Here is a 112,731-nt window from a genome sequence, read left to right on the forward strand (position 1 = left end):
TTAGATCTTTTAAAAATTCATTATCTAAATTAAACATTAAAGCCCGATAATCAGCCGATTTTTCACGCAAAATTCCAAAATTTTCATCATTTTTAAAAATATTTAGCAAAGAAACATCGATTAAAGCTGCGTCTATCTTGCCATTTTTAAGCTCAGCACTAGCTATAGAAGGATCAAAAATGTGTTTTATAATAAGTCTTGGAGTTTTTACCTTATCAAGATAAAAATGTTCATTGGCTTTAAATTCAACATATTCACCTTTTTTCCATTTTACAAATTTATAAGGACCTGTACCTATAGGATTTTGATTAAAAGAGCTTGTGTTTAAATTCTCATTTTCAAGCAAATGTTTAGGAAGCATTCCTATGCTTAAAGCATCTAAAAATGCAGGATAAGGTTTAAAGAGTGTGATTTTTACATGAGAAGGATTTAAAATTTCCACACTTTTAATGTCTTCAAAATTGACATAAATAGAAGAATTGTTTTTAGGATTTTTAAAGGCTTCTATACTAAATTTCACATCATCAGCACTAAATTTGACTCCATCATGCCATAAAACATCATCTCTTAAAAAAATATCATAAACAAGCCCGTCTTTACTAATATCCCAAGACTTAGCCAAATCAGGTTTTAAACTCATATTTTCATCAAAACGCGTAAGCCCTGAAAATACAAGATTAATCACTGCATCATGATCCTCGCTATAAGCAGGATTTATCCTTGCGATTTCATTTTCAACTGCTATAATAAGTGTATCTTTTGGAATTTTAGCCTCAAGATTCAAAAACAATAAAAATAGTAAAACAAACCATCTAAGCACTTGTAACTCCTCAAATTTAAAATTTTAAAGAATTATAAAATAAAAAATAAGAAGCCACAAGCTCTATGGGGGGATAATTTGCTTTAAATTATGGAGTTTTATTTATCAATTAAATTGCTTCACTGCATTCATCCAATAAATACGCTATATGCTGCCAAGATATACCCGTAGCATCGCTTAATCCTATCTCGCAAGTGCTTGATGTACTAAACCCGCGCTTAATATTTGTTTTGGCATAAAATTTTTTAAAGCCTTTTGTAGCACTAATATTTAATTGAGGCTTGAAAAAGCCCTTGTATCCAGCAAACCCACAACAATAGGTATCATTATCTATTAATACTTTTCCATTCGTACATAGCTTTGTAAGCTTAATTATATTTTCATTTAAACCAAGCTTTCTAGCAGCACACATGATATATAATCCTACATTCTCATTGATTTTATCAATGCGTAACTTGGGAGCAATAAATTTTAATAAATACTCGCTTAAATCATAAATTTCGTACTTTGAATGATCACTAATTAACTTAGCACTACAAGCACTATGATCTAACACTATGGGTGAGTCTATATTGCTTAAAAAGTCATTGATTTTTTGTATATTTTTATCTTGAATATCTTGAAAATTCTCATAAGCCTTACCACAACATAAATCATTGGGTGCATAAATAATGCCTATATTTGCTTTTTTACACAAGCTTTCAAATACTTCTTGCAAACTTCTTTTATCATGCATTTTTTCATTTGGTTTAAAGCTTTTATTAAGACAGCTTGTAAAATAAACCACATTGCAAACTCTTTTATGACTTTTTAGCTCATAATCATTCACCTTAGGCAAATACGCCCTAGTTCTTGGTATAATGCTAAGAAAATTGCTTGCTTTTTCAAGCTTATTATCAAGACTTAAATTATCAAATTTATTTGCGATACTTAATGAAAATTTAGCAATTTTTAGAGTTTTTTCATGATTTTTATATGCTAGATTTCCTAAAATTTTAGATATAAATCCTATATTATTTTTTCTATATTTTAATGAAAAATCAGCAAAATTAATCCCCAAAGGACATGAAAAAGAGCACACCCCACAAGCAGCACAAGAGCTGTCTACTAAATGATTGTAATATTTTTTAATATCCTTTAATTTTGCTTTTGACTCATCATCATTTAAGCTTTCAAGGCGTTTAATCTCTCGTAAGATCGCAATTCTTTGTCTTGGAGTAATTGTATATTCATTTGATGGACAAAATCTTTCGCAAAATCCACATTCCATACAGGTATTTAATTTCTCATCAATCCAACTGACTTGTTTGATATTTTTCTTATAAATATCTTTATCATCGCTAATGATTACATCGGGATTAAATAAACTATCCTTATCAAAGATACTTTTGATTTTTTTATTGATCAAATAAGCTTGCTTACCCCACTCTACCTCCACAAAAGGTGCCACCATACGCCCTGTGCCGTGTTCAGCTTTTATACTTCCACCATAAGAAGCTACTATATTAGACATTTCTTTAACTAGATTTGAAAAATTATCAAATTCAAGCTTATTGTTTAAATCCGGTGTGATAATAAAATGGATATTGCCTGCTAATGCATGGCCAAAAATGATTCCATTATCACCAAAGCCATATTTATAAAACAATTCTTGAATGCTTTTAATTCCATCGGCTAAATCCTCGATATTAAAACACACATCTTCAGTAATTACCGTTGAACCTGCCTTTCTAAGACTAGCTGCTATAGGCAAGAGTGCTTTTCTAATCTTCCACCATAAATCATATTCGGCCTTATTCTTGCTAAAATATGACTTATAAGCCAGTTTGGAAATTTCTTTTATTTTATTTATATTTTCATCAAGCTTAAGCTCATTACTATGCTCACTTTGGATCAATACACAAGTATTGCCCTCTTTAATATCAGCTAAAATATCTCTTAACTCATCATAAGTTGATGCAGCTTTTAAACTTGCATAGTCCATTATTTCAGCAGAACTTACAAAATCAACTTTAGCAAATTCTTTTATAGTGTTTGCAGCATTATTGATATTATCAAAAAACAATAAAGCACAGGCCTTAAATTCCAAATCATCCAAAACAGCAAGCTTAACTTCGCTTACAAATCCCAAAGTCCCTTCAGAGCCAATAAGCAAGTGTGCTAAAATATCTATTTCATCATCATAATCAACAAAGGCATTAAGGCTATAACCTGTGGTGTTTTTGATTTTAAATTTTTTGATTATTAAATCTTTTAATTCTTTATTGGCATTAATCTCTTCTTTGATCTCTCTAAGTTCATTAATTAATTTTTTATTTTCATCTTTAAATCGAGCCACACTTAAAGCATCGCTGGTATCAAGCATACTACCATTTGCCAAAATCACCCTAATACTTCTTAAGGTTTTATAGCTATTATCCTTAGTTCCACAGCACATTCCGCTTGAATTGTTATTTATAATCCCTCCAATTAAAGCTGAATTTATAGTAGCTGGATCAGGTCCTATTTTTTTCTTCAAAAAAGCAAGACTTTCATTAGCATGAATGCCTACTACACCGCATCCTAAAGTAATTTCGTTAGCGTCTTTGTTAATTTTTATTTTTTTAAAGGCAAATTTAATCACTACAAGTACTCCATCACAAGAGCTTTGTCCACTTAAACTTGTACCTGCTGCTCTAAATGTTATAGGAGTTTTATAAGTATTTGCTAATTGAATAATTTGCTTAATTTCATCTTCATTTTTAGCAATAATCACTATTTTTGGAATATAAAAATAACACGACGCATCAATGCCATAAGCATAGCATCTAGCATAATCATTAAAAATTCTATCCTTAAAAATATACTTAGCCTCATTATAAAAAGCTTTAAAATTTGCCATAGTCCCTCTTTTTAATTTATTATCAATTATATAATTTAATAATTTAAAGATAATTTTAAATTTATATTTTTGAGCATAATTTTAACACAAGTCAATTTTTTTCTCCTTTTTAAGATATAAAATATCTCTTTTACAACAAAAAGGAGAAACTATGACAAAAGAACAAATTCAAATCATCAAAGATTGTGTGCCTATTTTGCAAAAAAATGGAGAGGATTTAACCAATGAGTTTTATAAAATAATGTTTAATGATTATCCTGAGGTAAAACCTATGTTTAATATGGAAAAACAAATTTCAGGAGAACAACCAAAAGCTTTAGCAATGGCGATTTTAATGGCGGCTAAAAATATAGAAAATTTGGAAAATATGAGAAGCTTTGTTGATAAAGTTGCCATAACTCATGTTAATTTAGGAGTTAAAGAAGAGCATTATCCTATAGTTGGAGCTTGCCTTTTAAAGGCTATTAAAAATCTTTTAAATCCTGATGAAGCCACTCTTAAAGCTTGGGAAGTTGCTTATGGAAAAATTGCTAAATTTTATATCGATATAGAAAAAAAGCTCTATGATAAATAATATAAGCCCATTTTGGGCTTTAATCAAATTTTTCTACTAAATTTTTAGCTAATTCCTTTATATTCTCACCCTTTAATTCGCTGATTTCACCATTTTGAGCCAAGAAAATTCTATCAGCACTATCAAAATATGCATCATCATGTGTGATAGCAAAGATTGTTTTACCTTGCTCTTTTAGCAAAGGTAAAAGTTTTTTATAAAAAAATCTTCTAAAAACAGGATCTTGATCAGCCGCCCATTCATCAAGCACTAAAATATCCCTTTCTTCAAGCAAGGCTATAAGCATAGCTAAACGCTTTTTTTGCCCTGTAGAAAGTTTGGTTAAGGTCAGTTCATTATCTTTGACACTTGTTTTATTTTTAAGTTCTAAAAACTCCAACCAAAAAGCAATTTTTTCTTCGCTTGCAAAATTTTCTTTATTTAAGGTTTTAGTAAAAAGATGAAAATCGCTAAAAACAGCAGAAATAAGAGATCTATACTCATCTAAATTTTTATCATCTATAAGCGTATCATCAACATAAATTCCGCCTTTGCTTGGCTTAAAAAGTCCTGTCAAAAGCATACAAAAAGTGGATTTACCACTTCCATTTTTACCTATTAAAAATACCAATTCACCTTTTTTAAGTTCTATATTTACAGGATTTAAATGAAAATTTTCTTCATAAGCAAATTGAGTATTTCTAAAAGAAATTTTTTTCCATTCACTGATATAATGTGTTTTTTTAAAACCTTCTATATAATCATCTAATTCCAATTTTGCGATCTTATCCAAAGCGATTTTTGCCAAAAGCAAAGTAGGAAAAGATCCTATCATAGATACTAAAGGGGTTCGTAAAAACAAAATAGAAAGAGCTATAGTTGTAGCATCTGCAACACTTGCCCATTCAAATTTTAAAGCTAAGTAAAACTCTACACCCACTAAAGCCAAAAGAGTTACATTTGTCCAGTTGTTTGAGAGATTGTTAAAAAGATTACCTAAAGTACTATTTTTCTTTTTCAATCTTGCATTATTTTCAAATTCATCTTCATAATAAAGCTTGGCTCTATCACGATTGATCAAAAGTTCTTTATGTCCATCTAGTATATTTTGGTAATTATTTTGCAAAGCATCATCATTTTCCCTTGCCTTTCTAAAATACTGATATACTTTCATCATCAAAAAATTATTAGTAATAAAAATAACCATAATCCATACCACACACAAAGCAAAAATTTGTGGTGAAAGATAACATAAATAAACACTAGTGCATAAAATCAATATACTTGATTGTAAAAAATCAGGCAATCTTAAAAGCCCAAAAGATATATTTCTCACATCACTTCCCAAAGAAGCTAAAATTCTAGCCTTACCTACTTTAGCGACTCTTAACAAAGGGGTGTCTAAGATCTGCTTTACTACGCGCCTTTGCATTTTAAAAATAAAATTTTGTCCAAAAATACTAAGTCTAAGTTCAACTATGGTAGAACTTATAAAAAAAATCAAAAGCAAAACAATAAAATAAAAAATAGGAATGTTTTGTGCATTTTTAAGCAAATAATCATTGATAAAAACAAGAGTTAAAACTCCAACAGCGCTTGTAATAAAAGAAAAAAGCAAAAAAGAAATCAACTTTAATTTATTTTGCTTAAGTAATTCCATAATAAAAGGCATTTATAAACTCCAAAATATAATTTTAATTATAACATTTTAAGAGTGATTATCAAAATTTTATTTTATCTTTTACTATAAAAACAGCACAAATAGCCAATAACGCTAAAAAAATCATATATATACTCATACCATATAAAAATGGATTTTCATTTTTACTCGCAAGTGTATTAAGCCAAAAAACGAGTTGCGGAGTAATACCGCCTGAAATTGCATAAGAAATATTATAAGAAAAAGAAATTCCTGAAAATCTTATTTTAGCTCTAAAAACTTCACTCATTAAAATAGGTGCGAACACATTAATCCCACCTAAAAAACAAATAATCGAATACAAAATACACACCAAAACCAAATTTTTAAGCTCATATAAAGCATAAAAATATAAAAAAGAAAAAAATACAAAAGTTAAAGAAAAGAAAATGCAAATTTTAAATAAACCAAATTTATCTACAAGATAACCCATAAAAGCCCCGCCTAAAGCTATTCCCAAAATTCCTAATATCTGTAAATAACTTCCTTCAACCCCACTTAAATTTAAAATACTAGGCATAAATTTAGGCATCAATAAAACAAGCACAATAACACAACCTGTTAAAACCCAAGTCATCATCATTGATGAAAATAAATTTTTTACAATATCCTTTTCTTTAAATAAATCTTTAAGCGGAAAAGAACTAAGCGATGATTCTTTTTTCATTTGTTTAAAAACAGGAGTTTCTTGCAAAAATCTACGCAAATAAATAGAAATAATCCCAAAAATTCCACCTACAAAAAAAGCAATACGCCAAGCATAAGCAGCAATTTCTTCTATGCTAAAAAAAGCATTAATGATTAAAAATACTATACTTCCTAACAAAATTCCTAAAGCCATAGCTGAATTTAAACAGCTTAAAAAGAAAGCTTTTTGTTTTTCTTGACAATACTCTCTTACAAAAACCCAAGCTCCAGGCAATTCTCCACCTATAGCTATGCCTTGAAAAATTCTTATAAGTATCAATAAAACAGGAGCTAAAAACCCAAGAGTTTCATAACCTGGAATAAAAGCTAAGACAAAGGTAGGAAGAACCATTAGTAAAATACTTAGCATAAACATATTTTTACGCCCAAATTTATCTCCAAAATGTGCCATAACTATACCACCCAAAGGACGTGCTAAATATCCAGCTGCAAATGCTCCATAAGTATTTAATAAAGCCCAAAATTCACTCATATCTTTAGGAAAAAATACATTGGCTATATATTCAGCAAAAAAGACAAAAATAATAAAATCATAAAATTCTAAAGTTCCTCCTAGTGAAGAAAGTCCTAAGATCTTAATTTCCTTTGTTCCAAATTTTGATTTTCTCATTGATTAATTACCTTAAATTTTAAAAACATTGTTTTTATTATACTATAATCATTTCCAAAATATTATCTAAAAATTTAAGGATAAATATGTTTAATTTTATAACCACTCTTTTAAAAACCAATCTTTATTTTTTAGAAGAAAAAACCACAAGCAAAAATTCAAATCAAACCCATATAATCTCACTTAAACAGTCTGATGATGAATTTTTAAATTTATTATTTTCTTTTTTAGTGTCACAAAGCGATGAAGATAAGAATTTTATAGAAAAAACTCGCACAAAAATCAAAAGAAATGAGCATAATATTGTTCTGATAAAAAATCCAAATTTTAATGCTTTAATAGACACAGGGTTTTTAGATACTATTGACACATTAAAAGAAAAATTACATATCCATAAAACCGATTTTAAAGATATCACTCATATTATCTTAACACACGCACATCCTGATCATATAGGTGCTTTAATGAGCGAAGAAAATCTTTTTCCAAAAGCTCAAATTTTAATTGATAAAAAAGAATATGATTTTTGGATCAAAAGCGATAGACAAGAAATTAAAAACACCTTGCTTAAACTTAAAAATATAGAATTTATCGATCATTCCAAAGATTTGATCTTTCAAAATTCAGGCATTAAAGCCATACCTGCTTACGGGCATACCCCAGGTCAAAATGCTATCATAATTGATGATAAAATAGTCTTTTGGGGAGATTTACTTCATCTTTATGATATACAAATCCCAAAACCTAAAATCGCTATAAAATTTGATATAGATCAAAATGAGGCTATACAAACAAGGGAAAAACTACTTAAAGAATTTAAAGAAAGAAAACTCAAAGTTATAGGGACTCATGTGCCTTTTATCAAACCTAAATTTTTAGATTAATTACTTAAAAATTACTAAAAATTAAGTAAAAATTTTAATAATTTTTGCTAAAATTATAGCCTTTTTATTTCATGAAAGGAGAAAATTTTGGCAAAAGATGATGTAATTGAAATTGATGGCACCGTACTTGAAGCATTGCCTAATGCAAATTTCAAGGTTGAACTTGACAACAAACATGTAATTTTATGTCATATTGCAGGAAAAATGCGTATGCATTATATAAGAATAATGCCAGGTGATAAAGTAAAAGTAGAACTTACACCTTATAGCCTTGATAAAGGGCGTATAACTTTTAGATATAAATAATCTAAGTTATTTAAAAGCTAATTTTAGATAAAATTAGAGTTTTTGCGACAAATTACATCGAACTATATGAAGAAGTATTTTTAAAATCCACCACTTATTTTGAAAATAGTTGGTTATTCATAAAACCTGATGTAGTCGTAAATCAAGTGGAATTCATTCAAGGAGACGCTCATGAAAGTGAGACCATCGGTTAAAAAGATGTGCGACAAATGCAAAGTAGTTCGCCGTAAAGGCGTGGTTCGCATTATTTGCGAAAATCCAAAACATAAACAAAGACAAGGATAAACATGGCTCGTATTGCAGGTGTGGATTTACCAAAGAAAAAAAGAATTGAGTATGGACTAACCTATATTTATGGTATAGGACTTTTCACTTCAAGAAAAATTCTAGATAAAGTAGGAATTTCTTATGATAAAAGAGTTCATGAGTTAAGTGAAGATGAAGCAGCAGCTATCCGTAAAGAAATTCAAGAAAACTATATGGTTGAAGGGGATTTGAGAAAACAAGTTGCTATGGATATTAAAGCACTTATGGATTTAGGAAGCTTTAGAGGTTTAAGACACAGAAAAGGCTTACCAGTTCGCGGACAAAAAACAAAAACAAACGCAAGAACTAGAAAAGGTAAGAGAAAAACTGTTGGTGCAAAATCATAAGGATAAATCATGGCAAAAAGAAAAATCGTAAAGAAAAAAGTAGTTAAAAAAAATATAGCAAAAGGTATTGTTTATATCAGTGCGACTTTTAACAATACTATGGTTACAGTAACTGATGAAATGGGAAATGCTATCGCTTGGAGTAGTGCAGGTGGTTTAGGATTTAAAGGTTCTAAAAAATCAACTCCTTATGCAGCACAACAAGCAGTAGAAGACGCTTTAAATAAAGCAAAAGAACACGGAATTAAAGAAGTAGGCATTAAAGTACAAGGACCAGGAAGCGGTAGAGAAACTGCTGTTAAGAGTGTAGGTGCTATGGAAGGAATCAAAGTAACTTTCTTAAAAGATATCACTCCATTAGCTCACAATGGTTGCAGACCGCCTAAGCGTCGTCGTGTCTAAGATATAAGAAAAATTTAGGAGAATATTATGGCAAGATATAGAGGACCAGTAGAAAAATTAGAAAGACGCTTTGGTGTTAGCTTAGCATTAAAAGGAGAAAGAAGACTAGCTGGCAAAAGTGCACTAGATAAACGCCCTTATGCACCAGGACAACACGGAGCAAGAAAAGGTAAAATTAGTGAGTATGGACTTCAATTAAGAGAAAAACAAAAAGCTAAATTTATGTATGGAGTAAGCGAAAAGCAATTCCGTCGTTTATTTGCTGAAGCAGCAAGAAGAGAAGGAAATACAGGGGTATTACTTATCCAACTTTTAGAACAAAGATTAGACAATGTAGTATATAGAATGGGTTTTGCTACAACACGTCGTTTTGCAAGACAACTTGTAACACATGGACATGTTTTAGTAAATGGTAAAAGAGTGGATATTCCTAGCTTTAGAGTAGAAGCAGGTGCTAAAATCGAAATTATCGAAAAAAGCAAAAACAATCCTCAAATTACAAGAGCTATCGAACTTACAGCACAAACTGGAATCGTTGCTTGGGTTGATGTTGAAAAAGATAAGAGATTTGGAATTTTCACAAGAAAACCTGAAAGAGAAGAAGTTGTCATTCCGGTTGAGGAAAGATTTATCGTTGAGCTTTACTCTAAATAATAGGGGCTAAATATGAGAAATATTACAACATCTGCTTATACGCCAACAGAATTTACAATAGAAAACATTAGTGATACTGTGGCTAAAATCAGTGCTTGGCCTTTTGAGATCGGCTATGGAATCACCCTAGCCCATCCTTTACGCCGTTTACTTTACACTAGCACCATAGGATATGCTCCAACTGCGATTCATATTGATGGCGTAGCTCATGAATTTGATAGCATGCGTGGTATGCTTGAAGATGTAGCACTTTTTATCATTAATCTAAAAAAACTACGCTTTAAAATTAAAGGCGACTCAAATAAAGAAATAGTAGAATTTAGCTTTAAAGGCTCAAAAGAAATTTACGGCAAAGATCTAAATAATGATCAAGTAGAAGTAGTAAATAAAGACGCCTATCTAGCAACAATCAACGAAGATGCTGAACTCAAATTCACATTGATCGTTGAAAAAGGTATTGGCTATGTACCAAGCGAAGAAATTAAAGAGCTTATAAATGATCCTAAATTTATAGCTTTAGATGCTTTCTTTACACCTGTAAGAGAAGCAACCTATGATATTGAAAAAGTTTTATTTGAAGATAATCCTGATTATGAAAAAGTGGTTTTAACCGTAACAACTGATGGACAAATCACTCCAAATGAAGCTTTTCAAAATGCTCTAGAAGCTATGTATAAACAATTATCAGTATTTGATAAAATTACCAATGTTAGAAGTGTAATTAAAAATCAAGCAACAAGCAATGAACTAGAAAATACTAAATTATTGCAAAACATTACAGATTTAAATTTAAGTGCTAGAAGTTATAATTGTCTTGAAAAAGCAGGAGTGGTTTACATAGGCGAGCTTGCTTTGATGAGTGTAAGTGAACTTGCAGGGCTTAAAAATTTAGGTAAAAAATCTCTTGATGAAATTAAAAACATCATGGAAAGCATAGGTTTTCCTGTGGGAACTTCTAAGCTTAGCGATAATAAAGAAATACTTAAAAATAAAATCGCAGAATTAAAAGCACAAAACGAAGGATAAAGAATGAGACATAAACATGGATATAGAAAACTTGGCAGAACTTCATCTCATCGTGCTGCCTTATTAAAAAATTTAACTATAGCTTTAGTAAATAGCGGAAAAATCGAAACCACTCTACCAAAAGCTAAAGAATTAAGAGGTTATGTAGAAAGATTGATTACTAGAGCAAGACTTGGAGATTTTAACGCTCATAGAGCAGTTTTTGCTTCATTACAAGATAAAAACGCTACCAATAAACTAGTAACTGAAATTGCTCCAAAATTCAAAGATCGCAATGGCGGATATACAAGAATCATCAAAACAAGAATTCGCCGTGGTGATGCCGCTGAAATGGCTTTCATCGAATTTGTAGCTTAATCAAATCCTAGCTTTTGCTAGGATTAATACTTCAATTAAATATCCTAAAAATAAAAAGTTTTAAATAATTATTTTAAATAAAATTAAATTTATTTATTTTCTAAAACCCTTGCTAAAAATTCAACTACTTATGCTAATATAAGTTTTTAATTTTTAATTTCAAGGATATGTTATGCAAGAAAACACTCGTTTACGCATTGCGATACAAAAATCAGGTAGACTTTCAAAAGAATCCATAGAGCTTCTTTCAGAATGTGGTGTTAAAATGCATATCCATGAACAAAGCTTGATCGCTTTTTCTACAAATTTACCCATAGATATTTTACGCGTTAGAGATGATGATATCCCTGGGCTTATTTTTGATGGGGTTGTAGATTTAGGCATTATAGGGGAAAATGTTTTAGAAGAAAATGAACTTGAACGCCAGTCTTTAGGAGAAAATCCAAGCTATAAGCTTTTAAAAAAGCTAGATTTTGGATATTGCCGTCTTTCTCTTGCCTTACCTCAAGAAAATAAATTTCAAAATTTGAAAGATTTTGAAGGCTTAAGGATAGCTACTTCTTATCCACAACTTTTAAAGCGTTTTATGAAAGAAAATGGGATTAATTATAAAAATTGTACGCTTACAGGTTCTGTTGAAGTAGCCCCTAGGGCAAATTTAGCCGATGCGATTTGCGATCTTGTTTCAAGCGGGGCAACTTTACAAGCAAACAATCTTAAAGAAGTTAAAGTCATTTATGAATCTCGTGCTTGTTTGATTCAAAAAGAAAATGCTTTAAGTAAAGAAAAACAAGCCTTAGTGGATAAAATTATGTTGCGTGTAGCAGGAGTAATGCAAGCAAGAGAATCTAAATACATTATGCTTCATGCTCCAAAAGAAAAGCTTGATAAAATTCAAGCCCTACTTCCAGGAGTTGAAAGACCGACTATCTTACCTTTAGCACACGATGAAAAAAATGTAGCTTTACATATGGTAAGTAAAGAAAATCTTTTTTGGGAAACCATGGAGGCTTTAAAAGAAGAAGGTGCGAGTTCGATTTTAGTTCTGCCTATAGAAAAAATGTTAAAGTGAGTAAAAAATGCAAATTTTAGTATATGATAATTTGGATGAAAAACAAAAAGAAGAAGCGTTAAAACGCCCTGCTATAAGTGCGAAAGATGAAATTTCAAAAATAGTAAGTTCTATCATTAAAGAAGTGCAAGAAAAAGGCGATAAAGCTTTGATAGAACAAGCTTTGAAATTTGATAAGGCTGAAATTTCAAAGATTAAAATCACTCAAGAAGAAATCACTCAAGCAAGCAATCGTTTAGATAAAGATTTACAAGAAGCTATTTTAGTGGCTTATGAAAATATCAAAAAATTTCACGAAGCCCAAATCCCACATGAAATCGCTCTTGAAACTACAAAAGGCGTTAAATGTGAAGTTTTAACACGCCCTATAGAAAAAGTAGGACTTTACATACCAGGGGGTTTGGCACCTTTGTTTTCAACGGTTTTAATGCTAGCTATTCCTGCAAAAATTGCAGGTTGTGAAAAAATCGTTTTAGCAAGTCCTGCAAAAATCAATGATGCTGTGCTTTTTTGTGCTAAGCTTTGTGGCGTGGATGAAATTTATCAAATGGGCGGTGCAGGAGCTATAGCAGCTTTGACTTACGGTACCCAAAGTGTTTTAAAGGTGGATAAAATTTTTGGCCCAGGAAATGCCTTTGTAACCGAAGCAAAACGCCAAGTAAGTAGTGATATAAACGGAGCAGCTATTGATATGCAAGCAGGACCTAGTGAAGTTTTAGTCATAGCTGATGATTTAGCTAATGAAAAATTTGTAGCTAGTGATTTGCTTTCACAAGCTGAACATGGTGCAGATTCTCAAGTGATTTTAGTGTGTTTAAGTCAAGATTTTGCTAAAAAAGCAAGTGATGAAGTCCAAAGTCAATTAGAACTTTTGCCTCGCAAAGAACTTGCAAGCAAAAGCATTGCTAATTCACGCATTATCATAGCTAAAGATTTAAATCAAGCCTTAGAAATTTCAAATCTTTACGCCCCTGAACATTTGATCATACAAACTCAAAATCCACGAGAACTTTTAAAAGGTGTAAAACACGCAGGATCAGTATTTTTAGGAGCTTATTCCCCAGAGTCTATGGGTGATTATGCAAGTGGGACAAATCATGTTTTACCTACTTATGGACTTACTAAAACGCATTCTAGTTTAGGTTTGGCAGATTTTAGTAAAAGAATGACCGTTCAAGAGTTAAGTAAAGAAGGTTTTTTAGCTTTAGGTAAAAGTGTTGAAATTTTAGCACAAAATGAGCATTTAGACGCGCACAAAAATGCAGTAACTTTTCGTTTAGAAAGCTTAAAATGAGTCAAAAAATCCTTTTTATAGATAGAGATGGCACTTTAATAGAGGAGCCAAAAAGCGATTTTCAAATCGATACTCTTGAAAAATTGCGTTTTGAAAAAGATGCTATTCCCACTCTTTTAAAACTAAAAAAATTTGGATTTAAATTTGTTATGGTAAGCAATCAAGACGGTCTTGGAACACCAAGTTTTCCAAAGGAAAATTTTGAAATCGCTCATGAAAAAATGCTTGATATTTTAAAAAGTTGCGGTATAGAATTTCAAGATATTTTTATTTGTCCGCATTTTGAAAATGAAAATTGTGCTTGCAGAAAACCTAAAACCGCTATGTTAGAAGAGTATATCAAACACGAACTTTATGATAAGGAACAAAGTTTTGTTATAGGAGATCGTGAGAGTGATATGATCTTGGCTTCAAATTTAGGCGTGCGTGGTTTAAAATACGGCGAACTTTCTTGGAAAGAAATAGAAAATGAAATTTTAAGTTCTTTTAGAAGCGCGAGTTATCAAAGAACTACTAAAGAAACAGATATAAAAGTAAAGGTATGCTTAAATGGGGGTAAGGTTAGCATTAAAACAGGTATTGATTTTTTTGATCACATGTTAGAGCAAATCGCTGTACATGGAGGTATAGGGCTTGAAATTTCTTGTAAAGGAGATTTGGAAATCGATGAGCATCATAGCGTTGAAGATGTAGCCTTAGCACTTGGAGCTTGTATCAAAAAAGCTTTAGGGGATAAAATCGGCATTGCAAGATATGGTTTTGCTTTACCTATGGATGAGTGTTTGGCAAGTTGTGCAATGGATTTTTGCAATCGTCCCCATTTAGTCTATAAAGCCAAATTTAAAAAATCTCATTTAGGGGCTTTAAGCACAGAAATGATCGAGCACTTTTTTTATTCTTTAAGCTATGCTATGGGCGTGAGTTTGCATTTAAAAGTTAAAGGCAAAAACGATCATCATAAAGCCGAAGGGCTTTTTAAAGCCTTTGCAAAAGCTTTGAAAATGGCAGTAAAAATAGAAAGTGAAAATTTAGCCAGCTCTAAAGGAGTGATATGAAAATCATCATCATCGATACAGCCTGTGCGAATTTAGCATCTTTGAAATTTTGTCTAGATAGATTAGGTTTTAATGCAACTATCAGTAGGGATTTAAAAGAGCTTGAAAGTGCGGATAAGCTTTTTTTACCTGGAGTGGGTACCGCAAAAGAAGCAATGAAAAATTTAGAACAATTTAATCTTATTGATTTTATTCAAAATACCAAAAAACCTTTGCTTGGTATTTGTTTAGGTATGCAAATTTTAGGAAATTTTTCTGAAGAATTAAATCAAGAAACCTTAAAACTCATAGATTTTACAACTCAAAAATTTAAAGCTAAAGAAGGCTTTACTTTTCCACATATGGGATGGAATGAAGTTTATAGCTCTCATGCTTTGTTTAAAGGCTTAGAAGGGGCTTATTTTTATTTTGTGCATAGTTATTGTGTAGGACTTGGGAAATACACTATAGCAGATTGTGAGTATTCGCAAAAATTTAGCGCAAGCGTAATGAAAGATAATTTTTACGGAGTGCAATTTCACCCTGAAAGAAGTAGCGAGGCTGGGGAAATTTTAATTTCAAATTTTATTAAGGATATAGGATGACTCAAATCATACCCGCACTCGATCTTATAGATGGCGAAGTGGTGCGTCTTGTAAAAGGGGATTACGAACAAAAAAAAGTATATAAATACAATCCCTTAAAGAAATTTAAAGAATACGAAAAAGCAGGAGCGAAAGAACTTCATCTTGTAGATCTTACAGGTGCAAAAGATCCTAGCAAAAGACAATTTGCTTTGATAGAAAAATTAGCCAAAGAAGTCAGTGTCAATTTGCAAGTAGGTGGAGGTATACGCTCTAAAGAAGAAGTTAAAGCTTTGCTTGATTGTGGAGTAAAAAGAGTAGTTATAGGATCTATGGCAATTAAAGATGCGACTTTATGTCTTGAAATTTTAAAAGAATTTGGTAGTGAAGCTATAGTTTTAGCCTTAGATACGATTTTAAAAGAAGATTATGTTGTGGCTGTAAATGCTTGGCAAGAAGCAAGCGATAAAAAGCTTATGGAAGTTTTAGATTTTTATAGCAATAAAGGCTTAAAACACATACTTTGCACAGATATTTCAAAAGATGGTACCATGCAAGGAGTAAATGTAAGACTTTACAAACTTATCCATGAAATTTTTCCTAATATTTGCATTCAGGCAAGTGGTGGAGTAGCGAGCTTAAAAGACCTTGAAAACTTAAAAGGAATTTGTAGTGGGGTTATCGTAGGAAAAGCTTTATTAGACGGAGTTTTTAGCGTAGAAGAAGGGATAAGATGTCTAGCAAATTAAGCTACAAAGAACTTACTTTAGAAATTTTAAAACAAAGTGACAGACCTTTAAGTGTTAATGAAATTTGGCAAAAAGCTCTTGAACAAGGCTTAGATAAAAAGCTTTCTAGCATAGGACAAACTCCAATTGCTACTTTAGGGGCTAGGATATATGTTGATATAAAAGAATTGCAACACAATTCTTTGTTTATCAAAGCTTCCCAAAAACCTACAACTTTTTGGCTAAAAGAAAGAGAAAATGAACTTTTAAAGCTTGATAATAAAAATGAAATTACTAACGAAAAACAAGAAAAAAATAAATTTCATGAAAGAGATTTACACCCCTTGCTTGTAAAATTTTTATATGAAAATTTAGATTTTAATTTAAATTGCAAAACAATTTACCATGAACAAAGCAAAAAGGGTAAAGGTGGGGAAGATAAGTGGAATTATCCTGATATTGTAGGGGTTTATTTTCCTTATGATGATTATGAAAAAGAGACCATAACACTTTTAGAAAATATCAAACAAAATAGTTATAAGCTTTTTTCTTTTGAACTTAAAATTGCTTTAAATTTTTCAAATTTAAAAGAATGCTATTTTCAAGCTGTAAGCAATTCTAGCTGGGCAAATGAAGGCTATTTGGTTGTTTTACAAGAAATTGATAGCGAAGTTTTAAGTGAGTTAAGACGCTTAAATCAAAGTTTTGGCATAGGAGTGATAAAACTTGAAAAAGATATTTCAAATTCTCAAATTTTAATTAGTGCAAAAGAAAAAGAACTTGATATTCAAACACTAAATATGCTGATCAATAAAAATCCAAATTTTAAAGAATTTATTGATGATATAAACAAACAAATTAAAGTGGGCAAAGAAGCAAAAATTCAAGCTAATTTTGATGAAATTAAAAGCGATGAAGAAATGGAAAAATATCTTAAAGAAAAATGTATTTTGGAGAAATAAATGCTTACAAAACGCATAATTGCATGTTTAGATGTCAAAGATGGCAGAGTAGTAAAAGGAACACAATTTAAAAACCATAAAGATATGGGAGATATCATAGAGCTTGCTAGGTATTATTCTCAAAATGGTATTGATGAGCTTGTTTTTTATGATATTGCTGCAAGTGCTAGAAAAGAACGCATATCAAGAGAATGGGTAAGTGAAGTAGCAAAAAATATCAATATTTCTTTTTGTGTTGCAGGGGGTATTAAAAGCGAAGAAGATGCAGCTGAACTTTTGGCTAATGGGGCAGATAAAATTTCTATCAATTCTCCTGCTTTAAATGATCCAAGCCTAATCACACGCCTTGCTAAAAGCTTTGGCGTGCAATGCGTAGTAGTAGGGATTGATAGTTTTAAAGATGAAAATGGAAATTTAAAAGTATTTCAATACACAGGGGATGAAAAAACAAGTAAACATAGTGGAAAAAGCACTTTAGAATGGGTTAAAAAAGTGCAAGATCTAGGTGCAGGCGAAATTGTTTTAAATATGATGAATCAAGATGGTGTTAAAAATGGCTATGATTTAGAACAATTAGAAGCTGTATATAAAATTTGTAAAGTACCTTTAATCGCAAGTGGGGGAGCGGGAAAAATGGAACATTTTTTAGAAGCTTTTAAACTAGGTATAGATGGGGCTTTAGCTGCTTCTGTTTTTCATCAAAAACTTATAGACATTAAAGAATTAAAAATTTATCTTAAAAATCAAGGCTTAAGTATAAGGATATAATATGCAAAATTTCAAAGAACTTAATGAAAAAATCGCTTGGCAAAAAGTGGATAATCTTTTACCTGTCATCATCCAAGATGCAAAAACTTGCGAAGTTTTAATGCTAGGCTTTATGAATAATGAAGCCTTAGAAAAAAGCTTAGAAAGTGGCAAAGTAGTCTTTTTTTCACGCACAAAACAGCGTCTTTGGATGAAGGGTGAAGAAAGTGGAAATTTCTTAAATATCATAGATTTAAGCTTAGATTGTGATAATGACACGCTTTTAATTTTAGCAAATCCTGTAGGGCCTACTTGTCATACGGGCGATATTTCTTGTTTTGAAAAAATTTCTAAAAATGCAGATTTTGTTTTTCTAGCCAGACTTGAAAAACTTATTAATGCACGCAAAAATGCCGATGAAAATACTTCTTATACAGCAAAACTTTTCAAAAGTGGTACAAAACGCATCGCACAAAAAGTTGGTGAAGAAGGCGTAGAAACAGCTTTAGCAGCGACAGTAAAAGATAAAGAAGAGCTTATTTGTGAAGCAGCGGATTTAATGTATCATTTAAGTGTTTTACTTGCAGATGCAAATCTTAGTTTCTCAGATGTGATTTCAAAATTAAAAGAAAGACATAAAGCTTAAAGCTTTATGTAAAATAAATTTATATCAATGCAAGGCTTCATTAAGTTTGACTGCTTTTTTATTTAAAGCTACTATCATAGCACCACTTATAGAATCTTGACGGAAATGTAGCCCATTTAAACCTTTAAGCTCTAAGCCTTTGTAAATTTCTTTATCAAAATTAAAATAAGGATTAAGTTTAGCAAGTTCTTCGGCATCTTTGAGTAAAAATTTCGTTCCTTCTAGCACTGCAATACCTGCATCAACTATACAATTATCCCCTAAAGGAATTCCTGTCACTGAATTAGCCCCTAAAAGACAAGCCTTGCCTACGCTTATAGCATTGCCACTTGTTCCACTTAAAACACCTAAAATCGAAGCTCCGCCACCTACATCAGAACCTTCTCCTACTATAGCACTTGAACTAATACGCCCTTCAACCATACAAGCTCCTGTTGTACCTGCATTAAAATTCACATAACTTGCCCCTGGCATGATGGTTGTTCCTGCTGCTAAAGACGCACCCATTCTTACTTTAGAACTTTCTAAAATTCTTGTATTATCCTCAGGGATAATATGTGCTAAAAATCTTGGGAATTTATCAACAAAATCGATTTTTGGATATTGATTGCTCATTTTTAAACGCATTTCATTTGCTCTTAAATACTCAAGCTCGATAGGCTTATCATCACTCCAAGCTACATTGCTTAAAAGTCCAAAAGCTCCATTTAAATTGATACTTCTTAAAGGTACTTTTTTAGTAGAAAGCAAATAAAGTTTTAGATAAATACTTTCTACACTTAAAGGTTCTTTATCTTCAAAAAGACAAACAAAAGAAAATTCATCGTCTTTAAATTTATCTTTGATAATCTTTAATAAATCAATATTTTGATGCCCATCTTCTTCTAAAAAAGGTTTAAAACAAGAAAGTGCAAAATCAATATCTTCTAATTTCAAAGTTTGCACAAACTCACTCGCATTAAAATCAATCTCCACGCCCCTTTGCATAAAAGCTTCAAGCATGATTGCCGCTGAGCCAAAATTTTGCTCATAGTTAATCAAAGCAAAACTTGCTTGTAAGATTTTATTTTTATTTAACTGTCCTCTATCAAGCCTTGCTATACCAAAAGCTTTAGGTTTTTTATAGCCACTTTTTTGCTCGATTTGTTTGATTAAAAGTAAAAAATCTTCTTTAGTATTAATCATTTTCTTTTCCTTATCCACTTAATTTTTAATGCGAACACGCACTTTTTCCATTCATCACAGGTTGTATAGCAGAATTATCCGCACCACCTTCATTGTTAATTTTTTCTATAAAGCTCCAAATTTTTTCAGCCGCCATTAAATAACGCTTTGAACTCACACTTTCAGGGTGATAAAAACTCACAGGCTTGCCTTCATCTCCACCTTCTCTTACTATCATTTCTATAGGAATTTGTGCTAAGACTTCACTTTTATAGGCTTTTGCCATATCCTCAGCCGTTCCTTTGCCAAAAATATCATACTCTTTACCGTTATCAGGACATAAAAATCCACTCATATTTTCAATCACACCCGCTATAGGAATGTGAAGTTTATTAAACATATCTAAAGCTCTTTTACTATCGTCTAAAGATACGGTTTGAGGCGTACTTACACAAACTCCTGCAGTAATAGGAATGCTTTGTGCAGAAGTAATTTGCGCATCGCCTGTTCCTGGAGGCATATCCAAAAACAATACATCAAGCTCAGGCCAAATTACATCAGCTAAAAGTTGCTCAATTGCTTTCATGATCATAGCTCCACGCCACATAAGGCCTTGACCCTCTTCGATCAAAACCCCCATACTCATCATATAAACACCATGAGTTAAAATAGGCTTTAATCTCTGCCCTACTACTTCAGGCTGAGTTTTGGTTTCACCTAGCATTCTTGGAATATTTGGCCCATAAATATCCGCGTCTAAAATACCTACTCTTTTTCCCATTTTAGCCATGGAAATTGCTAAATTTACTGTAGTTGTAGATTTACCCACACCACCTTTTCCACTTGAAACCATGATGAAATTTTTTACTTGTGGAGCGATATTTTTTCCACTTCTTGAATTACTTTTTTCTTCAGGAATTTTTGGAGTAATGATATTAAGTTCAATATTTTTTAAAGCCAAACTCGATAAAGCTTCAATAGTATTTTTACGAATTTCATTAGCTACTTCAGGATTTGCTGAAACGATTTCTATATCAATGAATACACCATCATCTTGAATTTTAATATCTTTTACAAAGTTAAAACTCACTATATCCTTTTCAAAACCAGGATATTTTACAGTTTTTAATTTCTCTAAAATTTGTTCTTTCATATTTTTTCCTTGTCTTTTAAAAAAATCAATTTTACTAATAAAATGATAAAATTTAGCTTTTTATAAGTGTATAATATGGTAACATTATAAAAACCAACAATATTAAAAAGAGGAATGAAAAAATGAGTGAAATGAGCCTCATTATGTTAGCAGCTGGAAATTCTACTCGTTTTAATACAAAGGTAAAAAAACAATTTTTACGACTTGGAAATGACCCTCTTTGGCTTTATGCAACAAAAAATTTAAGCTCTTTTTATCCTTTTAAAAAAATAGTTGTTACCTCTAGTAATATCACTTATATGAAAAAATTTACCAAAAACTATGAATTCATAGAAGGTGGTGATACCAGAGCAGAATCCTTAAAAAAAGCCTTAGAGCTCATAGATAGCGAATTTGTTATGGTAAGTGATGTAGCAAGGGTATTGGTGAGTAAAAATTTGTTTGATCGTTTGATTGAAAATTTAGATAAAGCAGATTGTATTACCCCTGCTTTAAAAGTTGCAGATACAACACTTTTTGACAATGAAGCCTTGCAAAGAGAAAAAATCAAACTCATTCAAACCCCGCAAATTTCTAAAACCAAATTGCTTAAAAAAGCCTTGGATCAAAACCTAGAATTTACAGATGATAGCACAGCTATAGCTGCAATGGGTGGAAAAATTTGGTTTGTTGAAGGTGAAGAAAATGCAAGAAAACTAACCTTTAAAGAAGATCTTAAAAAACTTGATTTGCCTACACCTAGCTTTGAAATTTTTACTGGCAATGGTTTTGATGTGCATGAATTTGGAGAGAATCGCCCTTTGCTTTTAGCAGGAGTGCAAATTCATCCTACTATGGGGCTTAAAGCACACAGCGATGGAGATGTTTTAGCTCACTCTTTAACCGATGCGATTTTAGGTGCTGCAGGACTTGGAGATATAGGAGAGCTTTATCCTGATACTGATATGAAATTTAAAAATGCCAACTCCATGGAGCTTTTAAAACAAGCTTATGATAAAGTCAGAGAAATAGGTTTTGAACTCATTAATATAGACATTTGCGTCATGGCACAAAGCCCTAAACTTAAAGACTTTAAACAAGCTATGCAAAGCAATATAGCTCATACTTTAGATTTAGATGAATTTAGAATCAATGTTAAAGCCACAACAACGGAAAAATTGGGTTTTATTGGAAGAAAAGAAGGTATGGCGGTGCTTAGTAGTGTAAATTTAAAATATTTTGATTGGACAAGATTATGAAAGTTTTAATTATTGAAAATGAAATTTATCTAGCGCAAAGCATTAGCATTAAACTAAGTGATGCTGGATATAGCTGTGAAATTATTAACTCGTTTGATGAATACAATGGTGAAAAATACTATGACATTATACTGCTTTCTACAAATACTAATAATTTTCTAAAAGCCGTAGGTCAGTTTAAACATAGTATTATTATTTTGCTTATTTCTTATATAAGTACAGATACAGTTTCAAATCCTTTGAAATTAGGTGCTAGTGATTATATTCAAAAACCCTTTATGATAGAAGAGCTGATTAGAAAAATAAAGCATTATCAGGATTTTAGAAAACTTTCAATCCTTAATAAAGCTTATCAAAGCTATATCAAATCAAGATTAGAAACAATCAAAATTCCAGAGTATAATTATAAAAAATTAAAACTTCCATTGATATTAAAATCCAACAAGCAAAGCAGTGCTGATGCTTTTGTTTTTAATTATGCAAATGAATGTGACATTACTCTTTCTTTTATTGATTTAACATCTACAAATTCAGTTGAAAAAGTTATGAAACTTCCCACAGAAAACAATCTTTTATTTTTGAGTAATTTTCAAGCATTAAAAGCAGCAGAAAAGGAAAAACTCCTAGATTTTATACAAAACAAAAATGTTATTTTGCATACCAATTCAAATACAGATGATTTAAAAATAAACTGCATTAATTTAAATGATAATGAAAAAAATATCAATAGCAATGAAATTTTAACTATAGATGAGTATGTAAAATATGTTATTATAAATTACCAAAATATATTTCCTGATACTGATCTTTCAAAAAAATTAGGCATTTCACGTAAATCTTTATGGGAAAAAAGGAAGAAATATGAAATCAGCAAGAAAAAATAAAAACATTATCATAGATCAAAATGAATTTGGCATCTTATCACTTATTAAAGAAGGTTTGCTAGGCACTTGCACTCATTTAATGAATGAAAAAGAAGTCAATGAAATCATTAAATCAGGAAAATTTAAAGGAGAAAGCTTTCCCTATCCCTTAAGCTTTGCACCAAAAAATGCCGAAGAAGCACTAAATGATATAAAATCTGGCGATAGAATCGATCTTATGCTAGATGAAAAAGTAGTAGGACATATAGATTTTAAAAGCCAATTTAAAAATAATAAAAATTTTTCTGATATTTTCAGTCCTAACACTTGCTCTTTAGAAGACATGGGAACAACTTGCATAAGTGGAAAAATAGAAATTTATAATTCTCAAATTGAAAAAATAAAAGAAAATTTTCAACAAATCAAAAACAATCTTAATGCACAAAAAATTACTGCTATAGTTTCAAGTTTTGATCCTTTGCATCGTGCCCATGAAAGAATGTTTCGTTGGACTATTGATAAAGCAGATTTAGTTGTAATTTTTCTTGTAGAATCTTTTGATGTAAATGGGTTTGAATTCGAACTTAAAGAAGCATATTTGAAAAAATTTATTCAAAACTATCTTCCACCGGATAGAATTTTCATTTTTCCATTAAAAAATATTAATATTTTTCACGCTCATTTAAATCCTGGCTTAGAAAGTATTATCGCAAAAAGTCTAGGTTGTACCAAACTAGTAGTAGGACAAAATCATACAGGACTTGGAATGTTTTATGATGATAACCAACCAAAAACCATACTTGATGATTTTTCCAAGGACTATGGCATAGAAGTGATCGTTTTGCCTGAATTTGTATTTTGCGATCAATGTCGCATGATTGTTAGCACAAGATCTTGCCCTCATGGTTGTCATCACCATTTGCACTATAATTCTCAGTCTTTAAAAGATTTACTAAGAGCGGGTATCATTCCTCCAGCAATTTTCATGCGCAAGGAAGTATCTAGTGTTATTTTAACTTCTCTTTTTCCAAATAGATTAAAAAATATGCAAAAAATTTATAATGAGCTTTTTCCAACTGATGGAATTTTAGAATACAAAAATGATGAAGAATTTTATCAAAAACTTTTAGAAATTCATCAAATGTCTTATATGGTGTAATAAAATGCAAAAATTATTTTTAACTTTTTTTTATTCAGGTTCTGCAAAAAAGGCAAGTGGGACTTTTGGTACTATCGCTGCTTTAATACCTGCTTTTTTTATACTTAAATATCTCGGGATTAATACTTTGTTTTTACTAAGCATTTTAATTTTTGTTGCAAGTATTCGTGTTATAGATGATTATGAAAAAAAAACAGGAATTCACGATGACAAACACATAGTTATCGATGAGGTTGCTGGGGTTTTTCTTGCTTGTGCTATTGCAGCAAGTGTTGAAAACTCAATAGTCAATTTTATTTTGGCTTTTGTTTTATTTAGACTCTTTGACATTACAAAACCTTCTATTATTGGCAAGATAGATAAAAAAGTCAAAGGCGGACTAGGCGTAATGCTTGATGATATGCTAGCAGGATTGTTTGCTGGACTTTTAAGTGCGGTAATTTATGGATTTTTACTTAAATTTAATTTAGTTTTTTGGGATATAAATTTAAAAGACTTATTTTGAAATTTTGCTTAAATTAATTAAATTTTAAATTTTATTCTTATATAATTTAGTCTTTAATTTCAAAAAAGGAAAATATAAATGGCAAACCATAAATCTGCTGAAAAAAGAGCAAGACAAACTATTAAAAAAACAGAAAGAAATAGATTCTATAGAACAAGACTTAAAAATATAACTAAAGCCGTAAGAGAAGCTGCAGCAAATGGAGATAAAAATGCTGCTAATGAAGCTTTAAAAGTAGCTAATAAAAGCATTCATGCTATGGTAAGTCGCGGTTTCATTAAAAAACAAACTGCTTCTCGCCGTGTAAGCCGCTTAGCCCTTTTAGTAAATAAAATCGCATAATTTTCTATATAGTTTTTAATGTTAGCTAGCAAACTAGATCCTTTTTTAAAACGCCTTGAAGAGTTAAATTCTCTTCTTAGCAGTTCTGATATAATCAACGATATCAGTAAAATGACTACACTCTCTAAAGAACAAAAAAATTTAGAACCTATCGTTTTAAAAGCTAAAGAGTATTTAAAAACTTTAGACAATATAGAAGAAAATAAAGCTTTGCTAAACGATCCAGAACTTGGGGAACTTGCGAAAGAAGAACTAAAAACTTTAGAAGAATTAAAACCAAAGCTTGAAGAAGAAATTAAAATTTTACTTCTTCCTAAGGATCCTAATGATGAAAGAAATATTTTTCTTGAAATTCGTGCAGGCACAGGTGGCGATGAGGCATCTTTATTTGTAGGAGATCTTGTAAAAGCTTATGCAAGATATGCTGAAAATCGTGGCTATAAACTTGAGATTGTAAGTTCTAGTGAAGGAAGTGTAGGTGGATTTAAAGAAATCATCATGCTTGTTAAAGGAACAGGAGCTTATTCAAGACTTAAATATGAAGGTGGAACGCACCGTGTTCAAAGAGTTCCTCAAACAGAATCCCAAGGACGCGTGCATACTTCTGCTATCACCGTGGCAGTAATGCCAGAAGTTGATGATATAGAAATCGAAATCAATCCAAACGATCTTAAAGTTGATGTTATGCGATCTTCAGGACATGGTGGACAAAGTGTAAATACTACTGATTCAGCTGTTCGTATCACTCATATCCCTACAGGTATAGTTGTAGTCAATCAAGATGGAAAAAGCCAACACAAAAATAAAGAAAGTGCGATGAAAGTCCTAAAAGCAAGGCTTTATGAAATGCAAGAGAGTGAAAGACTGGCAAAAGAAAGTGAAGCAAGAAAATCACAAGTAGGAAGCGGAGATAGAAGTGAACGCATTCGCACTTACAATTTTCCACAAAATCGTATCAGCGATCATAGAATAAATCTTACTTTATATCGCTTAGATGCCATTATGCAAGATGGGCTTTTTGATGAAATCATAGAACCTTTAATCACTCATCATCAAGCCCAAGCTTTACAAGAACAAAATTTATAAGATTTTATATAAATTAATGCTTATGTAGGAATTTATGTGGATTTCCACTAGCACCTACATGTGTAACATTTCCATTTTCTATATCATAAGCTTGACCAAAACCTTTTACAAAGCGTCCTTTTTTAAATTCAAGCTTTACTAGATGAAAATCAAGCATCTTGCGTATAGTTTTAATGCCTCCTTCTCCTCCGGTTTGTTTTTCAAACTCATCATAAATTTGATCAAATCTTTCACCTCTCTCTAAAAAGCTTGCATTTACTCTATAGCGCAATCTTTTGCGAAGTATCACAGAAGCGGCTTTACTCTCATCCTCTAAAAACATTATTTCTATATTGTTTGGATTTACTTTGATATTGTTAAAATGTTCGCTTACTTCACTTATATAAATATAATTTCCCCATTGTGTGCTTACAAAAGGTGCATACGAGCAAACAACTTCTCCATTTGCATTTAAAGTTGCCAAAGCTACAGAATTAAAACTTAGCATAAATTCATTTAATTCTTTTTCTACGCCACTAAAATTTTGCTCGCTCTTTGCACTCATGCAAAGGGATATTATAGCATCTTTAATCGTGTTTTCATCGGCTTTTTTAGGAAATTCCACTCGTAAATTTTCTTTATCATTGTAAACAAGATCTAAGCCATTAAAATCAACACTTTTTAGAAAAACATCTTGTACTTGCTCAATACCACCAAATTTTTTACAAAGATCGACTAAATTTGATTTATGATGATCATTCATATGAGAAATAATGCTTTCAAAATTCATTTTTATCCTTTCTTGATTTTAAAATAAAATATTAAAAAAAATGGTATCAATTATCAAATTAAAAAGCACTTAAAATATATAAATTATCTATTTTAACAAAAATTTATACTAGATTAAGTTAATAAAGGATAAATTTATTTCTAAATTATTATGATATAAATTATCATTATTTATTTTATTTAAGGAGTAAAATTTGCACCCAAATAAAAAAGCTTTTAAATTATCTTTATTTGCATTATTGCTAATAACTAATTTAAATGCACAAGAATCAAATAAAGCTATCAATCTACAAAAAGTTGTTGTTAGTACAACAGGTTTTGAACAAGATGCGGATTCAAATTTACGCAATGTAATCAGCATAGAAGGCAAAGATCTACAAAATAAAGGTTATGTTTCTTTAGAACAAGCCTTAGAAAGAATTTCAGGCATTAGTTTTGTAAATTTTGGACTTGGACGCAATATAGATATGCGTGGACAAGGAAATAAATCCAATATAGCTGTAAAAGTTATGATCGATGGGCGTGCTATTAATGTTCTTGATAATTCCCATGGTGTAACCCCACTAGATAGTATCAATTTAGATAATGTAGAACGCATAGAAATCATACCTGGGGGTGGATCTGTGCTTTATGGAAGTGGTACTAGAGGTGGCGTGATTAATATCATTACAAAAAAACAAAAATCAGATGCTTTTGCTATAAATTTAAAAAGCAGTGCTTATGATCATGGTGGACTAGGTGGAAATTTAGGTATCAATGGTGCCAAACAAATAAATGAAAATTTAGCTTTTAGCTTTGATATACAAAGTTTTAACCTTGATGGATATCAAGAAGGTTATAATGAAAAAGGTTATTTTATCAACACAAAAACCTATATTGATATCAATGATAATAGCGATTTAACTTTGGGTTATAATTATTTTAAAAGCAAAAATACCAGCAGTGGCTATCTAACAAAAGCACAAGCTCAAAGCGATCCAACCCAAAAAGGTAAGAGTGATAATATCACACAAATCAATCGCCCTGAAATTTCTTTGGATTATCATTACTATTTTGATGATATATGGGAATTTAACCTAGAAGCTTTTTGGCAAAATCAAAAGATCAATTATCTAAAAGATGTTTCTACAATGAGCTACATGAATATGAGTCTTCCTGTATATCAAAATGGAGGTGGTTTTGAAGACACGCTTACAGGGATAAGTTTAAAAAACAAACTAAATTATGCAAATAATTCTTATTTTATTTTTGGTTATGAATTTGCAAACCATGATGCAAAAAGAACAAGTATTATTCATTATGATGTAAACACTAACGGATTTCAAATGAGTCATACTATGACAACGCTTATGGATATGGATAAACAAAGCCATTCTATTTTCGCTCTTGATTCTCATAATTTTAATGAATTTTTTACTTTATCCGGTGGAGCTAGATATGAATATAGTCTTTATGACACAAATAGAAATTACACTAGCAATATGATAATGTTTGGAAAACCTAATATTAAAACTGAACTTTTTTCGACCGATGATACAAGTCATAACTTCGCCTTTGAAATCACTCCAAATTTTAAATACTCAGACACAGGAAAGCTTTATATCAAATACGAAAGAGGTTTTGTCTCTCCAAGTCCAGCACAATTTGTCAATAAGGATCAAAAAACTCAAAAGTATTATTCTGCAAATTTAAATCCTGAGATCTTTGATACCTTTGAACTAGGAATTGATGATTTTTGGTGGGATTTTTACGGCTTTAATCTAAACTTATTTTACACCCTAAGCAAAGATGAAATTTCTTATCTTGGAAACCCTCATGCAACAGGTGGAGGATTTTGGCAATATTATAATATAGATCAAACTCGCCGTTTAGGAGTAGAATTAAGCCTGAGTCAAAATTTTTTAGATGATGATTTAATCTTTAGAGAAAGTCTAACTTATCTTGATGCTAAAATTTCTAAAGGTGTTAATGACGGCATGAGAATTCCTTATGTTTCAAAAATCAAAGCCACAGCTGGGCTTGAATACGCTTGGAATAAAAATTTCTCAAATTTTATTGATTTAACCTATTTTTCTAGAGCAAAAGATGGTGGAACTATAGATGAAAATACAGGAAAAATGTCTAAAAATTCTTGGATAAGGGATTATTTTTTAACAGATATTGGCATGAAATATAATTATAAAAAACTACAAATTTTAGCAGGAATTCGCAATCTTTTCGATAAAAGATACTACACCTATCAAGACAGTATAAATGATCAATACCTAGTTGGAAATGGCAGAAACTACTATGTTGAATTTAAATACGCATTCTAAAATTTTAGTGATTATAGGGCTTTTGGTAGCTTATATAATCGCTTCTTTTACAGCACTTTGCTTAGGAGATGAGAATTTAAATCCAAAAGAGCTTTTTTCATATATCTTTAGCCAAGATGAAATTTTAAGACAAATAATCATAGATGGACGCTTACCACGCATTATAATGGCGATTTTAATAGGTATGCTTTTAGCTAGTAGTGGGGCTATCACTCAAAATGTATTTTCAAATCCTATAGCTGATCCTTATATCATAGGTATAGCTTCTGCGGCAACCTTTGGAGCGGTTTTGGCGTATTTGTTAAAATTGAATGATTATTATTATGGAATTTTAGGTTTTGTTTGCTCTGCCTTTTTTGCCCTAGGAGTTTTTAAAATTTCTTCTAAAGCTTCTATAGCAACTTTACTCATTATCGGCATAGCAGCTTCATCTTTTTTAGGAGCTTTTACTTCTTTTTTCACTTATCTTATAGGCGAAGATTCTTTTAAAATAGTCGCTTGGCTTATGGGAAATATAGGCAATGCTTCTTGGTTTCGTGTGGGAATTTTAATCTTGCCTTTAATTTTTTGTTTGTTTTATTTTTACGCTCATAAAAACGAATTAAACATACTTTTAAGCGGAGATGATGAAGCTAGAAATCTAGGGGTAAATGCTCAAAAATTAAAGATAAATTTACTCATCGTCTCATCCTTGGCTGTATCTTTTGCGGTTGCTTTTAGCGGACTTATAGGCTTTGTTGGACTCATCATTCCTCATACTATAAGACTTTTGCTTAAAAATTATGACAACGCCTTGGTTATCCCTTTATGTACAGCATTTGGAGGATTATTTTTACTTATTTGTGATACTTTAGCAAGAACTCTTTTAGCCCCTGTACAAATTCCGATTGGAATTTTAACTGCATTTTTTGGAGCTCCTATTTTTTTATATTTGGCTTTAAGTGCTAGGAGATTTTTATAATGCTAAAAATACATGATTTAAGCTTTGCTTATCACCAAAAAGATTTACTAAAAAACATTCATTTAGAACTTAAAAATCAGGCTTTTATAGGAATTTTAGGGCCAAATGGCTCAGGTAAAAGCACTCTTTTAAAACTTATACTTAAAAATTTAAGTCCAAATAAAGGAGAGATAAGTCTTTTTAACACAAATATCAAGGATTTTTCTCTTAAAGAATTTGCCAAAATTTGCGGCTTTGTGCCTCAAAAATCAGAATTAAACACCCCTTTAAAAGTCATCGATGTGCTTTTAATGAGTAAATATGCGAATTTAAAACACGCTTTTAGTTCTTATTCTAAAGAAGATATTTTAGAAATTAAAAAATTTGCTAAAGATTTAAGACTTGAAAATTTTCTAGAAAGAAGCATACTTTCTTTAAGCGGGGGTGAATTTCAAAGAATGCTTTTAGCAAGAGCTTTGCTTAAAAAGCCAAAAATTCTTTTTTTAGACGAACCCACTTCAGCCCTTGATTTAAACTATGCTATAGAACTTTTAAGCCTTTGTGAAAAACGAGTTAAAGAAAAAAATATTGCCATTGTTGCTATCTTGCATGATTTAAATTTAGCTTCTATGTTTTGCGATAAAATCCTTTTTTTAAAAGAAGGGGAGATAAAGTATTTTGGAACAAGCAAAGAACTTTTTACTCAAGAAATTTTAAAAGAAATTTATGATTTAAACTGCGAGATTGTTTATAAAAATTCTAAACCTTATATTTTAGCTTTAAAGGAGAAAAAATGAAAAAAATTTTAATTATTATGAGTTTGTTTTTAATCACACTAAATGCAAAAGAACGCCTTGTAGTGCTTGATCCTGCAAGCATAGAAACCCTTTTTATGCTTAAGGCTAAGGATCAAATCGTAGGCATTGCTACTTTACAACACTCAAATATTTATCCTAAAGATCAAACCTCAAAACTTACAAGCGTAGGCACTTTTTCAAATCCTTCGCTTGAAAAAATAGTAGCATTAAAACCAAGTTTGGTGATTTTAAGCTCTTATTCTTTAAATTTAGAAGAAGGACTTAAAAATTTTGGTATCAAAAGTATCAATTTAAAAGCCGAGCGTTTAGAAGATATAACAAAAAATATCACAACCTTAGGCCAAATCACCAAAAAAGAAAAAGAAGCAGAGCTTTTAAAACAAGAATTTAACCAAAAATTTAAAAAATTAAGCGATAAACCCCTAAATAAAAGTGCGATTTATCTTTATTCTAGCAACCCTTTAATGGCCTTTAATGATAATTCTTTAATAGCTGATATTTTAAGACTTATAGGGATTAAAAATTTAAGCCCGCAAAGTCAAATTTCAAGACCTGTTATATCAGCAGAATACATACTGAAACAAAATCCAGACATACTCATTCTTGGAATGGATGTCAAAAATAATCTTTTAGATACAAATGCTTTATTGAAAAATACCAAAGCAGTTAAAACAGGAAGTATTTATTTTAACAAAAATACACCTATATTATTACGTCTTAGTCCTAAGATAATAGATAGAATTCAAGAATTTAAAACAAAGCTAGAAAATAACAATTTTTAATCACTCAATCTTGCTTTAAAAAATTCGCAAGTTTGACAAAGTTTTTCTATGCGTTTATCTTCTTCAAAAGCTTTTTTCATCATCTTTATACGCGGTGATTTAAAAAGCTTATCAAAGTTATTTTCAAAAACATTTCCCAAGTTAATATCTGCTTTAGTATCCAAACAGCAAGGCACTAAACTTCCATCACTTAAAATCCCAATTTGCTCTTTTAAAGCATGGCATTTTCCTTTTTTATAAAGGGGTTTATCTTTTAAATTTGGCCATTTAAAAAGTTTATTTTGATGAAGCAAAATATGTCTTTGTAAGCGATTTTTACTTAAGTTTGCATCGATCTTAGCTTCAAATTCTTTGGCTAAAAACTCATAAATTTTTAAATTTGACTTAGGTGCTTTAAAATTAGCATCTAAATTCCAAAGTCTTAGATTGATAAAAGAAAGGCTTTTTTGCTCTAAATGCTTTTTGCAAAGTTCTAAAATAGGCTTAAAATACTGTTCTAAAGAAATTTTGCTTTGACTTAAAAAAGACATTAAAGAAATATTGATTTGATGGATATTCTCATACCCTAACAATAAAGCTTGATTTTTAGAATTTAGATAAAAGCCACTTGTAGTGATTTCAAGTTTCATAGCTTCATCTTTTGCGATTTTTAGATAATTTCCCAAATTAGGTAAAAGCAAAGGATCGCCCAAAAGATGAAAGGTAAAAAGCTCAGCTTTATTAGAAATTTCATAAGCTAAGTTTTGAAATTTTTCTTCACTCATTACCCCGCGAATTCCTTTTCGAGAAGGACAAAAATCGCATTTTAAACCACAAATATCACTTAATTCTATATATATTTTTTTAAATTTCATTATATTTCCTAGAGTAAACATTTTACCAAAATTTATGAAATTTATTAAAATATGTAACATTTTTATCGATATTTTTATCTTTTTTATTTCTCTTCTTTATTTTTAAATATATTAAACAAAAATCACACTATACTTAAATAAAAATCTAAAATTAAGGAAGGGTTTATGCAAGAGCTTACTCGCACGAAAAAAATTCGCTCTATTATTGCTGCAAGTAGCGGAAATTTAGTAGAGTGGTTTGACTTTTATATCTATGCTTTTACAGCAACTTATTTTGCTCATACTTTTTCAACTTCAGATAATCCTGTTATCCAGCAAATCAATGCCTTTGGAGTTTTTGCAGCAGGATTTTTTATGCGTCCTATAGGTTCTTGGCTTTTTGGTTCTTTGGCTGATAAAGTAGGTCGTAAGAAATCTATGGTTATATCAGTGGTTTTAATGGCTTTGGGCTCTTTTATGATAGCAGCCTTACCAAGCAAAGATACAGTGGGCGATCTTGCTATTATCTTGCTTTTAATAGCAAGACTTATTCAAGGTCTTAGTGTAGGCGGGGAGTATGGCATAGCAGCTACTTATCTTTCAGAACTTGCTACGGAAGGAAAACGCGGTTTTTACTCATCTTTTCAGTATGTAACCCTAATAGGTGGTCAACTTTTGGCCGTTGCAAGCATTAGTATAATGTTTTTATTTTTTAGCATTGATGATATGAAAGATTATGCTTGGAGAATACTTTTTGCAATAGGCGGAATTTTAGCACTAGGCTCGCTTTTTGTAAGAAAAATGATGAATGAAAGTGCTACAAAACTTCACCAGCATGAAGATCGTGGTACTTTAAAGGCATTATGCAAATCTTGGAAACCTTTTTTAATGGTACTTGGGGTTACCTCTGGAGGTTCTTTAGCTTTTTATACTATTACAACTTATACTAAAACTTTTATGGAAAATACGGGTATGGATAAAATGCTTGTTAATAATCTTTTCTTAGGTGCTTTATTTATACTAATGATCATTCAACCTCTTTTTGGATATATAGGAGATAAAATAGGTCACAAACGATCTTTAATTGTATTTTGTATTTTGGCATTGGTAGGAATTTATCCTATTTTTTCACTTATAACCAATAACGCACAAAATAATCCTTCTTTGACATTTATGTTGGTGGTATTATTGTTTGTTATTTTAAGTTTTTATACTTCAGTTGCTGGGATTTTTAAAGCAAAACTTTTTCCTGAACATGTAAGAGCTTTAGGGACAGGTTTAGGTTATGCTATTTCAAATGCTGTTTTTGGAGGATCTGCTCCTTGGGTTGCTTTACAATTTAAAAATGCAGGTATAGAAAATGGCTTTTTTATATATATAGCTATTTTTACAATCATCATGCTTATAGCTACTTTATGTTTGCCTAAAAAATCAGAGCTTAATTAATTTTAACGCTTTTAAAGAAAGTGCCGAAAGTGCGGTACTTTCTAACTCTTTTAAGGTTTTAAATTCATAATTTTTATTTTCATTGTTTAAAATTTGATGATAAACCTTGATATTAAGTTTATACTTAGTATAGTTGTGCTTAAACTCCCCTACAAAACCCATATCTTTAGAAAGTTTATACTCTCCTTCTTTAAAAAAAGGAAAATTATACATACCCTTATAAAGCTTATCTTGGCTTTTCTGTATCGCAAATTTTTTATTAAATTCAAACAAAAAAAGATTTAAATTTAAACTCTCATAAAGTATTTTTTTAGCTCTTGGATAAAGCTCTGTATGAAATTTGCCTTGACAAAAATCATACAAAGGACAAATCCCACACTTTGCATTTTTACCCACACAAACCAAAGCCCCTATATCAAGCAAAGCTTGGTTGTGATCAAAGGCATGATTTAAATTTAAAAGCTCTTTAGCTCTTTTTTCAAGTTCTTTCATGCTAGGATTTTCTAAAGCAAAAAGACGAGAAAGCACACGGCGTATATTGCCATCAACAAAAGAAACCTTTTGATCGTAGCCAAAACAAGCTATAGCGCCTGCTGTATAAGCTCCTATACCGCTTAATTTTTTTAGATCCTCAACTTCTTTAGGTAATTTAGCCCCAAACTTATCCACGCATTCTAAAGCTGCCTTTTTTAAATTTCTAGCACGAGTGTAATAACCAAGTCCTTGCCAAGCCTTTAAAAGCTCGTCTTCATTAGCATTAGCCAAACTTTCTAAAGTAGGAAATTTTTGCAAAAAGGGGAAATAAAACTTTTCTAAAACTGATTTAACTTGAGTTTGCTGAAGCATAATTTCGCTGATATAAACCCCATAAGCTCTATCAATATGCTTTAAACTTTCATCACAATTTTGACTTTGTAAATTACGCCAAGGCAAAGTTTTGCGTCCATTTTTTTCATACCAAAGAAGTAAATTTTCTTGTAGTTTTTCAAGCTCTTTTTTTTGCATAAATGAGAGTATAACAAAAAATTTTAAAATTTTTTGCTAAAATTAGCTCAAATTAAATTATTAAGGATATCCATGTTAGCTTTTTTTAAAGGTTTAGGTGTAGGTTTTTTATGTTTATTACTTTTTGTTGCAGGAGTAGTTTTTAATGTAGAATTTTTAGGCAAAAAAGACTCTAATCATGATTTATATTTTTCAAGAAATATAGAAGTAAGCAATACGCTAAAACCCGATATTTTATATGCAAATATTAATTTTTGGGCAAATGAAAATTTAAGTTCAAAAATTACATTAGACAATAGTGAAAAAGCTGAAATCACAAATACTTTCAATCAAATTTTAGAACGCTCAAAAAAAGAAAATTTTTGTAGCGGAGGAAGTTTTTCTTTAGAGCCTAATTTTTCCTATAAAGATGGTATACAAACTCCAAAAGGTCAAAGATTTGATGCGAATTTAGAATGTGAATTTAAAGAAAACCAACTTGCAGATTTTAACAAGCTTTTAAATGACATCAATTCTATCATAGCTAAAAATAATTTCATCAGCGTTTCAACACCAGCCATACAAACAAAATTTTCAAAAGATACACTAAACAACAACAAAGAAAATCTCTACAAAGAGCTTTTAAAAACATCATACGAATATGAAAAAACTTACTCTTTAGATCTTAATAAAACTTGTGTATTGAAAAATTTACAAGTAAATGCCAATACCAATATCGCACCTAGAATGTTAAATGCAAAATCTGACAATATAGAACTTTCATCTCCAATTATCAGCGAAAAAGAACAAATTTTAAGCGCGAAAGCTTTATTTATTTGCAAATAACTTAAGGCAAAATAAACTCCTTTTAAGTTTATTTTGTTATACTTTTATCTTCAATTCTTTCAGAAATTTATGCGGGAATAGCTCAGGGGTAGAGCACAACCTTGCCAAGGTTGGGGTCGCGAGTTCGAATCTCGTTTCCCGCTCCATAATCACCCGCCCGGGTGGTGGAATTGGTAGACACAAGGGACTTAAAATCCCTCGGAATTTTTCTTCCGTGCCGGTTCAAGTCCGGCCTCGGGCACCACTTTTTCAACATTATCAGGGCGACATAGCCAAGCGGTAAGGCATGGGCCTGCAAAGCCTTGATCTCCGGTTCGAATCCGGATGTCGCCTCCAAAAGGCAAAACTTTACTTTATCGGGAGATGGCTGAGTGGTCGAAAGCGGCGGTCTTGAAAACCGTTGAGGGTCACACCTCCAGGGGTTCGAATCCCTTTCTCCCGGCCACCAAGACTTTCTAGTTTATCAAGCTTATATCATTCCTAATTTAAAGGATACTACAAATGAAAAATAATACTTCAATCTTACTATTTTCGTTATATCCTAAAAAAACTTAGAAAAACTATGGCTAATATAATTAAAAATAAGAAATACAAATGGAAAATTTAGAATTTGTTATCTTAAAACAAAAATATAAAATTTTAAAAATATGTCAAATTTTAAAATACAAGGTAGGCAAATGAAAGAATTTTATATGAATTTAGCTTTAAATGAGGCTTGGAAATATCAGTTTTTAACCTATCCAAATCCGGCTGTAGGCTGTGTAATCTTAGATAAAAATGAAAAAATTTTAGCCATAAAAGCTCATGAAAAAGCTGGATTAGCTCATGCAGAACTTAATGCCATAGCTCATGCTTTTAAAAGCTTAAGACCTGAAATTTCATTGCCTAAAGAAGCAAACGCCTTGCATGAGTTTATTTGCAAAAACCATCAAGGTGTATTTAAAGATAGCATAGCTTTTGTCACACTTGAGCCTTGCTCTCATCAAGGAAAAACGCCTCCTTGTGCAAAACTCTTTAGCGAGCTAGGTTTTAAAAAAATTTTCATCAGCGTTAAAGATGTAAATAAAATCGCAAGTGGTGGGGCTGAATTTTTAAAAAAACAAGGCATAGAGGTTGAATTTGACATACTTAAAGAAGAAGGAAAAAAACTTTTAAAACCTTTTTTAAAATGGCAAAAAGGGCAATTTAAACTTTTTAAATTAGCCCTTTCTATGAATGGCTCGCCTTTTGGCAAAATCGTAAGCAATGAGCTAAGTCGCACTTATGCACATGAAATTAGAGCGGTGATTGATTTGCTTGTAGTCGGTGGAGAAACCATAAGAAAAGATCACCCTATACTAGATGCTAGGCTTTGCAAAGCAAAAGCGCCTAATCTTTGTATCTTAAGCCGTCAAAATATAGATAATTTTGATAAAAATATCCCTTTATTTAAAGTTCCAAACCGCCAAATTTACACCCAAATTCCAAGTGAAGCTAAATTTTTAATGTATGAGGGTGGAGAAAATTTTCTCAAAACCTTTAAAGATGAAATAGATATGTTTTTGATTTTCCAAAGTTCAAGTTTAAATGATGAAAAAAATGTTACAATACCTTTAAATTTCAAGCCACTTTATAGGAATTTTTTAGGGAGTGATACTTATGGCATTTATGAACTTTAGTGGATTTTTTTATGCGAGAAATGATTTAAGATTATTTAAAATAGAAAAGAAAAATGAATTAAAATCCTTTTTTTACAAAGACTACACCTTATCAAGCTACAAAGATGCTTTAAATTTAAATAATGAAATCTTTTTTTATCAAAGTTTAAAAGAAGGCTTATTTAAAGAAAATGATGAAATTTTAGTTTCAAATTTGGGTAAAAAGATCATACTTTTTAGAAATTTCACTCAAAATTGCGATAATTTTAATGAGGCAAAATTAAAACAAATATTGCTTTTATTTTTTTTGTTATTAGCGAGCGTATTTTTTGCAAGTTTGGCTATGATTAATGAATTTGGAGCCATAGATCTTGTTTTTTTAATGATTTGCTTATTGCTTTTAGTGATGGGAGCAATCAATCTTGGCTTGCTTTTTAAGCAAATTCGTATTCTTAAAAGTTTTTCCAAAGAAGAAATGAAAGAATTTTTAAGTCTAAGAATGAAAAAATACACCAAAGTGTAAAAACACTTTAGCATACTGTTTTTAAATTTGTAGCAAGACCACCTAAAGAAGTTTCTTTGTATTTATAATTCATATCTTTTCCTGTTTCATACATGGTTTCTATAACCTCATCAAGGCTTACCATAGGAGTGGATTTGCGTGTCATTGCCATTCTAGCAGCACTTATGGCCTTAATGGCTCCAAAGGCATTTCTTTCTATGCAAGGAATTTGCACAAGTCCTGCAACTGGATCGCAAGTTAGACCTAGATGATGTTCCATTGCCATTTCAGCAGCATTACATGCTTTAAAAGCATTAGCTCCTAAAACTGTTGCCATAGCCGCAGCTGCCATAGAACTAGCACTACCAATTTCTGCTTGACAACCTGCTTCTGCTCCGCTAATACTTGCATTTTTCTTATAAAAAGAACCTATAAGCATTGCTGTTAATAAAAACTCTATAGCCTTTTCATCACTAAAACCTATAGTATGATTTTTAAGATAAAGCATAACAGCAGGGATAACAGCACATGCTCCATTTGTTGGTGCGGTTACGACTTTTGCTCCGCTAGCATTTTCTTCAGCAATCGCAATAGCATATAAAGAAATAAAATCGATAATACCCATAGGATCAGCTGTCATCGTCACTCTTTCTTTAAGTCCTTTAGCTCTACGCTTTAAATGAAGTTTTCCAGGCAAATAATCTTCATTCGGGTGCGTACCATTATAATACACTTCTTGCATCACTTCCCAAATTTCAAGACAATAAGCACGAATTTCCTCTTTAGTGTGAAATTGCAATTCATAACGATAAGAAAGCTCTGCCAAATCCCAATCTCTTTTTTCACAAAGTTCTAAAGCTTCTTTAGCGTTATTAAGCTCTATATCTAGTTTTTTCTTTTTATTTTGGTTAGAATTTTTACCTTTTTTTTCTAATTCCGCAGTTGTTAAAACAAAGCCTCCACCTACAGAATAATAAGTTTCCTCATCAACTAACCCACCTTTACAATCATAAGCTTTAATTTTCATACCATTCTCATGTAAAGGTAAAAAATCTTTAGAAAATATCAAATCTTTTTCATAATTAAAACTAAGTTTTTTCTCGCCACAAAAATCAATTTGAGCATTTTCAATAGCATTTTTATTTACTTCATCTTGTATTGCCGCACTTAAATTTTTAGCCTCTAAAGCATTCAAGCCCCAAATAACCGCTTTATCACTTAAATGCCCTCTGCCTGTTAAAGACAAAGAGCCATAAAGAATGATTTGAATTCTTTCAATTTTTTCTAATTTTTTAGCAATTTTTTTACAAAATAAATTTCCTGCAAGCATAGGTCCTAAAGTATGTGATGATGAAGGACCTACACCTATTTTAAAAATATTTAAATTACTCATTCACCACACCTTAAAAAGTATAAATTACAGTGATGATTGTTAAAACACCTGTAATAAAAACAAAAGCATCTAAAGCTTTATTTTGGAATTTTTTCATTTTTGAAACCGTATAAATTGCAATAATTGGCATTAAAAATAAGATTGCTGCGATAATTGGACCGCCCAAACTTTCAATAAAACCTAAAATACTAGGATTGATATAAGCAGTAATTAGCATAATAATATACATAACTAAAGTTGAATAAATAGCAATTTTTTTCAAATCAGGATTTTCACTACCTGCTAATTTGCAACATTTTCTTACTATACCATAAGCACCCTCTCTAGCACCAAAATAATGTCCAAAAAATGAACTAGAAATCGCTAAAAATGCAATCAATGGACCACCATAAGAAATAAAAGGATTGTCAAGCTTATTTGCAAAATAAGAAAGCACAGGTATATTTTGTGCTCTAGCTTCATTAAGCTCTTCAGGACTTAAAGAAAGTACGCAAGATATCACGAAAAACATAACGAAAAAGAGTAGCATTGTAGAAGTTCTAAATAAAATTTGATCAGCTTTTTCTACGGCATGTTCTTTGTATTGTCTTTTTACACTTAAAGAAAAAGTAGAAATAGCGGGCGAGTGATTAAAAGAAAACACCAAAACCGGCAAAGTCAGCCACACTATAGTAATAAATTCTTTTACCCCAGGAATAGCGCTAAAGCTTTCAAATGACCATTGCGGAATAAGATACAAAGAAAATATAAATAAAATAGCACACAAAGGATATACAAGCCATTCACACACTTTAGTAATCAATTCTTCACTAAAAAGCATGATAAGCATAAAAACACTTACCAAAATAAAAGCTAAAAGCAAACGATAAAAAGGAAATAAACTCGCTACAACTTTTTCTTTATCATCTGTGCTTACCTCATACATGGCACGAATAATATCTGCAAATACACCCTCTGAATTTAAAAGGGGTAAAAATTGATGGTAGATAAAACTTTCAAAAATATTGGTTATACCCACACAATACGCTAAACAAATTGGAAAAATTGCAAAGAAGTAAAGCACAGAAATAAAAATACTCACCCCTCTACCAAAATACTCCTCGGCAGCATGAGTAATGTCTTTATCATTACCATTTGCTTGCCTTACAAAACGGCTTAAAGCTCTATGACTTAGATAAACCATTGGAAAAATAATCACAGCCATTGCAATAACCGGCCAAAAACCACCCACACCTGCCTTAATGGGTAAAAATAATATCCCCGCACCCACAGCGGTTCCAAAAAGAGATAAAACCCATCTCGTGTCATAACGAGTCCACTTAGGAGTATTCATTATTCTTCCTTAAATTTAAGATTACATCTCTTTTATTTTAGCAAAATATTTATAAATAATTATTTTTTAAAAAAAATATTTTAAATCTTATGTAACATTTTGTAAATTTAATTTTATAAAAAAACAATCACTTGTATCAATAAAGTATTATTTTAAAACTAAATATATTTTGGGTTTTGCAATCAAAAAATAAAAATTTGGAAGACCATGCTTCCAAATTTTTGCATCAAATTTTCTAAGGGAGTTAAATTTTCAAAAATTAATCTAATTTTTGACCTAGGATATTTCCTTGCATATCTGTATAAACTTCCATATTGTTATTAAACTTAAATTTATAACCATTAATTTCTTTGTCTACTTCAAGAATTTGAGCATTTGATTGAGTTGCACTCACTTTTTTCATAACATTAGGTAAGATAGTATGTGGCAAAGCCTTATATTTTCCATCAACTTCTTTCCACTCTCCATTGATCATAAAATCAATTTCAGTTCCATCATTTAAAATCACATCATAAGAATCTATATCTTTTTTCACCAAACCAATTTGAGCGGTTTTAAAATTTTTAGAAATAAATTCTTTGGCATTATTTGGAAGTTCGCTAGCAGGAACAACCATATCTTTAGCTAAAAGCACCGTAGTACCCAACAAAGCAAGTAAAGTTAGTTTTGCTTTCATAATTTCTCCTTTTTTTCTTGGTTGGCGAAAGTTTAACTCAAAACTGTGAAGTGAATGTGAAACTTAAAAAATAATTTTCAAGCTTTCATTCTCAACACTTATACCTTGACTTTTTATAAATTTTATTTCTTTTCCATCTTCAAATTTTAAAATATCTTTATCTTTTAGATTAATATCATAAGTTAAAATATGCAAAACAATATCATAAATACAAAAGAAAAGTTCTTTTTCTTCTATGTTTAAATCACAAACTTCAAGTTCTAATTTATCAAAATTTCTAAGCCCATAAGTATAAGCATTAACTCCATTTTCACTAGGATAAACACTAACATATATCCAATTATATACCGGCAAGCGATTATCATCTAACATTTTTGCATTTTCTATATAAAAACTGGGCTCTAAAACAACTGCACCTGTATAAAAACCTAAAGCATGTTTATTTTCCAAACATAAAGCTGCAATTTTCGTAAACATTTTAGCTTGTTCTAATTTGCTTTGATCTTGACTTAGCACCGCTATAAGAAGATGAGCTTTATGTTTTTTAGTTTGCTCTAAGGCATCTTTCCACATAAAATTAAAATTTGCATAGTATTCTGCTTCGTGATTAGGTATAGGATTTTTAATCAAATTTAGAGTAACTAACATATTTTCATATGAAAAAATCACGCCCTCTTTGGTAAAATTTTCATCAGCTATTTTTATATTAAATTTATCTTCTAAAATGCTTTTTAACTCCGAAAAATTAAAATCAACTTCATCAAGAAGAACAAAAGAGGTAAAATTGTGATTTAATTCTATAGTCATGTTAAACCCTATTAAATTTTTATAAATTATAACCTAATAAAAATAAATACTATAAACAAGAATTTCTTAAAAATTATGATAATTGATATTAATTATAAATTTATTTTTTATACAGTATAATCTTTTAAAATTTATAAGTATATTTTTGGAGAAAAATATGGAATTTTTAAAAGATTACATCGATTTAATTATCTTTTTAATTCTAGGAATTATGGCATTTATAGCTTTTTGGTGTGTTGTAGAAAGAATGCTATTTTTTAGAAAAATTAACTTTAAAAATTATGAGAATCAAGAGCAATTTGATGATGCGATTAGTGAAAATTTAACCACTATATATATCATCTATTCCAATGCCCCTTATATAGGACTTTTAGGCACTGTAATAGGCATCATGGTTACATTTTACGAAATGGGCTTGGCGGGCAATATAGATGTCAAATCTATAATCGTGGGGCTTTCTTTAGCTCTTAAAGCTACAGCCTTAGGACTTTTGGTTGCTATTCCTGCTTTAATGGCTTATAATGCCTTACTTAGAAAAGTTTCCCTCTTAAGCAATGCTTATAAGGCAAATAAAAATGCTTAAACTACCAAAAAATGAAGGTTTAAATATAGTCCCATTTATAGACATTATGCTTGTTTTGCTTGCTATAGTGCTTAGTATTTCAACCTTTATTGCGCATGGAAAAATTCAAATCTCACTTCCTTCAAGTGAAAATGCTACCAATATAAGCAATAATGAAAAAAAACTTCTTATAACCATAGACGAAAAAAATACTTTTTATTTAAATGATAAATTAGCTGATTTAAATGAAGTTCAAAATGCTATTTTTTCACTTGATAAAAAAACCATAGTAGAACTAAAAAGCGATAAAAATGCTAAATTTGAAAGCTTTGTAAAAATTATAGATTTTTTAAAAGCCAAAGAACATGAAAATTTTCAGATTCTTACTGAGAAAAACAAATGAAAACTTTATTTTTAAATTATAAATACCAAGCTTCTTATATAACTTTTATAGTCTTTATACCTTTGCTTTTTGTCATTTTTTACTCAAATGACTTTTTTAAAATGGAAATTAAAAATGAAGATTCTTTTTCTTTAGCAATAAAACAATTTACCCAAACTAATCCAACAAATGAGACCAAACCAACAGAATCCATTATAGAACCTATCAAACCAAAACCTCAGCCAAAAGTTATTAAAAAAACTCCTGAAAAAATGCAAAAAAAAGATAAAAAAAACACCTCCACACCCAATACCAAATAAAACCCCAATAGCACCAACTCAAGAAGTTAAAACTTTTGCAAAAACAACTGATACAAATGTCAAACCTAAGATCACTCAATTAACACAAGGAAAAGATAATCACCCTGTATTAAAAGAAATCCAAAAAGCTATACAACAAGCACAATTTTATCCAAGGCAAGCAAAAAAAATGCGTATGCAAGGAACTGTAAAAGTAGAATTTTTATGGAAAGAAAACAAAACTTTAGCAGATTTAAAAATCATAGAAAGCTCAGGATATGATTTATTAGATAAAAGTGCTTTAGAAAGCATAAGAAAAGCTTCTTTAAATTTTCCATACTATAACGGGGATTTAAGAATTACACTACCTATTATATATGATTTTAAAACCCTAAGAGGGTAAAATTATAATTTGCTACACTCTCTTATCTACAATTTGTGCTTCTTGATTTTCAATTTTATTTTGAAAATCTTTACTTAAATTCTGACTTAATTCTTGCAAAGATTTTTGCTTCAGTTTTTCAAATTCTTCAGGATTGCTAGCCTCAAGCTTTGCCTGCTCATCAGCACTTAAAGCATTTAAACCTTTTTCTTGGGCTTTTTGAAGCAAATCTTCGTCTTCTTTTTCTTTGATATTATTTTCCTTATCATCTTTTTTATTGATTTTTTGCGGATCTATGGTTTTCATAGCACTAGCTCCACTACCTGATGCTTCTTTAATGTCGCTTAAAATTTCTCTCATGCTAGGTTCTTTAACATCACTATCATCAACTTTACCATCTTTATTTACATCTTTATCAATAAAAAAATTTAATTTTTCTTCTATATTTGCATCATCAGATATTTTTTCATCGCTTGTTTTAAAGCCTAAATTTTGCATACTTTGTTGAAGGGTATTTGTATTAAAATTTAATTTTACACTTTGTTGTTTATTATTTAAATTTGAATTTAAAGAACCAAAATTATCTTTTACACTTTCAAACCAATTTGAAACAAATTGGTTTGCTTCGCCATTAAGCCTTATACTACCATCATTTCTAGCAACATAATTCGTATAAGAACCGAAATTTTTTTGTAAACTACTATAATTTTCATCGCTTAAATTTAAAGCTATAAGTTCACCTTGCTTATTTTCAAAAACAACCTTAACACCATCGCTATTTAAACTCGAAAGATCTTGCACGGGAATTTTATCTTGATCTTCTTTTTTTAATACGCTAAGCTCTTTTTTATCAACATTATTAGTTAAAGAATGGGTTAAACTAGCAGAAGTATCGATTTTCATTATTTATCCTTTTTTACATTTTGCAAATAAGCCTAAACGACACATTTTTCTCTCATGTGAATTTTTTAAAGAATTACACTTTTTAAGTTCTTGCTCGTAGTTAACACAAGAATTTGCAAAAGCAAAAGAACTCAAAATGCTTAAAATCAAAATTATTTTTAACACTTTCCAATCCTTATTTTAAAGATTTTTTAGTTAAAATTATATCTTTTATAATCGACAAAATCTTAAAAAATTTTATATTCTCAGAAAGGAATCAATGAAAGCATTAGCTCTTTTTAGCGGTGGGCTTGATAGTATGCTTGCAATGAAACTCATCACTGCACAAGGCATAGAAGTTAAAGCTCTAAATATCAACATAGGTTTTGGAAGCACAAGTGATAAAAGCGAAATCATGAAAAAGCGTGCGGCAATGGTAGGTGCAGATTTTGAAATGATAGATGTAAGAAATTCCTATCTTCAAGAAGTGCTTTTTAATCCACAATATGGCTATGGCAAACATTTTAATCCTTGTATAGATTGTCATGCTTTTATGTTTAAAACTGCTCTTGCTATGTTAAAAGAAGAAAATGCAAGTTTTATCATCACAGGAGAAGTTTTAGGACAACGCCCTATGAGTCAAAGAAGTGATGCAATGGCAAAGGTTAAAAAACTTGCTCTTGATGAAGAAGATTTAATCTTGCGTCCTATGTGTGCAAAAAACCTACCTCTAACCAAACCTGAAAGAGAAGGTTGGGTAGATAGAGAAAAACTCGAAGGTATTATTGGAAGAAGTCGTAAAAGACAACTTGAACTTGCAGCTAAATTTGGCTTAGAAGACTTTGAAAGCCCAGGTGGAGGTTGTTTGCTAACTCTTGATAGTTTTGCTAAAAAAATTCGAGATTTCATAGAATTTGACAAAGATATGCAGGTTAATGACGCACAACTTTTAAAATATGGTCGTCATTTAAGATTACCCAATGGAGCTAAAATGATCATAGGTAGAAATGAACTTGAAAATACTCTTTTAAAAGGTTTAAAAACTCCTAAATATGAAGCAATAGAAATTGGGGATTTAATCGGAGCTTACTCTTTGGTAGATGAAAAAATTTCAGAAAAAGACTTAGAACTTGCCTTAAAAATAGCCCTTACCTATACTAAACACGAAGCAGGAAAAAGCTATGAACTTAAATTTAAAAATCAAGCTTATACAAGCATAGCTTTTGAAAATAAGGCTGATATTAATCAATTTTTTATTAGTTAAAGTATAAAGTATTTAGCAAAACAAGCGATATAGTATTTGAATCTTTTCAAAATATTGCAATCAAGCCCATGAAAATGGGCTTTTTTTATTTTAATCCATAAGCATTTTTTAAATTGTTTAAATTCGCACTCGCATTCAAAAGCAAACAATCAGCCAAAACTAAACGCACCATAGCACTAGCTACAACACTTCCTCTAACACCTACACAAGGATCATGCCTACCTTTGAGTTCAAATTCCAAATTATTGCCAAATTTATCTATACTTTCTTGCTTGGAAAAAATAGAAGGAGTAGGTTTAAAATAAGTTTTTAAAATAAGATTTTCTCCATTTGAAATTCCTCCTAAAATTCCTCCGCTATGATTGCTTAAAAACTTGCCATCTTTTAAAGCATCATTATTACACGATCCGCGCATTTTGCTTGCATTAATACCTTCGCCTATTTCAACTGCTTTAACAGCATTAATTCCCATTAAAGCATGAGCTAATTTAGAGTCTAACTTATCATAAAGAACTTCTCCAAGTCCTATAAGCATACCACTAACTTTTGTAAAAACAGCAGCGCCTACACTATCTTTTGAATTTCTAGCATTTAAAATTTCATTTTTAAAGTCACTTTCTAGTTTTGGATCAAGACAAAAAATTTCACTTTTCTTAGCAAATTCAAAATCAAATTCTTCTTCTTTCAAATTTGATACAAAAGTTCCTATTCCAAAAACACCACTTTGAACACAAATACCAAATTCACGCAAAAGCATGGCTGCAACTGCACCACCAGCCACTCTAGCAACACTTTCCCTAGCACTTGATCTACCCCCACCTCTATGATCTCTTATGGCATATTTATAAAAATAAGTAAAATCCGCATGAGCAGGACGAAATAGATCTTTTAAATTATCATAATCTTTAGAATGAGCATTTTCATTAAAAACCACTATAGCTATGGGATGACCCGTTGTATATCCTTCAAAAACCCCGCTTAAAACCTGAGCTTTATCGCTTTCTTTTCTTGGTGTTGCAAATTTACTTCCGCCTTTGCGTTTATCAAGCTCATTTTGCAAAAATTCTTCATCAAATTTAACTCCAGCAGGTATTCCATCAATAATACATCCAACAGCCACACCATGAGACTCACCAAAACTTGTAAATTTCAATCTCGTACCAAAGGTATTCACTATAAAGCTCCTAATTTCTCAAGTGCAATTTTTGCTGCCATTTGCTGTGCTTCTTTTTTGCTTCCTGCAATAGCTCTTGCAAGTTCTTTACCATCAAGCATTAAAGCAATTTCAAATTGCTTTAAATGATCAGGGCCAAAAGCACGCACTGTTTCATACTGCGGAGTTTGTCCGATTTTTCCCTGTGTAATCTCTTGTAATTTTGTTTTATAATCTTTTATAAGAATTTTTGCATCAATTTGAGGGAAATTTTTTTCTATAAGCCTTAAAGCAATAGTTTTTGCAAACTCGAACCCAGCTTCTAAATGTATAGCACCTATAATGGCTTCTAACGCATCTGAAAGTATAGAAGGCTTTTCTTTTCCTCCATTGTTTTCCTCAGCAACACTCATAAGAATAAAATCGCCCAAATTTAAACTATTTGCAATTTTTGCAAAAGACTTTTCATTCACTAAAGCTGCTCTAAGCTTAGATAAATCTCCTTCAGCATCTTTGGCGAATTTATGAAAAAGGTATTCACCTACAACTAAATCAAGCACGGCATCACCTAAGAATTCCAAGCGTTCGTTGTTGTAAGATTTTTTAAAACTTTTATGGGTTAAAGCATGTATAAGAAGATTTTTATCTTTAAATTCATAAGTTAAACTCTGCTCTAGCTTTTCAATGTTTTTCATCATTTTCCCTTGCAATTTTCAAAGCAGCTTCACGCGCCAATGTATCACACCTTTCATTTTCCAAATGTCCATTATGTGCTTTTACCCAAAAAGCCTTAATCTTATGAGATTTTGCCACTTTAATATATTCCTTCCATAAATCTATATTTTTTTTACCTTTAAAATCCTTTTTTATCCATCCTTCTAGCCATTCATTAATACTTTGAACCATTAGGTTAGAATCTGTAAAAAGCGAAATTTCACAAGGCTCTTTTAAAGCCTTCAAAGATTCAATAATTGCCATTAGCTCCATTCTATTGTTAGTGGTATTAGCCTCAGCTCCAAAACCTTCCTTTTGATACTCCTTATAACGCAAAATATAAGCCCATCCGCCAAAACCTGGATTATTAAGACATGAGCCATCTGTATAAATTTCAATGTGTTTCATTGTTTTTCACTTCATAAATAATTTTACAAGTATTAAACTCATAACAAACAGGACAGTGATAAAAAAACAAAGGCATTACATTTTTACACTCAGAACAACGATATGAAAATTCTAACCCCGCATTAAAAGAATTATCTTTTAAAATTTTTAACATTTTAAAGTTAGAATTTTTAAAAACAAACTGGTGCGTATCATCATGCTTTGAAATTTTACCCAAAGCATAAAAGAATTCTAAAAAATCTTGATTTTCTAAATTAAACGCTTCATTTTCTCTATAAAGCAAATCACAAATATCAAAAAAATTTTGCCCTAAAAACATATGATATTTTTCAAAAACTAAACGCCCCAACATAGGATTATCTTCTATTTTAAATTCTAAAAGTTTTTTCTTTTTTTCTTCATCAGTAATATTAAAAGTACAAAGTTCTAAAGCTTTGATAAAATCACGCTCTTTTTGTACATCTTCATTAAGCTCAAAAAGACATTCTAAAAGTTCTAAATTTTCTTTATAAGAACGAAGTTTTAAATAAACAATTTTTAAAAGTTTTAAGGCTTGTATATTTCTTGGACGCAGTTTTAAAGCTTGTAATAAAACTTCTTTTGCACGCTCTAAAAATCCTGCTTTAAAATAAACTTTTGCTAAAGAAAGGAAAATAAATTCTCTTTCTTGTTTATCTTTACATTTTTCAAGAGCAATCAAATAAATTTGAGTTGCTTTTTCAAATTCCCCGCTTTTAGTAAAAATTTCAGCCAAAAAACTTAAATTTCCAAAACTCAAGCTACTATTTCTTAATAACTCTTTATGAGCGTTATCCATTTCAAATTTTTTTATAAATTTTTCAAGCTTTTGTTCTTCATCTTTGTTAGCAAATATTTTCCAAATATAATTTGCAACAGCTACAACAAATACTAAAATGGTTAAAATTATAAGCCCTACTAAAGGGTCTCTGTATTCTACAAAGAAAAAATCCATAGTCTCGCTCTAAAAATTTTATGCCAAATTATAGCCAAATCTTTGTATAATTTTAACAAGGTTTGTAAAATGATAACTAAAGAAAGTATAGAAAATTTATCCCAAAGACTTAATATTGTTGATATTATAGAAAATTATATTGAAGTAAAAAAACAAGGCTCTAGTTTTGTATGTATCTGTCCTTTTCATGCAGATAAAAACCCGTCTATGCATATCAATCCTATCAAAGGTTTTTATCATTGTTTTGCCTGCAAGGCTGGTGGAGATGCTTTTAAATTTGTAATGGATTATGAAAAATTAAGTTTTGCTGATGCAGTTGAAAAAGTTGCAAGCCTTAGTAATTTTACTTTGAGTTATACAAAAGAAAAACAAGAAAATAAAAAAGAGCTAAAGTCTATACTACCAAGCTTAAATGCGTATTTTAAAGATAATCTCAAACACCACAAAGAAGTTTTAACCTATCTTTACCAGAGAGCTTTAAATGACAAAGATATAGCCAAATTCGAATTAGGTTTTGCAGGAGCAAGTGAAGATAGTATAAGATTATTGCAAAATCAAAAAATTCCTTTAGAAGATGCTATGAGTGTTGGAGCTTTAAAAAAAGATGAAAATAATGAATTTTACGCAAGTTTTATATGGCGTATCACCTTTCCAATCTACGATCATAAAGACTTATTGGTAGGGTTTGGAGGGCGCACTTTAAATCCCAATGTACCGGCAAAGTATGTAAATTCACCCCAAAATATACTTTTTGATAAAAGTAGAATTTTTTATGCTTTTAACATCGCTAAAGAAAATATAGCCAAAAAAAAAGAAATAATAGTATGTGAAGGCTACATGGATGCAATAGCTTTTCACAAAGCAGGGTTTAACAATGCTGTAGCAGTTCTTGGAACAGCATTAACCGAACATCATCTACCCTTAATCCGCCGTTATGATGCAAAAGTGATTTTATGTTTTGACAATGATGAAGCAGGATTAAAAGCTGCGACACGATCTGCATTTTTATTAAGCACAAACAAAATAGACGGTAAAGTGGCAATTTTGCAAGGCGGAAAAGATCCTGCTGAGCTCGTAGCAAAAAATGAAAGCACAAAACTCCATAATATACTCGATGAAGGAATAGAGCTTGGTGAATTTTATATCAGACGCTTAATATCCACTCATTCCATAATTTCTGCTCTTGATAAACAAAAAGCTTTAGAAACTATACAAAAATTCACCTTTAATCTTGAACCTTTAGTGGCAAATTCTTACACTAGTCTAGTTTCAAATTTATTAAAAGTGGATGAAAAATTTATTGTCTTATCACAAAATTCAAAAAAAACCATACAAACCCCTTTAATTTCTCAAAATAAATACAATTTTCCTAAAGAAAAAATTCACATTGCAGAATTAGAACTTATAGCTTTTTTAAAACAGCATCCAGATATATGTAACGATTTTAAGCAAATTAGTGATAGTGTTTGTTTTAAACATAAGATTTTATTGGATAAAATTTTAGAAAAAAAAGGTTATGAAGATAGTGATATTAGAGAATTTGAAAGTAAAAATATTCGAAAAAATTTAAACTATAGCGAATTCTTGTTAGGTATTTGCAAGGTTAATTTAGCTTTTTTAAACAATGTAAAAATTAAAAATTCTACACTCGCATTAAAAAAACAACTTTTTACGCTTATTGATAAAAATTTAAATCTTTTAATTAAAAATTTAAATACCGCAGAATTAAATAATTTTTTAAAAGAATATTTAAGCTTCTTAAAATATGAAAAAAACGAAGAAATTCTGCAACAATCATTTAGAAACTTAAATGGAATTTTTGGTAACAAAAACTTTACAGCTTATGATTTAGGATTTAGCATACAAAATAATGACGAACCTTTTTAATTTATTTAAATTTCAAGCCTTAATTTACCTTTTTTTAAACACAATCACGCTAAAGTATATAAAAATTTTTAAGGATAAATTATGATGCCTTTTAGTGATGAAGAGCTTATAAATCCTGTTAAAGCAAGTTTAGAAAAGAGCTTGCCTATGCTTGAACGTGATGGCGGAGGGCTTGAATTTTTAGGAATTAAAAATGGGATCGTTTATGTCCATTTAATAGGAGCTTGTAAAGGCTGTGCATCGAGTGGAACAACGCTAAAATACGGTCTTGAAAGGCAACTTAAGATTGATATTCATCCGGAAATCACTATAATCAATTTAAACGGCGGAGCAGACGAATTTGCAAAATTATAAAAAACTTGGAATTGAACATTTTTACAAGAAAGATTTTAAAACTGCAAAAATGTATTTTTCTATGGCTTATGAAAAACGCAAAAATAAACGCTTGCTAAATTTTATCTGCCTTTGTGATCTTGCTTTAAAATCTCCTAAAGAAGCTTCTTTACTTTTTGATTTTTATATAGAACATTACAAAATCTCTAGCATTGATAAAGACTTAGAAGAAATTTTAAGTACAATTGAATTTAAAAAACAAGAAAACAAACAGGAAAACGAATTTGAAGATGGGCATGCGTTAAATTATCAAGATTTTTTAAAAAGCGAAGAAGAACTTGGCTTTCAAAAAAGTTTTGAAAATATCATTAACAGCACTAAATTAGTTATTGATAATCGTGATGATTTTTTAGATTTTTTGGAAAAATTACTTGATAATGGCTATAAAGATATGACTTTAAATTACATAGAAAATGTTATGCCTCATTTTTGGGCAAATGATAGATTTATCAAACTCCAAGAAAAACTCATGGGATTTAAAAGTGAAATTAAAACTTGAAAATTCATTCATTACAGATAACACCTTAGAGTGTGAAAAAGAATGCTTTTTTTTGCAAACCACACAAAATGCTAAATTTCACGCTCAAGCCTTAGAAAAAGGTGCAAAAATCATTGATGTAAATGAGTGTAAAAAACTTTTAAAAATCGATGAAAAGATTCAAATCATAGGAATCACAGGAACCAATGGCAAAACCACAACCGCAGCAGCGATTTATTCTATCTTATTGGATTTAGGTTATAAGTGTGGGCTTTGTGGGACAAGAGGAGCTTTTATCAACGATGAACAAATCGATGAAAAATCCTTAACCACCTCCCCTATTCTTAAAACCTTAGAATACCTACAAATAGCCACTCAAAAAAAATGTGATTTTTTCATCATGGAAGTAAGCTCACACGCACTCGTTCAAAACCGCATCGAAGGCTTAAATTTTGCTGCTAAAATTTTTACCAATATCACTCAAGATCATTTAGATTTTCACGGTACTTTTGAAAATTATAAAGAAGCAAAAGAACTTTTTTTTACCGATGAGAGTTTAAAATTTATCAACAAAGATGCTTTGGCTATTAAATTTAATGTGCGTAATGCTTTTACTTATGGCATAGAAAATCCTGCTTTATATCAAATCAAAGCTTATTCTTTAGAAGAAGGCATTAGTACTATTGTAACAAATAAAAATCAAACTTTTCACATAGACTCGCCCTTGCTAGGACTTTTTAATCTTTACAATCTTCTAGTTGCTAGTGCTTGTGTGAATGAACTCGTAAAGCCTGATTTAAAAGACTTGGAAAAAGCTATCAGTGGATTTGGCGGGGTTTGTGGCAGGGTAGAACAAGTAGCAAAAGGTGTGATTGTAGATTTTGCTCATACGCCTGATGGCATTGAAAAAGTGCTTGACACTCTTAAAAATAAAAAACTCATCGTTGTTTTTGGAGCAGGTGGAGATAGAGATAAAACCAAACGCCCTTTAATGGGAAAAATCGTCGAACATTTTGCAAAAATTGCTATCATTACAAGTGACAATCCACGCAGCGAAGAACCAAAAACCATCATGGAAGAAATTTTATCAGGCTTTACTAAAAAAGAAAAAGTTTTAATGATAGAAGATAGAAAAGAAGCTATAAAAAAAGCTTTAGAACTAAAAGAAAATGACGATTTAGTCGTTATTTTAGGCAAAGGTGATGAAACTACTCAAGAAATTAAAGGGATAAAATATCCTTTTAGTGATAAAGTAGTTGTTAATGAAATTTTAAAAAATCAAGGATAATCAATGTTTGAAAATATGGATTTTTCTAAAATGGGAGAACTTTTAAATCAAGTTCAAGAAAAAGCAAAAAATATAGAACTAGAACTTGCAAATCGTGAATTTAGTGCCAAAAGCGGAGCAGGACTTGTTAAAGTAAGTGCCAATGGAAAGGGTGAAATTATCGATGTTAGCATTGATGATTCTTTACTTGAAGATAAAGAATCCTTGCAAATTTTACTTATTTCTGCAATTAATGATGTTTTGGCTATGGTTGCACAAAATCGTTCAAGTATGGCGAATGATGTTTTAGGCGGTTTTGGAGGTATGAAATTATGAAAAAAATTTTAATTATTTGCATGCTTTTTACTTTGTCTTTTGGTATAGAAAGACCTAAATTTGAAGATTTTTTAGCAGGTTATGAAAGAAATAAGGCAAGCATGCTCAACTATGAAGGAATGCCAGCTTTTGCACTCAGTGAAAATTTACTTGCTGTGTTAAAACAGCCTAATGCTAAGCTTAACAAATATGTAAAATACGATCCATTTTTAAATTTATATCTTGTAAGAACTGACTTTAGCCTAATCCCTACTCCTATGGGTGATGAAGAAAAACTTACTCGTAATGATTGGGTTGGAATTTGGGATCCTAATAAACCTTATATAGGGCATATTAAGTATTTAGCTCAAAATATTGATGAAAAAGATCAACTTGATTTTAATTCTAAAATAGGACTTTTAGGGACTCCATGCTGTGAAATGATGGGGATTGCTTTAAATAATAGCTCTTTTATAGGCAATCGCTATTTAAAACATTTTATGAAATATAACGATGTTTATTGGGGGGATATTGGCGTTGATTTTGTTGTTCGAGAAAATAAAATTTATGTTAACAATGTAAGAAAAAATCCACAATTTTTAATCAATGATCAAGTTATAAGTGTTGATGGCTTACCCGCCAATGATTTAAGAAAACTCAATGAAAAAATTCTTTTTGCAGATCGCGGAAGCACTCTTTATTTTCAAGTGTTGCGTGATAATATGGATTTAAATATTTCTACTGAAGTTTTTGCAAAAGATTTGAGCAAATTTAACCTTCCTGATTCTAAACCAAAACCAAAAATTACAAATTTCACAAGCAATTTTGGTTTAACGGTTAATGCTAGTCTTGTTGTAACTAAAATAGATCCAAAATCAAAAGCATCAAATGCAGGATTTATGGTAGGAGATAAAATTTTACGCGTTAATAATATTATTTTAAATAATTTTAAAGAATTACAAAATATTTTAAGTGCTGGTAATGACTTTAGCATCTTAATTGAACGCAAAAGTACTAAATTACCTTTATCAAATTTCAACAATGAACTAGGCGGAAATGCCAACTCAGGTGGCGATGGTAAATTTCAATTTTTCATAAGGCTTACTAAGTGAATTTAAAAGAACTTTTTATCCATCACTTAGAAAAAAATCTACCCAAAGTTGAAAGCTTTCATCCTTTTTTCAATGAAGCTTTAGCACTTATGTTAAAAGCAGGAGGAAAGCATTTTCGCGCACAATTGCTTTTAAGCGTAGTGCAAAGCAATAAACCTGAACTTTTAAATCAAGCTTTAGATGTAGCTTTAGCTTTGGAATTTATCCATACTTATTCACTCATACACGATGATTTACCCGCTATGGATAATGCGGACTTTAGACGAGGAATTCCAACCTTACACAAAAGCTACGATGAAACTACAGCCATCTTAGTAGGTGATGCTTTAAATACCGAAGCTTTTTTAGTTCTAAGTCATGCTCATTTAAAAGATGAAATCAAAATCAAACTCATCAAAACCCTTGCCTTTAATGCAGGACTTAATGGAATGGTCATAGGACAAGCTATTGATTGTTTTTTTGAAGACAAAAGACTGAGTTTAAATGAACTTGAGTTTTTGCATACACATAAAACCGCAAGATTGATCGCCGCAGCTTTAAAAATGGGTTGTGAAATTTGCGAACTTAACAACGAAGAAAGCAATCAAATTTACAAACTTGGTTTAAAACTAGGACTGATTTTTCAAATCAATGATGATATTATCGATGTAACTACAAGTCAAGAACAAAGCGGAAAGCCTACCAACAACGATATTCATAAAAATTCTTTTGTCAATTTGCTTGGACTTGAACAAGCCATAAAAACAAAAGAAAATCTTCTTAGTGAATGCGAACAAGACTTAGAAAAACTTAATGAAAAACTCGCACAAATGATACAAAATTTAATAATTCAATACTTATAAAGGCAAAATAATGAACATTCAAATTTTACAAGAACAGGCAAATACTCTAAGATTTTTAAGTGCTGATATGGTGCAAAAAGCAAACTCAGGACACCCAGGTGCACCTTTGGGCTTAGCAGATATTTTAAGTGTTTTAAGTTATCATTTAAAACACAATCCCAAAAATCCAACTTGGCTAAACCGAGATAGACTTGTATTTTCAGGCGGACATGCAAGTGCTTTGCTTTATAGTTTTTTACATTTAAGCGGCTATGACTTAAGCTTAGAAGATCTTAAAAATTTCCGCCAACTTCATTCTAAAACCCCTGGACACCCTGAAATTTCAACTCTTGGAGTAGAAATCGCTACAGGCCCTTTAGGACAAGGCGTTGCCAATGCTGTAGGCTTTGCTATGGCAGCAAAAAAAGCACAAAATTTGCTAGGCAGTGATTTAATCGATCATAAAATTTATTGTCTTTGCGGAGATGGGGATTTACAAGAAGGCATTTCTTATGAAGCTTGTTCTTTAGCAGGACTTCACAAACTTGATAACTTCATACTTATTTATGATAGCAACAATATCTCTATAGAAGGCGATGTAGGTTTAGCCTTTAACGAAAATGTAAAAATGCGTTTTGAAGCACAAGGATTTGAAGTTTTAAGTATAAATGGACACGATTATGAAGAAATCAATAAAGCCTTAGAACAAGCTAAAAAATCCACAAAACCTTGTCTTATCATCGCAAAAACAACTATAGCAAAGGGTGCAGGAGAGCTTGAAGGCAGTCATAAAAGCCATGGCGCACCTTTGGGTGAAGAAGTGATTAAAAAAGCCAAAGAACAAGCAGGCTTTGATCCAAATATCAGTTTTCATATCCCACAAGCAAGCAAAATCCGCTTTGAAAGTGCTGTAGAACTTGGGGATTTAGAAGAAGCAAAATGGAAAGATAAGCTTGAAAAAAGTGCTAAAAAAGAACTTTTAGAAAGGCTATTAAATCCTGATTTTAACAAGATAGCTTATCCTGATTTTAAAGGAAAAGATCTTGCTACAAGAGATAGTAATGGTGAAATTTTAAATGTTTTAGCTAAAAATTTAGAAGGATTTTTAGGTGGAAGTGCAGACTTAGGCCCTTCGAATAAAACAGAACTTCACAGTATGGGAGACTTTGTAGAAGGTAAAAATATCCATTTTGGTATCAGAGAACACGCTATGGCAGCGATTAACAATGCTTTTGCAAGATATGGAATTTTCTTACCATTTTCGGCAACTTTTTTCATCTTTAGCGAGTACTTAAAACCTGCCGCAAGAATAGCAGCTCTAATGAAAATCAAACATTTTTTCATTTTCACACACGATAGCATAGGCGTGGGCGAAGATGGACCAACACACCAACCTATAGAACAACTTAGCACTTTTAGAGCTATGCCAAATTTTTTAACCTTTAGACCTGCTGATGGGGTGGAAAATGTCAAAGCTTGGCAAATAGCCCTAAATGCTGATATTCCGAGTGCTTTTGTGCTTTCACGCCAAAAACTCAAAGCTCTAAATGAACCTGTTTTTGGAGATGTAAAAAACGGAGCGTATTTACTCAAAGAAAGCAAAGAGGCTAAATTTACACTTCTAGCAAGTGGAAGTGAAGTTTGGCTTTGTCTAGAAAGTGCAAACGAACTTGAAAAACAAGGTTTTGCTTGTAATGTTGTTTCCATGCCTTGTTTTGAACTTTTTGAAAAACAAGATAAAGCTTATCAAGAAAGATTGTTAAAAGGTGAAGTTATAGGTGTTGAAGCAGCACATTCTAATGAACTTTATAAATTTTGCCATAAAGTATATGGCATAGAAAGTTTTGGAGAAAGTGGTAAAGACAAAGATGTGTTTGAACGCTTTGGATTTAGCGTTTCAAAGCTTGTAAATTTTATCCTTAGCAAATAAAATGAATACAAATTTCAAATTTCAAAATAATACTCTTTTTATCTTTGGAATTTGGGATAAAACAAGTATTTATAAGTTAAAAATAAAAGATTTTTTAGCTTTGATCCAAAGCAAGGAAGTGATTTTTGATTTTAAAGATCTAAAAGCAATCGATACCGCTGGAGTGAGATTTTTCCTTGCTTTGGAAAATGACCTTAAAAATAAAAATATTAAAATCACCAAAGAAGGCTTAAATTCACGCTTTCAAACCCTTTTTGAACTTTGTGAAAAAAACTACCAAAGACTAGGCAAAACAAAAAAATCACATAAAAATTTCAGTGAATACTTTATCGATCTTGGAAAATTAAGTTTAGAACTTTTAAAAATTTTAAGAAAATTCATCAATTTCACAGGAGCTTTTTTCACAAGTCTTTTTTTATGCCTTAAAAATCCTAAAAATTTTCGCTTTATTGCTTTTTTATATCATATAGAAAATTCTGCTTTTAAAGCCTTACCTATAGTTATTTTAACTGCTCTTTTAGTAGGAGTGGTTTTAGCCTATCAGGCTGCTTATCAACTCGCACAATTTGGAGCCAATATTTTCATAGTGGATTTGATGGGAATTTCAGCCACTAGAGAACTTGCACCTTTAATCGCTGCCATAGTGATCGCAGGAAGAAGTGCAAGTTCTTATACCGCACAAATTGGAGTGATGAAAATTACTGATGAAATTGCAGCTATGAATACTATGGGTTTTCGTTCTTTTGAATTTATTATTATTCCACGTGTCATGGCTTTGATAGTGGCTATGCCTTTAATCGTTGCCATTAGTGATGCAATCAGTATTATAGGTGGAATGATGGTTGCAAAATTAAATCTTGATATTTCTTTTGCCGAATTTTTAAGACGTTTTAGAGAGGCTGTAGATATAAAACATATCTTTATAGGACTTGCAAAAGCACCTATTTTTGGATTTTTAATAGGACTTATTGCTTGTTTTCGTGGTTTTGAGGTAAAAAACACTACACAAAGCATAGGAATTTATACAACAAAAAGCGTTGTAAATGCTATTTTTTGGGTGATAGCTTTTGATGCTTTATTCTCTGTTGTTTTAACTTCTGCAGGAATTTAAATGGTTATTAAAGCGCAAAATATCATTACAAAATTTGGAGAAAAAATTGTCCATGATGGCGTAAGTTTTGAAATCAAAAAAAACGAAATTTTTGGTATTTTAGGAGGTAGTGGAAGTGGAAAATCCGTCCTTTTAAAACAAATGCTTATGCTTGAACATTTTGATGGTGGAGAATATGAAATTTTAGGCTATAAACTTAAAAATATCAACGAAAAAGATGCACTTGCTTTGCGTAAAAAATGGGGTGTGGTTTTTCAGTTTGCTGCACTTTTTAGCTTTTTTAATGTTTATGAAAATATCGCCATTCCTTTAAAAGAATACACTCATTTAGATGAAAATAGCATACAAGAACTGGTTTTAATGAAGCTAAAAATGGTAGGCTTAAACGAAAGTGTTTTAAAACAATTTCCAAGCGAACTTAGTGGCGGTATGCAAAAAAGAGTGGCAATTGCTAGAGCTTTAGCACTTGATAGTAAATTGCTTTTTTTAGATGAACCTACTTCAGGACTTGACCCTCATAGTAGTCGTGAATTTGACGATTTGGTTTTAGAGTTAAAAAAAAGTTTTGATCTAAATATCATTTTGGTTACACATGATAAAGAAAGTATGAAAAATTTACTCGATCGCTTTATCATTTTAGAAAATAAAAAAGTTGGATTTTACGGCACTTATGAAGAATTACGCTTGCAAAATGAACGACTTTTTAAAAGATTTATGGAGTAAAAGTGGAAAATAGAGCAAATTATTTTTTTGTAGGACTTTTTGTTTTTGGAGTATTTTTTGCAAGCCTTGGTTTCATACTTTGGCTTGGTGGATACTCTAAAGAAGAAAGTTTTAAGTATTATGAAATTCACACACAAGAATCCGTTGCAGGACTTGGCGTAAAAGCACCCGTAAGGCTTTTGGGCGTGGAAGTAGGTAGTGTAGAAGAAATTGGCATTTATAATCAAGATGAACTCGGCGTTAACATACGCATTAAGGTTAAAAATAACACCCCTATAAAAGAAGATACTTTTGCTACTTTGCAACTTCAAGGTATTACAGGACTTAAATTTGTCCAACTTCAAGGCGGAAGTAAAAATAGCAAAGATCTAGTATCTATCCACGGAAAACTTCCGGTCATTCCTTTTAAAGAAAGTTTTTTAGCGACCATAGACAGACAAAGTGAACATATTTTTTCTTTGGTTAAAACGGCCGATGATAAATCAAAAGAACTTTTAAGCGAAAAAAATCTTAAAAATCTAGAAATCCTTTTGCAAAATCTAGCAGAACTAAGTGCAAATTTAAACGCTAATTCTAAAAATTTAAGCCTTAATCTTTCAAACGCAAGTTTAAAAATAGGAAAAATGGCTGATAATATAAGCCTTAGTGCGCAAAATTTCAACTCCAGTCTTAAAGACATAAAAGAAAGCACAATGATTTTAAAAAATTTCATAAAAAAAGCTGATGAAAAATTAAACACTTATGATGATATTAAAGCATCTTTGATTCAAAATTTAGAGCTTTTTAAACGAGTTTTAATTGAAAGCAATATTCTAATAGAAAATTTACAAAACAGCCCTGCTGATTTGATTTTTAAAGAAACCAAACCTAAACTAGGACCAGGAGAAAAATAATGCTAAAGCAATTATTCTATATTTTGACTTTTATTTTTATATTATGCGGATGCTCTTTAAGACACGAAACCATCAACAAAAATGAAAATATCATATTAAAAGATGAAGGAATAGACTCAAATATTTTTTTTAAAAAAACTGGTAAAATTCTTAAAATTCGCAATGCAAATGCACCTTTGTATTTAAACTCGCGGGCTATTATTTATATAGATAATGGTTTTAGCAACAAATACGCACATTATTTCTGGGGAGATTTACCAAGCAATCTTTATTCTTTTTTAATTTTGTCAAAATTTGAACAAAGCAATATTTTTACAACCTTGCTTTCTTCAACAAGCTCTTTAAGTGCGGATTATGCTCTTGAAAGCAGGATTAACTCTTTTGAGCAAATTCTTAATAACAATGAAAACTACGCTCAAATTTCTGTAAGTGTAAATTTCATAAATCTTGAAAACAATCAAATAATAGCTCATAAAATTTTCAATACTAAAGAAAAAATAGAAAAAAAAGATATCCGCTCTACCTATAATGCTTTTCAAAAAGCCTTGAATAAAATTGGCAATGAGATTGTTTTTTGGGTAAATTCTAACTTATCCTAATTTAGGAACACTTTTTGCTTTTTAAATATTTAGCAATATTTTTGAAAGGTAAACAATGAAAAGTGATTTAGATATATTTAAAAAACACTTAGGTGAAATTCAGGGCGTGAATGAATTTAAAGCAAATCAAATTTGCTCTCAAATCAATGATGCAAATGATTTTATAGGAGCACTTCAAGTGCTTGATATGTCTTTAAAAAAAATAGAAAAAAGCATTCTAGAAAGAATAGATGAAAATTCAGATGATATGCAAAAAAGAACTCTTGATGCCACAGCGTCACAACTTATACAAAACTGCTCTTTCATGGGAACAGCTCTTTTTGGAAATATTTTCAATGTTTATGTTGGTAAAAAACTTTTTGAATTTGAAATTGCTAATCCACTTTTAATTCTTCAAACAAGTAATTACGAAGGTGTATTGGCCTATATACAAGATAAAAGAGATGAAATAAAAATCATTCTATCAGAATTATCAACTGCAATTACCATGGGCGAAACTATGGATAATGCTGGAATTTATAACTCTACAATGGATTTTAAAAATTTATTTAAATAAGAATAGTAATCGTTTGTTCTCTTTAAGCAAATATAATATATTTTAGCTTAAAGAGATTTTCCAAACTCTAAAAGAGAGTCAGGCTACGAATAAAAAGGGGGAGGGAAATAGCCTAACCCAAACGAGATCTTAAAAGATCTCTTTAAACTAAAATAAATATTTAGATAATTTAACAATTTTTATTAAATTATCTAAACCATATTTATGTTTTAGTTTAATACGATGTGACATTTTATTCTAAAAACACTTAATCTGCTATAAAAATATCATTTAGTAACTTAAATTATTAAAGAATATTACTACAATATTATTTAAAAAATTTTAAATTTTTAGAATTTTAAGAAAAAAATATTATTTTTATAATTTAATATCATATCATAGAAAGAATTTCAGCACGCCCATTAATCACGGCAACACAATGTTCATAATGAGCCGCATTAAGCCCATCAATACTTCCAGCATCCCATTTTCCATTATAATGCTTTGGTGTTCCATCTTTTTGGCATATCATAGGCTCTATGCAAAACACCATTCCATTTTTAATTTTAGGGCCACTTTTTGCACTCGCACCTTTTTCTAAATAGTTTAAAATTTCAGGCTCTCCATGGGGCTTTCGTCCTATACCATGCCCGCAATATCCACGAAGCGGGACAAAACCTCTTGCATGGATAAATTCGCCTAAAGCAGCTGAAAGTTCCTTAAAACGCATTCCATCACGAATAATATCTATAGCATGATATAACGCGTCTTTAGCACAAGAGATTAAAGCTTTATCAGCGGGTGAAACTTCTCCTATAGCAATAGTTCTTGCTGCATCCCCATAATACCCATCAATCAAACTTCCCACATCAAGACCTAAAATATCACCCTCTTTGATAATTTTATCATCTGGAATTCCATGGATACAAACTTGATTTAAAGATGTGCAAATGGCACCTGGAAAACCATAAAGTCCCTTAAATGATGGCTTGGCGCCAAGGCTTAAAATATAATCTTCTGCCATTTTATCGATTTGTTTTAAGCTCATTCCTATTTTAATTTCATTCTCTAAAAAATTTAAAGTTTTTGCTACAATTTGATTTGCTATTCTTAATTTTTCTATTTCATCTGGTTTTTTCAATTCTATCATTTTATTTCCTTATAAATTTAGCCAAATTTTAGCAGTATTTTTTAAAGATTCAACATCGCTTGAAGCATAAAAATGTAATTTTGCTTTATGATTTTTCAAATCTATATTTTCTCTTTCTTTAAGAAATTCAACTATAGCATCTCCTGAATGAATTAATTTTGTTTTATCACCAAAATACTTACTTAAAGAACGACCTAGTAAAGGGAAATGAGTGCAAGCGAGTATCAAAGCATCTGGAGTTGTGATATTTTTAAAATAATACTCCATAGCACTTTGCAAAAAATCTCCTTCAAAAATACCTTCTTCAACCATAGGCACAAAAAGCCCTGTAGCTAAAGCATTTATATTTGTATATCCTTGGGATAATAAACGCTTTTGGTATTCTTCTGATTTAATGGTTGCTTTTGTTGCAATGACTAAAATTTCTTTATTTTTATCATGCAAAGCTTTTATCGTTGCTTCAACCCCTGCATCAATTACACCATATACTGGAAAATGTGCTTTTGTCCTTAAAGCATCTAAAGTATAAGCACTAGCAGTATTACATGCAATGATAAGCATATCAATTTGAAATTGTTCAAAAAATTCCAATGCTTCAAGACAGAACTTTATAATAGTATCTTTATCTTTTACTCCATAAGGAACTCTTGCGGTATCTCCATAATAGATAATTTCATCAAAAAGTCTAGCTTCATAAAGAGATTTTAAAACGCTAAGCCCCCCTACTCCGCTATCAAATACACCTATTTTCACTTTAATACCTTCTTGCTCCTATATAACGAGCCTTCCAATAAGAACTATTTAGCTCGACTTCTTTTACTCCACCTTTAGTAGATAAATGTATAAATTTTCCCTTGCTCATATAAATACCAACATGCATACCATTTGGCCCTCTACCTGTCTTAAAAAATACCAAATCTCCTGTTTGCAATTTTGATTTAGAAACTTTTCTTCCAGAACCTAATTGAGTTTTTGTAGTGCGAGGTATGCGTATATTAAGCTGAGCTAATGCGCTCTGTGTAAATCCTGAACAATCAGCACCTTTTTTACTAGTTCCACCTAAAACATAAGGGGTTTTTTTCCATTCATTTGCAATAACCTTGAGCCTTGCTTCTTTATTTGTGTTGTAACTAGGACGATAGTTTAGATTCTGATAAAAACTACATCCACTTATAAAAAATATAATCGTAATAATAAAAAAAATATGCCTCATCAATCCCCTTAAGATCGAGTAGTAAAGAATTTAAGATAAATAAAACCCCAAATCCCAGAACAAAATGAGGCTATAAGAATAGCTAAGTTATCTGCATAATTAAAAATATCACTAACTTCATACGCCAATCCATCAATAAACAAACTCATTGTAAAACCAATTCCTGTAAGTATGCAAACCCCATAAAGTTGTTTCAAATTTGAACCTTGGGGCAAAGCTGCAAATTTAAAGCGGATTGCCAAATAAGAAAATAAAAATACACCCACTTGTTTACCCACAAAAAGCCCTAAGAAAATACCTATACTTACACCTGAAAAAATTGCTCCTATATCGATATTGGATAAATTTACTCCAGCGTTAGCAAAAGCAAATAAAGGTAAAATAATAAAAGCAATCCAAAATTTTAAGCTTTCATAAATTTCTTCTAAAAATGCTTCCCCATTTTTAGTTTGCATCGGTATAAAAAATGCTGTTACAATTCCAGCTAAAGTTGCATGTACTCCACTTTTTAAAACACTAATCCAAAGAATAACTGAGCAAATAAAATAAAAAGACTTTCTTGTTATCCCTAAAAGATTTAAAATAAGCATTACCAAAATAGCAAGTCCTGCAACGACAAAAGCAACTATTGATAATTTTGTCGTATAAAAAATAGCTATAATTAAAATAGCACCCACATCATCAAAAATAGCCAAAGAAAGTAAGAAAATTTTTAAACTTGATGGAATGTGCTTGCCACACATCATTAAAATCGCTAAGGCAAACGCTGTATCTGTGGCTGTAGGTATAGCCCAACCTTTTAAAGTATAAGCATCTCCTATATTTACCAAAGCAAACAACATCGCAGGTATAAGTATACCGCCTAAAGCAGCCATAAAAGGTAAAACAATATTTTTAGGATTTTTAAAATCCCCGTGCAAAAATTCCTTCTTAAGCTCAAGCCCTATAGCAAAGAAAAATATAGATATAAGCCCATCATTTATCCAAAGTAAAAAAGGCTTATTAAGCTCAAATTCACCTACACTAAATCCGACTTTTAAATTTAGAAATTCTCGATAATGTTCGCTAAAAGATCCATTTTGCACAAGCAAAGCAAGCAAAGTACAAACTATAAGTAAAACGCCGCCAAAAGCCTCATTTAAAACTAAAGTTTTTAATTTATGTACTATATTATTCATTTAACAATCTTAAGATAAATAAAACCAACAATGGCACTTAAAAAACTAGCTACTAAAATAGCAAGTTTATCCGCATATTCAAAAATATCACTATTTTTATAAGCCAAACCATCAATAAACAAGCTCATCGTAAAACCGATGCCTGTTAAAATACATATACCATAAAATTTTCCATATTTAATATTTTCAGGTAATTTTGCAAGTTTAAGTTTGATAGCAATAAAACAAAAAGTGAAAACACCTAATTGTTTTCCTAAAAATAGTCCTAAAATAATCCCAAGACTTACAGGAGAAAATACTGAACCAAGATGCATATCTCTAATATCAATTCCAGCATTGGCAAAAGCAAATAAAGGTAAAATAAAATAAACTACCCAAGGATTTAAATCCTTAAGAACTTCATGTAAATAAGGTTTTTTATTTTTTGTATCAAGAGGTATAAACAAAGAAATGATCACACCAGCCAAAGTTGCATGCACTCCACTTTTAAGCATAGCTATCCACAACACAACACCTACCAACACGTACAAAGAAAGATGGGTGATGTGATAATAATTTAACAAAAGCAGAGCAAATATACAAAACAAACAAATAATAATTGCTAAAGCTGAAAGCTGATCTGTATAAAACAAAGCAATAATAACAATAGCACCCAAATCATCAAAAATAGCTAAAGAGAGTAAAAAAAGTTTTAAACTTGTAGGAATTTTATTTCCCAAAAGCATTAAAATACCCACTGCAAAAGCTATATCAGTTGCTGTAGGTATTGCCCAACCTTTCATAGCAAAATCATGAGAATAATTAATAGCAATAAAAATTAAAGCCGGAGTAATCATACCCCCTAAAGCTCCAAATATAGGTAAAGATACAGCTCTTATATTTTTAAGTTGCCCACGTAAAATTTCATATTTTAACTCAAGCCCTATACATAGAAAAAATATAGCTATCAAACCATCATTTATCCATAAATCCAACGATTTTGAAATTTGAAAATGATCAAATCCTACTGTAAAATTAGCATGAAAAAAATCTGTATAAATAACACTTAAAGAAGAATTTTTACATAATAAAGCTAAAAATGTAAAAAATATAAGCAAAATACCAGGGAAAGTTTCACTTAAAACCATCTTCTTTATCATTTGCATCCTTGCTCCTAAGTAAATATTTGTAAAAATTTAATACGATAAATAAAATGGTAAAATTATAACGAAAAAATACTAAAGAAATAATTATTTAAAAAAACAAGCCCAAGATACCAAAAAGTTCTTAAGCTTGTTCTTAAGATATTTAAGCGTAAATATCCAAACCACTAGAGCTAGACGCTTGTGGAGCGGAGGCTTGAGAGACACCTTCCATACCTTCGATGAGTTCATTCATCAATGCCTCGTTTGTGTCCATAGATTTTTTCAAAACTGAAGTATTAACAGCAGTCATTAAATTAACATTACCCATAGAAACATCTGAAACCATACATCCTCCTTTTAGATTGAGTCTTAAGACTTTATTTAAATCGGATGATATTTTTAAAACTTAATATTTTTTACTAAACTTTTTAAAATTTTTCAAGGGAACCAATATCTGAAATTAAAAATCATAAATTTTTTAAGATAAAATCCTATTTTAAAAATTTTTACACTATGAAACAATAAGCAAAATATAAATGATTGATGCTTTTAAAAGCGAATTAAATGGATAAAAATTTATTTCAATAAATTTAAGTTTTATCTTATTTTATACAATTTTTAATATAATCTAAAATTATAATTTTAAATGAGAAATCAGGAGCTTGCTAATGTTACTTAACACGCCTTGCAGGGGGATAATAGATACAAATTTTGAAAGCAAAAGAATTAGCATAACTTCAACTTTAAAATTTCAAGAAAAAAAGAAAAAGTAGAAGCTAAGGCTGAGAAAGAAGAAGCAAATAAAGACAATAGCAATTCTACAAACACAAATACCAATAAAAAAGATAAACTTTTGGATATATCTGCTTAGTCTAAAATATACTATAGCTATATCTCCTTAAAGAATACGCAATAAATGATTTTTTGATTTTTATTAAGCTTTTAAAACATCGAAAAAAGGAAAAATTAAAAAACATAAAAACAATATCCCAAAGTCCATAGCTTAGAAGAAGACCTTGCGATACTTAAAAACAACCCATATTAAATCACAAAAATAAAATATATTTAAATATTTATTAAAATACATTTTATAATTTAATAAAAAAATATTATCAACATAAAAGCTTATTTTTTAGTTCTATTTAAGATTTTTAGTATTATACTAGCCATTATTTATTTTGATAATAAATATTATTTTTATCAAAAATCAAGGGTAATGATAATGAAAATTTTTAAAATTATATTTTTAATTATAGGTATTTTTTTATCAAGCTCAGCTTTTGCTAGGGTAGATGATTATATTAATGAAGCAAATCTTATCAAAGATATGCTAAAACAAAGCATAGAAACTTATAAAAAGGGCGATAATCTAGGCGCCAAAAAGCTTAGCGAAGATGCGTATTTTCAACATTTTGAAAATATGGAAGGCTCAATAGGAAGAAACATAGGAAGAAAAGCTATCACTATGGAACGTAAATTTGTAAATTTGCGTCGCATGTATAAAGATGAAGCTCCTTTAACACAAATTAATGCTTTAATTGATAGTCTTTATTATGATCTTGATGAAGTAGCTCCGATTTTACAAAATGGATATCGTTTAAAAGCAGAAGCAAGCGATATAAACTATGATAAGGCTAAAGCTGAAAAATCAAGCCTAGAAGCCAATGCCAAACGCGAAGCTGATGCAGAAGCTTTAATCGCACAAATGATGGGTGTAGATAAAAAAGATTTAGCACAAAGCTCTTTAACCACCCAAGCTCCTATACCTGTAAATAATGATACAAGCAAACTTACAGATGATAATGCAAGCGCTGATTTACAAGCTGCCGCTGCAATGGACGTAAGATTGCAATTTATACTAGATAATATCTCTACCAAATTTTCACAGGCAGCTAATGCTTTTAAAGAAAAAAACTACCAAACTAGTAAAGATTTTTTAAATGATGCCTTATTTAGTGATTATCGCAATACCAAAGTAGAAATTTTAGTAAATAAATTTACCAAAGCAGGAAACGATCAAAAAATTCAACAAGCCATACGCACCCTTATACGCCAAATCAACGATGCAAAAATAGATGAAAAAGGCTTAAGAGATGGCTTAGATAACATAGAAGAACAAATTTTTGATGTTTTCTTACAAATTCCAAATTCAGAACTTTCAAGTTTGCAAATTTCAGGCTTTAATGATGAAACAAAAGGCAAAGATTATGCCAAAGTTTCTAATGATATCAAACTTGCTTTAGATGGAATTTTAAAAAATTATGATGGCTTTAGTGCTTCTATAGTAGATGATTTACAAGGAATTTATCTAGATATTTTTGAAGCAAGCGGTATGGAAAATAAAATCGGTGCTGTAGATAGTGGCTTAAAACTTAAAATAGAAAGTTTATTTTCCAAAGGCATGGCACTGATTAAAGCAAGTGCAGATAAAAAAGAGCTTGAAGCTACTTTTAATGACTTAGAACAACTCATAGCCAGCAGCGTGGATAAAATTCAAGATTCTACTCCTTATTCGCTGTTTATATGGGCTTTAGGTATTATTTTGCGTGAAGGCTTGGAAGCTTTGATTATCATTGTAGCCATTGTTTCTTATCTTGTGCAAAGTGGCAACAAAAATCGTCTAAATATCGCCTATAGTGCTCTTTTTACAGGAGTGATTTTAAGTTTTATTACCGCTTTTGGAGTTTCTTGGCTATTTAAAGAAAATGCAGGTCAAAGTAGAGAGCTTATAGAAGGTATTACCATGCTTATAGCCGTATTACTACTCTTTTATGTGGGCTTTTGGCTACTTTCAAACGCACAAAATAAAAAATGGACAAGCTTTATCAAACAAGGTGCTATAGATGCTATATCAAATAATAGCGCAAAAACCCTTTGGATTACCGTATTTTTAGCTGTTTATAGAGAAGGTGCAGAAACTGTGCTTTTTTATCAAGCCTTGCTTTTTGATGCTAAAACAAGCACTGATTTTGGTGCTGTTTTTGGCGGACTTGGACTTGGAATTTTAATACTTATTGTTTTATATTTTCTTTTAAAAGCAGGAGCCATTCGCATACCTGTAAAACAATTTTTCTATATCACTTCTTACATTATTTTTTACATGGTTTTTGTTTTTACAGGCAAAGGCATAGCCGAACTCATAGAAGGAAAAGTCATCATTCCTAGTCTTATACCTATGAATTTTGAACCGATTTTATGGCTTGGAATTTATCCTTACTATGAAACTTTAATCCCTCAATTTATAGTTTTAATTATGCTAATTATTGGCATTTTAATAACAAAACAAATTTCAAAAAAAGGAGTAAAATCATGATAAAAAAAGTTTTATCAGTAGTTGCTGCAGCTGCGGTTATTAGTACAAATTTATTTGCAGGCGAAGTGCCGATCGGCGATCCAAAAGAACTTAATGGCATGGAAATAGCCGCTGTTTATTTACAACCTATTGAAATGGAGCCAAGAGGTATTGATTTAGCTGCATCTTTAGCAGATATTCACCTAGAAGCTGACATTCACGCACTTAAAAACAATCCAAATGGTTTTCCAGAAGGTTTTTGGATGCCTTATTTAACTATAGCTTATGAACTTAAAAATACCGACACAGGTGCAATTAAACGTGGAACTTTGATGCCTATGGTGGCTGATGATGGTCCTCACTATGGTGCAAATATTGCTATGGAAAAAGATAAAAAAGGTGGCTTTGGCGTAGGAAATTATGAACTTACTTTTTATATCTCAAATCCAGAAAAACAAGGTTTTGGACGCCATGTTGATGAAGAAACAGGTGTGGGTAAGTGGTTTGAACCTTTTAAAGTAGATTATAAATTCAAATACACAGGCACGCCAAAATAATTTTACGCTCGGATTTTCCGAGTGTTTGAATATTTTTATTTTTATTTGAAAAATTAAAATAACAATGTTTAAAGAGTAAATTATGAGTATATATTTTGTGCATTTTCTTATCAGTGTTTTACCGCTAAGTATTTTAATGGCCTTTATCACTCCTAATAAAAAATATATTTTTAAAAGTTTTTTAGTAGTTTTTTTGGGCTTTTTATTTGGATATTTTGCTTTTTTTATCGCAGCACAATTTTTAAAAACCGAAAATTTAATCTTTAATTTTGATTTTGTTTTTATAGGTTTATTGCTAGTAAGCTTTATATTTTATTTTTGGAAAAAAATTGAAATTTTAAATTTTATTTTATTGGGAATTTTAAGTTTTTGCACCGCTTTGCATTATTATTTTTTAAGTCAAGATTTCCCTATTTTTACTAGCTCTTTAATCGATAGCGAAGGTATAAGTTCTTTAGGTTTTATTGCTTTAGCCTTGCTTGTTTGTATTTTGATTTTCTTCTTTTTAAAATGGCAAAAAAATTTTAATCAAAAAACAAGCTTTATGCTGTTTTTACTGCTTATCCTTATAGAAAGCGATAAAGCTCTAGCCAATATCTTGCTTACTTTAATGCGAAATTCCATCATAGAAACTCATGCTTTTTTGGTGAGTTTTGTAGGAAAAAGTAATTATTTTGGTGTTTTTGGAATTTATGTTTATTTAATTTTCATCACTTTTTTAGCATTCTTAAGCTTAAAAATTCGCAAAAAAAATATAAGCAAAAAACAAATTTTAGATATAAATTATCGCAAAAACGAAGCTAAAACAAGTCTTATTAATCGCTATTTTTCCAGTGTTTTTATCTCCTGTGTTGTAAGTTTTTGCATTGTTTTATACTTTTTTATGGTAAGCTCTAAGCCTTTAACCATAGATGAGCCTAAAGAAATTTTACCCGATAAGAATGGCAAATTTATCTTTGATATAGCTCTTTTAAGGGACAACAAACTCCACCGCTTTGCTTATATCAGTGCTGAAGGCAAAGTGATAAGGTTTTTTCTTATCAACAAAAGAGAAGATAAGGATTCTCCTGTAGCTGTTTTTGATGCTTGTATGATTTGTGGAGATATGGGCTATATCAAAAAAGATGGACAACTCATTTGCATTTCTTGCAATGTGCGTATTTTCTTGCCAAGTGTAGGTAAAAGCGGGGGTTGCAATCCTATCCCACTCAAATACGAATACGATGGTAAAAAAATCACCATAGATGTTAAAGATGTAATAGCAGGATCTAATTATTTTAGTCAAATCAAAGAAATTGAAGTGCAAGATCCTGTATCAAAAACAAAGGTTATAAACACCCAAGCTCCTTTTTCTTATAGCTATAAAGGGGTTACTTATTATTTTTCAAATCAAAACAACTATGAAGAATTTAAAAAAGATCCTACAAAATATGTAGAAGAAAACGAAGCCCAATTTTTAATCCAAAGGAGAAATGATGTTGGCTAAAATGATTTTTAACTCTATATTTAAAAACAAAATTCAAAAATTTTTAGCCTTTCTTACTTGTTTTTTAGCCACGCTTTTGCTCTCTACTATGCTAAATATTACCCTAAGTATAGGTGATGAAGTAACTAAACAACTCAAAAGCTATGGCTCTAATATCCTTGTTTTACCCAAAGGCTCAAGCCTTAGTATAGAAATAGGTAATGAACTTTATGAACCCTTACAAAACAAAAACTACCTAGAAGAAAAAAATTTATATATGATTAAAGACATTTATTGGCGTAACAACATCACCGCACTTGCTCCTTTTTTAGAAGGTAAAATCACAATTGAAAACTCCCAGCAAAAAACACTTATTTATGGCACTTATTTTCAAAAAGCCATAAAAATTAAAGATGATGATGATTTTATCACAGGTATAAAAAGTCTTTATCCTTATTTAGCAGTGCAAGGAGAATGGGCAAAAGATGATAGCAATGAAATCATGCTAGGCGAAGACTTTGCTAAAAACAATAAACTAAAATTAGGAGATACTATCAAACTCATAGGAGAAAACAATCAAAGCAAAGAAACAAAAATCGTAGGCATTTTACTTCATGCCAATCCTAAAATGTCAAATAAAATCATCGCTCCTTTAAATTTAGCTCAAGATTTACTCAACAAACAAGGGCTTTACTCAAGTACAGAAGTAAGAGCTTTTACCATACCTGAATCAGCCCTTTCTGAAAAAGTACGTCGCATGGGCGAAGAAAAATTAGATCAGTTAGAATATGACAAATGGTATTGCTCAGCTTATGTAGGCTCAATCGCTAGTCAAATTAGCGATGGCTTGCCAGGTGCTGATGCAAAAGCTCTAAATGCTATAAGCGATGCTCAAAGCTTGGTGGTTAAAAAGATCCAATCCTTAATGGGCATTACTTGCATTATTTGTCTTATTGTTGCAAGTATTGCGATTTCAAGTCTAATGAGTTCTGAAATTCATCGTAGAAAAAAGGAAATAGGACTTTTAAAAGTACTTGGTGCTAATACTTTTCAAATTTATCTCATCTTTGCTAGTGAAAATTTAATCGTAGCTTTATTTGCTGCTTTACTTGGATTTATTTTTGGCACAGCACTTTCTCAAATCATCAGTCTTAGTATTTTTGGATATTTTATTGATATAGCCTTTGTAGCTTTACCTTTAAGCTTTATTTTTGCAGGACTTATTGCCTTACTTGGTTGCTTGCTTCCTATCAAAAATATCACACAACTTTCAGCTGCAGGAGTGCTTTATGGTAGATAAGTTTTTCCTCAATGAGCTTTTTAAAAGCATTAGCTTTTCTTATCAAAGACTTTTTATTATAGTTTTAAGTGTTTTTATAGGAGCACTTACTTGCTCAGCTTTTTTAAATATTTATTTTGATATCGACATCAAACTTTCTAAAGAATTAAAAGCTTATGGAGCAAATGTAATGATAAGTCCCAAGCAGGATGAAAATTTTATCTCCAATACTGAGTATGAAAAAATAAAAGAAAATTTAAAGGCTAGAGCTTTAACTCCTTTTTTGTATGATTTTTTAAATTTAGGCAGTACAAGCGGGGTGGTTTTAGGCACTGATTTTAGGGCTTTAAAAATCACTAAACCTTTTTTAGAAGTTAAAGAAGGAAGCTTTTCTCTAAATGATTTTGATGAAAATTCAGCCTTTTTAGGAGTTAATTTAGCCAAGCAACTAGGCCTAAAAGCAGGCAATGAACTTCAAATTTATAATCCAAACAACGGAAAAAGTATAAAACTTACCATAAAAGGCATACTTTCAAGCAATGATGAATTTGATAGCATTGTTTTAGCCCCTTTAAGCGTGGTGCAAAATTTAAGCGATAGAGCCGGTATTAACTATGCTAATGCTGTAGTTTATGGAAATTTTGATGAAGTTAAAGCCAAAACACAAGCAATCAGCAATGAATTCATCGATGCAAAACCTATATCTTCAGTATCCTTAAGTGAAGGTTTAGTGCTTGGAAAAATCAAAGCTTTAATGTTTTTAATCATACTTGTGGTATTGATCATAGTTACTACTAGCGTTAATACAACTTTAAGTTCTATTATATTTTCTCGCAAAAAAGAAATCGCACTGCGTTTAGCCTTGGGTGCGAAAAAAAGTGAAATTTTTAAACTTTTTGCTAGTGAATGCTTTATAGTAAGTTTTTTTGCTAGTTTAATCGGAGCTTTTTGTGGGATATTTTTAGCCAATGTCTTTGGTTATTTAATTTTTAATTCTAGTATTGATTTTAGATTTATAGCTGTTTTTATAGCCTTAATCATTTCTTTGATTTTTGCCTTTTTGGCTGCATTTTTTCCTATAAAAAGAGCATTAAAAATCAATGTGTGTGAAAATTTGAAAGGTGAATGATGAAAAAAGAACTTATTAAAATAAACAATTTAAATAAAGAATTTGGCAAAGTTAAAGCCTTAAACAATATCAACTTAAGCGTCTATGAAGGAGAATGGCTTGCCATCATGGGTCCATCAGGAAGTGGAAAATCAACACTTTTAAACATACTATCGCTCATGGATACTCCAAGCTCTGGAGAGTATATCTTGGATAATGAAAACCTAGAGCAAATGGATGAAGAGCAAAAAATCACCTTGCGTCGTGAAAAAATAGGGCTTGTCTTTCAACAATTTCATCTTATCCCCTATCTTAACGCCTTAGAAAATGTTATGCTCTCTCAGTATTATCACTCAAGTGTAGATGAAGAAGATGCCAAAATGGTTCTTGAAAAAGTAGGACTTTCGCATAGACTCACTCATTTACCTAGCCAATTAAGTGGCGGAGAACAACAAAGAGTTTGTATAGCAAGAGCTTTAATCAACAACCCAGAGCTTTTACTCGCAGATGAACCCACAGGAAATTTAGATGAAGCCAATGAACAAATCGTTCTTCAAACCTTGCAAAAATTAAAAAATGAAGGTAAAACCATAGTTTTAATCACACACAATCCTGATTTAGCCAAATTCGCAGATCGAACCCTTATCTTACAACATGGGGTGTTAAAATGAAAAAAAGCCTTTTAATCTTAAGCATTTTGTTTTTACTCAATGCTTGTTCTTTTGAAAATTCAAAAGATACTGGAAAAGTTGGAGAAAAAAGAGCTGAAATTTCAGCTAAAGATACTTTAGGAAAAGCTGTAAAACTTGCTGATGATAATACAAGTTTAAAAGTCTTAGTCTTTTTTCAAAATGGCTGCCCTTCTTGCTTAAAAGAACTCCCTTCTTTAGATGAATTCATACAAAATCACCCCAATAAAATCAGTGTTTATGCTATAAATTCCATCGATAATGCCAATGTGGTTAAGGTTTTAGCCGAACAATTTGACTTTAAAAATGTAAAAGTTTTAAAAGACGATCTTAAAATCACCAATGATCGTTACGCTGTGTTTGCAACCCCTACTACCATCATCATTAAAGATGGGATGATAAAAGATAGAATTTTAGGAGAAAAACCATGGGAATTTTTCGAATCCAAGCTTATTTCTTTGCTTTAATCATAGCTTTATTTTTTGTAGCTTGTGATAGTGGAGAAAATTTTAAAGCTTTAAATAGCGATAAAACCTATAATTTTGCCTACAATGGTTTTGAAAAAAGCCTAAAACTAAATGATAAAGCACAAAATTTTGCCTTAGTATTTTTCACAAAAGATTGCGGAGTTTGCAAAGAACAAATTCCTATTTTACAGAATTTGGCTAAAAATTATGATTTTAATATCTTTGTGGTTTTAGGCGATGCAAACGATGCAAACGATGCAAAAGCTTGGGCTGATGAAAAAGGTTTATCTAATTTAGCAATGTTTTATGAAAAAAGAGCAGCTAAATACCTTTCAAGTGCCATTGGGGAAATATATGGAGTACCTGTGCTTAGTTTTTTCAAAGAAGGAAAAATGGATGAAAAATTCATAGGCTTAACTCCTTATAGCATACTTGAAAAAGAAATCAAAAAAGTAAAAAGCTAAAAATTTACTTTAAAGCTTTTTATCCCCTATAAAATATCCATAAAGCTCATAGCTTCCATCTTTTTTCATCAAAATTACAGGATATTTTTCACTATAACCTTGTTCCATTCCTGGACTTCCTTGCGGCATGCCAGGAGCTGAAATTCCTATAACATCTTTAGGTTTGTTTTCAAGCAACCATGCTATAGCACTTTCAGGAACATGCCCTTCAATAGCATAGCCTTCAATCACACCTGTATGGCAACTTTGATACTCATCTTTTATACCCATTTTTTCTTTGATTTTAAGAAAATCATTGGTTTTATGAACACTAACCTCATAACCCTTAGCTTTCATATAATCAGCCCAAAGATCACAACAGCCACAAGTAGGACTTTCATAAATTTGTATTTCCTTAGCCTGCGTAAGAGTGAGTAAAAAAAGAATGGTTAAAATTGTTTTTTTCATAATTGCTATCCTAAGTAAAAAATATATAATAATACTTTTATAAAGTTAATATCATCACATTTTTAACACTAAAAATGAATTTACAAAAATTTAATCAAGAAAAGACTTTTAATGAGTGTTGATTTTGTCTTTGCAGCAAAGATATAAAAGATAAAACGATTTAAAAAACTAGAAATTTTTAACTTAAAAAGCTTAAAATTTAGATATATTTTATACTTACTATGTTTTTTCATAGTATGTTCTAATGGTGGATTTCCGCCAAGAGTGAAAACTCAAGGCGGATTTTTATTTGCAATATTTACTTAATAGAATAATTATGATCAGCTGTGCCTCCACATAAATACCCCTTCTTATCAAAACTTGCAATTTCGCAAGAAAGAGTAGATAATCTAGCTCTTTTACCATCACTAGTTAATATAAGAACTTGTTTATAATAAACATAATTGCTTTTATCTGAATATTCTTTTTGTATTATAGCTTGAGTTGAATTATAAGTTCTTGGATCAACTTTTGCAACAATATCTGCTTCATAAAAAGTTGCCTTTTTAAAAGTGGCTCAGTTAAAGTTGATTTTATACTCTCTTGGAAATATTTGTTTTGCATTTCGCTTGCTGAAACTGGAACTAAATCTTTTTTATTGATAACTATCAAATCTGGAAATGCTGACACATTTAAAGCAACTAAAACTGCTAAAACTAAACCTAATTTTTTCATTTTATCTCCTTGAATTGAATTTTGTATATTTGAATTATTTTTCAAATCTTTTGCAAGATAATTTTTAAATTTATCTAAATTAAATTTGCATTTTATCTAACAATCATAAGAAATTTTAAAATGAAACAAAAATTTATGAGAAATCAACTCTTATTTGAAAATGATAAAAGTAAGTGGTGCGGATGAAAGGACTTGAACCTTCACGCATTGCTGCACCAGATCCTAAGTCTGGCGTGTCTGCCAATTTCACCACATCCGCAAAGTGGTACGCCCAAGAGGATTCGAACCTCTGACCTACGGCTTAGAAGGCCGTTGCTCTATCCAGCTGAGCTATGAACGCATATAAAATCTTGGTGGTGCGCCCGATAGGAATCGAACCCATAACCTACAGATCCGAAGTCTGTTGCTCTATCCAGTTGAGCTACGAGCGCTAGTGGGGTGAGTGATGGGAATTGAACCCACGACCCTCAGGACCACAATCTGATGCTCTAACCGACTGAGCTACACTCACCATTTTGTATAAATTTATAAAAAATGGTCGGGGTGAAAGGATTCGAACCTTCGGCCCCTTGGTCCCAAACCAAGTGCGCTAACCAGACTGCGCTACACCCCGAATAAATAAAAGGAAATATTTTATCACAAAATAATTTTAAAGTCAAGGATTTTCATCTCTTATTCTTAAAAAAACCGGAAAGCGAGGTAAGGAATTTTTGGTCAATCCATTAAATTTATAAGTCACAATGCTACCAATTTTTGGAGGATTTTTTCTATCTTCATCTTTTAAACCACTGCCTATTTTAATGATTTGTCCATTAGGCATTTTACAAAGTAAGGCACCTACTTGATTTTCAAATTTACCCTTGCCCTTGCGAAATCCTACTAACTCACACTCTGCATCATCATAGGGTTTTAATTTCATAGCATTTTTACTTCTGCCTTTTTCATAAGGACTTAAATTTTTGCGTATGACAATACCTTCACCTTGATTTTTTATAATGCTTTCGTAAAATTGATTTAAATTATTTTGATTTTCAACTGGAATTTGAGGAATAATTTTTATATAGGCACTAGGATATTTTTGCAAATACTCTTCTAAAACAGTCAAACGATTTTTAAGAGTACAAGTAGAAATTTGAAATTCTTCGCAAGCATTTGGCACATCAAAAATATTATAAGTTACTTCCTTCCATAAGGTCAAATTACTATCGCCACTACGAATTAAAGCTGAAATTTCATCAAATTTATTTCTTGCTATCCAAAGCTCACCATCAATAGCAAAAGGAGGGAAATTTTTTGTAAAAAAGTCAGGAGTTTTTATTTTGTAATTTTGGCGAGTTTTTAGATATTTCCCATCCCAAATTCCACGCACTCCATCAAGTTTTTCGCTCATCAAATAAGCATTAAAATCTTTAGAGTTAAAATCTTGCTTATCGAATTTGCTAAGAAGTAAAATTTCATTAGCAAAAACTAAACAAGCACAACATATTAAAAAAACAAACCTCATCAAAGCAGATTAATCATATATCCAGTTGCATCTTTTTGAATATTATAATTATAAGTTCCATCAAGATATATTACAAGTCGATAATATCCTTTATGAGATCCAAAGTCTATGCGTTTAAAAATAGAATTGCTAAGGCGTATGTTTTTTGTAGGGCTAATCATTTTAGATCTAAAATCTATAACGATTTTACTTGGATTTCCTACTGAAAAATCTGTAATCATTTCATCACTAGTGTTAAGTTTTATTTTATTTTTATAAACCGCATAAGAAATAAAATCATAAATCTTTGCAACCTGTAAAGGTATTTCAACATTGGCTGTTGAGTTTGATTCTTGTTTAGAGCTATTTTTTTCAGGTATAGTAACTGAAACATCAAGTACTTTTGAAGGATCAGGGCTTTTAAATCTTGATATAGTATAAGTATCGTGCCAATCAATACTTTTATTGACATCTAAATCGATCTTATCTTCACTTCCGTCTAAATTGATATAATTAAAAGTGATGCTTTTTAAAATTCTTGCACTAGAATTAAATTTAACTTCCTCTTTTTGAAATTCAGGTGGAGCAACCAAGGTTATATTTTGATCTGTCTTGAAAGGATTTTCATCAGCATATAAAAGAGAGGTAAAAATAAAAAATATTGCCAAAATTCTAGTTTTCATTTGGGTATAATCCTTTTAATTCAAAATAATCTTTTTGTGCTTTAGCATTTTGTTCTTTGAGCAAAATAATCTTTTTATTAAGCTCTTCTTTGGTATTTTCTAAGCTTAATAAAGTATCTAAAGAATACTGCCCAAAAAACATATTGCCAAAATAAATCGCTCCAATTACAACAAGAAAAGCCCAAAAAATCATTTTTATAACATGGGTATAAAAACTTTTTTTTCTTGTGCTTTCGTCGTATTCTTTAAGTAAATCGCTCAGAGCTTTTCTCCTAAGTATTCATCGCTTTCAAGTTCAATTTCAAGCAAGCGATTGTATTTTGCGGTTCTTTCACCTCTTGCTAGAGCTCCTGTTTTGATTTGTCCTGTATTTAAAGCCACAGCAAAATCCGCTATAAAAGCATCTTCACTTTCGCCGCTTCTATGACTCATCACACATTTATAGTTATTTCTTTGCGCTAAACGCACAGTTCTCATAGTTTGGGTAATAGTTCCGATTTGATTTGGTTTAATAAGCACAGCATTTGCCATTTTTTTGATGATGCCTTCTCTTAAAATATCTTCATTAGTTACAAACAAATCATCGCCTACAAGCTGAATTTTATTGCCCAATTTTTCAGTAAGCTTAATCCAACCTTCAAAGTCATTTTCAGCTAAGCCATCTTCGATACTGCAAATTGGATATTTTGCACAAAGTTCTACATAGCGTTCGATCAAATCCTCGCTTGAAAAAGCCTTGCCTTCCATGTGATATTTGCCATCTTTGAAAAATTCTGTACTTGCCACATCAAGAGCGATTTTTACACGATTTTCATAACCTGCTTTTTTGATACAAGTCATTAAAAGATCGATAGGTTCTGTGTTGTTAGCTAAATTTGGAGCAAAACCGCCTTCATCACCTAAAGCCGTAGAATGTCCAGAATTTGCGAGTTCTTTTTTTAATATCGCATAAATTTCACAAACTGAACGCAAAGCTTCTTTAAAGCTAGTAAAACCAAAAGGCATGATCATAAATTCTTGAAAATCTACATTGTTGTTTGCATGAGCACCGCCATTTATGATATTACACATTGGCACGGGTAAAATGCTCGCATTTGCACCACCTAAGTAGCGATATAAAGGCATTCCCAAAGCAGCTGCAGCCGCACGAGCTGTTGCCATAGATACGCCTAAAGTCGCATTTGCACCTAAATTTGAGTAATTATTTGTTCCATCGAGCTCACGCAAAGTATCATCAAGTTGAGTTTGATTAAAAGCATCTAGTCCTAAAATTTCATCTGCAATGGTCTCATTGACATTTGCAACAGCTTTTAAAACGCCTTTTCCGCCAAATCTTTCATCATTATCACGCAATTCTAAGGCTTCTTTTGAACCTGTACTTGCACCACTTGGAACTATGGCCGCACCTACACTTCCATCGCTTAGCGTAACTTCGGCTTTTACGGTTGGATTTCCTCTACTATCAAGAACTTCATAGGCTCTAACATCTTCAATTACTAACATTATTCTTCTCCTTCGTCATCTTCGCTACCGCTGATCATACCTTCTATTCCCATAGAATTTTGAATTGCTTTTGTGATTTCATCTGCAATTTCAGGGTTTTCTTTTAAGAAAGCTTTTGAATTTTCTCTACCTTGTCCAAGTTTTTTATCTTTATAAGAAAACCACGCACCACTTTTATCTACGATATCAAGTTTTACACCATAATCGATCAATTCACCTTCACGGCTTAAACCCTCTCCAAACATCACATCAAATTCAGCTTGTCTGAATGGAGGAGCAACTTTATTTTTAACTACTTTTACTTTAACGCGGTTTCCTATAGGTTCTTCGTTTTGTTTTAAGGTTGCTACTTTTCTAACATCTAAACGCACAGAAGCATAGAATTTTAATGCATTTCCACCTGTTGTGGTTTCAGGAGTACCATAACCCATAGCACCGATTTTCATACGAATTTGGTTGATAAAAATTACTGTGGTATTCATTTTATGAACTATACCTGTAAGTTTTCTTAGAGCTTGAGACATAAGTCTTGCTTGAAGTCCTACATGTTGATCGCCCATATCGCCTTCAATTTCTGCTTTTGGAGTAAGTGCTGCAACGCTATCTACTACGATAAGATCTACTGCGCCACTTCTTGCTATAGTTTCTACAATTTCTAAGGCTTGTTCTCCAAAATCAGGCTGAGAAACATACAAATCATCTGTATTTACACCCAAATTTTTAGCATATTTTACATCAAGCGCATGTTCTGCATCGATAAAAGCACAAACTCCACCTGCTTTTTGGCATTCTGCGATAATATGTAAAGTTAGAGTGGTTTTACCTGAACTTTCAGGTCCATAAATTTCTATAATTCTTCCTTTTGGAACACCGCCTATACCTAAAGCAAGATCAAGCCCAACTGAACCTGTGCCTATGCTATCGATTTGCTCGACTTCTTTATCCCCTAGTCTTAAAATAGTGCCTTTTCCAAAGGTTTTATCTAAACTTTTTAGGGCAGCGTCTAGAGATTTTCTTTTATTATCATCCATAACTTTCCTTAAAAATTCTAAATTTTTAGTTAGAATTCTAACAAAATAAAATTAAATAATGATTTATTTTGCTAGAATTAAAGCAAAGATTTAAAGGAAGCATAGATGAAAAAAATTACTATTGCACATTCTCCTGATGCTGATGATATTTTTATGTATATGGCAATTAAATTTGGGTGGATAGGGAATGATTTTGCTTATGAAAATACAGCTTTAGATATACAAACTTTAAATGAATTTGCCTTGAAAAATGAATTTGATGCTACGGCTATTTCTTTTGGGCTTTATCCTTTAATCGCTTCTGAGTATGCACTTTTACGCACAGCAGTGAGTTTTGGTGAAGGTTATGGGCCAAAACTCATCAAGAAAAAAGACACGCATTTAAAAAGAAATTTTAAAGTCGCTTTGAGTGGAGCAAATACCACCAATGCTTTGATTTTTCGCATGAAATATCCTGAAGCAAGAATTATTTATAAGAATTTTTTAGACATTGAAAATGCGGTTTTAAGTGGCGAAGTAGATGCGGGGGTTTTGATCCATGAAAGCATTTTAGATTTTGATCAAAGTCTTTACGTGGAAGCAGAACTTTGGGATATATGGCTTGAATTTGCTAAAGAAAATTTGCCTTTGCCTTTAGGTGGAATGGCTTTGCGTCGTTCTTTACCTTTAAGCGACGCGATTAAGATCGAAAGAGATTTAACCAATGCTGTAAAAATTGCCGATGCAAATCGTAAAATTTTAGCCCCTATGCTTATGGAAAGAAAACTTATCCGTGTTGATGAAGAAAAACTTGATACTTATCTTAATTTATATGCCAATAAAAACTCTATTAGCATGAATCAAACTCAACTTTTAGCTGTAGATACGCTTTTTAAACTAGGATATGATTATAAATTTTATGATAAAATCATACATGTAAATGATTTTCTTATCCCTAGCGAATACGAAGAAGCTAGAAATTCTTAAAAAGGATAAAAATGGATGAAAGTACCTTAGTTGCTCTTGGAGTGCAAACCTTTAAAATCACACTTTTACTTTCCTTGCCTATGCTTTTAGCAGGACTTATTGCAGGGCTTGTGATCAGTATTTTTCAAGCAACTACACAGATTAACGAAATGACACTTTCTTTTGTTCCTAAAATCATCTTGGTTGTAGTTATTTTAATCTTTTTAATGCCTTGGATGACTACAACTATGATTGATTTTACTGAGAATATACTAAATCAAATTCCAACTTTTATCAAATGATCATTGATTTTAAAAAATACTCTTCTGTGCGTATAGGAAATGAATTTGAAGTTTTAGTTTTGGATCAAATTTGTGATTTTGATGGTTTTTTAATAGGCGGCGCAAATAACCTTTTAGTTAGCCCAAAACCTAAAAATATAGGAATTTTAGGAGATAGTTTTGATTTTATACAAATTTTAGATCAAAATAAAGATTTTATACATCTTCGCATAGGCTGCAAAACAAAATCAAGCAAAATGTATCGCTTTGCCAAAGAAAACAATCTTAAGGGTTTTGAGTATTTAAGCAAAATTCCTGGCACACTTGGTGGTCTTTTGAAAATGAATGCAGGGCTTAAAGGAGAGTGTATCAGTCAAAATTTAATCAAAATTGCTACTTCTGAAGGCGAAATTCTAAGAGCAAATATAAATTTTGATTATCGTTTTTGTCCTTTAAATACGCATTTTTTTTGGGCTGAATTTAAACTAAACTTTGGCTTTGATACCCTTAAAGATGAAGCTTTAAAAAATGCAAGAAGCAACCAACCTAGTGGAGCAAGCTTTGGCTCTATCTTTAAAAATCCGAAAAACGACTTTGCAGGACGTTTAATCGAAGCTGTAGGACTTAAAGGATTTAGCAAGGGAGATGCTATGTTAAGCGATAAACACGCAAATTTTTTAATTAATAAAAAAAATGCAAGTTTTGAAGATGCGTTTTTTCTTATCGAATTGGCTAGAAAAAAAGTCTTTGAAGAATTTGGCACAAACTTAGAAAATGAAGTGATTATAATCTAAACACACAAAACAATAAAAGTCTAAAAAATTTACTCTTAATCTAACTTTAAATAAAATACAAATTCAAACCATATAGTTTTATAATAAGTATTTAATAATAATTTAAGTATAATTATTATATAGTCTTCACTATTTTCATATTACAGTTTTATATTATTTTTAAATATAAACAAGAAAATATAAATATAAAAGGAAAGGGAATATTTATGAATAAAACTGCATTAACTAAAACATACACAAAAGATATACAAAATTCCTGTTTAAATTCTAAAAAGATAGTTTTATCTTTAGCTGCTATTTCTTTTTCGGCAAGTTGTACTCATGCTACACTTACTCCTGAAATAGAAACTTACGAAGAGGCAACAAATAGACATACTAAAGCTAGGTCAGGTATTGGTTCTAAAAATCTGAATAATAATAAGACTATAAGTAGTTTACAAAATTCAACTCAAACTGTAAGTGGCACCGGCAATACTCTAGTTATAGAAAGTGGTGGAACTATTACTATTTCTAATGGTAGCCAACAAGCGGTCAATTTCACTCAAGGTTCTTCAACTTCTACCTTTTTAAATCAAGGAACTCTTATAGGTGGAAACAATGCTGCTAGTGTTCGGCTAGGAGCAAATAGAAATAACGGTGTTACCATAGAAACCTTTGATAATCAAGGTATCATAGGCAATGGTTCTTCTAAATTTGGAGTAACAGTTTGGGGTACAAATAGCTCTAAATCTACTATCAATAATTTTAGTAATAGTGGAACTATTCACTCTAGTACTGGTGAAAGTATTTATTTTGATAACGCCAAAATATCAAGTTTTGCTAATAGTGGGACTATTAAGAGTAACCAAGGCGCAGGAGTAAATATATCTCAAGGAACAAGTAGTATAGGGAATTTTAACAATAGCGGAACTATTGAAGGCAAGAGCATGGGTGTAAATGTTCGTTCAACAATAGATACCTTCGTCAATAGCGGTTTAATTACTACAACTGTAAAGGGCAATTGGAGCAATGGAATACAGATAAATGCTAATGTAAAAACATTAAAAAATACGGGAACCATACAAGGATTTAGTGCACCTATAAGATCATCAGGTGGAACTATAGACCAATTGATCAATGAAGGCACTATGAAGGGTGAAAGTATTGGTATTTACATGATAGGAGGTCTTGTTAAAACTCTTACAAATAGCGGTACCATTAATCAAAACAATTCGGCAACTTGGGCTGCTGGTATAAAACTCCAAAATAACAGTACCATAGAAAATATCATCAACACAGGATCTATCCGTTCTAATGCTTTTGGAATATCTGTAACTGGTGGTAAATTTGGAACACTTACCATAAAAGATGGAGGTCAAGTTTATGGAAAATACTCGGCAATAGGAGTGGGTCAATCGCAAACTCTAGGAGATTTATATATAGATGGACGTTCAAATAATGGCACAGTAAGTGGAATTTATAGTGAAGAACATGGAATTTTATTAGAGAATAACTCACGAACTCAAAAAATAGAACTTAAAAACGGTGGCATTATACAAGGTAAGATCGATGGTATAAGATTGACAGACTCGGCCTCTTTAAGTGGAGAAATGATTTTATCTGGCGAAGGTTCTAGGGTAGAAGGTGGAAGAGGTGCTGGTATATTGAATCGAAGTGGAAAAATAACAGGCTCTATAACCATAAAAGATGGAGCAACTGTTACGGCTACTTCGAATCAAGCCATATCTAACTCTCGCTCAGGAAGTATAACAGGTGGTATTACTGTTAGTGGGAAAAACACTAAACTTCAAGGAAATATAATCAATAGAGATAATGCTTCTATAGGTAGTGATATTAAGATAGAAGGTGGAGCTAAGGTAGAAGGTGGTCTTGTTAATCAAGGTAATGGAGCTATTTCTGGTTCAATTACTGTAGATAAAGATAGTAAACTTGATTCTATCACTAACACTTCTACATCATCTACAGGTATAAGTGGTTCTATTACTAACAATAGTGATAATAAGCTTGAAATTTCTAATTCAGGTAATATCGGTGGTAAGATTGAAAGTACAGGTAGTGCTGATATGGTGATTAGCAATAGTAATGGTGGAACTATTAGTGGCGGTATTAGTTCTTCAGGAAGTGGAAGCACTAGTATTTCCAATTCACAAGGCTCAACCATAAATAACGGCATCACTGTTTCAGGATCAGCACAAGTTGAAATCTCCAATCAAGGCTCAGTAGGTAAAGATAAAAATGGTAATACAGTAACTAACAATGGTAGTGGTAGTGTTGGAATCAAAGATTGGCTTGTTTCTACAGATAAAAACACAGGTAAATTAAACACTGTGGTTATAGGTGGAAGTGGTAAAGATAATGTAAAAGTAGAAAACATCACCGTAGATCAAAGCAATGTTGATCTTGAAGAGCTAAACGATATAAATAACATCATCTCAGGTGTTAATCAAGGCAATATTGGCAATATAGGAACCAATGGAAGTGGAGAAATATCTTTAAGCTTTGATCCAATAACAGGAAAGCTTACTACAGATTTTAATCTTAATGCTTCCATATCAGGTGCAACCTTTAGATCTTTAATCTCTACTACTTCAAGAAGATCAACCTTTATAGATAATGTTATGGGTAATTCTATGCAAAGCTTTGCTTTAGCTTCTTCAAGTAAATCTCAAAGCATCGCTATGTCTGAAAAGGGTAATTTATATGCAGATGCAAGTGATTATATAAAGAGTGATTTAAATAATGGAAGCTATGGTTCTAATAAAGAACATTCTTTATTCATCCTTCCTTATACTTCTTCACAGAATGTTGAACTTTCTTTAAATGAAGAAAGTAAAGGACACACTAAAGGAACCATTATAGGTTATTCTACTTTAAAAGACAGTGGAATATATGGTGTGTATGCAGGTTATGAAGATACAAAAATGGGTTCAACTTATTTTGATATTAATAATAGAACCTATTATGCAGGTTTAAAATACTTTAATACCTTATTTACTACAGAAAAAGGTCAAGAAGTTTATATCAAAGCTCAAGGTAAAGCTGCTTTGATTAAAAATGATTTAACTGAAAAAATAGGAAATAATGAAGCTAAAGCTGAACCTAATTCTTATGCTTATGGAGTCAATACAGCCTTAGGTATGAATTTTATTTCTAATAAAGATATATTCTCTCCTGAAATAGGTCTTGCTTATGAAGGAGGTTATACTGAAGCTTTTTCTATGAAAGACACCATAGGACAAGCAACAGTTAAAGGTGGAGAAAGAACCTATGCAAACTATTTAAATCTTTTCTCTACTAAAACAAGTCTTACTTGGTTTAGAGATTGGTTGCCTAATTTAAAAACTTCAGTAGAACTTGGAGCTAAGTTTAATATCAATCCTAAAGTAGAAGCTGAGGCTAGATTTGGTAATATAAAAGTAAGTGATGAGTTTGATTTACCAAGAGTACAAAAATTTGTAAGCACTTCTTTTATCGTTCCTGTTAATGAAGCTTTCTATTTTAGTTTAAGCTATAATGGAATGTTTGATAAAGATGGCAATACCCATACAGGATTTGCTCAGTTTAATTATCTTTGGTAATCTTATAAAAGATAATACTTAGTTTAATTAGTTTACTCTCCTACTTGTTAAAAATTTCATCCTGATAATTTTAAAATTATTAGGATGGATGTTTTTATTGTATTTATTTTTGTTTTATTATTTAATTTTATAAAAATATAATTATCTTTTTATGCAACTTATAAGATAATATTGGATTTAATGTAACCATCAAGGAAAAATATGTTTGATAAAATTCATTATTATTATTTTAATGCTAATTATGAAAAATGTTTGAACTTGAGTGAGCAATTTTTAAAAGAAAGTCCAAAATTTGCTTTAGAATTTGCTACGCTTTCTTCTTATAAACTTTCTCTTTTTCAAAAAGCTTTATATTATGCTCAAGAGCTTTTTTCTTTAAATCCTACAAGTTTTAATGGTCTTATGCTTGCTAAAAGCTATATTGAAAATTTAAGACTTGATGAAGCCTTGAATTTATTACAAACACTTTTAACTCGCAAAGATGATTTAGAGGATGAACTTAAGTTAGAATTGGCTTTTATTTATAAACTGAGTAATAAACTAGAAGAATCTGAACAAATTTTCAAAGAATTGCTTTCTAAAGATATGTATAATCTTAATCTATGGAAAAATTATGCAGAAATTTATTTTAAACATGATTTTACTAAGGCATTAAATGCACATGAGCACTTGTGTCATTTTATGCAAGATTTGATTGATAAACTACAAAAAGGAATCATTGCTGAACAAACCAATCTTAATTTAGTCAAACTCGAAGATAGGCTTCATAGTAAAACCAAAGAAAATCTTACCATTTCTAAAATAGAAGATTTTTTAACTCATCAAATTTTACCCCAAAAAGCATACTTGCTTTTTAAGCTTTTTAGAATATCTGATTCTTTAGAACTTTTTCAATCACTACAAGAAGCCAATCAACACCATGCACAGTTTTGGCAAAACTATGCTAAGGTATTAGAATTTAACTCAAACTATCAAGAAGCTTATCATGCTTATAAAAAATGTCTTAGCTTGGATTCTCATGCAACCTATCAATTTGATTTGGCTTATCTTTTGATGCGTATGGGAGTGGATGATAATTTTGAAGAGGGCAAGAAATATTATGAAAGCAGATTATTTTATGCTCATAATGAAACTTTTTCTACTTATCATTATAATGAAAGCCTAAAAGCTTTTAATAAATTTGGCGTTGATGCTTTTAAAAATAAAGAAGTTTTAGTATTTTGCGAGCAAGGCTTTGGCGATACTATAATGTATGCAAGATGCTTAGAAAAACTTTGCAAAATCGCTTCAAAGGTTTTATTTGCTCCTCAAAGTGCCATGTATGAAATGTTTAAAAATCAAATCAAATTTTTAAATCAAAATGATGATATTTTTAAAAATGTAAAGGTTTTAAAAAATCTACCTACAAATTTTGATTATGCTATTCCTATTTGTTCTTTGCCTTTTTTTATTGATATTAAGCTTGATGAGATTTTACGATTAAAAACACCTATATTGCCACAGAAAAAACCGCATAATCAAAGAAAAAAACTTGGTATTTTTTATGCTACTCCTAATGCTGAAAATTCTGATTTATTAAGAAATGTAAAATTTGAATTTTTATTTGATGTATTAAAAGACTTAGATTATGAGATCATTTCTTTTCAAATGCAATTAAAAGAAGAATTGCCTAAGGTAATAGAAGATAGAAGCAAGCTTATAAAAAATTGGAATGATACTCTAAATTATTTATATGATATTGACTGTATGCTTAGTATTGATAGTGCTATAGCGCATTTAAGTTTAGCTATGGATATTCCTACTATAGTTCTTTTACATCCTAGGTTTGATTGGCGTTGGGGAAAATTTGAAAATCCTAAAAGTTATTTTTGGCCAAAAGCAAAATGTTTTATCATAAAAGAACAAGAAGAAACAAAAAGAAATTTGCAAAAACTGATTAAAGATATTTTAAACTAAAGCTTAGTTTAAGAGCTTTAGGTGGAAAATTTGGTTTTTGATAACATCAGCTAGCATTTTTGGCATTTGGTTTATAATATCTTGATAATTTTGCTTTGCATCTTGATTTTTTAATGTCAAATTTAATTTTGCATTTTTTGCTACAAGAATTTTTCCATTGCTTGTAGAAATGATTTTAAAATTAACATTAGCCACACCCTCTTTACTAGTTGTGATAAAATAATTTGTAATATTTACATAAAAATCTTGCAAATTTACCACCACAACATAATCTGTAAATTTGGCATACATTTTAGCCTTATCTTTTTCTTGTGTTAAAAAAGGACTTACATTTATAAGTTTTGCATCCTTAGGGCTAAAATATGACAAAGTTTTAGGACTTTGATAAATACCATTTGCAGCAGAATTAACCCAATTAAGCTTTAAACTTTGAATCAAATTTTTAGCAAATAATGTAGAAAATTCCTTATCACTCACCCTAAAACCATCTAAAAAATAACCAAAATTTTTCCTAGAAGTTAATACAATGGCAAAATCAATATCTTTATCTTTGGTGATTTGCGATTTTTTTTCAATCAAGGTAGAACTATCAAACAATGCTTTTTGTTGATTTAGATTTGGATTTGCAACATTTTGATTTAGATCTATTACTTCAAAACTATCTGCGCTTTTTTCAATTTTAATAACTTTTTTCTGAGAAAAATTATTCGCTAAAAGATTAGAACTTAAAACTAAACTTAAAAACAAAATGAAACAATACCTCATCTTCATCCTTATAAACTATTTAAATATAAAATTATACTCTTTATTTTATAAAAAATCTTGTAAAAAATTCCTAGATGAAACACAAATAAAAGGACTGGATTTATAATTTAAAGGGCTATATAAAATGTATTTTTTAGAAAAATCTCCCATAAATCCTCCATTTTGATTAATCAAAAAATCTCCTGCTACAATATCCCAAATATTAAGCTTTTCAAATCTTTTATAAACTCCTGCCCTAGCCTCTAAAATAGCACAAAATTTCAATCCAGAGCCTATATTAATAGCTTCTAATTGATGCTCTTTTGCAAAGTCTTCATCTTCTTTGCTAAGATGATTAACACTCAATAAGGCTTTATATTTATTTTTCTCGTATTCTTGCTGGTCAATTTGCAAAGGTTTATCGTTTTTATAAACCTTGGTTTTTGCATGAGCATAGAATATATCACCTTTTGATGGATTTTGTATGAGTGATAAAACAGGGCGATTGTCATGAACCAAACTTATCATAACGCAAAATTCATCACTGCCTTTTAAAAAACCACTTGTTCCATCAAGAGGATCGATAAGCCAAAAAGTTTTTAATTCTTCACACTCTTCTTTGCTGAGTAATTTTTCTTCTGATAGAATTTTAATATCCGTAGAACCCAAAATATCATTTAGAATTTTATTAGAAGCAAGATCTGCTGATGTAAGCGGGCTTTTATCTTCTTTTTCCCAAGTTTTGAAATTTTTTCTCTCTTCTAAAATAGCTTTAGAAGCTTGATTGCTAGCATTTATAGCAATTTCTAAAAATTTATCAAGATTAAGCATGATTATAAACTTTCTATAAGATTTTTTAAAATTATACAAGAAGATTTTGTGGAATTTTTAATTTCCACAAAAATTTTAATTAAATTTTACTAGTTTCACCCAAATAAAGTTGTCTTGGACGGACTATTTTAAGACTTTCTTGCTCTTTTTGTTCTATCCACTGAGCTATCCATCCTGGGGTGCGCCCTATAACAAATAAAGTAGCAAACATTTCATTTGGAATACCTAAGGCTTTTAAAATAAGTCCACTATGAAAATCAACATTCGGATATAACCCTCTTTGAACAAAATAATCATCGCTTAAAGCAATCTCTTCTATACGCGTTGCTACTTTAATAAGATTGGTATCAATACTCAACTCATCAATAAGTTGATCACGAAGCTTTTTCAGTACTTTTGCTCTAGGATCAAAATTTTTATAAACCCTATGCCCAAAGCCCATCAAGCGGAAAGGATCGTTTTTATCCTTAGCTCTTTTGATGAATTCATCTACCCTATCAACACTACCTATTTGCTCAAGCATTCTAATAACACCTTCATTAGCTCCACCATGTGCATGACCCCAAAGCGCACCAATACCTGCTGCTATACAGGCATAAGGATGAGCATGAGTTGAACCCACAGCACGAACTGTTGAAGTTGAAGCATTTTGCTCATGATCTGCATGAAGCATAAAAACTGTATCAAGTGCTTTTACTTCTATAGGTTTAAGCTCTACATGATCGTAAGGATAGGTTCTTAACATATATAAGAAATTTTCTGTAAAACCACGATCTAAATTTGGATAAGCCATAGGAAAGCCGTGTTTATATCTATAAGCGGTGGCCACTATAGTAGGGATTTTAGCTACTATTCTAGCTGCCATTTCCATATATTCTTCTTTTACATTCATGTTTAAATGATCAGGATAAAAAGCACTAAGCGATGAAACAGCACCTTGTAAAACTGCCATAGGATGAGCATTATCAGGGAAAGAATCAAAAAGACGGTGCATACCTTCATGGATAAAAGAACGTTTTTTCATTTCATAACGAAACGCTTCAAGACGCGTAGCATCAGGTAATTCTTTATAAAGTAAAAGATGAACCACATCTAAATAAAGTTTGTTTTCAGCAAGCCACTCTATAGGATAGCCACGGTGCATTAAAATTCCATTTTCTCCATCAATATAAGTGATTTTTGATTTACAAGTAGCTGTAGAAGTCAAGCCCTCATCATAAGAAAACATTCCTGTTTGTTTATAAAAACTTGACATATCTACAACGCTTGGCCCAGTTGTACCGTCATATATAGGAAATTCATAGCTTTTTCCATTTCTATTATCGGTTATAGTAACGGAATTTGACATTTTCGCTCCTTTTATTGTTACTTTTATTAATTCTAACAAAAAAGGACGATTATGAGTTTTTTTATTATTAAATTTTTAAGATTTTGTTTGCTTTTTTGAGTAAAAAAGTAACTTTCATTTTTTAGAATTAGAAAGAAATTTAATCATACTCATAACAATAACAGCCTCAAATAACGCTGTTAAAATAAGCGCTGAATAAAGTTTCTCATCAATAACCTTGCCCGAATAACCCAGAGTAGCTGTTGCTATAAGCAAGGTTAAAGGCATAGAATGACTAAGACCAAATAAAATCATATTTTTAAAACCAATTCTTTTTAAAAAAACACTTGCACATAAAATTCTTAAACCCACCATAACAAACATAAGTAAAAATGCTTGTAAAACGATTTTATAATCTAAAATCATTTTAAGATCAAAGGTTGAACCTATATGGATAAAAAAAATAGGGATCAAAAACCCATGTCCAAAAGTAGAAAGCTTATGCTCAAGATCTTTTTTATGATCAAAAAAAGTAGCTATAAATGAGCCTGCTATAAAAGAACCAAGAACGATTTCAAGTTTTGTAATAACCATAGCAACAATGATCAGTATAAAAATGGCCATACAAAATCTTATATCTTTTTCATTTTTATCTTCCCATGGCATAAGCACAACTTTAAGCTGAGGATACCACCAAAAAAGCACACCAAGCATTTTAAATCCGAGCAAACAAAGTCCCAAAAAGATATTAAGATATAAAATACTTTGCGCTACATCAATAATACCTGTTCCTTCGCGCAAAAAAGCTCCCGCTATAGTCAAAAGCACAATAGAAATCACCTCAGCTAAAGTAGCCACTATCATAGCAATATTTAGCCAATAACACTCTTTTCCAAAATCCTTAAAAAGCAAAGATAAAAGCCCTACACTCATCACAGGTATAATGATAACAAATACTAAAGAAAGTCCAAAAATCCATACTATAAGAGAAGATAAAGCGTAAAGTAAAAAAATATAAAAAAAACTTTTTTTGGCGACTTCTTTATCCATATTAAAAAAGGCTCTTAAATTTACTTCCATACCTGCTATAAACATTAGATAATAAAAACCTACATTTGCTAAAAGTGCAAAATTTTCACTTTTTCCTATGAAACCAAAATATGCTATTATTGCCCCTAAAATAATTTCAGTAGCTGAAAGAGGCAAGCGTAAAATTTTTGCAATATGCGGAGAAAAAAGTAAGCATAAAGCTATAACAATAAGAATTTTTAGATCAATTAAACCTTGTGGATCAATGACACTCTGATGCAAAAGTAAATCCCATTTCTTTTAATTTTATTATATCTTGACTTGGTTCTTCACCTTTAGTGGTTAAATAATCCCCTATAACAATAGCCCCAGCACCTGCTTGAAAAATTTCATACTGCCTTTCTCGCAACACCACTTCACGCCCACCTGCTACCATTACCACGCTTTGCGGTAAAGCCTCTTTGGTATCACGAACAATTTTTAAGGCTTCATCAGCATTAAGTCTTGGAACTTGTAGTTTTAAATTTTCATTTGCTATAAAAAAATTAATAGGCGTTGAAAAAGGCTGTAATTCTTGCAAAGATTTTCTAAAACTTAGTCTATCTTCTTCACTCTCACCCATACCATAAATTCCACCACAACAAAGCATAAGTCCTGCTTCTTTAGCGTTTAAATTGGTTTGAAATCTACTTTCCCAAGTATGAGTGGTGCAAATTTGTGGAAAAAATTCCTTAGAACTTTCAAGATTGTGATTATAAGAAAAAATTCCTGCTTTTTTAAGTTCTTTGAGTTGTTCCACGCTTGCCATACCATTACAAGCAATTAAAAGCAAATTAGGCACTTCTTTTTGCACAGCCTTAGCAGCCTCACAAACATACTCAAGCTTTTCATCATCAAGCCCAAGTCCTGCTGTAACCAAACAAAAACCCAAGGCTTCATTTTTCTTTGCCATTTTCGCTTCTAAAACGATTTGTGAAAGTTCTTTACGACGATATTTTTGAATATCTGTTTTTACATGGGCACTTTGGGTGCAGTATTTACAGTCTTCTGAACAATTTCCACTCGCTATATTTGAAATAGCACAAAGCATGATTTGCATTCTAATCCTTCATTTCTTTTTTGATTTTGCACTTTAAGCATTCTAAGAATGTACCTTTTTTAAGCTCTTTTATCACTAAAGTTTCGCCACACTCTTCGCATTTTTCTTCACTTGGTTTGTATTTGCTTATAAAATTGCATTTTGGATAAGCACTACAACCATAAAATTTACCGCGTTTTGAAAAGCGTTCTACGATTTCACCTTTTTGACAACTTGGACAAGTAATGCCTGTACCATTAGCTTTAGCTTTTGCGGCTGTATTTTCGCTTTCGTTTTTGCTTTCACTTTTTAAATTTCTTGAATACTTGCATTTTGGGAAATTTAAACACGCTACAAATTCTCCAAAACGCCCTTTTCTAATAGCAAGCTCTCCGCCACAATCAGGACAACTTTCGCCTAGTTTTGTGACAGTTTTTTGACTAGCTATTTTTGTTTTTCCTTCTTCGATTTTTCTCATAAAAGGATAGTAAAATTCTTTTAAAGTTTCTTGCCAATCTGCTTTATCTTCTGCGATTTCATCTAGGGTATTTTCAAGGTTTGAAGTAAATTTACTATCTACTATATCGCTAAAATTTTTCTCAAGCACTTCGGTTACATTAAAAGCAACATCGCTAGGAATGAGTTGTTTTTTATCTATTGTTACATAATCACGGCTTGTAAGTATAGAAATGGTTGGTGCATAAGTAGAAGGGCGACCTATGCCTAAACTTTCAAGTTTTTTTACAAGTCCTGCTTCTGAATACCTTGAAGGTGGTTCGGTAAAATGTGAGTTCATTTCTAAATTTTGCACTTTTAAATTTTGGCCTATTTTAAAATTTGGCAAAATTTTATCCTTATCCATATCACCATAAACTTTATAATATCCATCAAAAAGGATTTTTCTACCGCTTATTTTAAAAACTGCTCTATCATTTTTTACAAATACATTTTGAGTTTGAGAGATAGCAGGACTCATCTGACAGGCTAAAAAGCGATTGTAAATAAGTGTGTAAAGTTTTAACTCATCTTTGTCTAAAAATTTAGCCGCAATTTCTGGAGTAAAACTTAAATTTGTAGGGCGTATAGCTTCATGAGCTTCTTGAGCGCCTTTAGTCTTTGTAGTATATACATTTGCTTTGCTTGGAAGATAGTCCTTGCCAAAATTTGCTTGTATGAATTTTCTTGCATTTTCTACTGCTTCTTTGGCTAAATTTAAACTATCGGTTCTCATATAAGTAATAACCCCCATCACGCCTTCATGGGTATTTACTCCTTCATAGAGCTTTTGAGCTATCATCATGGTTTTTTTAGGGTTAAAACCAAGGCGATTGCTGGCACTTTGTTGTAAAGTTGAAGTCATAAAAGGAGGCGGCGGAGCGATTTTTCTTTCTTTGCTTTCAATGTCACTTATACTATAAACTTCATTTTTACAAGCTTCTAGTATAAGTTTAGCACGATCTTTGTTGGTAATGGTAAGTTTTTCTATCTTGGCTTTATCAAACTCAACTAGTTCTGCATCTAAATCTTTTTGAAAAATCATATCAATACTAAAGTATTCTAGGGGTACAAAGGCACGAATTTCTTTTTCACGATCGACTATGATCTTTAAAGCCGCACTTTGAACACGCCCAGCACTAAGTCCTCTTTGAATTTTTTGTCCTAATAAAGGGCTGAGCTTATACCCTACAATGCGATCTAAAAGACGTCTGGTTTGCTGAGCATTTACAGAGTGCATGTTTAATTTTCTTGGATTTTTTAAAGCATTTTCTATAGCGCTTTTAGTGATTTCATGAAAAACAATGCGTGGTAAGGTGTTTTCATCTTTTCCTATAGCTTTTGCAATATGATAGGCTATAGCCTCTCCTTCTCTATCTTCATCCGTTGCAAGATAGACTTCTTTGGCATCTTTGGCTTTACTTTTAAGTTCTTTAACTAAGGCGCTATGATCACTTGTGATTCTATACTCAGGGATAAATTCATCATCTTCTATTTTAATCCCAAAGCTTGATTTAGGCAAATCTCTAATATGTCCTTTAGAAGCGATAACTTCATAATCTTTTCCCAAAAAATTTCCTATGGTTTTAGCTTTTGCAGGAGATTCTACTATGATTAAATTTTTCTTCATTTTGCACCCTTGTTAAATAAAAAGCTGAATTTAGCTAAAAATATTTAAAATTCTACTTATAAAATATATTTTAATCAAGCTAAAATATTTTAAAAACAAAACTATCATAACAAAATAAATAAAATATAATTTTAAGTAATTTTAAATACAAACCATAATTTTTGGAGTATAATAAAATAAAAAAGGTAAAAATTATGAATGACAAAACTTATAAATTTCATCCAAATGACACAAAAATGGATAAAAAAATAATTCAAATTACTGAAAAGTCCGGATTTAAAGCAGCTGTGTTTTCTATGGCTGCTATGACTATGCTAGGAAGTGTGGTCATTTCATCTGCTCTACCTGCTATCAACAGACATTTTGAAGAACTTTTAACCCAAAGTGGCGCTACTCTTACTTCAAGTTTCACATTAGCTCATCTTGATATACTTGTTCGCTTAGTTTTAACCATCCCTGCTATTTTTGTTGTCATTTTATCTCCATTTGCTGGTATTTTAATGGATAAATTTGGCAAATTAAAATTCATTCTTCCAGCTATGGTGGTTTGGACTCTTTCTGGGATAAGTGGCTTTTTCTTAAATGATATTTATGCTATACTGACTTCAAGAGCTATTTTTGGTATGGCAACTGCTTTTATAATGACAGGCGCTTCGGCTTTGCTTGGGGATTATTATAGTCGTGGTGGCTTTAATCGCAGAGAAAATGCTTTAAGTCTTCAAGGATTTTTTTGTGCGGTAGGGGGTGCTGTTTTTATTTCTATTGCGGGATTTGTTTCAAGTTATTCTTGGCGTTATCCTTTTTTGGTATATGGACTTGGAATTTTAATTACCTTAATGGCTATCATTTATCTTTTTGAACCTAGAAAATTTAAATTCTATAATCATACAAAAATAGAAACAAAAACAAATTATTGGCAATTTTTCCCTATCTATTTTATAGGTTTTTTTATCATGGTAGTTTATTATATTTCGCCAACTCAACTTCCTTACTATATAGAAGAACATTTGGGATTGGATCCTAAATATATAGGTATTTCGATGTCTGTATCTGCACTATGTTATGGTTTTTTCTCTCTAAGCTATAGATATATTATAAAATTCTTAAGTATTAAAACTATCTATGTTTTAACTCTTTTTATCGTATCTTGTTCTTTTTTGCTGCTTTTTTTAGTAGATAGCTTTTTCACAGTTTTAATCGCCTTAGCTTTGCTTGGAATGGGTGGAGGTATTATGCTTGTAAATAATACGGCTTATCTTTTTTCAATCTGTCCTGAAAATGCTCGCTCTAGGGCTTATGGAATTTTAGCAAGTTGTATATTTTTAGGACAATTTTTAAGTCCTATTATCTCTCAACCTATCGTTAGACAAATGGGTCTTGTAGATGCTTTTTTAATATGGTCAATAGTAATTTTTATAGTGTGCATTGTGTTTTTATTTTTAAAGCAAAAACCTAGAATAAATTAGCAAGAAAAATCTTGCTAATTTTATTTATTACAAACCTACCGCACTTAAAGTTTGGTATTTACTCATATAAATTTGAGCTTCAATTTTTCTCATCGTATCAAGTGCTACTTGAACTACAATAAGTACAGAAGTGCCGCCAAAATGAAAAGGCACACCCATAAATTTCACCAAAACCCAAGGTAAGGTTGCAACAAGCCCTAAATAAATAGAACCTGATAAAGTTAAACGAGAAGCCACTTCGTTAAGATAACTTGAAGTTCCTTCACCTGGACGAATTCCAGGGATAAAACCGCCTTGTTTTTTCAAATTTTCTGCTATGTCTTTAGCGTTAAATACGATAGAAGCATAAAAATAAGCAAAGAAAATTACAAACAAGAAAGTTAGAACATGAAACAAATAACCATTTGGATTTAAAAAGTCATTAATGGCTTGTAGATAAGGATTTGTACTAGTTTGTAAAATTGTTGTTGGAAACATCAAAATCGCACTAGCAAAAATCGGTGGAATAACCCCACTAAGATTGAGTTTAATAGGAATATAATTCATAATGCGTTTGTTTTGATTTTGCATTACAACTTTACGAGAATAAGAAATAGGAATTCTTCTTTCTCCAAGTTCTATATAAATAATCACCCCTATGGTGATTAAAATCAAAGCAAAAATTGCAAAAGCGGTTAAGAAATTCATCTCGCCTGAATTGATTTGTCCTACAGTTCCTGAAATCGCTCTTGGAATACCTGAAACAATACCTGCAAAAATGATTAAAGAAATACCATTTCCTATACCTCTTTGTGTGATTTGTTCGCCAAGCCACATTAAAAGCATAGTTCCAGCAAGCATAGAAATAGCACAAAGTGCGATAAACATATTTAAATCTTCTATCATTATAGCCCCTGCACCACCACGACCGTGCAAGCTTTGCAAACCTATAGCAACGCCTATACTTTGAACCAAAGTAATCACAATAGTCGCATAACGGATAATTTGCATATATTTTTGCATACTATCACGCTCTTTTTTCATCTTACCAATATTTGGAAAAGTTGCTGCAAGAAGCTCCATAATAATAGAAGCAGTAATATAAGGCATAATACCTAAAGAAATGATAGAAAAGCGTTCAGCCGCTCCACCACTAAAAACATTAAATAAACCCAAAGCATTGTTTTGATTGTTATTAAAAAATTCCGCAATCACATCAGCATTGACGCCAGGAACTGGCACATAAGCCAGAACCCTATAAGCAAATAAAAATGCTAAGGTGATTAAAATCTTATTCGTCAATGCTCTATTCATTATTTTGATCCGGTGACGCTAATATTCTCGTCTTTGATTTTTGATACTAAGTCTTTTGCACTTGCACCAATTAATTTGATTTTATTCACAGATTTTGAAATTTTGTGAACACTTTTAATGCTCTCAAATGTAATTTCACTAAGCTCTTTTACAGCTGTGATTTTTTCAACATTGATCACATAAGGTTTTTGAATTTTAGAAGTAAAACCTACTTTTGGTAGTCTTCTTTGAAGTGGTTGTTGACCCCCTTCAAAACCTCTTTTTTCATTATAACCTTTTCTAGCAGTTTGACCTTTACCCCCTTTAGTAGCAGTCTTACCCATGCCAGAACCTTGACCACGGCCAATTCTTTTAGTTTTATGCGTTGAACCCGCTGCTTTTGTTAAATTCATCTTCTTATCCTTTTAACATTGTTAAAGCTTTGATTGTAGCACGAACCACATTAGCTGAATTATTTGAACCCAAAGACTTGGTTAAGATGTCTTTAATACCTGCAAGTTCCACGATAGGGCGTGTAGAACCACCTGCAATAACTCCTGTACCTTCACTAGCTGGTTTAAGTAAAATTCTACTTGCGTTATATTTTACCTCTACATCGTGAGCGATAGTTGAGCCTTTAGTTTTAACTTCAACGATATTTTTAAACGCATCGTCAACAGCTTTACGGATGGCATCTGGAACTTCCTTAGCCTTACCATAACCAACACCTACTAAACCTTTGCGGTTTCCAACGATAACTAAAGCAGTAAATCTAAATCTTCTACCACCTTTAACAACCTTAGTAACTCTGCCGATATCGACGATTACTTCTTCAAATTCTTCTCTATTATATTTTTCCATCGATTTACCCCTTATAGCCTAATGCCATTTTCTCTTAAAGATTCAGCCAATGCTGCGATAACACCATGATATACATAACCATTTCTATCAAAAACAGCTTGTTCTATCTTTTTAGCTTTTAAAGTTTTAGCAAATTCAGCAGCGATTTTTTTAGCACCTTCTTTATTTGCTTTAACGCCAAGTTTGCGTCCATCAACTGCTGCTAAAGTTACAGCTTTTACATCATCAATCGCTTGGATATATAGAGTTCTGTTTGATTTAAATACAGAAATTCTTGGAAAATTTTCACAACCTGAAATTTTCGCTCTAATTCTTTTTTTTCTTTTGATTCTTAAAGTTAGTTTTCTTTTTAATACATTTGCTCTCATATTCTACCCTTACTTCTTAGATGTCTTACCAGCTTTGCGGATAATGCGTTCATCAGAATACTTAACGCCTTTTCCTTTATATGGCTCTGGTGGTCTAAATTCACGAATTTGAGCAGCAACTTGACCTACAACTTGTTTATCACTTCCTTTAACTGCAATAGTATTTTTATCCACTACAATTTCAATTCCTTCTGGAATATCATAATTAATAGGATGAGAAAAACCAAGGCTTAGTTCTAAAACTTTACCTTTTAAAGCTGCTTTATAACCAACTCCATTGATTTCAAGAGTTTTTGAAAAACCTTGAGTTAAACCTACAACGATATTGTAAGCTAAAGCTCTGTAAGTTCCCCAATAAGCTCTACTTTGTCTGTCTTCACCTTTTGGAGAAAAAAGAATATTATTATCTTTAATCTCAACATTTACATTTGCTTTAGTATCAAGTTCTTTTGCTAAATTTCCTTTTTTAAATTTAAGCAAATTTCCTTCTAATTTTACTTCTACTCCTGCTGGAATAGCAATCGGTTGTTTACCTATACGAGACATATTTTTCCTTTTTATTTGTCTAGGATATTTCTACTTTTTTAAAAGAATGGATACCCAATGCCATAAAAAGCAGATTTTTTACCAAATGGTACATAAAATTTCGCCGCCAACACCTGCTTTATAAGCTTCATCATTAGCTAAAACGCCATGACTTGTGCTAACTACGATAGTACCATAACCATTTTTAAAACGCTTGATTTCATCTTTACCTTTATAAACACGACGACCAGGCTTAGAAATTCTTTTAAGCTCATTGATAACACTCTTACCTTTTTCATCGTATTTTAAAACTACATTGATAAATTTCTTTTTATCTTCTTCAATAACATTAAAACTCTCAATATAGCCCTTAGCTTGAAAAATTCCAACTAAAGCTTCTACAACTTTAGAATGTAAAAGCTTGGTTGTTTCAAGCTTTCTCATTCCTGCATTTCTGATACGAGTGAGTGAATCTGAAATAATATCATTTATCATATTTTATCCTTACCAACTTGCTTTCTTAAGACCTGGAATCAAACCTTCATTGCCCATTTTTCTTAAGCAAACTCTGCAAATTCCAAAATCTCTATAAACCGAATGCGGACGCCCACAAATTTGGCATCTTGTATAAGCTCTAACCTTAAATTTAGGCTTGCGTGCCGCTTTTGCAATCATTGATTTTTTAGCCATCTTACTTTCCTTTTGTAAATGGCACACCGATAAGTTCTAATAACTTTTGTGCCTGTTTGTCATTTTGTGCTGTTGTAACTATAGAAATGTTCATACCATGAGTTCTTAAAATTTTATCATACTCCACTTCTGGGAACATCAACTGCTCATCAAGACCGAAGTTATAGTTTCCGCGTCCATCAAAACCATCTCTACTTAAACCTCTAAAGTCTTTCACCCTTGGCAAAGCAATAGAAATTAATTTATCAAGAAAAGCATACATATTTTCTTTTCTTAAAGTTACCATTACACCCACAGGAAAACCTTCGCGAACTTTAAATCCTGCAACTGATTTTTTAGCTTTAGTAATCACAGCCTTTTGTCCTGCAATTAAAGAAATAGTATCTGCAACATTTTGCAATACTTTTTGATCTTTAGCCAACTCACCAGCACCTACGCTGATAACTACTTTTTCGATCACAGGGATAAGCATAGGATTTTTAATATCAAATTCTTTAACCAATGCAGGTTTAATGCTTTGATTATATTTTTCTTTTAATCTCATCATCGCTTACTCCTGAACTTTTGCCACATTGGAAATATCCATTGGCATTTCTTTATTGATAAAACCACCATTTGGGTTTTTCTCACTCGGCTTAATAGCTTTTTTAGCGATTTTACATCCTTCAACTACCACTTTAAGTGTTTTTGGATATACCGCTAAAACTTTACCTGTTTTACCTTTATCATCGCCTGTGATAACCTTAACGCTATCACCTTTTTTGATTTTTAATTTAACCGCCATTATAATACCTCCGGTGCTAGTGAAACGATTTTCATAAAGCCACCATATCTAACTTCTCTGCCCACTGGCCCAAAGATACGAGTTCCGATAGGCTCTCTTTTGTTGTCAAGAATAACCGCAGCATTTTCATCAAAACGAATCAAAGAACCATTATCTCTATGAATTTCTTTTTTAGTTCTAACGATAACCGCTTTTACCACTTGACCTTTTTTAACTTTTCCATTTGGTAAAGCTTTTTTAACAGATGCAACGATTACATCACCTACGGTAGCGTATCTTCTTTTGCTACCCCCTAAAACCTTGATACACATTAATTCTTTTGCACCGCTATTATCAGCAACTGCAAGTCTTGTAAAACTTTGAATCATTACTCAACTCCTGTAGCTAATACAGATTTTAAGCGAAATGATTTTCTTTTTGAAAGTGGTCTGCATTCTACTGCAACAACAGTATCACCCACTTTAACTTCATTTCTCTCATCATGAATTAGATATTTTTTAAAGCGTTTAACAATTTTTCTATATCTTGGATGAACCACTTTTCTTTCAACCAAAACACTTGCGGTTTTTTCACCAGCGATTTTAACAACAACGCCTTGAATTTCTCTTTTAAATGCCATTTTCTATCCTTATCTTAAAGCGTTAATTGCTGTATTTATTCTAGCAATGTCTTTTTTTACTTGGCTAATCTCTTTTGGATTAGTAAGTTGCATTGTTTTTAGCTTTTGTTTTAAAGTGAATAAAAGCACCTTTTTTTCTTTTAGCATTGTTGCAAGCTCAGCTGCTGTTTTATCTTTAATCTCAGTATATTTCATTTTGGCTCTCTCTTGTAACAAACTTAGTTTTAAATGGAAGTTTATGCATAGCTAAAGTCAATGCTTCTCTTGCCATTTCTTCGCTTACTCCTGCCATTTCATAAATAATACGACCTGGCTTGATATTCATTACCCATTCTTCAACAGCACCTTTACCTTTACCCATACGAGTTTCTAAAGGTTTTTTTGTCAAAGGCTTATCTGGGAAAACTCTAATCCAAGTTTTTCCTTGTCTTTTAACAAAACGAGTTAAAGCGATACGCGCTGCTTCGATTTGGCGTGAGTTAATGCGTCCTGCTTCAGTTGCTTTTAATGCAAATTCACCAAAAGTAAATTCTGTTCCACGATTAGCATAACCTCTGTTACGCCCTTTCATCATTTTGCGATATTTAGTTCTTTTTGGCATTAACATGATTATTTACCCCTTCTTGTGCGTCTTGGCTTTTTAGCTGGAGCACTTTCTTCAGTTTTTTCAGGTTGCATACCTTTGTGCAATACTTCACCTTTAAAGATCCATACTTTAACCCCTATGTTTCCATAAGTAGTTCTAGCTTCTGCAAAACCATAATCAATTTTTGCTCTTAAAGTATGAAGTGGAACGCGTCCTTCAAGATACCATTCTGTTCTTGCCATTTCAGCACCGCCTAAACGACCAGAAACTGAAACTTTAATCCCTTTAGCACCTGCTTTTTGCGCACCTTGGATTACTTTTTTCATCGCTCTTCTAAAAGCAATTCTTTTTTCAAGTTGAGTTGCAACACTTTCAGCAGCAAGTTGAGCTGAAGCTCCTGCTTTTCTTTCTTCTTTGATATTGATATTTACATCTTTACCGATTAAATCTTGCAATTCTTTTCTTAAATTATCAACATCACTACCTTTTTTACCGATGATGATACCTGGTCTTGCAGCAACTACAGTAACGCGAAGTTTTTTAGCAGTTCTTTCTACTAAAATTTGACTGATTCCTGCGTAATAAAGTTTTCTTTTTAAGAAAGCTCTGATTTTGTAATCTTCACCGATATTTTCTACTAAATTTGCTTTAGTCGGAAACCATCTTGATTCCCAATTTCTATTGATTCCTAGTCTTAGACCAATTGGATTAACTTTTTGTCCCATTAGCTTTCCTTTTTCGCTGTTGCTTTTTTAGTGCTTGTTGTTTTTTTAGCTGGAGCTTTTGTTGTAGTAGTCTTTTTAGCTGCTGGAGCTTTTTTAGCTACTGTTTTTTTCTCTTCAGCTTTCACTTCTGCTTTTGCCACTTCTACTAAAATATGTGAAGTTGGTTTTCTAATACGACTTGCACTTCCTCTAGCTCTTGGTCTAAATCTTTTTAATACCGCAGCTGCGTCAACACGACAACTTTTTACAACCACTTCGTTTGCTTCAAAGCCACCATTTGCTACTGCACTTGAAATTGCATTTGCGATGTATTTTGCACCTTTATTTGGCATAAATTTTAAACTAGCCATAGCTAATTCTGCATTCATCCCCTGAACTTCTCTAGCAATCAATCTTGCTTTAGTTGGAGATAATCTTATGAATTTAATTAATGCTTTACTCATATCTTATCCCTTACTTACCAATTTTCTTTTGCACAGAGCCTTTATGCCCTTTGAATGTGCGTGTTGGAGCAAATTCACCAAGTTTATAACCGATGTGATTTTCAGTAATATAAACCGGAATGAAGCTTTTACCATTATGAACATTAAATGTAAGTCCTATCATATCAGGAGTAATTGTGCTTCTTCTTGACCAAGTTTTAATTGGTTTATTATCATTAGCCTTTTTAGCAGCGATGACTTTTTTCATTACATGATCATCAACAAAAGGACCTTTTTTTAGTGATCTAGCCATCTTACTTTCCTTTTCTTCTTGAAATTATTAGCTTATCGCTAGCTTTTTTACGACGAGTTTTCGCACCTTTAGTTGGTTTACCCCATGGAGTTACTGGATGACGGCCTGAATTTTTCTTACCTTCACCCCCACCGTGCGGGTGATCTACTGGGTTCATTGCAGAACCACGAGTTTGCGGGCGGATACCTCTATGGCGATTTCTACCTGCTTTACCGATAGTTACATTAGCCCATTCTTCGTTACCTACTTCGCCGATACTTGCCATACATTCAGCTAAAACTTGTCTCATTTCGCCGCTTGCAAGTCTTAAAATAACATATTTTTCTTCTTTACCCATAAGTTGTGCGTAAGCACCCGCAGAACGAATCATTTGACCGCCTTTACCTGGTTTTAACTCAACATTATGAACAATAGTACCCACAGGAATGTTTTTAAGTTTCATTGCGTTACCTGGTTTAATATCAAGTCCGCTTTCAGCAGCTGCAACGATATCACCAACGCTTAATCCACGTGGTTGAAGAATATATCTTTTTTCCCCATCTTTATAAGCAATCAAAGCAATTCTACAATTTCTGTATGGATCATACTCGATTGCTTCTACTTTGCCTTCTATACCGAATTTACGACGTTTAAAATCAATAATTCTGTAAAGTTTTTTAGCACCCGCTTCTTTATGACGACTTGTAATTCTTCCATAGCTGTTACGACCCGCGTGTGCTGGAAGTTTAACAAGTAGTGAGCGTACACTTGGTTTAGCTGTAATATCTTCAGAACTTAAACCTGTGATATATCTTCTACTTGGAGTATATGGTTTATAAGTTTTAATTGCCATCTTAAGCCTCCGTATTTTCTAAGCTAACACCTTCAGGTAGCTTAACATAGAATTTTTTGTAATTGTTTCTTTGACCTAAACGACCTCTAAAACGCTTAATTTTTCCATCCATTCTTAAGGAATTGATGCTTTTTGGAGTTACACCAAAATACTCTTTTAAAACCGCTTTTAAGCCTGTTTTAGTCATTTTTGGCGAAGTTTGAATAACTACGACACCTTGCTCTTGCAAATTCAAACTTTTTTCTGTGTAAAGTATAGTCTTTATATCAGTAATATCTGCCATAATTATCCCTCTTTTGTAATAGATTCTAACACTGATTTTTCCATAATAACAGCATTAAATACAGATACTAAATAAGCATTTACTTCAGTTACATCAACTACATAGCAATTTGCTAAATTTCTGTAAGCTAAAAGTGTTTTTTCATCTAGTAAATCTTTAACGATTAAAGCATCTTTGACGCCAAGTTTTTTAATCACAGCGTTTGCATCTTTTGTTTTACCACTTTCAATAGCCAAAGAATCAGCAGTAAATAACACACCTTTAGCTGCTTTATCTGCTAAAGCTCTTTCAAGCGCCAATCTTTTTTGTTTTTTATTTACTTTTTGGAAGTAGTTTCTTTCATTTGTTGGACCAAAAGCAACCGCACCGCCTACCCAAACGTTAGTTCTTGTTGAACCCGCTCTAGCACCGCCACGACCTTTTTGTCTCCAAGGTTTTTTACCACCACCACTTACATCACTTCTACCTTTAGTATGAGCTGTATTTGCTCTTAAACTTGCAAGGTAAGATTTTACATACAAGTAAAGATTGTGTGGATTTACTTCCGCATATTTTGAAGGTAAATCAAGTTCACCTGCTTTTTCTAATTTATCATTTAAAACAACTACTTTACTCATTTTGCAATCCTTATTTTACCCATGGCACCATTATAACCTGGTACTGCACCTTTAACTACTAAAATTTTATTTTCAGCATCATAAGATACAACTTCGTTTTTAATGGTCACTTTAGTATTTCCATAGTGTCCTGCCATTTTCATACCTGGTTGAACACGACCTGGCCATTCTCTATTACCAATAGATCCATGGCGTCTATGAAATCTCGAACCGTGACTTGCTGGACCCCCTGCGAAGTTATGTCTTTTCATAACACCGCTATAACCTCTACCTTTAGTGTTAAAGCTTACTTTTAAAATTTTTGCTTCATTTAATGGAGTTTCATCTAAATCTCCTGCTTCAGTATTTGCTACTTCTAAAGTCGCAAATCTATTGTATTCTGCAGAAAGATTGTATTTTTTTTGTTGTCCTGCGACACATTTATTACTTGCTTTACCTTTTGGATATGCTACTAAAGCCTTTCCGCCTTCAACTTCACATACTTTTGCATTTACAACTCTTAGTAAAGTTACAGCGATACTTGGATTAGTAATTGTTCTGCTCATTCCAATTTTTTCTACAATATATTCCATATCTTATCCTTACTTACCCATAGCTCTTACTTCAACGCTTACTTCTGGCGCTAAATCAAGCTTCGTTAAAGAATCAACTGTATCTGGAGTCGCTGCTACTATATCTAGCATACGCGCGTGAATTCTTATTTCAAACTGCTCACGAGAATCTTTGTTAATGTGTGGAGATTTTAAAACTGTATAGCGTTTGATTTTAGTAGGCATTGGTATCGGACCTCTAATATCCGCACCTGTTCTTTTAACAGCTTCTACGATTGCTGCAACTGTTCTGTCTAGTACTCGATGGTCATAAGCTTTTAGCTTAAGCCTAATTCTTTCCATAATATTTCCTTTAAAAAGAACTCGTTAGTTAAAAACTAACCAATTTATAAAAATTGAAATGAGAGTATATAAAATCTTGTTTTCAAAGTCAAGGAATTTGATGAAATTTTTCTATTATTTTCCTTTTAAAAAGGATAAAAATAGAATTTTTAGAATTTAAAAATTATCATTATTTTTTAAATTTTTGTATATAATGGTCAATATCTTATTTCATTAAATTTCAAAAAATCTCTTAATTTTTCATATTCGCCATTTTCTAAATAACGATGTTTTCCCGCCTTCAACATACCAAGATCTAAAGCCCCAAAAGCAACACGCTTAAGATCCATGACTTCAAGATCAAAATGTCCAAAAAAGCGTCTAAGCTCTCTATTTTTACCTTCATTTATAACCACTCTAAGCTTAGTATAGCCTCCACTTGATCCAAAAATTTCAAAGTCTATAAAAGGAGCAAAACTCATAGAGGTAATTTTAGTTTTTGCATGTGCGCCTTTTTTTTCATTTTTAATCTCAAGTCCATTTTGCATGGCTTCGATGACTTGTTTGCTCACCGTGCCTTTAACTTTAAGGTAGTATTCTCTTTCTAAATCGCTATGCATTAAAGCATCGGCAATCACAGGAGAATCTGTAAGCAAAAGTAAGCCTTCACTTGCATAATCCAGCCTACCTACGCTAAGCCAAGTACTAAATTGTCTTGGCAAGGTATCATATATAGTTTTTCTTCCACGATCGTCTTTTTTACTGACAATTTCACCTTTTTGTTTATGGTAGATTATCACGCTAAATTGCGTTCTTTTTTGTACTCTTTTACCTTTAACAAAAACTTTATCATCAAATTTAACTTCATCGCTTAAAAGGGCAATTTTGTTGTTTATTTTTACTAAGCCTTGTTTGATAAGTTCATCGGCTTCACGGCGTGAATAGCGGGTGTTATGGGATATAAATTTATTAATTCTCATTTGATCTTCCTTAAAAAGGGCGTTTTTGCCCTTTTTTACATTACAAAAATAGTTGGAACTATGGTTGGGTATTTTTTAATCTTTCTAAAGATGTGTTTTCTTAAAACTTGGCGGATTTGATTTTCTAAAAATCTTGGATCATTGAGTACTTCATCTTTAACATTGATGAAAAATTGTCCTAAAACTTCAGCCATATCTTTGCTAAAAGCATGATCGTGTTTGTCAGCTACTAGCCCATAGCTAAATACTCTTGGTTTGTTGATCAGTGTTTTTGTAGCTTTGTCAATTTGTGCGATAATAACTACTATACCACTATCTGCAAGTTTTTGGCGATCTATAACTACATCATCGGCGATTTGTTTGTTGATTTGATTATCTACAAAAACTTTACCTGTTTTTACGGTTTTTATGCGTTTGACATATTTTTGGCAAAGTTCTACTTGATCGCCATCACTCATAAGATAAATATTTCTTTCAGGGATACCGCACTTCATCGCTGTTTCTTTGTGTTTAGTGATGTGATTGTATTCTCCATGAACCGGTAAGAAAAATTTAGGTTTGGTAAGGGTTAGCATAAGTTTTTGCTCTTCTATACTAGCGTGTCCGCTTACATGAATTTCACTAAATTCTTGATACGCTACTTTAGCTCCTGCTTTTAAAAGATAGTCAAGCACCGCAGAAACACTTGCTTCATTTCCTGGTATGGCTTTAGCTGAAATAATCACTTGATCTGTAGGTTTGATTTTTATAAATTTATGCTCATCAGTTGCCATTCTATAAAGCGCACTCATGGTTTCGCCTTGACTTCCTGTAGTTACGATAAGCACTTCATTGTCTTTATATTTGCTTACTTCATCAGCATCGATGAAAATTTTTCTATCAAGTTTGATGTAGCCTAATTCCATAGTGGTATAAAGATTTCTTTCCATAGAACGACCGATCACACAAACTTTTCTACCGTATTTTAAACCATAAGTGATAGCTTGATAAACGCGGTGGATATTAGAACTAAAAGTACTCATGATCACCCTGCCTTTGGTACGTGCAAAGATTTGATCAAAAGTTGGCCCTACGGAGCTTTCACTTTTTGTATAACCTTCTTTGTACGAATTTGTACTATCGCTTAAAAGACATAAAACCCCTTCTTCTCCATAATGTGCCAAACGTCCTAAGTCTGTTGGATAGCCATCGATTGGAGTTTGATCAATTTTAAAATCACCTGTGTGGATAATCGTTCCTGCTTTTGTTTTGATCGCAAGCGCTGAAGCATCAATGATAGAATGCGTGATGTGGATCCACTCTATATCAAATTCGCCTATCTCATAAACACGGCGTTTTTCTACAGGGCGAAACCATTTGCGTTCTGCTTTTAAGCCATGTTCTTCAAATTTGTTTGAAATCATTCCTAAAGCCAAAGGTGTAGCGTAGATAGGAAATTGGAATTCTTTAAAGAAATAAGGCACTGCACCGATATGATCTTCGTGTGCATGAGTGATCACTATACCACGAATTTTATCTTTAATTTTTCTTACATAGTCAAAATCAGGGATGATAATATCTACCCCATGCATAGTTCCATCAGGAAAACTCATACCTATATCTACTATAATTGCATCTTTATTGGTTTCAAAAACACTGATATTTCCACCAATTTCTCCTAAACCTCCTAAAGGAGTGATGCGGATTTTATGCTCGCTAGAATTATTATATTTTAAAGGGTGTAAGCGGTTTTCATGTGAAATACGGTTAGCTTCTATGCATTCTGCAAGAGCGATTTGCCAATCTTCATTACCTGTGAGTTTTGAAGGAAGATTGCGATTTTTCTTCTTTTTTTTCTCAGTTTTATTTTCTGAGTTTTCAGAATTTTCCTTGTTGGAATTTTGATCAATTTTTGGAGTATCATTTTCATTTTGCAAAGAATCAGCTAATTTTTTTCTACGATTTTTATATTTATAGCGTTTATTGTTTTTTGAATTTGAGTTCGGATTTTGTTCGTTTTTATTTATCTCTTTGTTTTCGTCCATATTCATCCTTTAATTTGTCATAAATTTTAAGGTATAAATCAACGCAAATTTCATGTGGTCTGATGTTTTCTTTTAAGCCAAGAGTGCTTAAAACTTCTAAAACTTTTGCTTTATATGTTTTTAAATTTCCTAAGAGTTGTTTTCTAGGAGCTTTAAAACAATCTTTTAGAAAATTTTTGAAATTTTCTATTTCGCAAAGTTCATCAAAATCCTTAGTTTTAATCAAACTCATCACCGCTGACATAACTTTTGGTGGAGGATTAAAACATTGTGGATCAACATCAAAAAGTATTTTTCTTTCGCAAATCATTGCACTTAAAACACCTAAGGAAGAAAACTCACTATTTCCTTCTTTAGCGCAGAATTTTTCAGCCATTTCCCTTTGTGCCATTACAATAAGCCCTAGACAATTTTTATCTTCTAAAGCTTTTAATATAATGTGACTTGCAACATAATAAGGCAAATTTGCAACCAAAAAATATGGTTTTTCATCAAGACTAGGATTAAAAGCTTCGCTTGCGTCTTGATGGATCAAGTTAAATTTTCCACATTCAAGTTCTTTTTGAAATTTCTTTTTTAAAATAGGTATGAGATCATTATCGATTTCATAAGCTTTTACTTGAGAAATTTTTAAAAGTTCTTGCGTTAAATCACCTAAGCCAGGCCCAATCTCAATGATATTGTTCATCTCTTTGGGTATGGCTTGGATGATTTTTGCTAATACGCTTTTATCGATTAAAAAATTTTGTCCGTATTGTTTTTTTGCTTTAACCATAAGAAATAATTTTATCTAAAAATTCTTAATTAAGTCTTTTTAGGTAGAATTATTTTTTGTAAAATTTCATAAGGATCAAAATGATTATTTGTGCGGGTGGAAATGAAAATTTTTCTTTTGCAAAAGCTATAGGCATAGGTTTGGTTGAATCAGCTTTTCATTTGAGTCAACTTTGCTTCAAAGAAAAACCATCAAAACTTATATTTATAGGAACTTGTGGGCTTTATGATAAGGGAGAGATTTTAGAAATTTATAGAAGTTCGCACGCTTTTAATGTAGAATTTTCTAAAATTTCACATGCATTTTATACTCCTGCAAAATATGAAATTTGCTTAGAAAAAGAAAATGTTTCTCGTGAAACAATAAAAATCAATTCTTCAAATTATATTTGTCAAAATTCAAAAGCGGCAAAAGAATTTTCAAAATTAGGTTTTTTTGCAGAAAATATGGAAGCCTTTTCTGTTTTGAGCGTAGCTAAAAATTTAAATATTGATGCAGAGTGTATTTTGTGTGCAACAAATTTTTGTAATGAAAACGCTCACGAAGATTTTATAAAAAATCATCAAAAGGCAAAAGAAAACTTAGAAGAATACTTAAAAAAATATCATTATATTTAAAAATTCAAAAAGGAAAATAATTTTGAAAGAGCTTGTTAATATTTTAGATTTTTTACCTGAAGAATTAGGAGAAAAAATCAAACCGATGTTTCGCGTGAAACAAATTTATCAATGGATTTATCAAAAATATGCCAATAATTTTTCCGATATGTCAAGTTTGCCAAAAGATTTGCGTTTAGAACTTGCGCAAAATTTTCATTTTTCTCCTGTAAAATGCGTTAAAAATGAGCAAAGTAAAGATGGAAGTATAAAATATCTTTTTGAACTCGTTGATGGTTTAAGGATAGAAAGTGTGCTTTTGCCTATGAAAGAAGAAAAAATAGACGCAGAAGGCAAAAGAATTTCTCATGCGAGATATACTATCTGTGTTTCTTCTCAAGTAGGTTGTAAAAGTGGATGTAGTTTTTGTCTTACTGCCAAGGGTGGTTTGAAAAGAAATTTAAGTGCAGGTGAGATAGTCGGACAAATTTTATGGATCAAAAAACAAAACAATATCCCTTATGAACGCCGTATAAATATAGTATATATGGGTATGGGCGAGCCTTTGGATAATCTTAAAAATGTTTCTAAAGCGGTAAAAATTTTAGCACAAAATGAGGGGCTTGCCATAAGTCCCCGCCGTCAAACCATCAGCACTAGTGGTTTAGCAAAACAAATCAAAGAATTAGGTCAAATGAACTTAGGTGTTTTACTTGCTATATCATTGCACGCGGTTAATGATGAGCTTCGAACCGAACTTATGCCTATCAATAAAGCTTATAATATCGCTGCGATTATGGATGCGGTGCGTGAATTTCCTATAGATCAAAGAAAAAGAGTGATGTTTGAATATCTTTTAATTGATGGTATCAATGATAAGCTTGAACACGCTAAAGAATTAGTCAAGCTTTTAAATGGCATTAAAGCCAAAGTGAATTTAATACTCTTTAATCCACATGAAGGAAGTTTATATAAACGCCCTAGTTTAGAAAATGCGATTAAATTCCAAGATTTACTAAGTAATAAAGGTGTAACTTGTACTATAAGAGAAAGTAAAGGACTTGATATCTCAGCTGCTTGTGGACAGCTTAAAGAAAGGGCAAAAGAACAATGACGATGTTAGATATTTTCGAAATCATTTTTATAACAACTGTTGTAATTATAGGTTTTGGTGGAATTGTTTTTGTAGTAACAAAAGAAAAAAAATAATTATTACATTTAATGGTGTCAAGGGGGAGACTTGAACTCCCGACCTCCGGCTTATGAGACCAGCGCTCTAACCAGCTGAGCTAC

The 112,731-nt window shown here is 31.2% G+C and carries 125 protein-coding genes, 10 tRNA genes and 3 pseudogenes (2 of these 138 running past the window's edge); 70 read left to right on the plus strand and 68 right to left on the minus strand.

Annotated elements, in window-relative coordinates:
* A protein-coding gene (locus tag FBE87_RS08000) for an ABC transporter substrate-binding protein (RefSeq protein ID WP_002851170.1) crosses the window boundary here: on the minus strand, positions 1-820 show its 5' portion. 716 nt of this gene lie to the left of the window's left edge; 820 of the gene's 1,536 nt are visible here — the first part of the coding sequence; it begins with the start codon at positions 818-820; its stop codon lies off the left edge, out of view.
* Positions 821-929: 109 nt separating this feature from the next.
* The gene (locus FBE87_RS08005) at positions 930-3,701 is read right to left on the minus strand and encodes an FAD-binding and (Fe-S)-binding domain-containing protein (protein WP_002868309.1); all 2,772 of its coding nucleotides are present in this window, start codon (positions 3,699-3,701) and stop codon (positions 930-932) included.
* A 151-nt stretch (positions 3,702-3,852) separates the two neighbouring features.
* Here FBE87_RS08005 and cgb point away from each other — a divergent pair, with 151 nt between their 5' ends.
* A complete protein-coding gene (cgb, locus tag FBE87_RS08010) occupies positions 3,853-4,275 on the plus strand; it encodes a single-domain globin Cgb (RefSeq protein ID WP_002814418.1) in 423 nt (140 codons plus the stop codon).
* 19 nt (positions 4,276-4,294) lie between these two features.
* On the opposite strand, the gene FBE87_RS08015 is transcribed toward cgb, so the two are convergent.
* Both FBE87_RS08015 and FBE87_RS08020 read right to left on the minus strand, forming a co-directional pair.
* A complete protein-coding gene (locus FBE87_RS08015) occupies positions 4,295-5,926 on the minus strand; it encodes a multidrug ABC transporter permease/ATP-binding protein (protein WP_168977246.1) in 1,632 nt (543 codons plus the stop codon).
* A gap of 49 nt (positions 5,927-5,975) precedes the next feature.
* Complete coding sequence (locus FBE87_RS08020; RefSeq protein WP_002851344.1) at positions 5,976-7,271, minus strand: MFS transporter; 1,296 nt, start codon at positions 7,269-7,271, stop codon at positions 5,976-5,978.
* 86 nt (positions 7,272-7,357) lie between these two features.
* Between FBE87_RS08020 and FBE87_RS08025 the strand changes: the two genes are divergently transcribed.
* The 16 genes from FBE87_RS08025 to hisIE all read left to right on the plus strand — a co-directional run bounded on the left by FBE87_RS08025 (position 7,358) and on the right by hisIE (position 18,620).
* Positions 7,358-8,155 carry an MBL fold metallo-hydrolase gene (locus FBE87_RS08025; RefSeq protein WP_100608706.1) on the plus strand — a complete coding sequence of 266 codons (798 nt, stop codon included), beginning with the start codon at positions 7,358-7,360 and terminating at the stop codon, positions 8,153-8,155.
* An 87-nt stretch (positions 8,156-8,242) separates the two neighbouring features.
* Positions 8,243-8,461 carry a translation initiation factor IF-1 gene (gene infA / locus FBE87_RS08030; protein WP_002781436.1) on the plus strand — a complete coding sequence of 73 codons (219 nt, stop codon included), beginning with the start codon at positions 8,243-8,245 and terminating at the stop codon, positions 8,459-8,461.
* 171 nt (positions 8,462-8,632) lie between these two features.
* Complete coding sequence (rpmJ, locus tag FBE87_RS08035) at positions 8,633-8,746, plus strand: 50S ribosomal protein L36 (protein WP_002781429.1); 114 nt, start codon at positions 8,633-8,635, stop codon at positions 8,744-8,746.
* Positions 8,747-8,748: 2 nt separating this feature from the next.
* Positions 8,749-9,114, plus strand: a complete 366-nt coding sequence (gene rpsM / locus FBE87_RS08040; protein ID WP_002800121.1) for a 30S ribosomal protein S13 — start codon at positions 8,749-8,751, stop codon at positions 9,112-9,114.
* Between the two features lie 9 nt (positions 9,115-9,123).
* Positions 9,124-9,516 (plus strand): 30S ribosomal protein S11, encoded by a 393-nt coding sequence (rpsK, locus tag FBE87_RS08045; protein ID WP_002779544.1) that lies wholly within the window; start codon positions 9,124-9,126, stop codon positions 9,514-9,516.
* Between the two features lie 27 nt (positions 9,517-9,543).
* Positions 9,544-10,170, plus strand: coding sequence for a 30S ribosomal protein S4 (rpsD, locus tag FBE87_RS08050; RefSeq protein WP_002856574.1), 627 nt, complete (start codon positions 9,544-9,546; stop codon positions 10,168-10,170).
* 12 nt (positions 10,171-10,182) lie between these two features.
* On the plus strand, positions 10,183-11,196 hold the full coding sequence (locus tag FBE87_RS08055; protein WP_002851403.1) for a DNA-directed RNA polymerase subunit alpha: 1,014 nt from the start codon (positions 10,183-10,185) through the stop codon (positions 11,194-11,196).
* A 3-nt stretch (positions 11,197-11,199) separates the two neighbouring features.
* The gene (gene rplQ / locus FBE87_RS08060) at positions 11,200-11,553 is read left to right on the plus strand and encodes a 50S ribosomal protein L17 (protein WP_002851332.1); all 354 of its coding nucleotides are present in this window, start codon (positions 11,200-11,202) and stop codon (positions 11,551-11,553) included.
* Between the two features lie 172 nt (positions 11,554-11,725).
* Positions 11,726-12,625: an ATP phosphoribosyltransferase gene (gene hisG, locus FBE87_RS08065; RefSeq protein WP_002858407.1), complete on the plus strand. Its 900-nt coding sequence runs from the start codon at positions 11,726-11,728 to the stop codon at positions 12,623-12,625.
* A gap of 7 nt (positions 12,626-12,632) precedes the next feature.
* The gene (gene hisD, locus FBE87_RS08070) at positions 12,633-13,919 is read left to right on the plus strand and encodes a histidinol dehydrogenase (RefSeq protein WP_002858444.1); all 1,287 of its coding nucleotides are present in this window, start codon (positions 12,633-12,635) and stop codon (positions 13,917-13,919) included.
* Positions 13,916-14,974 carry a bifunctional histidinol-phosphatase/imidazoleglycerol-phosphate dehydratase HisB gene (gene hisB, locus FBE87_RS08075; protein ID WP_002858024.1) on the plus strand — a complete coding sequence of 353 codons (1,059 nt, stop codon included), beginning with the start codon at positions 13,916-13,918 and terminating at the stop codon, positions 14,972-14,974. Before hisD ends, hisB begins: the two co-directional genes overlap by 4 nt.
* Positions 14,971-15,558 (plus strand): imidazole glycerol phosphate synthase subunit HisH, encoded by a 588-nt coding sequence (hisH, locus tag FBE87_RS08080; RefSeq protein ID WP_002851270.1) that lies wholly within the window; start codon positions 14,971-14,973, stop codon positions 15,556-15,558. The genes hisB and hisH overlap by 4 nt, the downstream gene beginning before the upstream one ends.
* A complete protein-coding gene (gene hisA / locus FBE87_RS08085; protein WP_002851391.1) occupies positions 15,555-16,286 on the plus strand; it encodes a 1-(5-phosphoribosyl)-5-[(5-phosphoribosylamino)methylideneamino]imidazole-4-carboxamide isomerase in 732 nt (243 codons plus the stop codon). The genes hisH and hisA overlap by 4 nt, the downstream gene beginning before the upstream one ends.
* The gene (locus FBE87_RS08090) at positions 16,271-17,227 is read left to right on the plus strand and encodes a COG2958 family protein (RefSeq protein WP_002851346.1); all 957 of its coding nucleotides are present in this window, start codon (positions 16,271-16,273) and stop codon (positions 17,225-17,227) included. Before hisA ends, FBE87_RS08090 begins: the two co-directional genes overlap by 16 nt.
* A complete protein-coding gene (gene hisF, locus FBE87_RS08095) occupies positions 17,228-17,995 on the plus strand; it encodes an imidazole glycerol phosphate synthase subunit HisF (protein WP_002851492.1) in 768 nt (255 codons plus the stop codon).
* 1 nt (position 17,996) lies between these two features.
* Positions 17,997-18,620, plus strand: coding sequence for a bifunctional phosphoribosyl-AMP cyclohydrolase/phosphoribosyl-ATP diphosphatase HisIE (hisIE, locus tag FBE87_RS08100; protein ID WP_002851143.1), 624 nt, complete (start codon positions 17,997-17,999; stop codon positions 18,618-18,620).
* A 24-nt stretch (positions 18,621-18,644) separates the two neighbouring features.
* Here hisIE and FBE87_RS08105 read toward each other — a convergent pair whose 3' ends face one another.
* Together FBE87_RS08105 and FBE87_RS08110 are read right to left on the minus strand one after the other, a co-directional pair.
* Positions 18,645-19,805 carry a 2,3,4,5-tetrahydropyridine-2,6-carboxylate N-succinyltransferase gene (locus FBE87_RS08105; RefSeq protein WP_002851311.1) on the minus strand — a complete coding sequence of 387 codons (1,161 nt, stop codon included), beginning with the start codon at positions 19,803-19,805 and terminating at the stop codon, positions 18,645-18,647.
* A 25-nt stretch (positions 19,806-19,830) separates the two neighbouring features.
* Positions 19,831-20,937, minus strand: a complete 1,107-nt coding sequence (locus FBE87_RS08110; RefSeq protein ID WP_002869767.1) for an Mrp/NBP35 family ATP-binding protein — start codon at positions 20,935-20,937, stop codon at positions 19,831-19,833.
* A 122-nt stretch (positions 20,938-21,059) separates the two neighbouring features.
* Here FBE87_RS08110 and FBE87_RS08115 point away from each other — a divergent pair, with 122 nt between their 5' ends.
* The 6 genes from FBE87_RS08115 to prfA all read left to right on the plus strand — a co-directional run bounded on the left by FBE87_RS08115 (position 21,060) and on the right by prfA (position 26,130).
* Positions 21,060-22,175, plus strand: coding sequence for a bifunctional 2-C-methyl-D-erythritol 4-phosphate cytidylyltransferase/2-C-methyl-D-erythritol 2,4-cyclodiphosphate synthase (locus FBE87_RS08115; protein WP_002851397.1), 1,116 nt, complete (start codon positions 21,060-21,062; stop codon positions 22,173-22,175).
* Positions 22,172-23,059, plus strand: coding sequence for a response regulator (locus tag FBE87_RS08120; protein ID WP_002851295.1), 888 nt, complete (start codon positions 22,172-22,174; stop codon positions 23,057-23,059). Before FBE87_RS08115 ends, FBE87_RS08120 begins: the two co-directional genes overlap by 4 nt.
* Positions 23,037-24,197: a sulfate adenylyltransferase gene (locus tag FBE87_RS08125; RefSeq protein ID WP_002888517.1), complete on the plus strand. Its 1,161-nt coding sequence runs from the start codon at positions 23,037-23,039 to the stop codon at positions 24,195-24,197. The genes FBE87_RS08120 and FBE87_RS08125 overlap by 23 nt, the downstream gene beginning before the upstream one ends.
* A 4-nt stretch (positions 24,198-24,201) precedes the next feature.
* Positions 24,202-24,702 carry a phosphatidylglycerophosphatase A gene (locus FBE87_RS08130; protein ID WP_002867569.1) on the plus strand — a complete coding sequence of 167 codons (501 nt, stop codon included), beginning with the start codon at positions 24,202-24,204 and terminating at the stop codon, positions 24,700-24,702.
* 78 nt (positions 24,703-24,780) lie between these two features.
* Positions 24,781-25,044, plus strand: coding sequence for a 30S ribosomal protein S20 (gene rpsT, locus FBE87_RS08135; RefSeq protein ID WP_002856547.1), 264 nt, complete (start codon positions 24,781-24,783; stop codon positions 25,042-25,044).
* Between the two features lie 18 nt (positions 25,045-25,062).
* Complete coding sequence (gene prfA, locus FBE87_RS08140; protein ID WP_002867568.1) at positions 25,063-26,130, plus strand: peptide chain release factor 1; 1,068 nt, start codon at positions 25,063-25,065, stop codon at positions 26,128-26,130.
* A 13-nt stretch (positions 26,131-26,143) separates the two neighbouring features.
* Here the strand turns inward: prfA and FBE87_RS08145 are convergent, their stop codons facing one another.
* Positions 26,144-26,899, minus strand: coding sequence for a HugZ family heme oxygenase (locus FBE87_RS08145; RefSeq protein ID WP_002856189.1), 756 nt, complete (start codon positions 26,897-26,899; stop codon positions 26,144-26,146).
* Positions 26,900-27,092: 193 nt separating this feature from the next.
* On the opposite strand from FBE87_RS08145, the gene FBE87_RS08150 reads away from it, so the two are divergent.
* From FBE87_RS08150 to FBE87_RS08165, 4 genes are read left to right on the plus strand one after another with little or no spacing between them, the layout of a single operon-like run.
* Positions 27,093-29,213 (plus strand): TonB-dependent receptor, encoded by a 2,121-nt coding sequence (locus FBE87_RS08150; RefSeq protein ID WP_100626246.1) that lies wholly within the window; start codon positions 27,093-27,095, stop codon positions 29,211-29,213.
* Complete coding sequence (locus FBE87_RS08155; protein WP_002856526.1) at positions 29,188-30,174, plus strand: iron ABC transporter permease; 987 nt, start codon at positions 29,188-29,190, stop codon at positions 30,172-30,174. Before FBE87_RS08150 ends, FBE87_RS08155 begins: the two co-directional genes overlap by 26 nt.
* Positions 30,174-30,950: an ABC transporter ATP-binding protein gene (locus FBE87_RS08160; RefSeq protein ID WP_100626247.1), complete on the plus strand. Its 777-nt coding sequence runs from the start codon at positions 30,174-30,176 to the stop codon at positions 30,948-30,950. The genes FBE87_RS08155 and FBE87_RS08160 overlap by 1 nt, the downstream gene beginning before the upstream one ends.
* A complete protein-coding gene (locus tag FBE87_RS08165; RefSeq protein WP_100626248.1) occupies positions 30,947-31,753 on the plus strand; it encodes an ABC transporter substrate-binding protein in 807 nt (268 codons plus the stop codon). Before FBE87_RS08160 ends, FBE87_RS08165 begins: the two co-directional genes overlap by 4 nt.
* Here the strand turns inward: FBE87_RS08165 and FBE87_RS08170 are convergent.
* Positions 31,750-32,607 carry a radical SAM/SPASM domain-containing protein gene (locus tag FBE87_RS08170; protein ID WP_002909851.1) on the minus strand — a complete coding sequence of 286 codons (858 nt, stop codon included), beginning with the start codon at positions 32,605-32,607 and terminating at the stop codon, positions 31,750-31,752. The genes FBE87_RS08165 and FBE87_RS08170 overlap by 4 nt on opposite strands.
* Before the next feature lie 165 nt (positions 32,608-32,772).
* Here FBE87_RS08170 and FBE87_RS08175 point away from each other — a divergent pair, with 165 nt between their 5' ends.
* Positions 32,773-34,032 carry an MFS transporter gene (locus FBE87_RS08175; RefSeq protein ID WP_100626249.1) on the plus strand — a complete coding sequence of 420 codons (1,260 nt, stop codon included), beginning with the start codon at positions 32,773-32,775 and terminating at the stop codon, positions 34,030-34,032.
* Here the strand turns inward: FBE87_RS08175 and mutY are convergent.
* The gene (mutY, locus tag FBE87_RS08180) at positions 34,018-35,037 is read right to left on the minus strand and encodes an A/G-specific adenine glycosylase (protein WP_002874087.1); all 1,020 of its coding nucleotides are present in this window, start codon (positions 35,035-35,037) and stop codon (positions 34,018-34,020) included. The two genes, FBE87_RS08175 and mutY, sit on opposite strands and share 15 nt — an antisense overlap.
* 72 nt (positions 35,038-35,109) lie before the next feature.
* Between mutY and FBE87_RS08185 the strand changes: the two genes are divergently transcribed.
* From FBE87_RS08185 to FBE87_RS08215, 7 genes are all read left to right on the plus strand, one after another.
* Positions 35,110-35,862, plus strand: coding sequence for a hypothetical protein (locus FBE87_RS08185; protein WP_002867562.1), 753 nt, complete (start codon positions 35,110-35,112; stop codon positions 35,860-35,862).
* Between the two features lie 71 nt (positions 35,863-35,933).
* Positions 35,934-36,008, plus strand: a tRNA-Gly gene (locus FBE87_RS08190).
* Between the two features lie 9 nt (positions 36,009-36,017).
* A tRNA-Leu gene (locus FBE87_RS08195) sits at positions 36,018-36,106 on the plus strand.
* A gap of 18 nt (positions 36,107-36,124) precedes the next feature.
* A tRNA-Cys gene (locus FBE87_RS08200) sits at positions 36,125-36,198 on the plus strand.
* A 21-nt stretch (positions 36,199-36,219) separates the two neighbouring features.
* Positions 36,220-36,307 (plus strand) — tRNA-Ser (locus FBE87_RS08205).
* A 202-nt stretch (positions 36,308-36,509) separates the two neighbouring features.
* Positions 36,510-37,520, plus strand: a complete 1,011-nt coding sequence (gene ribD, locus FBE87_RS08210; RefSeq protein WP_100608700.1) for a bifunctional diaminohydroxyphosphoribosylaminopyrimidine deaminase/5-amino-6-(5-phosphoribosylamino)uracil reductase RibD — start codon at positions 36,510-36,512, stop codon at positions 37,518-37,520.
* The gene (locus tag FBE87_RS08215) at positions 37,501-38,022 is read left to right on the plus strand and encodes a hypothetical protein (RefSeq protein WP_002871876.1); all 522 of its coding nucleotides are present in this window, start codon (positions 37,501-37,503) and stop codon (positions 38,020-38,022) included. The genes ribD and FBE87_RS08215 overlap by 20 nt, the downstream gene beginning before the upstream one ends.
* A gap of 7 nt (positions 38,023-38,029) precedes the next feature.
* Here FBE87_RS08215 and FBE87_RS08220 read toward each other — a convergent pair whose 3' ends face one another.
* From FBE87_RS08220 to FBE87_RS08235, 4 genes are all read right to left on the minus strand, one after another.
* Positions 38,030-39,394, minus strand: a complete 1,365-nt coding sequence (locus tag FBE87_RS08220; protein ID WP_052822868.1) for an L-serine ammonia-lyase — start codon at positions 39,392-39,394, stop codon at positions 38,030-38,032.
* Between the two features lie 10 nt (positions 39,395-39,404).
* Complete coding sequence (locus FBE87_RS08225) at positions 39,405-40,727, minus strand: aromatic amino acid transport family protein (protein ID WP_052822867.1); 1,323 nt, start codon at positions 40,725-40,727, stop codon at positions 39,405-39,407.
* Between the two features lie 259 nt (positions 40,728-40,986).
* On the minus strand, positions 40,987-41,403 hold the full coding sequence (locus FBE87_RS08230; protein ID WP_002860079.1) for a PepSY-like domain-containing protein: 417 nt from the start codon (positions 41,401-41,403) through the stop codon (positions 40,987-40,989).
* A gap of 63 nt (positions 41,404-41,466) precedes the next feature.
* Positions 41,467-42,210 carry a DUF4261 domain-containing protein gene (locus tag FBE87_RS08235; protein ID WP_002858965.1) on the minus strand — a complete coding sequence of 248 codons (744 nt, stop codon included), beginning with the start codon at positions 42,208-42,210 and terminating at the stop codon, positions 41,467-41,469.
* Positions 42,211-42,367: 157 nt separating this feature from the next.
* Here FBE87_RS08235 and exbB point away from each other — a divergent pair, with 157 nt between their 5' ends.
* From exbB to FBE87_RS08250, 3 genes and pseudogenes are all read left to right on the plus strand, one after another.
* The gene (exbB, locus tag FBE87_RS08240; protein WP_002871878.1) at positions 42,368-42,793 is read left to right on the plus strand and encodes a TonB-system energizer ExbB; all 426 of its coding nucleotides are present in this window, start codon (positions 42,368-42,370) and stop codon (positions 42,791-42,793) included.
* On the plus strand, positions 42,786-43,175 hold the full coding sequence (gene exbD, locus FBE87_RS08245) for a TonB system transport protein ExbD (protein ID WP_002851470.1): 390 nt from the start codon (positions 42,786-42,788) through the stop codon (positions 43,173-43,175). Before exbB ends, exbD begins: the two co-directional genes overlap by 8 nt.
* A pseudogene (locus FBE87_RS08250) lies at positions 43,172-43,856 on the plus strand (energy transducer TonB). Before exbD ends, FBE87_RS08250 begins: the two are co-directional and overlap by 4 nt.
* Before the next feature lie 12 nt (positions 43,857-43,868).
* On the opposite strand, the gene FBE87_RS08255 reads toward FBE87_RS08250, so the two are convergent.
* Entirely contained in the window at positions 43,869-44,738 is an 870-nt protein-coding gene (locus FBE87_RS08255) for a hypothetical protein (protein ID WP_002889088.1), read from the minus strand.
* Positions 44,739-44,741: 3 nt separating this feature from the next.
* The gene (locus FBE87_RS08260) at positions 44,742-44,903 is read right to left on the minus strand and encodes a hypothetical protein (protein ID WP_100626250.1); all 162 of its coding nucleotides are present in this window, start codon (positions 44,901-44,903) and stop codon (positions 44,742-44,744) included.
* Positions 44,904-44,997: 94 nt separating this feature from the next.
* Between FBE87_RS08260 and FBE87_RS08265 the strand changes: the two genes are divergently transcribed.
* A complete protein-coding gene (locus FBE87_RS08265) occupies positions 44,998-45,981 on the plus strand; it encodes an MnmA/TRMU family protein (protein ID WP_002899699.1) in 984 nt (327 codons plus the stop codon).
* 85 nt (positions 45,982-46,066) lie between these two features.
* Here the strand turns inward: FBE87_RS08265 and aroC are convergent, their stop codons facing one another.
* Genes aroC through FBE87_RS08285 form a run of 4 tightly spaced genes read right to left on the minus strand, consistent with a single transcriptional unit; the run spans position 46,067 to position 49,229 of the window.
* Positions 46,067-47,155, minus strand: a complete 1,089-nt coding sequence (gene aroC, locus FBE87_RS08270) for a chorismate synthase (RefSeq protein WP_100626251.1) — start codon at positions 47,153-47,155, stop codon at positions 46,067-46,069.
* Positions 47,155-47,829, minus strand: a complete 675-nt coding sequence (rnc, locus tag FBE87_RS08275; RefSeq protein WP_002851153.1) for a ribonuclease III — start codon at positions 47,827-47,829, stop codon at positions 47,155-47,157. Before rnc ends, aroC begins: the two co-directional genes overlap by 1 nt.
* Positions 47,816-48,256: a ribonuclease HI gene (gene rnhA / locus FBE87_RS08280; RefSeq protein WP_002851277.1), complete on the minus strand. Its 441-nt coding sequence runs from the start codon at positions 48,254-48,256 to the stop codon at positions 47,816-47,818. The genes rnc and rnhA overlap by 14 nt, the downstream gene beginning before the upstream one ends.
* Complete coding sequence (locus FBE87_RS08285; RefSeq protein ID WP_002851401.1) at positions 48,243-49,229, minus strand: CDC27 family protein; 987 nt, start codon at positions 49,227-49,229, stop codon at positions 48,243-48,245. Before FBE87_RS08285 ends, rnhA begins: the two co-directional genes overlap by 14 nt.
* Positions 49,230-49,298: 69 nt before the next feature.
* Between FBE87_RS08285 and dnaG the strand changes: the two genes are divergently transcribed.
* From dnaG to FBE87_RS08350, 13 genes are all read left to right on the plus strand, one after another.
* Complete coding sequence (gene dnaG / locus FBE87_RS08290; protein ID WP_002851181.1) at positions 49,299-51,116, plus strand: DNA primase; 1,818 nt, start codon at positions 49,299-49,301, stop codon at positions 51,114-51,116.
* Positions 51,117-51,197: 81 nt separating this feature from the next.
* Entirely contained in the window at positions 51,198-51,470 is a 273-nt protein-coding gene (locus FBE87_RS08295) for a NifU family protein (protein WP_002858971.1), read from the plus strand.
* The gene (locus tag FBE87_RS08300; protein ID WP_002851410.1) at positions 51,457-52,008 is read left to right on the plus strand and encodes a hypothetical protein; all 552 of its coding nucleotides are present in this window, start codon (positions 51,457-51,459) and stop codon (positions 52,006-52,008) included. The genes FBE87_RS08295 and FBE87_RS08300 overlap by 14 nt, the downstream gene beginning before the upstream one ends.
* Positions 51,992-53,275: a UDP-N-acetylmuramoyl-L-alanyl-D-glutamate--2,6-diaminopimelate ligase gene (locus FBE87_RS08305; protein ID WP_002865460.1), complete on the plus strand. Its 1,284-nt coding sequence runs from the start codon at positions 51,992-51,994 to the stop codon at positions 53,273-53,275. Before FBE87_RS08300 ends, FBE87_RS08305 begins: the two co-directional genes overlap by 17 nt.
* Positions 53,276-53,278: 3 nt before the next feature.
* Entirely contained in the window at positions 53,279-53,590 is a 312-nt protein-coding gene (locus FBE87_RS08310; protein ID WP_002851172.1) for a YbaB/EbfC family nucleoid-associated protein, read from the plus strand.
* A complete protein-coding gene (locus FBE87_RS08315) occupies positions 53,587-54,681 on the plus strand; it encodes a PDZ domain-containing protein (RefSeq protein WP_002868286.1) in 1,095 nt (364 codons plus the stop codon). The genes FBE87_RS08310 and FBE87_RS08315 overlap by 4 nt, the downstream gene beginning before the upstream one ends.
* Positions 54,678-55,523, plus strand: a complete 846-nt coding sequence (locus FBE87_RS08320; protein WP_002851379.1) for a polyprenyl synthetase family protein — start codon at positions 54,678-54,680, stop codon at positions 55,521-55,523. The genes FBE87_RS08315 and FBE87_RS08320 overlap by 4 nt, the downstream gene beginning before the upstream one ends.
* A gap of 10 nt (positions 55,524-55,533) precedes the next feature.
* Entirely contained in the window at positions 55,534-57,432 is a 1,899-nt protein-coding gene (gene tkt, locus FBE87_RS08325; RefSeq protein ID WP_002858130.1) for a transketolase, read from the plus strand.
* A 1-nt stretch (position 57,433) separates the two neighbouring features.
* Complete coding sequence (locus FBE87_RS08330; RefSeq protein WP_002868285.1) at positions 57,434-58,543, plus strand: MlaE family lipid ABC transporter permease subunit; 1,110 nt, start codon at positions 57,434-57,436, stop codon at positions 58,541-58,543.
* Positions 58,544-59,266 carry an ATP-binding cassette domain-containing protein gene (locus tag FBE87_RS08335; protein ID WP_100621797.1) on the plus strand — a complete coding sequence of 241 codons (723 nt, stop codon included), beginning with the start codon at positions 58,544-58,546 and terminating at the stop codon, positions 59,264-59,266. It abuts the gene before it with no gap.
* Positions 59,267-59,268: 2 nt separating this feature from the next.
* The gene (locus FBE87_RS08340; protein WP_002860094.1) at positions 59,269-60,159 is read left to right on the plus strand and encodes an MlaD family protein; all 891 of its coding nucleotides are present in this window, start codon (positions 59,269-59,271) and stop codon (positions 60,157-60,159) included.
* Positions 60,159-60,758 (plus strand): ABC-type transport auxiliary lipoprotein family protein, encoded by a 600-nt coding sequence (locus FBE87_RS08345; protein ID WP_002867543.1) that lies wholly within the window; start codon positions 60,159-60,161, stop codon positions 60,756-60,758. The genes FBE87_RS08340 and FBE87_RS08345 overlap by 1 nt, the downstream gene beginning before the upstream one ends.
* A gap of 55 nt (positions 60,759-60,813) precedes the next feature.
* Positions 60,814-61,314, plus strand: coding sequence for a flagellar FLiS export co-chaperone (locus FBE87_RS08350; RefSeq protein ID WP_002851413.1), 501 nt, complete (start codon positions 60,814-60,816; stop codon positions 61,312-61,314).
* Between the two features lie 370 nt (positions 61,315-61,684).
* On the opposite strand, the gene map is transcribed toward FBE87_RS08350, so the two are convergent.
* The 6 genes from map to FBE87_RS08380 form a co-directional block, all read right to left on the minus strand.
* Entirely contained in the window at positions 61,685-62,443 is a 759-nt protein-coding gene (gene map, locus FBE87_RS08355) for a type I methionyl aminopeptidase (protein WP_002858980.1), read from the minus strand.
* 9 nt (positions 62,444-62,452) lie between these two features.
* Positions 62,453-63,196, minus strand: a complete 744-nt coding sequence (gene murI, locus FBE87_RS08360) for a glutamate racemase (RefSeq protein ID WP_002868283.1) — start codon at positions 63,194-63,196, stop codon at positions 62,453-62,455.
* Position 63,197: 1 nt separating this feature from the next.
* Positions 63,198-63,656 carry a C40 family peptidase gene (locus FBE87_RS08365; RefSeq protein ID WP_002826385.1) on the minus strand — a complete coding sequence of 153 codons (459 nt, stop codon included), beginning with the start codon at positions 63,654-63,656 and terminating at the stop codon, positions 63,198-63,200.
* 8 nt (positions 63,657-63,664) lie between these two features.
* Complete coding sequence (nhaA, locus tag FBE87_RS08370) at positions 63,665-64,834, minus strand: Na+/H+ antiporter NhaA (RefSeq protein ID WP_002868282.1); 1,170 nt, start codon at positions 64,832-64,834, stop codon at positions 63,665-63,667.
* Positions 64,831-65,979 (minus strand): Na+/H+ antiporter NhaA, encoded by a 1,149-nt coding sequence (gene nhaA, locus FBE87_RS08375; RefSeq protein ID WP_002799206.1) that lies wholly within the window; start codon positions 65,977-65,979, stop codon positions 64,831-64,833. Before nhaA (FBE87_RS08375) ends, nhaA (FBE87_RS08370) begins: the two co-directional genes overlap by 4 nt.
* Positions 65,980-66,121: 142 nt before the next feature.
* Positions 66,122-66,304: a YjfB family protein gene (locus FBE87_RS08380; protein ID WP_002787583.1), complete on the minus strand. Its 183-nt coding sequence runs from the start codon at positions 66,302-66,304 to the stop codon at positions 66,122-66,124.
* A 322-nt stretch (positions 66,305-66,626) separates the two neighbouring features.
* On the opposite strand from FBE87_RS08380, the pseudogene FBE87_RS09285 reads away from it, so the two are divergent.
* The 9 genes and pseudogenes from FBE87_RS09285 to traF all read left to right on the plus strand — a co-directional run bounded on the left by FBE87_RS09285 (position 66,627) and on the right by traF (position 75,279).
* Positions 66,627-66,829: pseudogene (locus FBE87_RS09285) on the plus strand (hypothetical protein).
* Positions 66,830-67,180: 351 nt separating this feature from the next.
* Positions 67,181-69,271, plus strand: a complete 2,091-nt coding sequence (locus FBE87_RS08390) for an FTR1 family protein (protein ID WP_100626252.1) — start codon at positions 67,181-67,183, stop codon at positions 69,269-69,271.
* Positions 69,268-69,807: an iron transporter gene (locus FBE87_RS08395; RefSeq protein WP_002778842.1), complete on the plus strand. Its 540-nt coding sequence runs from the start codon at positions 69,268-69,270 to the stop codon at positions 69,805-69,807. The genes FBE87_RS08390 and FBE87_RS08395 overlap by 4 nt, the downstream gene beginning before the upstream one ends.
* Positions 69,808-69,889: 82 nt before the next feature.
* The gene (locus FBE87_RS08400) at positions 69,890-71,293 is read left to right on the plus strand and encodes a Fe-S-containing protein (protein WP_052790099.1); all 1,404 of its coding nucleotides are present in this window, start codon (positions 69,890-69,892) and stop codon (positions 71,291-71,293) included.
* Positions 71,280-72,572 (plus strand): ABC transporter permease, encoded by a 1,293-nt coding sequence (locus tag FBE87_RS08405; protein ID WP_079463152.1) that lies wholly within the window; start codon positions 71,280-71,282, stop codon positions 72,570-72,572. The genes FBE87_RS08400 and FBE87_RS08405 overlap by 14 nt, the downstream gene beginning before the upstream one ends.
* Positions 72,562-73,680 (plus strand): FtsX-like permease family protein, encoded by a 1,119-nt coding sequence (locus tag FBE87_RS08410; protein ID WP_002851556.1) that lies wholly within the window; start codon positions 72,562-72,564, stop codon positions 73,678-73,680. Before FBE87_RS08405 ends, FBE87_RS08410 begins: the two co-directional genes overlap by 11 nt.
* On the plus strand, positions 73,677-74,330 hold the full coding sequence (locus FBE87_RS08415) for an ABC transporter ATP-binding protein (RefSeq protein ID WP_002860103.1): 654 nt from the start codon (positions 73,677-73,679) through the stop codon (positions 74,328-74,330). The genes FBE87_RS08410 and FBE87_RS08415 overlap by 4 nt, the downstream gene beginning before the upstream one ends.
* Positions 74,327-74,815 carry a TlpA disulfide reductase family protein gene (locus FBE87_RS08420; RefSeq protein WP_100616543.1) on the plus strand — a complete coding sequence of 163 codons (489 nt, stop codon included), beginning with the start codon at positions 74,327-74,329 and terminating at the stop codon, positions 74,813-74,815. Before FBE87_RS08415 ends, FBE87_RS08420 begins: the two co-directional genes overlap by 4 nt.
* A complete protein-coding gene (traF, locus tag FBE87_RS08425; protein ID WP_002851157.1) occupies positions 74,776-75,279 on the plus strand; it encodes a conjugal transfer protein TraF in 504 nt (167 codons plus the stop codon). Before FBE87_RS08420 ends, traF begins: the two co-directional genes overlap by 40 nt.
* Positions 75,280-75,288: 9 nt before the next feature.
* On the opposite strand, the gene FBE87_RS08430 is transcribed toward traF, so the two are convergent.
* The 12 genes and pseudogenes from FBE87_RS08430 to recA form a co-directional block, all read right to left on the minus strand.
* Entirely contained in the window at positions 75,289-75,726 is a 438-nt protein-coding gene (locus FBE87_RS08430) for a DUF411 domain-containing protein (RefSeq protein WP_002851451.1), read from the minus strand.
* A 298-nt stretch (positions 75,727-76,024) separates the two neighbouring features.
* A pseudogene (locus FBE87_RS08435) lies at positions 76,025-76,440 on the minus strand (hypothetical protein).
* A gap of 174 nt (positions 76,441-76,614) precedes the next feature.
* Positions 76,615-76,699, minus strand: a tRNA-Leu gene (locus FBE87_RS08440).
* Positions 76,700-76,703: 4 nt separating this feature from the next.
* Positions 76,704-76,780 (minus strand) — tRNA-Arg (locus tag FBE87_RS08445).
* A 14-nt stretch (positions 76,781-76,794) separates the two neighbouring features.
* Positions 76,795-76,871: transfer RNA gene (locus FBE87_RS08450), tRNA-Arg, on the minus strand.
* Between the two features lie 3 nt (positions 76,872-76,874).
* A tRNA-His gene (locus tag FBE87_RS08455) sits at positions 76,875-76,951 on the minus strand.
* A 24-nt stretch (positions 76,952-76,975) separates the two neighbouring features.
* A tRNA-Pro gene (locus tag FBE87_RS08460) sits at positions 76,976-77,053 on the minus strand.
* A 42-nt stretch (positions 77,054-77,095) separates the two neighbouring features.
* On the minus strand, positions 77,096-77,944 hold the full coding sequence (locus FBE87_RS08465) for a DNA ligase (RefSeq protein WP_100621795.1): 849 nt from the start codon (positions 77,942-77,944) through the stop codon (positions 77,096-77,098).
* Positions 77,944-78,606: a glycoprotein CgpA gene (gene cgpA / locus FBE87_RS08470; RefSeq protein WP_002851387.1), complete on the minus strand. Its 663-nt coding sequence runs from the start codon at positions 78,604-78,606 to the stop codon at positions 77,944-77,946. The genes FBE87_RS08465 and cgpA overlap by 1 nt, the downstream gene beginning before the upstream one ends.
* Positions 78,596-78,799 carry a hypothetical protein gene (locus FBE87_RS08475; protein WP_002839177.1) on the minus strand — a complete coding sequence of 68 codons (204 nt, stop codon included), beginning with the start codon at positions 78,797-78,799 and terminating at the stop codon, positions 78,596-78,598. The genes cgpA and FBE87_RS08475 overlap by 11 nt, the downstream gene beginning before the upstream one ends.
* A 65-nt stretch (positions 78,800-78,864) precedes the next feature.
* Positions 78,865-80,109, minus strand: a complete 1,245-nt coding sequence (eno, locus tag FBE87_RS08480) for a phosphopyruvate hydratase (protein WP_002856489.1) — start codon at positions 80,107-80,109, stop codon at positions 78,865-78,867.
* Complete coding sequence (gene recA / locus FBE87_RS08485; RefSeq protein WP_002851424.1) at positions 80,109-81,140, minus strand: recombinase RecA; 1,032 nt, start codon at positions 81,138-81,140, stop codon at positions 80,109-80,111. The genes eno and recA overlap by 1 nt, the downstream gene beginning before the upstream one ends.
* 105 nt (positions 81,141-81,245) lie before the next feature.
* Here recA and FBE87_RS08490 point away from each other — a divergent pair, with 105 nt between their 5' ends.
* From FBE87_RS08490 to FBE87_RS08510, 5 genes are all read left to right on the plus strand, one after another.
* The gene (locus FBE87_RS08490; RefSeq protein ID WP_002858996.1) at positions 81,246-82,106 is read left to right on the plus strand and encodes a menaquinone biosynthesis family protein; all 861 of its coding nucleotides are present in this window, start codon (positions 81,246-81,248) and stop codon (positions 82,104-82,106) included.
* Positions 82,107-82,117: 11 nt separating this feature from the next.
* Positions 82,118-82,387: a flagellar biosynthesis protein FliQ gene (gene fliQ, locus FBE87_RS08495; RefSeq protein ID WP_002851290.1), complete on the plus strand. Its 270-nt coding sequence runs from the start codon at positions 82,118-82,120 to the stop codon at positions 82,385-82,387.
* Positions 82,384-83,160 carry a UDP-N-acetylmuramate dehydrogenase gene (locus tag FBE87_RS08500; RefSeq protein WP_002874559.1) on the plus strand — a complete coding sequence of 259 codons (777 nt, stop codon included), beginning with the start codon at positions 82,384-82,386 and terminating at the stop codon, positions 83,158-83,160. The genes fliQ and FBE87_RS08500 overlap by 4 nt, the downstream gene beginning before the upstream one ends.
* Positions 83,161-83,366: 206 nt before the next feature.
* Complete coding sequence (locus tag FBE87_RS08505) at positions 83,367-86,738, plus strand: autotransporter outer membrane beta-barrel domain-containing protein (protein ID WP_168977247.1); 3,372 nt, start codon at positions 83,367-83,369, stop codon at positions 86,736-86,738.
* 201 nt (positions 86,739-86,939) lie between these two features.
* Positions 86,940-88,694, plus strand: coding sequence for a hypothetical protein (locus tag FBE87_RS08510; RefSeq protein ID WP_002851245.1), 1,755 nt, complete (start codon positions 86,940-86,942; stop codon positions 88,692-88,694).
* Positions 88,695-88,697: 3 nt separating this feature from the next.
* Here FBE87_RS08510 and FBE87_RS08515 read toward each other — a convergent pair whose 3' ends face one another.
* The 6 genes from FBE87_RS08515 to topA all read right to left on the minus strand — a co-directional run bounded on the left by FBE87_RS08515 (position 88,698) and on the right by topA (position 95,828).
* Positions 88,698-89,465, minus strand: a complete 768-nt coding sequence (locus FBE87_RS08515) for a hypothetical protein (RefSeq protein WP_079263669.1) — start codon at positions 89,463-89,465, stop codon at positions 88,698-88,700.
* Between the two features lie 39 nt (positions 89,466-89,504).
* A complete protein-coding gene (locus FBE87_RS08520; RefSeq protein WP_002851337.1) occupies positions 89,505-90,269 on the minus strand; it encodes a 3'(2'),5'-bisphosphate nucleotidase CysQ in 765 nt (254 codons plus the stop codon).
* Between the two features lie 79 nt (positions 90,270-90,348).
* The gene (locus tag FBE87_RS08525) at positions 90,349-91,617 is read right to left on the minus strand and encodes a citrate synthase (RefSeq protein WP_165433082.1); all 1,269 of its coding nucleotides are present in this window, start codon (positions 91,615-91,617) and stop codon (positions 90,349-90,351) included.
* A 114-nt stretch (positions 91,618-91,731) separates the two neighbouring features.
* Positions 91,732-92,907: a cation:proton antiporter gene (locus FBE87_RS08530; RefSeq protein ID WP_002876072.1), complete on the minus strand. Its 1,176-nt coding sequence runs from the start codon at positions 92,905-92,907 to the stop codon at positions 91,732-91,734.
* Positions 92,888-93,724 carry a biotin synthase gene (locus tag FBE87_RS08535; RefSeq protein ID WP_002873256.1) on the minus strand — a complete coding sequence of 279 codons (837 nt, stop codon included), beginning with the start codon at positions 93,722-93,724 and terminating at the stop codon, positions 92,888-92,890. Before FBE87_RS08535 ends, FBE87_RS08530 begins: the two co-directional genes overlap by 20 nt.
* 1 nt (position 93,725) lies before the next feature.
* Entirely contained in the window at positions 93,726-95,828 is a 2,103-nt protein-coding gene (gene topA, locus FBE87_RS08540) for a type I DNA topoisomerase (RefSeq protein ID WP_002867521.1), read from the minus strand.
* 194 nt (positions 95,829-96,022) lie between these two features.
* On the opposite strand from topA, the gene FBE87_RS08545 reads away from it, so the two are divergent.
* Positions 96,023-97,294 (plus strand): MFS transporter, encoded by a 1,272-nt coding sequence (locus tag FBE87_RS08545; protein WP_052799266.1) that lies wholly within the window; start codon positions 96,023-96,025, stop codon positions 97,292-97,294.
* A 27-nt stretch (positions 97,295-97,321) separates the two neighbouring features.
* Here FBE87_RS08545 and secY read toward each other — a convergent pair whose 3' ends face one another.
* The 24 genes from secY to rsmA form a co-directional block, all read right to left on the minus strand.
* Positions 97,322-98,587 carry a preprotein translocase subunit SecY gene (gene secY, locus FBE87_RS08550; RefSeq protein WP_002874310.1) on the minus strand — a complete coding sequence of 422 codons (1,266 nt, stop codon included), beginning with the start codon at positions 98,585-98,587 and terminating at the stop codon, positions 97,322-97,324.
* Positions 98,587-98,979: a 50S ribosomal protein L15 gene (rplO, locus tag FBE87_RS08555; RefSeq protein ID WP_002851292.1), complete on the minus strand. Its 393-nt coding sequence runs from the start codon at positions 98,977-98,979 to the stop codon at positions 98,587-98,589. Before rplO ends, secY begins: the two co-directional genes overlap by 1 nt.
* A 4-nt stretch (positions 98,980-98,983) precedes the next feature.
* Positions 98,984-99,427 carry a 30S ribosomal protein S5 gene (gene rpsE, locus FBE87_RS08560; protein ID WP_002779428.1) on the minus strand — a complete coding sequence of 148 codons (444 nt, stop codon included), beginning with the start codon at positions 99,425-99,427 and terminating at the stop codon, positions 98,984-98,986.
* A gap of 11 nt (positions 99,428-99,438) precedes the next feature.
* Complete coding sequence (gene rplR / locus FBE87_RS08565; protein ID WP_002785535.1) at positions 99,439-99,795, minus strand: 50S ribosomal protein L18; 357 nt, start codon at positions 99,793-99,795, stop codon at positions 99,439-99,441.
* Between the two features lie 9 nt (positions 99,796-99,804).
* Complete coding sequence (rplF, locus tag FBE87_RS08570) at positions 99,805-100,341, minus strand: 50S ribosomal protein L6 (protein ID WP_002851302.1); 537 nt, start codon at positions 100,339-100,341, stop codon at positions 99,805-99,807.
* A 78-nt stretch (positions 100,342-100,419) separates the two neighbouring features.
* Positions 100,420-100,815 carry a 30S ribosomal protein S8 gene (gene rpsH, locus FBE87_RS08575; RefSeq protein ID WP_002851353.1) on the minus strand — a complete coding sequence of 132 codons (396 nt, stop codon included), beginning with the start codon at positions 100,813-100,815 and terminating at the stop codon, positions 100,420-100,422.
* A 9-nt stretch (positions 100,816-100,824) separates the two neighbouring features.
* On the minus strand, positions 100,825-101,010 hold the full coding sequence (locus FBE87_RS08580; RefSeq protein ID WP_002851478.1) for a type Z 30S ribosomal protein S14: 186 nt from the start codon (positions 101,008-101,010) through the stop codon (positions 100,825-100,827).
* Between the two features lies 1 nt (position 101,011).
* Positions 101,012-101,557, minus strand: a complete 546-nt coding sequence (gene rplE / locus FBE87_RS08585) for a 50S ribosomal protein L5 (RefSeq protein WP_002851453.1) — start codon at positions 101,555-101,557, stop codon at positions 101,012-101,014.
* Positions 101,558-101,560: 3 nt separating this feature from the next.
* On the minus strand, positions 101,561-101,794 hold the full coding sequence (gene rplX, locus FBE87_RS08590; RefSeq protein ID WP_002779437.1) for a 50S ribosomal protein L24: 234 nt from the start codon (positions 101,792-101,794) through the stop codon (positions 101,561-101,563).
* A complete protein-coding gene (gene rplN / locus FBE87_RS08595) occupies positions 101,794-102,162 on the minus strand; it encodes a 50S ribosomal protein L14 (protein WP_002779438.1) in 369 nt (122 codons plus the stop codon). The genes rplX and rplN overlap by 1 nt, the downstream gene beginning before the upstream one ends.
* Positions 102,162-102,413 carry a 30S ribosomal protein S17 gene (rpsQ, locus tag FBE87_RS08600; RefSeq protein ID WP_002851549.1) on the minus strand — a complete coding sequence of 84 codons (252 nt, stop codon included), beginning with the start codon at positions 102,411-102,413 and terminating at the stop codon, positions 102,162-102,164. The genes rplN and rpsQ overlap by 1 nt, the downstream gene beginning before the upstream one ends.
* A 9-nt stretch (positions 102,414-102,422) precedes the next feature.
* The gene (gene rpmC, locus FBE87_RS08605; RefSeq protein ID WP_002851566.1) at positions 102,423-102,608 is read right to left on the minus strand and encodes a 50S ribosomal protein L29; all 186 of its coding nucleotides are present in this window, start codon (positions 102,606-102,608) and stop codon (positions 102,423-102,425) included.
* Positions 102,595-103,020 carry a 50S ribosomal protein L16 gene (rplP, locus tag FBE87_RS08610; RefSeq protein WP_002779441.1) on the minus strand — a complete coding sequence of 142 codons (426 nt, stop codon included), beginning with the start codon at positions 103,018-103,020 and terminating at the stop codon, positions 102,595-102,597. The genes rpmC and rplP overlap by 14 nt, the downstream gene beginning before the upstream one ends.
* A gap of 2 nt (positions 103,021-103,022) precedes the next feature.
* Positions 103,023-103,724 (minus strand): 30S ribosomal protein S3, encoded by a 702-nt coding sequence (rpsC, locus tag FBE87_RS08615; protein ID WP_002851138.1) that lies wholly within the window; start codon positions 103,722-103,724, stop codon positions 103,023-103,025.
* Positions 103,724-104,167 (minus strand): 50S ribosomal protein L22, encoded by a 444-nt coding sequence (rplV, locus tag FBE87_RS08620; protein WP_002855723.1) that lies wholly within the window; start codon positions 104,165-104,167, stop codon positions 103,724-103,726. The genes rpsC and rplV overlap by 1 nt, the downstream gene beginning before the upstream one ends.
* Before the next feature lie 10 nt (positions 104,168-104,177).
* Positions 104,178-104,459 carry a 30S ribosomal protein S19 gene (gene rpsS, locus FBE87_RS08625; protein ID WP_002851509.1) on the minus strand — a complete coding sequence of 94 codons (282 nt, stop codon included), beginning with the start codon at positions 104,457-104,459 and terminating at the stop codon, positions 104,178-104,180.
* A 1-nt stretch (position 104,460) separates the two neighbouring features.
* A complete protein-coding gene (rplB, locus tag FBE87_RS08630; protein ID WP_002825501.1) occupies positions 104,461-105,291 on the minus strand; it encodes a 50S ribosomal protein L2 in 831 nt (276 codons plus the stop codon).
* Between the two features lies 1 nt (position 105,292).
* Entirely contained in the window at positions 105,293-105,574 is a 282-nt protein-coding gene (locus FBE87_RS08635) for a 50S ribosomal protein L23 (protein ID WP_002851441.1), read from the minus strand.
* Between the two features lie 2 nt (positions 105,575-105,576).
* Positions 105,577-106,191 carry a 50S ribosomal protein L4 gene (rplD, locus tag FBE87_RS08640; protein ID WP_002851146.1) on the minus strand — a complete coding sequence of 205 codons (615 nt, stop codon included), beginning with the start codon at positions 106,189-106,191 and terminating at the stop codon, positions 105,577-105,579.
* Positions 106,188-106,763, minus strand: a complete 576-nt coding sequence (rplC, locus tag FBE87_RS08645) for a 50S ribosomal protein L3 (RefSeq protein ID WP_002864792.1) — start codon at positions 106,761-106,763, stop codon at positions 106,188-106,190. The genes rplD and rplC overlap by 4 nt, the downstream gene beginning before the upstream one ends.
* Positions 106,764-106,772: 9 nt before the next feature.
* Positions 106,773-107,084 carry a 30S ribosomal protein S10 gene (gene rpsJ, locus FBE87_RS08650; protein WP_002779353.1) on the minus strand — a complete coding sequence of 104 codons (312 nt, stop codon included), beginning with the start codon at positions 107,082-107,084 and terminating at the stop codon, positions 106,773-106,775.
* 197 nt (positions 107,085-107,281) lie between these two features.
* Positions 107,282-108,043, minus strand: coding sequence for a pseudouridine synthase (locus FBE87_RS08655; protein ID WP_002853086.1), 762 nt, complete (start codon positions 108,041-108,043; stop codon positions 107,282-107,284).
* Between the two features lie 35 nt (positions 108,044-108,078).
* Positions 108,079-110,073: a ribonuclease J gene (locus tag FBE87_RS08660; RefSeq protein WP_002864793.1), complete on the minus strand. Its 1,995-nt coding sequence runs from the start codon at positions 110,071-110,073 to the stop codon at positions 108,079-108,081.
* Entirely contained in the window at positions 110,042-110,842 is an 801-nt protein-coding gene (gene rsmA / locus FBE87_RS08665; RefSeq protein WP_002853083.1) for a 16S rRNA (adenine(1518)-N(6)/adenine(1519)-N(6))-dimethyltransferase RsmA, read from the minus strand. Before rsmA ends, FBE87_RS08660 begins: the two co-directional genes overlap by 32 nt.
* 80 nt (positions 110,843-110,922) lie before the next feature.
* Between rsmA and FBE87_RS08670 the strand changes: the two genes are divergently transcribed.
* From FBE87_RS08670 to FBE87_RS08680, 3 genes are read left to right on the plus strand one after another with little or no spacing between them, the layout of a single operon-like run.
* Positions 110,923-111,459 (plus strand): purine-nucleoside phosphorylase, encoded by a 537-nt coding sequence (locus FBE87_RS08670; protein WP_002853142.1) that lies wholly within the window; start codon positions 110,923-110,925, stop codon positions 111,457-111,459.
* Positions 111,460-111,481: 22 nt separating this feature from the next.
* Positions 111,482-112,552 (plus strand): 23S rRNA (adenine(2503)-C(2))-methyltransferase RlmN, encoded by a 1,071-nt coding sequence (gene rlmN, locus FBE87_RS08675; RefSeq protein WP_100621864.1) that lies wholly within the window; start codon positions 111,482-111,484, stop codon positions 112,550-112,552.
* Complete coding sequence (locus FBE87_RS08680) at positions 112,549-112,647, plus strand: hypothetical protein (protein ID WP_002860136.1); 99 nt, start codon at positions 112,549-112,551, stop codon at positions 112,645-112,647. Before rlmN ends, FBE87_RS08680 begins: the two co-directional genes overlap by 4 nt.
* 13 nt (positions 112,648-112,660) lie before the next feature.
* Here FBE87_RS08680 and FBE87_RS08685 read toward each other — a convergent pair.
* A tRNA-Met gene (locus FBE87_RS08685) sits at positions 112,661-112,731 on the minus strand; it runs 6 nt beyond the window's last position.

Source organism: Campylobacter sp. CFSAN093246, from assembly GCF_012889415.1.
GTDB lineage: Bacteria > Campylobacterota > Campylobacteria > Campylobacterales > Campylobacteraceae > Campylobacter_D > Campylobacter_D jejuni.

Coding starts and splice junctions, on each gene's coding strand:
- fliQ (WP_002851290.1), top strand. CDS start 82,118: ATGGATGAAAGTACCTTAGTTGCTCTTGGAGTGCAAACCTTTAAAATC.
- FBE87_RS08345 (WP_002867543.1), top strand. CDS start 60,159: ATGCTAAAGCAATTATTCTATATTTTGACTTTTATTTTTATATTATGC.
- FBE87_RS08285 (WP_002851401.1), bottom strand. CDS start 49,229: ATGGATTTTTTCTTTGTAGAATACAGAGACCCTTTAGTAGGGCTTATA.
- FBE87_RS08500 (WP_002874559.1), top strand. CDS start 82,384: ATGATCATTGATTTTAAAAAATACTCTTCTGTGCGTATAGGAAATGAA.
- FBE87_RS08005 (WP_002868309.1), bottom strand. CDS start 3,701: ATGGCAAATTTTAAAGCTTTTTATAATGAGGCTAAGTATATTTTTAAG.
- FBE87_RS08635 (WP_002851441.1), bottom strand. CDS start 105,574: ATGGCAGATATTACTGATATAAAGACTATACTTTACACAGAAAAAAGT.
- FBE87_RS08155 (WP_002856526.1), top strand. CDS start 29,188: ATGTTGAATTTAAATACGCATTCTAAAATTTTAGTGATTATAGGGCTT.
- hisG (WP_002858407.1), top strand. CDS start 11,726: ATGCAAGAAAACACTCGTTTACGCATTGCGATACAAAAATCAGGTAGA.
- FBE87_RS08655 (WP_002853086.1), bottom strand. CDS start 108,043: ATGAGAATTAATAAATTTATATCCCATAACACCCGCTATTCACGCCGT.
- FBE87_RS08225 (WP_052822867.1), bottom strand. CDS start 40,727: ATGAATACTCCTAAGTGGACTCGTTATGACACGAGATGGGTTTTATCT.
- FBE87_RS08545 (WP_052799266.1), top strand. CDS start 96,023: ATGAATGACAAAACTTATAAATTTCATCCAAATGACACAAAAATGGAT.
- FBE87_RS08430 (WP_002851451.1), bottom strand. CDS start 75,726: ATGAAAAAAACAATTTTAACCATTCTTTTTTTACTCACTCTTACGCAG.
- FBE87_RS08475 (WP_002839177.1), bottom strand. CDS start 78,799: ATGATTTTTTGGGCTTTTCTTGTTGTAATTGGAGCGATTTATTTTGGC.
- nhaA (WP_002799206.1), bottom strand. CDS start 65,979: ATGCAAATGATAAAGAAGATGGTTTTAAGTGAAACTTTCCCTGGTATT.
- FBE87_RS08335 (WP_100621797.1), top strand. CDS start 58,544: ATGGTTATTAAAGCGCAAAATATCATTACAAAATTTGGAGAAAAAATT.
- FBE87_RS08215 (WP_002871876.1), top strand. CDS start 37,501: ATGGCATTTATGAACTTTAGTGGATTTTTTTATGCGAGAAATGATTTA.
- FBE87_RS08415 (WP_002860103.1), top strand. CDS start 73,677: ATGATGAAAAAAGAACTTATTAAAATAAACAATTTAAATAAAGAATTT.
- cgb (WP_002814418.1), top strand. CDS start 3,853: ATGACAAAAGAACAAATTCAAATCATCAAAGATTGTGTGCCTATTTTG.
- FBE87_RS08390 (WP_100626252.1), top strand. CDS start 67,181: ATGAAAATTTTTAAAATTATATTTTTAATTATAGGTATTTTTTTATCA.
- rplR (WP_002785535.1), bottom strand. CDS start 99,795: ATGAGAGCAAATGTATTAAAAAGAAAACTAACTTTAAGAATCAAAAGA.
- FBE87_RS08515 (WP_079263669.1), bottom strand. CDS start 89,465: ATGAAGATGAGGTATTGTTTCATTTTGTTTTTAAGTTTAGTTTTAAGT.
- rplQ (WP_002851332.1), top strand. CDS start 11,200: ATGAGACATAAACATGGATATAGAAAACTTGGCAGAACTTCATCTCAT.
- FBE87_RS08505 (WP_168977247.1), top strand. CDS start 83,367: ATGAATAAAACTGCATTAACTAAAACATACACAAAAGATATACAAAAT.
- FBE87_RS08115 (WP_002851397.1), top strand. CDS start 21,060: ATGAGTGAAATGAGCCTCATTATGTTAGCAGCTGGAAATTCTACTCGT.
- FBE87_RS08125 (WP_002888517.1), top strand. CDS start 23,037: ATGAAATCAGCAAGAAAAAATAAAAACATTATCATAGATCAAAATGAA.
- FBE87_RS08580 (WP_002851478.1), bottom strand. CDS start 101,010: ATGGCTAAAAAATCAATGATTGCAAAAGCGGCACGCAAGCCTAAATTT.
- FBE87_RS08310 (WP_002851172.1), top strand. CDS start 53,279: ATGTTTGAAAATATGGATTTTTCTAAAATGGGAGAACTTTTAAATCAA.
- rplF (WP_002851302.1), bottom strand. CDS start 100,341: ATGTCTCGTATAGGTAAACAACCGATTGCTATTCCAGCAGGAGTAGAA.
- FBE87_RS08465 (WP_100621795.1), bottom strand. CDS start 77,944: ATGAGGTTTGTTTTTTTAATATGTTGTGCTTGTTTAGTTTTTGCTAAT.
- rpsH (WP_002851353.1), bottom strand. CDS start 100,815: ATGATAAATGATATTATTTCAGATTCACTCACTCGTATCAGAAATGCA.
- rpsJ (WP_002779353.1), bottom strand. CDS start 107,084: ATGGAAAGAATTAGGCTTAAGCTAAAAGCTTATGACCATCGAGTACTA.
- rplD (WP_002851146.1), bottom strand. CDS start 106,191: ATGAGTAAAGTAGTTGTTTTAAATGATAAATTAGAAAAAGCAGGTGAA.
- rplB (WP_002825501.1), bottom strand. CDS start 105,291: ATGGCAATTAAAACTTATAAACCATATACTCCAAGTAGAAGATATATC.
- rplX (WP_002779437.1), bottom strand. CDS start 101,794: ATGGCGGTTAAATTAAAAATCAAAAAAGGTGATAGCGTTAAGGTTATC.
- FBE87_RS08160 (WP_100626247.1), top strand. CDS start 30,174: ATGCTAAAAATACATGATTTAAGCTTTGCTTATCACCAAAAAGATTTA.
- mutY (WP_002874087.1), bottom strand. CDS start 35,037: ATGCAAAAAAAAGAGCTTGAAAAACTACAAGAAAATTTACTTCTTTGG.
- dnaG (WP_002851181.1), top strand. CDS start 49,299: ATGATAACTAAAGAAAGTATAGAAAATTTATCCCAAAGACTTAATATT.
- FBE87_RS08490 (WP_002858996.1), top strand. CDS start 81,246: ATGAAAAAAATTACTATTGCACATTCTCCTGATGCTGATGATATTTTT.
- exbB (WP_002871878.1), top strand. CDS start 42,368: ATGGAATTTTTAAAAGATTACATCGATTTAATTATCTTTTTAATTCTA.
- rplN (WP_002779438.1), bottom strand. CDS start 102,162: ATGATTCAAAGTTTTACAAGACTTGCAGTTGCTGATAATAGCGGTGCA.
- FBE87_RS08170 (WP_002909851.1), bottom strand. CDS start 32,607: ATGAAATTTAAAAAAATATATATAGAATTAAGTGATATTTGTGGTTTA.
- FBE87_RS08295 (WP_002858971.1), top strand. CDS start 51,198: ATGATGCCTTTTAGTGATGAAGAGCTTATAAATCCTGTTAAAGCAAGT.
- rpsQ (WP_002851549.1), bottom strand. CDS start 102,413: ATGGCATTTAAAAGAGAAATTCAAGGCGTTGTTGTTAAAATCGCTGGT.
- FBE87_RS08670 (WP_002853142.1), top strand. CDS start 110,923: ATGATTATTTGTGCGGGTGGAAATGAAAATTTTTCTTTTGCAAAAGCT.
- FBE87_RS08255 (WP_002889088.1), bottom strand. CDS start 44,738: ATGAAAATCGATACTTCTGCTAGTTTAACCCATTCTTTAACTAATAAT.
- hisA (WP_002851391.1), top strand. CDS start 15,555: ATGACTCAAATCATACCCGCACTCGATCTTATAGATGGCGAAGTGGTG.
- rplC (WP_002864792.1), bottom strand. CDS start 106,763: ATGGAATATATTGTAGAAAAAATTGGAATGAGCAGAACAATTACTAAT.
- topA (WP_002867521.1), bottom strand. CDS start 95,828: ATGAAGAAAAATTTAATCATAGTAGAATCTCCTGCAAAAGCTAAAACC.
- FBE87_RS08130 (WP_002867569.1), top strand. CDS start 24,202: ATGCAAAAATTATTTTTAACTTTTTTTTATTCAGGTTCTGCAAAAAAG.
- secY (WP_002874310.1), bottom strand. CDS start 98,587: ATGAATAGAGCATTGACGAATAAGATTTTAATCACCTTAGCATTTTTA.
- FBE87_RS08365 (WP_002826385.1), bottom strand. CDS start 63,656: ATGAGGCATATTTTTTTTATTATTACGATTATATTTTTTATAAGTGGA.
- FBE87_RS08265 (WP_002899699.1), top strand. CDS start 44,998: ATGAAAGCATTAGCTCTTTTTAGCGGTGGGCTTGATAGTATGCTTGCA.
- FBE87_RS08420 (WP_100616543.1), top strand. CDS start 74,327: ATGAAAAAAAGCCTTTTAATCTTAAGCATTTTGTTTTTACTCAATGCT.
- FBE87_RS08330 (WP_002868285.1), top strand. CDS start 57,434: ATGAATACAAATTTCAAATTTCAAAATAATACTCTTTTTATCTTTGGA.
- map (WP_002858980.1), bottom strand. CDS start 62,443: ATGATAGAATTGAAAAAACCAGATGAAATAGAAAAATTAAGAATAGCA.
- FBE87_RS08015 (WP_168977246.1), bottom strand. CDS start 5,926: ATGCCTTTTATTATGGAATTACTTAAGCAAAATAAATTAAAGTTGATT.
- FBE87_RS08090 (WP_002851346.1), top strand. CDS start 16,271: ATGTCTAGCAAATTAAGCTACAAAGAACTTACTTTAGAAATTTTAAAA.
- FBE87_RS08235 (WP_002858965.1), bottom strand. CDS start 42,210: ATGACTATAGAATTAAATCACAATTTTACCTCTTTTGTTCTTCTTGAT.
- prfA (WP_002867568.1), top strand. CDS start 25,063: ATGTTAGCTAGCAAACTAGATCCTTTTTTAAAACGCCTTGAAGAGTTA.
- FBE87_RS08165 (WP_100626248.1), top strand. CDS start 30,947: ATGAAAAAAATTTTAATTATTATGAGTTTGTTTTTAATCACACTAAAT.
- FBE87_RS08410 (WP_002851556.1), top strand. CDS start 72,562: ATGGTAGATAAGTTTTTCCTCAATGAGCTTTTTAAAAGCATTAGCTTT.
- traF (WP_002851157.1), top strand. CDS start 74,776: ATGGGAATTTTTCGAATCCAAGCTTATTTCTTTGCTTTAATCATAGCT.
- FBE87_RS08510 (WP_002851245.1), top strand. CDS start 86,940: ATGTTTGATAAAATTCATTATTATTATTTTAATGCTAATTATGAAAAA.
- FBE87_RS08120 (WP_002851295.1), top strand. CDS start 22,172: ATGAAAGTTTTAATTATTGAAAATGAAATTTATCTAGCGCAAAGCATT.
- rpsS (WP_002851509.1), bottom strand. CDS start 104,459: ATGGCTAGATCACTAAAAAAAGGTCCTTTTGTTGATGATCATGTAATG.
- FBE87_RS08525 (WP_165433082.1), bottom strand. CDS start 91,617: ATGTCAAATTCCGTTACTATAACCGATAATAGAAATGGAAAAAGCTAT.
- FBE87_RS08110 (WP_002869767.1), bottom strand. CDS start 20,937: ATGAAAGAACAAATTTTAGAGAAATTAAAAACTGTAAAATATCCTGGT.
- rnhA (WP_002851277.1), bottom strand. CDS start 48,256: ATGAAACACATTGAAATTTATACAGATGGCTCATGTCTTAATAATCCA.
- FBE87_RS08380 (WP_002787583.1), bottom strand. CDS start 66,304: ATGGTTTCAGATGTTTCTATGGGTAATGTTAATTTAATGACTGCTGTT.
- rpmJ (WP_002781429.1), top strand. CDS start 8,633: ATGAAAGTGAGACCATCGGTTAAAAAGATGTGCGACAAATGCAAAGTA.
- rsmA (WP_002853083.1), bottom strand. CDS start 110,842: ATGGTTAAAGCAAAAAAACAATACGGACAAAATTTTTTAATCGATAAA.
- recA (WP_002851424.1), bottom strand. CDS start 81,140: ATGGATGATAATAAAAGAAAATCTCTAGACGCTGCCCTAAAAAGTTTA.
- hisF (WP_002851492.1), top strand. CDS start 17,228: ATGCTTACAAAACGCATAATTGCATGTTTAGATGTCAAAGATGGCAGA.
- FBE87_RS08055 (WP_002851403.1), top strand. CDS start 10,183: ATGAGAAATATTACAACATCTGCTTATACGCCAACAGAATTTACAATA.
- FBE87_RS08400 (WP_052790099.1), top strand. CDS start 69,890: ATGAGTATATATTTTGTGCATTTTCTTATCAGTGTTTTACCGCTAAGT.
- FBE87_RS08020 (WP_002851344.1), bottom strand. CDS start 7,271: ATGAGAAAATCAAAATTTGGAACAAAGGAAATTAAGATCTTAGGACTT.
- rpsD (WP_002856574.1), top strand. CDS start 9,544: ATGGCAAGATATAGAGGACCAGTAGAAAAATTAGAAAGACGCTTTGGT.
- FBE87_RS08175 (WP_100626249.1), top strand. CDS start 32,773: ATGCAAGAGCTTACTCGCACGAAAAAAATTCGCTCTATTATTGCTGCA.
- exbD (WP_002851470.1), top strand. CDS start 42,786: ATGCTTAAACTACCAAAAAATGAAGGTTTAAATATAGTCCCATTTATA.
- FBE87_RS08105 (WP_002851311.1), bottom strand. CDS start 19,805: ATGATTAATACTAAAGAAGATTTTTTACTTTTAATCAAACAAATCGAG.
- FBE87_RS08520 (WP_002851337.1), bottom strand. CDS start 90,269: ATGCTTAATCTTGATAAATTTTTAGAAATTGCTATAAATGCTAGCAAT.
- nhaA (WP_002868282.1), bottom strand. CDS start 64,834: ATGAATAATATAGTACATAAATTAAAAACTTTAGTTTTAAATGAGGCT.
- cgpA (WP_002851387.1), bottom strand. CDS start 78,606: ATGAAAACTAGAATTTTGGCAATATTTTTTATTTTTACCTCTCTTTTA.
- hisH (WP_002851270.1), top strand. CDS start 14,971: ATGAAAATCATCATCATCGATACAGCCTGTGCGAATTTAGCATCTTTG.
- hisB (WP_002858024.1), top strand. CDS start 13,916: ATGAGTCAAAAAATCCTTTTTATAGATAGAGATGGCACTTTAATAGAG.
- FBE87_RS08230 (WP_002860079.1), bottom strand. CDS start 41,403: ATGAAAGCAAAACTAACTTTACTTGCTTTGTTGGGTACTACGGTGCTT.
- tkt (WP_002858130.1), top strand. CDS start 55,534: ATGAACATTCAAATTTTACAAGAACAGGCAAATACTCTAAGATTTTTA.
- ribD (WP_100608700.1), top strand. CDS start 36,510: ATGTCAAATTTTAAAATACAAGGTAGGCAAATGAAAGAATTTTATATG.
- hisD (WP_002858444.1), top strand. CDS start 12,633: ATGCAAATTTTAGTATATGATAATTTGGATGAAAAACAAAAAGAAGAA.
- FBE87_RS08220 (WP_052822868.1), bottom strand. CDS start 39,394: ATGAGTAATTTAAATATTTTTAAAATAGGTGTAGGTCCTTCATCATCA.
- rnc (WP_002851153.1), bottom strand. CDS start 47,829: ATGAAAAACATTGAAAAGCTAGAGCAGAGTTTAACTTATGAATTTAAA.
- FBE87_RS08535 (WP_002873256.1), bottom strand. CDS start 93,724: ATGCAAATCATGCTTTGTGCTATTTCAAATATAGCGAGTGGAAATTGT.
- FBE87_RS08680 (WP_002860136.1), top strand. CDS start 112,549: ATGACGATGTTAGATATTTTCGAAATCATTTTTATAACAACTGTTGTA.
- FBE87_RS08350 (WP_002851413.1), top strand. CDS start 60,814: ATGAAAAGTGATTTAGATATATTTAAAAAACACTTAGGTGAAATTCAG.
- FBE87_RS08315 (WP_002868286.1), top strand. CDS start 53,587: ATGAAAAAAATTTTAATTATTTGCATGCTTTTTACTTTGTCTTTTGGT.
- FBE87_RS08395 (WP_002778842.1), top strand. CDS start 69,268: ATGATAAAAAAAGTTTTATCAGTAGTTGCTGCAGCTGCGGTTATTAGT.
- rpsE (WP_002779428.1), bottom strand. CDS start 99,427: ATGGAAAAATATAATAGAGAAGAATTTGAAGAAGTAATCGTCGATATC.
- rplE (WP_002851453.1), bottom strand. CDS start 101,557: ATGATGAGATTAAAAGAAAAATATAATCAAAGCATTAAACCTGCATTG.
- FBE87_RS08405 (WP_079463152.1), top strand. CDS start 71,280: ATGATGTTGGCTAAAATGATTTTTAACTCTATATTTAAAAACAAAATT.
- FBE87_RS08185 (WP_002867562.1), top strand. CDS start 35,110: ATGTTAGCTTTTTTTAAAGGTTTAGGTGTAGGTTTTTTATGTTTATTA.
- rpsC (WP_002851138.1), bottom strand. CDS start 103,724: ATGGGACAAAAAGTTAATCCAATTGGTCTAAGACTAGGAATCAATAGA.
- FBE87_RS08145 (WP_002856189.1), bottom strand. CDS start 26,899: ATGAATTTTGAAAGCATTATTTCTCATATGAATGATCATCATAAATCA.
- rplO (WP_002851292.1), bottom strand. CDS start 98,979: ATGAATTTAACAAAAGCAGCGGGTTCAACGCATAAAACTAAAAGAATT.
- rplP (WP_002779441.1), bottom strand. CDS start 103,020: ATGTTAATGCCAAAAAGAACTAAATATCGCAAAATGATGAAAGGGCGT.
- FBE87_RS08660 (WP_002864793.1), bottom strand. CDS start 110,073: ATGAATATGGACGAAAACAAAGAGATAAATAAAAACGAACAAAATCCG.
- rpsT (WP_002856547.1), top strand. CDS start 24,781: ATGGCAAACCATAAATCTGCTGAAAAAAGAGCAAGACAAACTATTAAA.
- eno (WP_002856489.1), bottom strand. CDS start 80,109: ATGTTAGTAATTGAAGATGTTAGAGCCTATGAAGTTCTTGATAGTAGA.
- hisIE (WP_002851143.1), top strand. CDS start 17,997: ATGCAAAATTTCAAAGAACTTAATGAAAAAATCGCTTGGCAAAAAGTG.
- FBE87_RS08025 (WP_100608706.1), top strand. CDS start 7,358: ATGTTTAATTTTATAACCACTCTTTTAAAAACCAATCTTTATTTTTTA.
- rpsK (WP_002779544.1), top strand. CDS start 9,124: ATGGCAAAAAGAAAAATCGTAAAGAAAAAAGTAGTTAAAAAAAATATA.
- rpmC (WP_002851566.1), bottom strand. CDS start 102,608: ATGAAATATACTGAGATTAAAGATAAAACAGCAGCTGAGCTTGCAACA.
- rpsM (WP_002800121.1), top strand. CDS start 8,749: ATGGCTCGTATTGCAGGTGTGGATTTACCAAAGAAAAAAAGAATTGAG.
- rplV (WP_002855723.1), bottom strand. CDS start 104,167: ATGAGTAAAGCATTAATTAAATTCATAAGATTATCTCCAACTAAAGCA.